Consider the following 96,171-nt stretch of genomic DNA (forward strand, 5'->3'; position numbering starts at 1 on the left):
GCTGCCGGTCTGGCGAGGTTGCCGCACGCTGCAACCGGGCGAGCTGCTGCTGCTCAATCCCGCCCATCCCGACAGTCTGGACGGTCGCTACTTCGGCCCGCTGCCGGCCTCCGCCGTCATCGGACGCGCCACGTCGCTCTGGCTGCGCGCGCCCTCCCCAACCCCTTCAACCCCCAAAGCCAAGGAGACGGCATGAAAGCGGTCAGCGCCAATGACGGGATGGAGCGGTGATGATTGCCGTTGCTGTGCAGATGCATCCGTGGATCGTTGGCGGTTCGTCGGCGGGTCCGGTGACCCTCGACGGTCACGGAGGTGCACTCATGCCATATGATTACCACGTCGGTGTCGACTACCACAAAGCCTACACCCATCTGGTCGTGCAGGATGCAGGCGGGCAAACGGTCCGATCGGGCCGGGTCAAGAACGATCCGCGCGCGCTGGCCGGCTTCCTGTCGCCCTATCTCGAGAACAGCCATGCGGTGATGGAGGCAACCCGCAACTGGACGGTCATGTACGACTGGCTCGACGAGTTGTGCGACGATGTCGTGCTCGCGCATCCGGCCAAGGTGAAGGCGATCGCGGAAGCGAAGATCAAGACCGATAAGATCGACGCGACCATTCTTGCCCACCTGCTGCGCGCCGATCTGGTGCCGGTGGCCTATGTACCTGGCGAGGCGGCCCGCACGCTGCGCCAGGCGCTGCGCGAACGGATGTTCTACGTGCGGCTGCGCACGATGGTGAAGAACCGGGTCGTGACCATTTTCGACCGCTATCCCGAACAGACCAAGCCATTGCGCGAGGTGACGGACCTGTTTGGCAAGGCGGGCCGGTGCCATCTGGCGCTGCTGAGCGTGTCGGAGGTCGACCGCATCGAGATCGATCGTTCGGTTGCGTTCATCGACGACATAAACGGTCATATCAAAGCGTCCGAGGCGACGATCCGCGCATTCAGCAAGGGTAACGCCGACGTCAAGCGGCTGAAGACCATTCCGGGCCTGGGTGAGTTCTTCGCGCGTCTCGTCGCCGCCGAGATCGATGATATCGGCCGCTTCCGCTCGGCCGCGAAGCTGGCCTGCTATGCCGGGCTGGTACCGTCGACCTATTCGAGCGGGGGCAAGACCTTCCACGGCCGGATCATCAAGGCGGGCAACAAATGGTTGCGGTGGGCCTTTGTCGAGGCCGTGGCGCCGGCCGTTGCTGCCGACCCCGTACTCAAGTTCGATTACGAGCGCCTCAAGGCAAGCAAGGGCACTAATCGCGCCAAGGTTGCCGTGGCGCGCAAGCTTCTGACGATCGCCTACCAGGTGTTGCGCGACCAGCGTGATTACGAGCGCCGCGACCCATGCATGCGATCGTCCAACGAATCTCGGCTGTCCTGATGGTCAATTAGCGGGCCCCGCAGCGCGGGGTCGCGCTCCCAAGGAGAGTGGGAAGCCGAGGCCGAACGCCGATTTGTGACCGGAACCCCAGCTGGGGATGCGGGGCACGGATTGGAGATTGGTTGAAGAACCAACGGAGACGGGCGCCCGTCTCCGATCAGAGCAACTCGTCCGTACCGGCGCCGGCGGACCAACGAAGAAACCGGACCCACGAGGATCTGCGCCTGACAACCGACTCAAACCCTCTTGCGTCCTTTCATTGGAGATCGGCCATGCAAACCAACATCTTTGAATCCACCGCCGACGGCTATGCCGGCCGCGTTCGGCTGTTCGGCATCAACGAAGCGATCGTGCTTGTCGCGCTCGATCCGAGCGACGCCGAAAATGCGCCCGATTACCGCGTCCACCTCGACGACGAGGACGGCCCCGAAGTCGGCGGCGCGTGGAAACGGGTCGGCGAACGCGCCGGTGACTACATCGCGCTTGAGATCGACAGCCCGCTATTTGGATCGCCGTTCCGGCCGGTGCTGTTCCGCGCCGATGATGATGGCCGGACGTTCCGGTTGTCGTGGAAGCGACCCAAGCCGCGCGATGATCGGAGTTGATCGGTGCTGTCCCCGATCATCCCTTTGTTCGCGGAAAGGCCGTCTCATCCCTCCGTCCCGCTCGGTCACAGGCCGGCCGGCGCGCGCAGCGAAGGTCAAGGGCGGCCCCCGGCCGGCGCATCGCGCGCACCCTTTGCCGGAGCGAGCACGCTGGCAGGCTGGCGGCGGAGCGGGGGCGGGTCGCCCGCCATGCTCGCGGTCCTGCTGCTGCTCTTGCCGGGCGCTGCGCCTGTCGCCGCGCTGGCGCAGTATGCGCCCGCCGAACGATCGGCCGCGCGCCATCCCTATGCTGTCCATGTCGCCGACGCAGCCCAGCACTTCGGCATCCCCGAGCGCTGGATATGGGCTGTCATGCGCGTCGAGAGCAACGGCGACTCCCGCGCGATATCGTCGGCCGGAGCGATGGGCCTGATGCAGATCATGCCCGGCACCTGGGCGGGCCTCCGCGCACGCCACGGGCTGGGGAATGATCCCTATGACGTGCGCGACAACATCATGGCGGGCGCGGCCTATCTGCGGGCGATGCACGACCGCTATGGCAATGCGACGGCGATGCTGGCGGCCTACAATGCCGGGCCGGGCCGCTACGACGAATATCTGTCGCGCGGTCGCCCGCTGCCCACCGAAACGCTCGCCTATCTCGCAAAGCTGGCGGCGATCATCGGCAGTTCGGGCGACAGTCAGCTTGCCGCCGCGCCGCCATCCGATCCCTTCGCATGGCGTCGTGCCGCGTTGTTCGCGGTGCGACCGGGGGCGCTTTCGACCGCGCAACCGGCTGCCGACCGGACGGGATCCGATGCGCAGCCGGAGCGACCGTCCGCCGACCACGCCGAGCTTGTGCTGGCCGACGCGCCCGCGCCATCCAACGGCCTGTTCGTCCCCCTTTCCGGGCGTTCTCCGCCATGAGCAGCTCTTGCGCTCTATGGCGTGTTCCCTCGCAGCCTCTCGCAGCGCCGGACGGGTGCAAGGCTCTGTTTTTGAAGGGGAAGGCTGGAGGGCAAGATAAAGGGCGGCAATGTGCGGAGCCCTTGCGCCTCGGTTGTGGCCTTGATTCTCAAGGCTTTCGGGCATTGCTGCGCAATGTGTGCGGAAATCCCGCACTGTGCGGCGCAGGGCCGAAGCCCGTCGCCATAAGGGTTTGCCGCACATTGCGGCCTGTCGCGCCATGAGCGGCGACGACGATTTCCGTATTCGGCCTGGTCGCATCCGCTCGCGAGGAAGCCAGCGGGCGTTGCCGATCATCGTCCAGGCGCTCGCCGCCGCGCAGAGGGCCGGCGGTCATGTCTCGCGCCGTGGCCGCATCGTCGCGCCGGGCCGCTCGACCTTCGGCCGGGGCCGCGTGGCGAGCGTGCGCGCCACCCACCGGCTCGGGCACCGATCGCGCCAGGTTATCGTCAAGGCGCGCGTCGTCCGGCACGGCGGCCGCGCCTCCCTCGCCGCCCATCTCAATTACCTGCAACGCGATGGCGTCACGCGCGACGGCGAAAAGGGCGTGTTGTTCGGCGCGGAGGCGGACGGCCTCGACCGCAACGAGTTCGCGGCGCGCTGCGAGGACGACCGCCACCATTTCAGGTTCATCGTCTCGCCTGAGGACGCTGAGCAGATGCGCGACCTCAAGGGCTTCACCCGCGAGCTGATGACGCGGATGGAAAAGGATCTCGGCACCCGCCTGGACTGGCGAGCGGTCGAGCATTGGAACACCGATAACCCGCACGTCCACATCATCGTGCGCGGCGTCGCCGAGGACGGGCAGAACCTCGTCATCTCGCGCGACTATATCCGCGAGGGGATGCGGGCGCAGGCGCGCGAGATCGTCACCCAGGAACTCGGCCCGCGCACCGACCTCGAAATCCGGCAATCGCTGGAGCGGCAGGTCGATGCCGAACGCTGGACCGAGATCGACCGCGACTTGTCGCGGACGATGCAGCGCGACGGCGTGATCGACATGGCGCCCGAACCCGGCGTCCGGCCGGACGGCGACCATGTGCTGAGGACGGGCCGACTGCGCAAGCTGGAGGGGCTCGGCCTCGCCAACGAGATCGCGCCCGGCCAGTGGACGCTGGCGGACAACGCCCAGGCCGCGCTGCGCGAGCTGGGCGAGCGCGACGACATCATCAAGCGGATGCACAAGGCGATGAGCGACCGCGGCATCGACCGGGGCGCCGGCAGCTACGTCCTTGACGCCGATCCGGCTCAGCCCGTTGTCGGCAGGCTGGTCGATCGCGGCCTGCATGACGAGCTGACCGGCAAAGCCTATGCGATCGTGGACGGGATCGATGGCCGCACCCACCATGTCCAGCTTCCCGACATCGAGGCGACCGGCGATTGCCGGCCCAGCGCGATCGTCGAGCTGCGCCGCTTCGAGGACCGGAAGGGCCGGCAGCGGGTGGCGCTGGCCGTGCGCTCCGACATGGACATCGAGGCGCAGGTTCGCGCGCCGGGGGCGACCTGGCTCGACCGGCGCAACCTGTCGAGCGATGGCCATGATCTCGGCGGCGGCTTCGGGTCTGAGGTGCGCGCCGCGATGGAGGCCCGCGCCGAGCATCTCGCCGACGAGGGGCTCGCGCGGCGGCAGGGCCAGCGCATCATCTTCGCGCGCAACCTACTCGACACGCTCCGCCGCCGCGAGCTGGACGAAGCCGCCAAGGACTTGTCAGCCGAGGTCGGCCTGCCGCACGCGCCGTCCACGGCCGGGGAGTATGTCGCGGGCACCGTGCGTCAGCGCATCACGCTCGCCTCGGGCCGCTTCGCCATGATCGACAACGGCCTGAGCTTCCAGCTTGTGCCCTGGTCTCCCTCGCTCGACCGCCAGATCGGCAAGCACATCTCCGGCGTCATGCGCGCGGGCGGCGGCGTCGATTGGTCGTTCGGTCGCGGGCGGGGGCTGGGCCTCTAAGGGCAGATCACACGCGCTGCATCAATCCGATCGTGCAGCGCATCGCCGTTGACCACGAGTGCGCAGAGAGTCGGGCCGTGGTCCGGCTATCGTGTGAATATTCGTCCAATAACGCCGATCGCGCTCGGAAATATAATGGGCCAAACTACGCTACTCCCTGTCTTTCTACGCTAGACTTTCCTCCATAATAACGGTGACTTGATTTGGTATCCGACCCGCATCGACTTCGATGCCATGTCGGCAACCAAAATCCTTTGGGGTCAGGTCTTCGCGGTCTTCCTGATCGTGCTCGCCGCCCTGTGGACCGCGACGCAATGGACGGCCGCGGCGCTCGCCTATCAGCCCGAGCTTGGGGCGCCGTGGTTCATGCTCGGCGATTGGCCGATCTATCCGCCGCCGGCCTTCTTCTGGTGGTGGTTCTCCTTCGACGCCTATGCGCCGGAGATATTCCAGACCGGCGCGTTCATCGCCGTGTCGGGCGGGTTCGCCGCGATCGTCGTCGCCATCGGCATGTCGGTCTGGCGTGCGCGCGAGTTGAAGAACGCCGAGACCTATGGCTCGGCGCGCTGGGCGACGCGCGGGGAGATCGCCGCCGCCGGGCTGACGGGCGGCAGCGGCGTCATGCTCGGTCGGCTTGGGCGCGACTATCTGCGCCACGACGGTCCCGAGCATGTGTTGTGCTTCGCGCCGACACGGAGCGGCAAAGGGGTCGGCCTCGTGGTGCCGACGCTGCTCACCTGGCCGGGCTCGGCGATCGTGCATGATATCAAAGGCGAGAACTGGCAGCTCACCGCCGGCTTTCGCGCCCAGCACGCGCGGGTGCTGCTGTTCGATCCGACCAATGGCGCGTCGGCCGCCTACAACCCGCTGCTCGAAATCCGCAAGGGCGCCTGGGAAGTGCGCGACGTGCAGAACGTCGCCGACGTGCTCGTGGACCCGGAAGGATCGCTCGAGAAGCGCAACCATTGGGAAAAGACCTCCCATGCCTTGCTGGTCGGCACGATCCTCCATGTCCTCTACGCGGAGGCCGACAAGACGCTGGCGGGTGTCGCCGCCTTCCTGTCCGATCCCCGCCGGCCGATCGAAAGCACGCTATGGGCGATGATGACGACGCCGCATTTGGGCGAGGCGGGCGTCCATCCCGTCGTCGCCTCGGCCGCGCGCGAGCTGCTCAACAAATCGGCCAACGAGCGATCGGGCGTGCTCTCGACCGCCATGTCGTTCCTCGGCCTCTATCGCGATCCCGTCGTCGCGCAGGTCACGCGCACCTGCGAGTGGCGCATAAAGGATCTGGTCGAGGGCGAGCTGCCGGTGACGCTCTACCTCGTCGTGCCACCGTCCGACATCTCGCGCACCAAGCCGCTCATTCGCCTCATCCTCAACCAGATTGGCCGCCGGCTGACCGAGGACTTGAAGGCGCGGCAGTCGCGCCACCGGCTGCTCCTGATGCTCGACGAGTTTCCCGCGCTGGGGCGGCTCGACTTCTTCGAGAGCGCGCTGGCGTTCATGGCCGGCTACGGCATCCAGAGCTTCCTCATCGCCCAGAGCCTCAATCAGATTGAGAAGGCTTACGGACCGAACAACGCGATCCTCGACAATTGCCATGTGCGCGTGTCGTTCGCCACCAACGACGAGCGCACCGCCAAGCGCATATCGGACGCACTCGGCACCGCGACCGAGATGCGGGCGATGAAGAATTACGCCGGGCACAGGTTGAGCCCCTGGCTCGGGCATTTGATGGTCTCGCGTTCCGAGACCGCCCGCCAGCTCCTCACCCCCGGCGAGATCATGCAGCTCCCGCCCGACGACGAGATCGTCATGGTCGCGGGCATCCCGCCGATCCGCGCGAAGAAGGTCCGCTACTTCAAGGACCGGAGGTTCACGCAGCGGGTGATGTCGCCGCCCGACAGCAATGTCGGAGGCGGCCCGCCGCGCCCCGACGACTGGAGCGGCCTGCCGCCGATCGAGGCGCCACCGATGCCCGAACCGATCGAGCATGAATCTCCCAAGAAGCCGAAGAAGAAAAAGGCCGCCAAGAAGGCGGATGCTGAGGACGACGCCGCGAACGCGGACCTGCGCCGCGAGCCGGCGCTGGAGCGCCATATCGACATTGCGCCCACGCCCAGGCCCGCGCCCGCCAATGAGTTCGAGCTGGACGAGCCCGAGCCCGATAGCGACGCGGCGCGGCAGGCGACGGTGCGCCGCCAGATGCAGCGCGCGGCCCGGCAGGCGTCGCTCGATCCCGGTGATGGCATCGAGCTATGACCACGAAGACGCCGCTGTCGGTCTATCTCGACCCGGAGCTGATGCGCGCGCTCGCCGCCTATGCCGATCGGAGGGACAAGTCCCGCTCGCTGATCGCCGAGGCGGCCATCGCATCCTTCCTGTCGCCCGACGCCGATGAGCAGCGCGAGGCCGCCATCGCCAAGCGGCTCGACAAGCTGGACCGGCGCATCACCCGCCTGGAGCGCGACACGGGTATCAGCGTCGAGATGATCGCGCTGTTCGTGCGCTTCTGGCTGTCGAACACCCCGCCGCCGCCCGAGAGCGAGCGAGCCGCGATGCGTCGCCAGGGCGGCGACCGCTACGACGCCTTCATGGATGCGCTGGGCCGCCGACTCGCGAAAGGCCCGAAGGTCAGACAAGAAATTGGCGAGGACTTTCCGCCTCAAGAAGAATGAACTGACTACGCCAGTTCTTGTATCTCTACGCCAGACTACGACGCCCGCATTTACTTGTTGAAGCACGGTCTTTTCTGTCTCTCTTGATGTGCCCCTGACGCCGGGCGGCGGTTCGCCCGGCCCTCATCAGGGGCTTTTTCTTGACCGTCCACCCAATCCGTTCCGAGGCGAAATCACGCGGCGCGCGGATGCTGCGCACGGCGCTGGGACCGTCGATCGCGGCCTGGCTCGACGATGCCGCCGTCATCGAGGTGATGCTGAACCCGGACGGCCGGCTGTGGGTCGATCGGCTTGGCGAAGGCATCAGCGATACCGGCATGACGTTGGCCGCCGCTGACGGCGAGCGCATCGTCCGCCTGGTCGCGCACCATGTCGGCGTCGAGGTTCACGCCCGGTCCCCGCGCGTCTCGGCCGAGTTGCCGGAAGGGGGCGAGCGGTTCGAGGGGCTGCTGCCGCCCGTCGTCGCTGCGCCGGCCTTCGCGATCCGCAAGCCCGCCGTCGCCGTGTTCACGCTCGACGACTATGCGGCGGCCGGAATCATGTCGGCGGCCGAGGCGGCGGCGCTGCGCGATGGCGTGCAGACACGCGCCAACATCCTCGTCGCGGGCGGGACCGGCAGCGGCAAGACCACGCTGGTCAACGCGCTCCTGGCCGAAGTCGCCAAGACCACCGACCGCATCGTCCTGATCGAAGACACCCGCGAGCTGCAATGCGCCGCGCCCAACCTCGTCGCCATGCGGACGAAGGACGGCGTGGTGTCGCTGTCCGAGCTGGTGCGCTCGTCGCTGCGCCTACGCCCCGACCGCATCCCCATTGGCGAGGTGCGCGGCACCGAGGCGCTCGACCTCATCAAAGCCTGGGGCACCGGCCACCCCGGCGGGGTCGGCACGATCCACGCCGGGACCGCGCTGGGCGCGCTGCGCCGCATGGAGCAGCTCATCCAGGAGGCCGTCGTCACGGTCCCGCGCGCGCTGCTGGCCGAGACCATCGACCTGATCGCCGTGCTGGTTCGCGACGGGCACGGGCGCCGGCTGACCGAGCTGGCCCGCGTCGCCGGGCTCGACCCCGCGACCGGCGACTACCGCCTCGCCCCGCTCACCACCCCCCAGCCCGGAGACCTGCCATGACCAAGGACATCAAGCCTATCAGCGCTACAAAGCGCCGCCTGCTCGGCGGCACCATGCTCGACCGCATGGGCCACGCCGCGATCACCGCCGCCGGCCTGCTCTACGCGCTCCCCGCACATGCGGGCGGTTCGTCGATGCCGTGGGAAGCGCCGCTCCAGTCGATTCTCGAAAGCATCGAAGGGCCGGTGGCGAAGATTGTCGCGGTCATCATCATCATAGTGACCGGCCTGACGCTGGCGTTCGGCGATACGAGCGGCGGCTTTCGCCGCCTCATCCAGATCGTCTTCGGCCTGTCGATCGCGTTCGCCGCGTCCAGCTTCTTCCTGTCGTTCTTCTCGTTCGGCGGCGGGGCGCTGATCGCATGACCAGCACGGCCGATCCCGTCGAGCCGATCGCGGGCTTCTTTGCCCCGGTGCATCGGGCGCTGACCGAGCCGATCCTGCTCGGCGGCGCCCCTCGCTCGCTAGCCATCGTCAACGGCACGCTGGCGGGCGCGATCGGCCTCGGACTGCGGCTCTGGATCGCCGGTCTCGCCATCTGGGCCATCGGCCATGCGCTCTCGGTATGGGCCGCGCGCCGCGATCCGCAGTTCGTGGACGTGGCCCGCCGCCACCTCCGCTATCCGGCGTGGATGCGGCCATGATGAGCCTGCGCGAATACAGGAATCGCGCCTCCCACCTGGCCGACTTCCTGCCCTGGGCCGCGCTGGTCGGCGAAGGCGTCGTTCTCAACAAGGACGGATCGTTCCAGCGCACAGCGCGCTTTCGCGGCCCCGATCTCGACAGCGCCACGCCCGCCGAGCTGGTCGCCACCACGGCGCGGCTCAACAACGCGCTCCGCCGCCTGGGCTCGGGCTGGGCGATCTTCGTCGAGGCGCAGCGCACGCCCGCGCTCGACTACCCGGAATCGGAGTTTCCCGATCCGGTCTCGGCGCTCGTGGACATGGAGCGGCGCGAACAGTTCCGCGAGGAGGGCGCGCATTTCGAGAGCGCCTATTATCTGACGCTGCTGTGGATGCCGCCGGCCGAGGAAGCCGCGCGGGCCGAAGGCTGGCTCTACGAGGGCCGGTCCACCAGCGGCGTCGATCCGTGGGAGCTGCTCAAGGGCTTCACGGATCGCAGCGACCGCGTTCTCAATCTGGTCGAAGGCTTCGTGCCCGAGGTCCGCTGGCTCGATGACGGCGAGACGCTGACCTACCTGCACAGCACCATCTCGACCCGGCACCAGCGGGTGCGTGTCCCCGAGACGCCGATGCACCTGGACGCGCTGCTCGCCGACGAGCCGCTGACCGGCGGGCTCGAACCGCGCCTGGGCGACCATCATCTGCGCACGCTGACGATCACGGGATTCCCGAGCGTCACCTTTCCCGGCCTGCTCGACGAGCTGAACCGGCTCGCCTTCGAGTATCGCTGGGCGACCCGCGCGATCATGCTCGACAAGACCGACGCGACCAAGCTGCTGACCCGCATCCGCCGCCAGTGGTTCGCCAAGCGTAAATCGGTCGCGGCGATCCTTAAGGAAGTGATGACCAACGAGGCGTCCACGCTGCTCGACAGCGACGCCTCCAACAAAGCCGCCGACGCCGACATCGCCCTACAGGAGCTGGGCTCCGACTATGCCGGCATGGCCTACGTCACCGCGACGGTGACGGTATGGGATCGCGATCCCGCCATCGCCGCCGAGAAGCTGCGGCTGGTCGAGAAGGTCATTCAGGGCCGCGACTTCACCGTCATCCCCGAGGGCATGAACGCGATCGAGGCATGGTTGGGGTCTCTGCCCGGTCACACCTACGCCAACGTCCGCCAGCCCCCGATCTCCACGATCAATCTCGCCCACCTGATCCCCCTGTCAGCGGTATGGGCGGGGCCGGAACGGGACGAGCACTTCGGACAACCCCCCTTGCTCTACGGCAGGACCGAAGGCTCGACCCCGTTCCGGTTTTCCCTTCACCCTGACGGCAGCGATGTCGGGCACACGCTGATCGTCGGCCCGACCGGCGCGGGCAAGTCCGTCCTGCTCGCCCTCATGGCGATGCAGTTCCGCCGCTACGAGAAGGCCCAGGTCTTCGCCTTCGACTTCGGCGGCTCGATTCGCGCCGCCGCGCTGGCGACCGGCGGAGACTGGCAGGATCTCGGCGGCGGGCTCTCCGACGACAGCGACGGCGGCGTCCAGTTGCAGCCGCTCGCCCGCATCGACGATCCGGCCGAACGCGCCTGGGCCGCCGAATGGCTGGCGGCGATCCTCGCGAGCGAAGGCGTCGCCGTCGATCCCCAGGCCAAGGAGCATATCTGGTCGGCGCTGGGTTCGCTTGCCAGCGCGCCGATGCCGGAACGCACGCTGACAGGGCTCGCGGTCCTGTTGCAGAGCCAGCAGCTCAAGCAGGCGCTCGCGCCCTATTGCATCGGCGGGCCGTGGGGTCGGCTGCTCGACGCTGAGGCCGAGCGGCTGGGCGAAGCCGACATGCAGGCGTTCGAGACCGAGGGGCTGGTCGGGGCCGGCTCGGCGGCCGCGGTGCTCTCCTATCTGTTCCACCGCATCGAGGGCCGGCTGGACGGCTCGCCGACGCTCATCATCATCGACGAAGGCTGGCTGGTCCTCGACAGTCCGGACTTCGCCGCGCAGCTCCGCGAATGGCTGAAGACCCTGCGCAAGCGCAACGCCAGCGTCGTCTTCGCGACGCAGAGCCTCGCCGACATCGAGACGTCGAGCATCGCGCCGGCCATCATCGAGAGCTGCCCGACGCGCATCTTCCTGCCGAACGAGCGCGCGGCCGAGCCGCAGATCGCGGCCATCTACGAGAGGTTCGGTCTCAACGCCCGGCAGATCGAAATCCTCAGCCGGGCCACGCCCAAGAGGGATTATTACTGTCAAAGCAGGCGCGGCAATCGCCTGTTCGAGCTGGGGCTGGGTGAGGTCGCGCTGACCTTCGCCGCCGCGTCGTCGAAAACCGACCAGCTCGCCATCGCCGACATCATCGAAACCCACGGGGCGCCCGCCTTCGCGGCCGAATGGCTGCGCCATCGCGGCTGCGCCTGGGCTGTCGAGCTTCTTCCCCCCGATCCCCCACGCCAACCCCAGCAGGAGTTACCTCTATGACCCGCTTCCCCCTGCGCCGCGCCATCCTGGCCGGCGTCCTCGCCAGCGCGGCCGTCGTGCCGATGATCGCGCCCATGCCGGCCTACGCGCAGTTCGGCGGCATCGTCTATGACCCGACCAACTACGCGCAGAACGTGCTGACCGCCGCGCGGTCGCTCCAGCAGATCAACAATCAGATCCAGCAAATCCAGAACCAGGCGACGAGCCTCATCAACGAGGCGCGCAACCTGACCTCGCTGCCGTTCAGCTCGCTCCAGCAGCTCCAGCAGCAGGTGCAGCGCACCCAGCAGCTTCTGAGCGAGGCGCAGCGCATCGCCTACGACGTGCAGGACATCCAGCAGGCGTTCAGCGGCCGCTACAGGGGCGCGGCGCTGACCGGCGATCACGCGCAGATGGTCGCCAATGCGAACGCCCGCTGGGAGGATAGCGTCGGCGCCTTTCAGGATGCCTTGCAGGTGCAGGCCGGCGTCGTCGGCAACATCGAAGGCACGCGCACGACGATGGACAGCCTGGTCTCGGCCAGCCAGTCGGCGACGGGCGCGCTCCAGGCGGCGCAGGCGGGCAACCAGCTCCTTGCGCTGCAATCGCAGCAGCTCGCGGACCTCACCGCCGCCGTCGCGGCGCAGGGCCGGGCGCAGGCGCTGCAATCCGCCCGCCAGGCGGCCGAGGAAGCCGAAGGGCGCGAGCGGTTCCGCCGCTTCATGGGCAACTGAGACGCCCGATGTCGCGCACGGCGAAGATCGCAGGGGTGGCGGCGCTGGCCGGGCTGATGATGACGGTGGCGATCGTCGCCGCCGTCCAGCCCGATGAGCCTGCGCCGGCGCCGCCGCTCGTCCTGCCGGCTGACGAAGGCCAGGCCAGGCTCGCCCGCGAGCTTGATCGCTGCGCCTCGCTGACCATGCCGGACAGCGGCTGCGAAGCGGCCTGGGCCGCCAACCGCCGCCGCTTCTTCCGCCAGGACGAGTCCACGCCTGCGACGGAACGCGGCGGCGACATGGCGCCGGATGAAGGCGCCCGGCCATGAACGACACCGGCGTTATCGACAATTTCCTCAACGTCTTCACCGGCTACATCGACAGCGGATTCGGGCTGCTCGGCGGCGAGGTCGCGTTCCTCTCGACCACGCTGATCGCCATCGACGTGACGCTCGCCGGCCTGTTCTGGGCCTGGGGCGCGGACGAGGACGTGCTTCAGCGCCTCGTCAAGAAGACGCTCTACATCGGCACCTTCGCCTTCATCATCGGCAATTTCGCGCTGCTCGCGACCATCGTGTTCGAGAGCTTCGCCGGGCTCGGCCTCCAGGCCAGCGGCGGCGCCATGACGATCGACGAGTTCATGAAGCCCGGCACGATCGCGGCGAAGGGGCTCGAAGCGGCCAAGCCGCTGCTCGATGCGGCGGGGCAGTTCTCCAGCCTTTGGGCCGTGTTCTCGAACCTCGCGCTGATCCTCGTGCTGCTGCTCGCCTGGGTGATTGTGGTGCTCGCCTTCTTCATCATCGCCGTGCAGGTCTTCATCACGCTGATTGAGTTCAAGCTGGTCACGTTGGCTGGGTTCGTCCTGCTGCCGTTCGCCTTCTTCAACAAGACCGCCTTCATGGCCGAGAAGGTGCTGGGCCATGTCGTCTCGACCGGCATCAAGGTGCTGGTGCTCGCGGTCATCACCGGCATCGGCACCACCCTGTTCAGCCAGTTCACCGGCGCGGCCCTCGGCCCCGCGCCCGACATCAATCAGGTCATGGCCATCGCGCTCGCCGCGCTGTCGCTCCTGGGCCTGTCGATCTTCGGCCCTTCGATCGCCAACGGCATCGTCTCGGGCGGCCCGCAACTCGGCGCGGGCGCGGCGGCCGGCACCGCGCTGGCCGCAGGCGGCGCGCTGGTCGGCGGCGCGGCGGCGGCGCGGCTTGGCGTCGGCGCCGCCGGTTCCGCCCTCGGCGCGGCCGGCCGGATGACCGGCGCCGCCGCGCGTGGCGGCGCTCAGATGGCAGGCGGTGCGACCAGCGCCTACAGCCTCGGGTCGCTGGGCAAGAGCGGCGCCGGCGCTGTCGCGGGCGGCATGGCCGCTGTCGGCCAAGCGGCGGCGGGAAGCGCGGCGAGCGCCGTCCTCTCGCCCTTGCGCAAGGCGGCCGCCAAGGGCGGCGCGGCGATGAAGGCCAATTTCCGCTCGGGCGCCCGCGCCGGATTCACCGCCACCGGCGGCACGATCACCGGCGGACCCGCATCCGCCACCCCGGCCGCCGCAACCGCTGGCGGTCCCGCGCCGGCCGGCACGTCCGTCCAGCCCGCATGGGCGGCCGCGATTAAACGCCGCCAGGCCGTCAGCCACGGCGCGACCGTCCTCGCCCACACCATGAAGGCTGGCGACAGCCACGGCGGCGGAGCCGGTCCCGACATCAAAGAGAAGGACTGATCCTCCATGTTCCGACGCCCCACCATTCGCTACGGCCAGCCCCCCGAACCCACCACACCCTATCAGCGCGCCGCGCAGGTCTGGGACGACCGCATCGGCTCGGCGCGCGTGCAGGCGAAGAACTGGCGTCTCGCCTTCTTCGGCGCGCTTGCCCTGTCCGGTGGGCTCTCGGCCGGCCTCGTCTGGCAATCCGCCCGCGGCCACATCGTCCCCTGGGTTGTCCAGGTCGATCGACTGGGCGAGGCGCAGGCCGTCGCGCCAGCCGAGGCCAGCTATCGCCCGACCGATCCGCAGATCGCGTTCCATCTCGCCCGCTTCATCGAGCAGGTCAGGGCGATCCCGGCCGATCCGGTCATCGTCCGCCAGAACTGGCTGCGCGCCTACGACTTCACGACCGATCGGGGCGCGATGGCGCTCAATGACTACGCCCGCGCCAATGATCCCTTCGCCAATGTCGGCCGGGTGCAGGTCGCGGTGGACGTCTCCAGCGTGATCCGCGCCTCGCCCGACAGCTTCCGCGTCGCCTGGACCGAGCGGCGCTATCAGGACGGGAGCCTCGCCACCACCGAACACTGGTCGGCGATCCTCACCATCGTCGTGCAACCGCCGCGCACGCCCGACGCGCTGCGCAAGAACCCGCTCGGCGTGTTCGTCAACGCCCTCAACTGGAGCAAGGAGTTGTCGCAATGACCTGGCAATCCGCCCACCATGCCGCCAGCGCGGCAATGCTGCTTTCCGCAACCGCGCTCGCCGGCTGCGCCACCACGTCCGCAAAGCCGCCGGCCATCGCCTACGACGATCCGCCGCGCGAGATCGCGGCGACGCCGGCCGCACAGCCGCCGCGCGCCGTCGAGGTGGTGACGATCCCCGAACCCTTGCCGCTCCCCGGCCAATTGAAGCCGCTCGCGGCCGGGACGGCGACGTCCGAGCCCGCCGATCCGCGCCGCCGCGTCGGGGCCGCGAACGCGGCCGCCCGCGTGCAGCCCACCCGCGACGGTTATGTGAACGCCATCCAGCAATATCCCTGGACGCAGGGCGCGCTCTATCAGGTCTATACCGCGCCCGGCCAGGTGACGGACATCGCCTTGCAGGAAGGGGAGCAGCTTGTGGGGCCGGGGCCGGTCGCGGCCGGCGATACGGTCAGGTGGATCATCGGCGACACGGTGAGCGGCAGCGGGCAGACCGCGCGCGTGCATATTCTCGTGAAGCCCACCCGCCCCGACATCGGCACGAATCTGGTCATCAACACCGACCGGCGCACCTATCACATCGAACTGCGCGCGACAGCTTCGACCTATATGGCCTCCGTCTCCTGGACCTACCCGCAGGACCAGCTCATCGCGCTACGCAGCGCCAATGCCGCCGCTGCCGTCTCGGCCCCCGTCGCCGCCGGCATCGACCTCGCCGCCCTCAATTTCCGCTACCGGATCGAGGGCGACCGCGTGCCGTGGAAGCCCGTCCGCGCCTTCGACGATTCCGCCCAGGTGTTCATCGAGTTTCCGGCCGGGATCTCGCAGGGCGAGATCCCGCCGCTGTTCGTGACCGGCGCGGCCGGCGATGCCGAGCTGGTCAATTACCGGGTGCAGGGCCGCTACATGGTGGTGGACCGGCTGTTCGCCGCCGCCGAGCTGCGCCTGGGCGACCGGCGCAGCGAGCAGCGCGTCCGCATCGTGCGTGACGACGGGCGCAGGGGGCGGCCGTGACCGATCCCGCCGGCAATACCCCGCCCGAAGGGGCCGCACCGCAAGCGCCGCGCGCCGACCCTCAAGCCTTCCAGCTTCGGGGCGACCCGCCCCGCGTCATGCGGCTTTCGCGCAAGGCGCTGGCCCTCATGGGCGTTGCCGCCGGCCTCGGCATCGGCGGCTCGCTGATCTACGCGCTCAAGCCGCCGGGCGAGAAGGAGGCCAAGGAACTCTACAGCACCGACAGCCGCGCCACGTCCGAGACCATCACCTCCGGGCCGCGCGACTACAGCCAGGCGCCGAAACTCGGCCCGCCGCTTCCCGGCGATCTCGGCGGCCCAATCGTCTCCGCCCAGCAGCGCGGGGAGAATGTCCCGGTCCCGCCGGTCGGTGCCCGGCCCGATCCGCGCGCCCAGGCCGAGGAAGCCGCCCGCCAGCGCGCCCAGCAGGAACGCGACGCCGCGCGCATGAGCGGCGTGTTCCTCGGCGGCAGCAGCGCCGGGGCCGCTGCGATGCCGTCCCTGCCGAACTTCGCAATGGCAGCGCCGGACGCCGCCGCTCCGCGGCCCCCAGGACAACCAGATGGCTCGGCCGCGCAGGGCGACCAAGCCGCCAAGCGGGCCTTCATGGCCCAGGCGCCCAATGCGCGCACGGTGAGCGTCGAGCGCCTGGCCGCGCCAGCCTCGCCCAACATCGTGCAGGCCGGCAGCATCATCCCGGCGGCGCTCATCACCGGCATCCGTTCGGACCTTCCGGGGCAGATCACCGCCCAGGTGACGGCCAACGTCTATGACAGCCCTACGGGCCGCATCCTGCTCATCCCGCAAGGCGCCCGGCTGATCGGCGAATATGACAGCGAGATCGCCGCCGGACAGACCCGCGCGCTGCTCGCCTGGGATCGGCTTATCATGCCGGACGGCCGCTCGATCGTTCTCGAGCGCCAGCCCGGTGCCGACGCGGCCGGCTATGCTGGCCTACAGGACCGCGTGAACCAGCATTGGGGCAATCTCCTGAAAGCCGCCGCCGTCTCGACGCTGCTCGGCGTCGGCGCCGAGCTGGGCGCGGACAGCGAGGACGACCTGACTCGCGCGCTCAGGCGCGGCTCGCAGGACACCATCAACCAGACCGGCCAGCAGATCGTGCGGCGGCAATTGAATGTGCAGCCGACGCTCACCATCCGGCCGGGGCATCCGCTGCGCGTGGTCCTGACCCGCGACCTCGTATTGGAGCCGGTTGGAGGCGCACGATGAGCAAATTGAAGCTGGGGCCGCTGGCCGACGATCGGCCGGTCAAGCTCTCTGTGGAGCTGCCCGCCGCCGTGCATCGCGACTTGCAAGCCTATGCCGCCGCGCTCGCGGCCGAGACCGGGGGATCGCCGGTCCCGCCCGACAAGCTGGTCGCGCCGATGCTCACCCGGTTCATGGAAACCGACCGGGCCTTTCGCCGGCACCGCGCGCAGGGGAAATGAGGGCCGCGTTCGCTCGCCTCAATTCCCCATGAACTTCTTGAAACGCTCCCGGCCTTCCGCCTCGATCACGGCCTGCTCGGCGTTGGCACACTCGTCGCCGCGCGCCGTTCCTTCCGCGCATTGCGCCACGACCTGCCGCGCTTCATCGAGATGCGCCGCGAAATACTGCATCCCGCGCGGCTCAGCCGGCGCCGGGACGGCGGCAGGCGGGCCGGCGACGATCGCCGTCCGCTCGACGGGGACGATGATCGGGCGGAGGACGAAGCCCGCCCCGAACCCGATGATGAGCGTGACCAGCACGATGATGAGTGTCTTTCCTTGCGTCATGACGGCTCCTTTCCCGGTTGCTGAGAAGATGGCTGTGGCCTAGGCACCGACGGCATCGAATAGCGGGCGGTGACGAACTCAAGAAACCGGCGCAGCACCGGATTTTCATTGTCCTCACGCCAATAGCCGGAGAAGCCGATCCGCGTGTGGCCGTTGGTCTCGTGGACCTCGCGGAAGATCACGCCGGGAACGTGAATACCGAGCGCAGATTCCGCGACGATCGAGATATGCACACCAAGCCCGACAACACTTAGAACAGTATCGCGCCCAATATCCTCCATGTCGATCTCGGGTGAATGGCTTGGTATCCCGAGCTTACTCAAGATCATGTTGCGGCTTTCTGGACCGGGATCTCGCTGCGTCAGCAGGAAGCGTTCACCGATAAGGTCGGCCCAGTGGATGTTTTCACGGGCGGCAAGGCGATGGTCTTCTCGCATGGCCACCATTATTCGTTCGCTCCAGAACGAGCGGTTCACCAGCCCTGGGCAACGGGACTCGCCAATCATAATCGCGATGTCGAGCACCCCGTTTTCGATCCCGGCCAGCAACATTTTCCGGTCGCGCTCGAACCCGCGCAGCTTCACGTTTGGATTGCGTTCGCCGAACTCGCTGAGTGTGGCGCGCAAATTCCCGGCTGAAAACGATGTGTAAAAGCCCACCGCCAGCCTGCCGGCCTCACCATTACGCGTCGAGCGAACCCAGGCGTTTAATTCTTCCCACTCGCCCACAATTCGCTGCGCCGTGTAAAGATACGTCTCGCCGTCTTTTGTGAGCGTGGCGCCACGCGTCCTGCGGTCGAACAGTGCCATGCCTAGCCGTTTCTCGACATCGAGAATGTGCCGGCTAAGTGTCGCTTGTTTAATATTGAGGTTGCGTGCCGCGCGGCTGAAGCTGCCCGCTTCGGCGGCCGCTATCAGATAGCGGAGCTGGCGTAGTTCAATCACAACCTTGCACGGCTTTGCGACATTTGTTGACCGCCTAATCGCCCTCCCGAGCAAGTGCGACCGCTTGCCGAAGGGTCGCTAGATCGACCGCGCCCGGCAGCAGATAAGGTCCCACCATCAAGCCGGGCGTGCCGGAAAGACCGGCCATCGCTGCGAAGCGGCTCGTGCGGCCGAGCGCCTGACCAATCTCGGACCCATGTTGATCCAGATCGGCTTGGAGCCGGTTCCAATCTACACCGGCTCGATCCGCCGCCGCCCGGATGTTCTGGGATGACAGGCGGCCTTCGGTCTGCATAAGGGCAGCATTGAACTCAGCGTGCTTGCCCTGATACTGCGCCGCGATCGCCGCGCGAGCCGCCTCGGTGCTGGCGGCGCCGAAGATCGGCCAGTCGCGATAGACGAGCCGGACCTTGTTGTCCTCTCGCATCAGCGCGTCGAGCACGGGGTGCATTCGGCGACAATAGGGACATTGGTAATCGGTGAAGAAAACGATGGTCACGTCGTAACCTTCGGGTGCGACCGTTGGCGCGACAGGATCGTTCTGAATCTCCTCGCGGATGCGCAGCGCCTCGGCGGAAGGAGTGGTGCCGCCAGCTTCCGCGATCGACTGAGCCCGCGCATCGGCGCCGTTGCCGCCACGCATCGCGAGCAGGCCCACCAGAACCAGCGCCGCAACCAGCACGGCTGCGATCGACATCTTCTTTTTCATGACGTCATCCTCTCAAGGTCTCGAAGCGCCGCCAGCAAGGCTGCGCGGGATATCTCGCCGGTGTGCGTGCGCCGGATGCGCCCGTCGGCGTCGATGAACAGGGTGGTGGGCATCGCCCGCGTTCCGATCGCCTCGCCCAGAGCGCCGAGCGGATCGAGCCGGATTGAGGTATCCGCCAAGCCCTCCCGCGCGAGATAGTCGCGCACCCGGCTCACATCCTCGCCCTGGTTGACGAGGAGAATGGGAATATCCGAGCCGGCGGCCACGTCGATCATCATCGGCATTTCGCGCCGGCAGGGCGGGCACCAGGTCGCCCATAGATTGACGACAAAGGGTTGTCCGCGCAGGCTCTCGATCGGGATTGGGCGCTGCGCCATGTCTGCTAGGATCGGGCCGCTCGGCAATGGTCGCGGCTGCGGAGCCAGCAGCGCGGTTGCGGCAATCTGCGCGGAGACCAGCACGGCCAGGGATGCGACCAGCCCGGCGGTTGCGCGCTGACGGCCGAGCAGCATGACGATCACCACAGCGGTTGCAAGGACGCCGGGCCACAGCGAGAAACCGCCCTGCCATAGCGCGAGCACGGTCCAGGGCTCGATCGCGAAGGCAGGGGCGTTCTCGGCGACATAACCGACGCGCGCCGCTACAATGCCGACCGCAGCCGCGATCCAGGCAACACGCCCGGCCCGGCTTTCGGTTCGCGCGGCGATAAATCCTCCGACGCCGAGGAACGCCCAAAGCAGCGCGACCGCGATCATGCGGTCGGTCGCGATCATGAGCGGACCCAGTTGCAGCACGCCTTCCATGCTGGATGTCGTGTGCAGCGAACCTTAAGGCAGGCTTAGGGTCACGCTTAAGGCTGGGATAAGTTCGTGCGGTAAGGACGGCGGGATGCGAATATTGGTAATCGAAGACGACGAGATCCTGCGCGACGGCCTTGCCGCCGGGCTGGGCCTCGAAGGGTTCGAGGTGGACAGCGTGGTGAACTGCACCGACGCGCGCGCCGCCGTCGCGACGCAGGATCATGCGGCCATCGTCCTCGATATCGGCTTGCCGGATGGCTCGGGCCTCGAACTCCTGACGGAGTGGCGGCGCGACGGGGTGAAGACGCCCATCCTTCTTCTGACCGCGCGCAACCTCATCGGCGACCGCATCGACGGGCTCGATGGCGGGGCGGACGACTATCTTGGCAAGCCGTTCGATCTTGGCGAGCTATCGGCACGCCTGCGGGCACTTCTGCGGCGCTCGAGCGGCCGGGCCGAGAACGGGATCAGCCTGGGCGACCTGACGATCGACGAAGCCTGCCGCACCGTCGCCGTCGCCGGCGAGGAGGTGGCGCTGTCGCGGCGCGAATATGCGATCCTGCATGCACTCGCGAGCCATCCCGGCCACGTTCTCTCGCGCGGCCAATTGGAGGATCGCATCTACGGGTGGCAGGACGAGGTAGAGAGCAACGCCGTGGAGGTCCATATCCACAAGCTGCGCGCCAAGCTCGGCCGCGAGCGGATCGAGACCGTTCGCGGCGAAGGCTATCGGATCGCCCGCCAATGATGTCGCTGCGTATCCGCCTTTTCGCGTTGGTGGCGGCGATCACCATGATCGTCTGGGCGGGCGCGGCCACCTGGACCGCGCTGTCCACGCGCGCGGAGGTGCAACGCGTCCTGGATGGACGTCTTATCGAGGCCGCCCGCATGGTGGCGGCGCTCGACGTGCCGATGGTCGATGAACCGAGGCGGCTCCCGCCCACGGCCTACACGCGCCAGCTCTCGTGCCAAATCTGGTCGATGGGTGGTGAATTGATCGGCCAGTCCGCCGGCGCGCCTGATCTGCCGCTCGCACAGGGGCAACCCGGATTTTCCGAGCGTCAGATCGGGGACCAGCATTGGCGGGTCTATACCCATGTCGATGCGCAACGCGGCCTGCGGGTGATGGTGGGCGACAATCTCAGTGTGCGCCAACGGCTCGTGACGGGCATGATGATCGGCCTGCTCCTGCCGGCGCTGGTGGGCCTGGCCGGGCTCGGCGTCCTCCTTTGGCTCGGGGTTGGGCGCGGGCTTCGGCCGCTCGATGCCTTGGCCCGGTCGATCGCGGCGCGCTCGCCGAGCAGCCTTACGCCCCTGGATGAGACCGTCGGCCCTAGCGAATTGCGGCCCGTCGTGCAGGAAATGAACGGCCTGCTGCGGCGGCTTGAAGCGGCCCGCCAGGCCGAACGCGATTTTGTCGCCAATGCCGCGCATGAAATGCAGACGCCTTTGGCCGGGCTCAAGACGCAAGCGGAGGTCGCCCGGCGGGCAACGGACCCAGCCATGCGCGACCATGCGCTGGAGCAGATCACGCGATCGGTGAACCGCACCAGTCGCATGGTGCGCCAGCTTCTCAGCCTCGCAGGTGAGGAGGGACGAGCGCGCGAGCCGCAGATTCAACCGGTCGTCCTCGACCCCGTGCTGGCCGAGGTGATCGACGACTATCGTGCGGTCGCGACAGCGCGTGATATGCGGATCGTCGTGGCGCCGTCATGCGAAGGAGCCGCGGCGCCGATGGCGCCCGAGGCTTTGCGCCAGGCGATCGGGAATCTTGTCGAGAACGCCCTTCATCACGCCGGTCCGGGCGGCGAAGTCGTCATCGCCTGCGAGACCAACGGCAAAGCAATGGAAATCTTGGTCATGGATCGCGGATCGGGCATCGCGCCGCAGGATCGGGATCGACTGCGCCGCCGCTTCGAGCGCGGGGCCGGTGTGCAGAATAGCGGGAGCGGCTTGGGGTTATCGATCGTCGAGGCAGCGGTGGAGAGTTGCGGCGCGCGCCTCGATCTGCGCGAACGGCCATCGGGCGGCTTGATCGCGGCAATCCGGTTCGATCGATCGATCTAGACGTTGAGAATGCGCGCGAAGGCGGCAGCGCCCTTCACGGACCTAGCGCGATCACCCACTACGCCCGAGCCGGGCGCGATCATAGCAGGATTGCCCGAGCCAAACACCGCCTCGATGCTGCGCACGCACAGCTCGGTCGCATCGTCGGCGAGGCTGTAATAGACCTGCTTGGCCTGCCGCCGCGTCGAAACCATGCCCGATTTGCGCAACTCCCCAAGTTGCTGGCTGAGCGCGGGCTGGCCGATGCCGGTGGCCTCGTCGATCGCCGACACCGATTGCTCGCCGCGCGACAGCAGCAGCGACAGCACCATGAGGCGCTGCGGCTGGGCGAACGCCTTCAGCTTCTCCGTGGCCATGTCGGCCTGCGAACGGCTCTCCCACAACTCGGTCATGGCGCGGCCCGGCAGAACCAGTCATCGCCCTCGGCGTCGCTCGAAGGGGGCAGCAGCATCGGTTCCCCCGGACGCCATCCCTCCGGCGTCAGCCTGTCGCCTGACGCGGCCGCCTGGAGCGCGGCGACCATCCGGACCATTTCGTCGACCGATCGCCCGACCGACATGGGATAGTGGGTGATCGCCTGAATGACGCCTTCGGGGTCGATGAAATAGGCCGCGCGCACCGCCGAGCTGTCCTGGGCGGCCTCGTCCAGCATCCCATAGGCGCGCGCGATAGCCATCGACGGGTCTTCGACGATGGGAAAGCCGATCTCGACATCGAACTGGTCCCGAATCGCCTTGGCCCAGGCGGCGTGGGCATAGAGGCTGTCGACCGACAGTCCGAGCAAGGCGCAGTCCATCGCCTCGAATCGATCCTGCGCCTTCGCCAGCCCCACAAATTCCGTGGTGCAGACAGGCGTGAAGTCGGCCGGGTGTGAAAAGAACACGATCCAGCGCCCGCGATAGGAGGATAGCCGCACCATCCCTCTGGTGGTCCTCGCCTCGAAATCCGGGGCGGTGTCGCCCATCCGCAATGAGCGGCTCGGGCCGCTCGTCAAAACCTCGTTCGTCATCAATCCCGTCTCTCACTCCAAGCGCATTGACGCAACTCACTTACATGATTACATAGATGTTAAATCATGAAAGCGAAAGGCTGTAATCATGGACGAGACAGTTCAAAAGGCAGCGGCTCAGATCGCGAACGCGCGCAACGGCGTGCCGCAGATCAAGGCGTTCTTCGACGAGCCCACCTTCACCGCCAGCTATGTGGTGCATGACCCCGAGACTCGGGCGGCAGCAATCATCGATAGCGTGCTCGACTACGACGCGGCATCGGGAAGGACCTCGTTCGCTTCGGCCGATGCGATCATCGCCTATGTTCACGAGCATGACCTTGCGGTCGAATGGTTGCTGGAAACCCATGCTCATGCCGACCATCTTTCGGCCGCGCCCTATATTCAGGGAAAGGTCGGCGGAAAGCTCTCTATCGGCCGGGCAATCCTTCAGGTGCAGGAGATCTTCGGCAAGATCTTCAACGAAGGCACCGAGTTCGCGCGCGACGGATCGCAATTCGATCGCCTGTTCGAGGATGGCGACCAGTTCACCATCGGCAATCTCCAAGCGACCGTGCTGCATGTGCCTGGCCATACGCCGGCGGACCTTGCCTACGTGATCGGCGACGCGGCGTTTGTCGGCGACACGCTGTTCATGCCCGACTACGGCACCGCGCGCGCGGACTTTCCGGGCGGCGACGCACGCACGCTGTTCCGCTCGATCCGACGGCTGCTGACCCTTCCTCCCGAAACACGCCTGTTCCTGTGTCATGACTATAAGGCGCCAGGCCGCGATCGCTTCGCCTGGGAAACGACCGTTGCCGCCCAGCGGGCCGGTAACGTCCACGTTCATGACGGGGCCGAGGAAGAGGCGTTCGTCGCCATGCGCGAGGCGCGCGACGCCACGCTCGACATGCCCAAGCTCATCCTGCCGTCGATCCAGGTGAACATGCGCGGTGGCAGACTGCCCGAGCCTGAGGACAACGGCACGCGCTACCTCAAGATTCCGCTGGATGCCGTTTGATGGGCACGCTGTTTCCCGACGCCATGCCGCTGACGGGTTTCCTCGGCGGGCTGATGATCGGCGTCGCCGGGGCGATCATGCTGCTCGGGCTTGGCAGGATCGCTGGGGTCAGCGGTATGGCTGCGACCTCTATCGGGGTTGGTGAGCGAGGGTCGGATCGCAAGCTGGCGCTGGCCTTCATTATCGGCCTTCCGCTCGGCGCGGCGCTGATCTCGCTCACCGGTCCCTTGCGGATCGCCTTCCCGGACTCGACCGCGCTTTTGATAGCCGGCGGGCTTCTTGTGGGGTTCGGCACACGGCTCGGCAGCGGCTGCACCAGCGGACATGGGGTCTGCGGGTTGTCGCGCCTGTCGCCGCGCTCGCTCGTGGCGACCGGCCTGTTCATGACGGCGGGCTTCGCCACGGTGGCCATCATGCGCGCATCGGGGACGCTCTGACCATGCGGATGCTCATCGCACTTGCCGCCGGCCTCCTGTTCGGCGCCGGCCTCGCCATATCCGGATTGGCGGACCCGTCCCGCGTAACTGCCTTCCTCGACCTGTTCGGTGCATGGGACCCGACCCTCGCTTTCGTCATGGCCGGCGCGATCCTGCCGATGGCCGTTGCATGGCAGGTCCAGCGCCGCGCGCGGCGGGCCTTGTCGGGCGATGCCTTCTGCGTGCCGGAAACGACCAGACTCGACGCACGACTTGCGATCGGGGCGCTGCTCTTTGGCGTGGGGTGGGGGCTTACCGGCATCTGCCCCGGCCCGGCCGTCGCCAATTTGGGGCTCGCGCCGGTCGCGGTGCTTCCGTTCCTGATCGCAATGGCAGGCGGGATGCTTCTCCACCGGCTCTGGGCGAACCGTCGACCATCCTCGAAGGCCGGCAACTGAAAGGCGCGTCTGATGGAAAAGGTCATTCCGATCGGCGAAGGCTTCGCGATCACAAGCCAACTCGACCCTGAGGATCTGAGGGCGGCGGCCGCGGCGGGATTTCGCTCCGTCATCTCCAATCGGCCAGACGATGAGGAGCCCGGCCAACCGAGCGCCGCCGAAATCGAGCAAGCGGCCGCGGCGGCGGGCCTCGCCTTCGCTCACCTGCCAGTCTCAAGCCGCGACATCGCGCTTGAGGATGCGCGCGCGATGCGCGGTGCGCTGGATCGGCTCCCCGGCCCCATTCTCGCCTATTGCCGCACGGGCGCACGCTCCCAGGCCATGCACACGGCCGCGACGTCATTGAATAGTCAGGCGAAGCGCTATGACGTGGTGATCGTTGGCGGCGGCAGCGCGGGGATCGCTTGCGCCGCCAGCATCCTCAAGCGGAGGCCGGACATCTCGCTCGCCATCATAGAGCCGTCCGAAACCCATTACTATCAACCAGGCTGGACGCTCGTGGGCGCCGGCGTGTTTCAACCCGAGGCGACGCGCCGTCCGATGGCGAGCGTGATCCCCAAGGGGGCCGAATGGCTGCGTCAGGAAGCGCTCGCGCTTCATCCTGATGAGCAAGCGGTCGAATTGGCCGACGGTTCGCGCATCGCCTATCGCGGGCTAGTCGTCGCGGCCGGCATCAAGCTCGACTGGAACGCCATCCCCGGCCTCGCCGGGACGCTCGGCGAACATGGCGTGACCTCCAACTATCGCTACGATCTCGCGCCCTATACGCGCGATCTTGTTCAAACACTGAGGAACGGCGTTGCGCTGTTCACGCAGCCGCCCATGCCGATCAAATGCGCGGGCGCACCGCAAAAGGCCATGTATCTCTCCTGCCATGCCTGGGAGCGCGAAGATTGCCTCGGCGCGATCGACGTCGAGTTCCACAACGCCGGCGCGGCGTTGTTCGGTGTCGCCGACTATGTGCCGGCACTCATGCGCTACATCGAGCGTTACGGCATCGATCTTCGACTCGGCTCGACGCTGATTGAGGTTGATGGACCCGGACGCCGCGCGGTCTTTCGGCAAGGGGCCGGCGAACGATCACAAACCTGCGAACGCCGCTTCGACATGCTTCACGCGGTGCCACCGCAAGTCGCGCCGGACTTCATTGCGAACAGCGCCCTCGCCGACGCCACCGGCTTCGTGGCGGTCGATCCCGCGACGCTTGCCCATCCGCGCTGGCCCAACGTGTTTGCGCTGGGCGATGTCGCCGGCACAAGCAATGCCAAGACCGCCGCCGCCGCGCGCAAGCAGGCCCCCGTCGTCGCGGTCAATCTCCTGGCCGTGCTCGATAGCACGCTGCCCTGGGCGACCTATGACGGCTATGGCTCCTGCCCTCTGACCGTCGAGCGGGGCAGGATCGTGCTGGCGGAGTTCGGCTATGGCGGCAAGCTCCTGCCGAGCTTCCCGTCCTGGCTGCTCGACGGACGCAGGCCGACCCGCCGGGCTTGGTTCCTCAAGGACCGTCTGCTCCCGCCCATCTATTGGCGCGGCATGCTCAAGGGCCGCGAATGGCTGGCGGCGCCCGGTCGCCGCGACGACGAGCAATGACCCTCGAGCCCGTTCAATATGTCCTGGGGCTCGTCTCGGGCGGGCTGGTGGGCTTGAGCCTCGGCCTGGTCGGCGGCGGCGGCTCGATCCTCGCCGTTCCCCTGATGGTCTATCTGGTCGGCGTGCCAAGCCCTCATGTCGCGATCGGAACCAGCGCACTCGCGGTCGCCGCCAATGCGGCCACCGGCCTCGCCAACCATGCCTGGGCGCGCAACGTCAAATGGCGCTGCGGCGGCATGTTCGCTGGCGGTGGCATCGCGGGCGCGCTCGCCGGCTCAACGCTCGGCAAGATGGTCGATGGCGAAAAGCTGCTGTTCCTGTTCGCGCTGGTCATGCTGCTGGTCGGCGGGTTTATGCTCAAAGGGCGCGGCAATCCCGGCGATCCGGGTGCCGAATGCAACCGTGAGAAGGCCCCGAAAGTGATCGGCTACGGCCTGGGCTCCGGGCTGTTCTCCGGCTTTTTCGGCATCGGCGGTGGCTTCCTGATCGTGCCGGGCCTGGTCGCCTCCACCGGCATGCCGATCCTGCTTGCGGTCGGCACGTCGCTGGTCGCGGTTACGGCCTTCGGCCTCACCACGGCCGCCAACTACGCCTTTTCCGGGCTCATCGACTGGCCGCTCGCGGCTCTTTTCATCGCCGGCGGCGCGGTCGGCAGCTTCGCCGGCACGCTCTTCGCCCGGCGTCTCGGTGCCACCACGGGCCGCCTCACCACCGTCTTTGCAACCCTGATCTTCGCCGTCGCCGCCTACATGCTGTGGCGGAGCGGCGCGGCCCTTTTCACCTGAAAGGAACCACAATGACCCTGCATATTGGCGACACCGCTCCCGACTTCACCGTCGATACCCAGGTCGGCCCGATCAGCTTCCATGAATGGGCCGGCGATAGCTGGGTGTTCTTCTTCAGCCACCCGGCCGACTTCACGCCGGTCTGCACGACCGAGATGGGCCGCACCGCCCAACTCGCCCAGGCGTTCGAGAGCCGCAATACCAAGCCGCTCGGCCTTTCGACCGATACAGCGGAAGAACATCGCAAATGGATCGACGACGTTAACGACACGCAGAAGACCGATCTGCGCTTCCCGATCGTCGCGGATGCCAACCTCGCCATCGCGCGTATGTATGACATGATCCACCCGGAGCAGAGCGAGACCGCAGCGGTGCGCTCGGTCTTCATCATCGATCCGGCCAAGAAAATCCGGCTCACGATGACCTACCCGATGAGCGTCGGCCGCAACTTCGATGAGGTCCTCCGGGTGATCGACGCGCTCCAGCTCGGCGACGCGCGCCGCATCGCGACGCCGGCCGACTGGATGCCCGGTAAAGAGGTCATCATCCCGCCGTCGATCAGCGACGAGGAAGCACGCGGCCTGTTTCCCCAAGGCTGGACCGAGCACCGTGCCTATCTGCGGACCACGATGGTCGATTGACGAGCGTGCAAACGCCGCGTGTCTGCGCGCCGGTGGGACGCTTTGCCTAATGTAAAGCGTCCCGCCCACGCATCAGGAGCAGGCGGAGGAGACAGTTTCCGATGTTCGAGTCGTTCGACGCCCTGCTGTTGGCGCGGTTGCAATTTGCGTTCACCGTCAGCTTTCACTTCATCTTCCCGGCTTTCTCGATCGGTCTGGCCAGCTTCCTGATGGTGCTGGAGGCGTTGTGGCTGAAAACCGGCAAAGGCGTTTATGCCAACCTCTACCGCTACTGGCTGAAAATCTTCGCCATCACCTTTGCGATGGGCGTCGTGTCCGGGATCGTCATGTCCTACCAGTTCGGCACCAACTGGTCGGTCTTCTCGGACAAGGCCGGGCCGGTGATCGGACCCTTGATGGCCTATGAGGTCCTGACCGCCTTCTTCCTCGAAGCCGGCTTCCTCGGCGTCATGCTGTTCGGCATCAACAAGGTGGGGCGCAAGCTGCACTTCGCGGCGACCTGCATGGTCGCGCTCGGCACGTTCATCTCGGCCTTCTGGATTCTCTCGGTCAATAGCTGGATGCAGACCCCGACCGGCTTCGAGATGGGCGCGAACGGCCAGTTCCTCCCCGGCCCGAGCTGGTGGGCGATCGTCTTCAACCCAAGCTTTCCCTATCGGCTCGTCCACACCGTCATCGCCGCCTATCTAACCACCGCCTTCGTGGTCGGCGCGGTAGGCGCGTGGCATCTGCTCCGCGACCGCGCCAATCCCGGCGCTCGCAAGATGTTCTCGATGGCGATGTGGATGGCGGCGATCGTTGCGCCGATCCAGATTTTCGTCGGCGACCTTCATGGTCTAAATACGCTGGAGCATCAGCCGGCCAAGGTCATGGCGATGGAGGGCCACTATCAAAGCCATCCCGACGGCGCGCCGCTGATCCTGTTCGGTATTCCCAATAGCGCCGAGCGGCGGGTGGACTACGCGGTCGAGATTCCCAAGGCTTCCTCGCTGATCCTCAAGCACGATCCCGACGCCCCGCTCGACGGGCTCGACACGATTGCCGAGGAAGACAGGCCGCCAGTCGGCATCGTCTTCTGGGCGTTCCGCATCATGGTCGCGATGGGGCTTGCGATGCTCGGCCTCGGCCTGTGGAGCCTCGCCGCGCGGGTGCGCCGCCGGCTTTACGACTGGACTTGCCTGCACCGCGCCGCGGTCGTGATGGGACCGTCGGGTTTCGTCGCGGTCCTGGCGGGATGGATTACCACCGAGGTCGGACGCCAGCCCTGGACGATCTATGGCCTGTTGCGCACCGCCGAATCCGCCGCGCCGCTCGATGCGCCCGCGGTCGCGGCGTCGCTCATCGCCTTCATCATCGTCTATTTCGCGGTCTTTGGAGCAGGCACGCTGTATATCCTCAAGCTCATGGCCAAGCCGCCCGAGCCGCACGAGGACCCCGTGCCGGTCCACGGGCCGGTGCGGACCGCCGGCATCACGCCCGCGCCCGCGATCGATGGTGGGGATCAATGATCGACCTCACCATCATCTGGGCCTTCATCATCGCCTTCGCGGTCTCCGCTTATGTGGTGATGGACGGGTTCGATCTCGGCATCGGCATCCTGTTCCCCCGCTTCAAGGTGGGCAGGGAGCGCGACATGGCGATGAACAGCATCGCGCCGGTGTGGGACGGCAACGAGACCTGGCTGGTCATGGGCGGGGGCGGCTTGCTCGCTGCCTTTCCGCTGGCCTATGCGATCGTGCTGCCGGCGCTCTACGCCCCGCTGATCGCGATGCTGCTCGGTCTGGTGTTTCGCGGTGTCGCCTTCGAGTTCCGCTGGCGTGACCCGGCGCATCGCCACTTCTGGGATGTATCCTTCTGCGCGGGATCGATCATTGCCGCCCTGTCGCAGGGGATCGTGCTCGGCGCGCTGCTCCAGGGGATCGCCGTCGAGGGACGCGCCTATGCCGGCGGATGGTGGGATTGGCTCACCCCCTTTTCGCTGGCGACAGGAGCGAGCGTGGTGGTCGGCTACGCCTTGCTCGGCGCAAGCTGGCTGATCTGGAAAACCGACGGGCCGCTGCATGAACAGGCGCGGCGCATGGCGCGGCCTCTCTTGCTCGGCCTGCTCCTCGCCATCGCGCTCGTCAGCGCCTGGACGCCGTTTCTCGAAGCGCAATATTACCGGCGCTGGTTCGAGTGGCCCGGCGTGCTGGCGGCCGCGCAGATGCCGCTGATGGTCACGGTCGTTGCGATCTTCACCTGGCGAGCGATCGGAAAGGGGCGCGACTGGTTGCCCTTCCTGCTCGCGCTCGCGCTGTTCGGCCTTACGATGATCGGGCTCGGCATCTCGATCTGGCCGGACGTCGTGCCGGGCGCCGTCACCATCTGGGAGGCCGCCGCGCCGGAACGCAGCCAAGTCTTCATGCTGATCGGCGCCGGCATCCTCATTCCGATCATCCTCGCCTACACGGTGTGGGCCTATTGGGTATTCCGGGGAAAGATCGATGAAGCTGGATACCACTGACAAGGGCGGCCCCCTGTGGCGGCGGCTGCTCTGGTTCGCCGCCATCTGGCTCGGCAGCGTAACCGTCCTTGCGGCGGCCGCCTTCGCCATCCGGCTGGTGCTCAAACAGTAAGCGTAAGGAGAGCGATATGAAGGACGACTTGACAAGCGCATCTGACGACGGCGCATTGACCGCCTCGGATTGGGCCGGCGCCTCGGGCGAACGCTGGCTGGCCAATCTCGATAGTCTGGAGCGGATGATCGAGCCGATAGGGACCGCGCTGCTTTCCCATGCCGGCTACAGGCAAGGCGAGAGCGTCGTCGATATTGGCTGCGGCGGCGGATGGACAACGCGGCAGATCGCCAGGGCGGTCGGCCCGGAGGGCGGGGTCGTAGGGGTCGATATCTCGCCGGTTCTCATCGGAGCGGCGCGCGAGCGCGCGCGGGACGAGGAAATCGCGAACATCGCCTTTGAGGTCGCCGACGCCGCGAGCGTTATGCCGGCCGGGGCGCCATTCGACCGGCTGTTCTCTCGCTTCGGCTCGATGTTCTTCGCCGTTCCCTATGCCGCTTTCGCCAATCTGCGCCGCATGCTGGTGAACGGCGGCCGGCTCGATATCGCCGTCTGGGCGCCGCCGGGCGAGAACCCCTGGTTCACCGCCATGATGAGCGTGCTCGCGCGGCACGTCGAGCTTCCGCCGCCAGTGCCGCGCGCGCCCGGCCCCTTTGCGCTTGGCGAAACCGACTATGTGCGCGACCTGCTGGGCAATGCCGGCTTCGATGAGCCCGATATCATCGCGTGGGAAGGAACCCAATATATCGGCGGGCGGGGGAACGGGGCGGAGGAAGCCGCGTCCTTCACGCTGGAGTCCCTGCATATCGGCGATCTCATCAAGAATCTCGATCCTTCCGGACAGGCGGCCGTCCGGGACGATCTGATCCGCATGTTCGCAGGGCGGGAAACGCCCGAGGGCGTCGGCTTGCCGTCGAAAGCCCTGTTCGTCACAGCCTATGCCGGGAGGACGGCGTGATGACCCGGCGCGAGACGAGGATCGCCCTGGTCGCCGCCGCGCTGGCGGCCGCCGGGACGACGAGCGCCAGCGCGCAATCGGCGCCGGACCCCCGCCATCCGGTGATCGCCGGGTTCGGGACCATCACGCCGATGCCGGGAACGGCCGGCCAACCCGACCCCTCTCTTGCTTACAGGGTCGTGTTCGACGTGACGGAAGGAGCAGAAAAGCCGGACCAATCCAATCCCGGCCTCGATAAGGTTGCGCGGTTCGTGAACTTGCTTGGTTCCGCCGGCATCCGCACGGAGCGCGGAGACTTGGTAGCGGTGGTGCATGGGCCGGCAACCATGTCCGTCCTGGGCGACGCGGCCTATCGAGCGCGCTACGGGCATGACAATCCGAATACGCCGTTGATCGCGGCCCTGGCGGAGGCGGGCGTGGACATCCGCGTTTGTGGCCAGGCACTGGCGCGGCAGGGCATCGAGCGGCAGTCGGTATCGCGGCAAGTGACCGTCGATCTTTCCGCGATGACCACGCTAGCGACGTTGCAGCTCAAGGGATGGTCGCTGATCCGTTGAGGAATGGGCGCCTGCTGCATCGCGGGCGTCGCTGCTAAGCCAGCCTTAAGCTGCGCGGCCGATGGCGCCATGATGCACGGCTCCATGAACATCGTCGGCCCGGCGCCGGCCACGCCCACGTTGTCGCTCGGATCGCTCAAGGCCCTCGCGCTCGGGGTGATTCTGGCGATCCTGCTCATTGCTGTCCCATCGACGGCCGCGCAAGGCAGCCAGCATATCGACGCATCCATTCATGCCTCGACCGAGACGCCCAGGCCGGGGGCGACGAGTCGCATCGCCATCCGCATGACGCCCGAGTCCGGCTGGCACGGATACTGGATCAATCCGGGCGATTCCGGCCTGCCGGTGGAGGCGGTATGGCGCGCACCCCAAGGCGTGCGGATCGGGGAGCTGCAACACCCCGCACCGACTCTGCTCGAACTGGCCGGGCTTGCCAGCTACGTCCATAAGGGCGCCTTCACCCTGCTCGCCGATCTCGACGTGCCGCCATCGATCCCACGAGGGACGCGGCTTCCGATCGAAGTCGATCTCAACTGGCTCGCTTGCTCGGACACGCTGTGCGTGCCCGAGCGCGCCACGCTCCGGCTCGACCTTGCTACAGGCGACGGCGCGGCAGGCAGCAGTCGCGCGCTGGTTTCCGCCGCCGAGGCCGCATTGCCGCGTCCGGGCGCGGCGCGCATCGCGATCGCGCGGCAGGGGGCGAACTGGACTTTCGACGTGACTGGCGCGCAAGGACTCGATCCATCCAGCGCGCGCCTCTTTCCGGGTGACGCGGGATGGTTCGATGCCGCCACGCCTCAACGCGCGACGAGAGGGCAAGGCGGCGCGATCCAGATCACCGTTCCGGCGTCGGGCTCCGCGCCGCCCGGCGACTTTTCCGGCGTCGTGACCGATGGGCGCAGAAGCTTTGTCCTGGGCGGTTCACCGACACCTGCACCGGCCTCGGCGAGTGGTCCAGTCGCCGAGGCCGAAGAAGCGCCTGCGCCCATTCCCGGTCCGACGGCGAAGGTCGAGACGATCGATCCATTGATCGACACCGCGTCGTCCACGCCTTCACAAGAACCCGGCAACGGCTCGCCGCTGCGGTTCGCGCTGATCGGCGCGATCCTTGGCGGCCTTTTGCTCAACCTGATGCCGTGCGTGTTCCCGATCCTCTCGCTGAAAGCGCTCAGTCTGGCCAAGTCGGGGATCGATCGACGCACGGCCAAGGTGGAGGGTGTCGCCTACTTCGCGGGCAGCGTCGCCACGACCACGCTTCTGGGTGCGATCCTGATCGGCGCGCGGGCGCTGGGCCACGACATCGGCTGGTCGTTCCAGTTACAGGACCCCCGCATCATCTTGGTTCTGATGCTGCTGTCGCTCGCCATCGCTCTCAACCTTGCGGGCCTGTTTGAAATCCGCGGCATTTCGCTCGCCGGTGGGCGGTTGGCACAGCCGGGCTGGAGCGGCGCGTTCGGCACCGGCGCGCTCGCGGCAATCATCGCCACCCCTTGCAGCGGGCCGTTCCTGGGCGTTGCGCTCGGCGCCGCGCTCGTGCTGCCGGCACCCGCCACGCTGGCGGTTTTCGCCGGGCTTGGCATCGGCATGGCGCTGCCCTTCCTGGCGATCGCCTTCGTTCCCGCCTTGCAGCGCATTTTGCCCCGACCTGGAAAATGGATGGAAACGTTTCGCCGCGTGCTGGCCATTCCCATGCTGCTCACCGCGATCGGCCTCGCCTGGGTGCTTGGCCGTCAGAGCGGCGTGGACGGCATGGGCTTCGGCCTCCTGCTCGCGGGCCTCGCGGGCATCGGGCTATGGTGGACGGGCCAGCGTCAGGCAGGCGGCCGCACGGCGGGGCCGGCGCTGATCCCGGTGTTGGCGTCGGTTCTTGTCGTCTTCGCCATCCAGATGTCCGTTCCCTCGACCGCCGGCAGTCAGGCCGCCGCCACGGTTTCGGCGGGCCGGGCGGAACCGTTCAGCGAAGCACGGCTGGCCGAACTGCGAACGGCGGGAACGCCGGTATTCGTCGACATGACCGCCGATTGGTGCCTGATCTGCCAAGTCAACAAGCGCGTCGCCATCGACCGTGATGACACCCAAGCCGCCTTCGCCCAGGCCGGCGTCGTCACCCTGGTCGGCGACTGGACGCGCGGCGATCCCGCCATCACGCGCTTCCTGGCCTCGCGGGGCCGAAACTCCGTTCCCTATTATCTGTTCGTCACGCGCGGCGGCAAGGAGCGCGAGCTGCCGCAGATACTGTCAAGCGGGCTGCTGGTCGAACAGGCGTCGACCTCGTGATCGGCGTCACCTCAAGCTTTGTACGCTGAACAACGATTTTCCGGACATAATGTGAACATTGGTGTCAGGCAGCGGCGCGAAGGTACTGGTAGAGGGTTTCGCGGCTGATGCCCATGTCGCGCGCGATGGTCGCCTTGCGTTCACCGGCGGCAACGCGGCGGTGCAGATCGGCAATCATCTCATCCGAGAGCGACCGTTTCCGCCCCCGATAGGCGCCGCGCTGCCGAGCGATCGCAATGCCTTCGCGTTGCCGTTCGCGGATCAGGGCGCGCTCGAACTCAGCAAACGCACCCATGACCGAGAGCATCAGATTGGCCATCGGGGAGTCCTCCCCCGAGAAGGACAGGCTTTCCTTCTCAAACTCGATCCGGATACCTCGCTTGGTGAGGCCCTGGACCAGCTTGCGCAGGTCATCCAGATTGCGGGCCAACCGATCCATGCTGTGGACGACGACGGTATCGCCTTCGCGGGCGAAAGTGAGCAGAGCCTCAAGCTGGGGGCGGTTGACGTCCTTGCCCGATGCCTTGTCGGTGAAGGTCCGATCGAGCGACTGACCTTCCAATTGGCGATCCACATTCTGATCGAACGTGCTGACCCGGACATAGCCGATCCGTTGCCCCTTCACTGCGCACTCTCTCCATCAAAATGTCAGGTTGAAATCTATGATACGCAACGACATTCGTCAACAAATTCCGTTTAGTACCCTAATCTGACAGAAACCGCGGTAGCGCCCTGACGTCCGGTTAGGCTATACTCCAAGCTGACATCACAAAATCAAATCCCTCAAAGATGGCGTCAATTGCCTTGATGGGGTAAAAACTGGAGTGCTTCCAGGATGGGACATTCGGCAACGTCATCTCCAGTGCATCTGGCTAACGTGGTCGCCAGCGTCACCTCTATCTTCTGCAAATCTGCAATGCGGCGGCGGACATCTTCAAGGTGGAGTTCGGTTCTCGCCATAACCTCCGCGCAGGTTTGTGCACCGGTATCGGTGAGCGACAACAATGACCGTATCTCATCCATTGCATAGCCAAGGTCGCGCGCGCGCAGGATGAACTGCAACCTTTGCACCAGTTCCGGCGAATAGACGCGGTAGCCGTTGGAACTGCGAGGCGGCCCCGGCAGCAATCCCACCTTCTCGTAATAGCGGATGGTTTCGAGATTGCAGCCTGTTTTCCGGGCAAGCTGGGCACGCAAGATGCCGACCTGTTGCTCCATGAAAATACCTCTTGAGTCTGTAGTGGCTACAGAGCCTACACTGCGAATCACTCAGTTGGAACAAGGGATTCAAGCCATGGTCTCAACGCCGGAAGCGGGACAGCCAGCCCTCACCGAAAACCACGAGCCGAAGCAGGCAAACTGGGTTGCGGCGGGCGCATTGATCGGCGCGGGGCTCGCCTCGGCTTGCTGCGTCGTCCCGCTACTGTTGGTTATGCTCGGAATTTCCGGCGCGTGGATCGCCAACCTGACGGCGCTCGAACCTTACAAGCCCTATGTCGCAGGCGTAACGCTCGCGCTGCTCGGCTACGGCTTCTGGCATGTCTATTTCAAGCCGAAACCGCCCTGTGAAGACGGTTCCTACTGCGCTCGTCCACAATCGGCTTGGACCACCAAGGCGGTGCTGTGGCTGGGCCTTGCCGTCGCCATCCTGGCGCTCACCATCGACTGGTGGGCACCCTGGTTCTATTGAAAGGAAATACCCATGAAAAAGACAGTATGTATCGCTATGGCCGTGCTGGCTATGGCTGGCGGCGGGGTCGCCTATGCAGTTAGTGGCACGGCGCAAGATCGCCCCGCGGCTACCGCAACCGCTCAGAAGCAAACCACCTTTGCCATAGAGAACATGACCTGCGCCACCTGCCCGATCACCGTGAAGAAGGCGATGGAAGGCGTCGCCGGGGTAACGGCGGTCACGGTCGATTTCGCAGCCAAGACCGCGCGCGCAACCTATAACCCGCGCCGCACCAATGCTGCTGCGATTGCCGCTGCATCAACCAACGCGGGTTATCCGGCGCGCGCTATTCAAAACTGAGCGGGGCGCCGCCAGCGCCTCAAGAAAGCGATAAGCAATGAACGACTGTTGCAACCGCCCCGGGCAGGAAGGATTTGACGTGGCCGTCATCGGCGCGGGTTCTGCCGGGTTCTCCGCCGCGATCGCCGCTGCCGATCTGGGCGCGAAAGTGGCGCTCGTCGGTCACGGCACGATTGGCGGCACCTGTGTCAATGTTGGCTGCGTTCCTTCCAAGACGCTGATCCGCGCCGCCGAAGCGGTGCATGGTGGGCTTGCCGCCGCGCGCTTTCCCGGCCTTGGGGGCGCTGTCCAGATGGATGACTGGTCCGTATTGGCGGCGTCGAAGGACGATCTTGTCACGACGCTGCGCCAAAAAAAATATGTCGATCTGCTGCCCGCCTATGACGGTGTGAGCTATATCGAGGGCAAGGCACGCTTTGCCGATGGTGCGCTGATTGTCGGCGATGCGCCCATGAAGGTCGGCAAGGTCATATTGGCGATGGGTGCGCACGCCGCCGTGCCGCCGATTCCGGGGATGGACAGCGTGCCCTACCTAACCAGCACATCGGCGCTGGCGCTGGATCGCTTGCCCAAATCGCTGCTGGTGATCGGTGGCGGGGTGATCGGGGTAGAACTGGGACAGATGTTTTCGCGTCTGGGCGTTGATGTCACCATCTGCTGCCGAAGCCGCCTGCTCCCCGAAATGGACCCGGAAGTGAGTGCCGCGCTGAAAAACTATTTGGAAGCCGAGGGCGTGCGGGTTTGCGCAGGTGTCGGCTATCAGCGTATCGCCCAAACACAGAGCGGGGTCGAATTGACCTGCGAGGGGCATTGTGACACCGTCGCGGCGGAACAGGTGCTCATCGCCACCGGACGCCGACCCAATAGCGACGGGCTTGGGCTGGAGGAGCGCGGCATAGTGCTTGCCCGTAATGGTGGAATCGTCGTCGATGACCACCTCGAAACGTCGGTTCCAGGCATTTACGCGGCGGGCGATGTAACGGGACGGGACCAGTTCGTCTACATGGCCGCCTATGGCGCAAAACTGGCCGCGCGCAACGCGGTGACGGGCAACCAATACCGCTACGACAATTCCTCCATGCCATCCGTCGTCTTCACCGACCCGCAAGTCGCCAGCGCCGGCCTCACTGAAACGACAGCACGGGCGCAAGGCCTGGACATCAAGGTTTCGCTGCTCCCGCTCGATGCTGTGCCAAGGGCACTGGCAGCACGCGATACGCGGGGTCTCATCAAACTGATTGCCGACAAGGCGAACGACCGTTTGCTGGGCGGCCAGATCATGGCACCCGAAGGCGCGGATTCGATCCAGACACTGGTGCTGGCGATCAAACACGGCATGACCACCCTGGAATTGGGTGCAACGATATTTCCTTACCTGACCACTGTGGAAGGCCTCAAACTGGCGGCCCAAACGTTTGATAAGGATGTCGCCAAACTGTCTTGCTGCGCCGGGTGATTGCTCGGGGATCAACCGGCAACGAATGGCCTCCCTCCAGTGCAAGCCGCTTTGGTGTCAATTTTGTTATTCGCCTCAGCGGGAGAGCAAAATGGCACGACGCCGACTTCTGACCGGAGACGAGCGCCGGCGCCTGTTCGATCCTCCTGTCCAAGAAACCGCGATCATTGGGCATTATACCCTTTCTGCGGAAGATGTTGAATTGGTTGGGCGCCGCTATGGTCCAGCAAATCGCCTCGGTCTGGCTGCACAAATCGCTTTGATGCGACATCCCGGCTTTGGTCTGCAACCCGAGATCGGGCTTCCCGACGTCATTCTTCAGTACCTCGCGGCACAGTTATTCGTCGATCCTTCCTCCTTCTCTGCATATGGTCAGCGCGCGCAAACCCGTACCGATCATGCCGATCTCGTGGCGCGTTATCTTGGCATACGCCCGTTTCGACGCGGCGACCTGGCACTTGCCCTGAATCTTGCCGCGCAAGCCGCCGAGTATACAGACAGAGGTGAACCGATTGTTCGCGCCCTCATGGTTGGCCTGAAGGGTGAGCGGTTCATTCTTCCGTCAGGCGACACACTGGAACGCGCCGGTCTTGCTGGCCGGGCACGCGCACGCAAAGCTGCCGCAGCCGCAATCGTCGAAGGCCTCAGCTCTGCTGAACTGACACGGCTAGACGAACTCGTAATCAACAACCCGGATTTCGGCATGACACCGCTGGCGTGGTTGCGTAATTTCGAAGAAGCCCCGACTGCGGCCAATATCAATGGCTTGCTTGAGCGCCTGCGCTATGTTCGCGGCATAGGTATCCACCCGGTAGTTGGGGGCGCCATTCCGGAATTCCGCTTTGCCCAATTTGTCCGCGAGGGCGGCGTGGCACCGGCATTCCTGCTTTCGGATTACAGCGTCAATCGCAGGCGGGCGACGTTGACGGCCGCAGTGATCGACCTTGAGGCCAGACTTGCCGATGCCGCGATCCAAATGTTTGACCGACTTATCGGCGGCATGTTCACGCGCGCGCGGCGTGGGCGCGAGCGTCGCTACCAAGATAGTATTCAGTCGGTGGGGCAACTCATGCGGCTGTTTGGCGCCACGATTACAGCACTTGATGAGGCTGTCCAGAATGGCGGCGATCCGCTCGAATTGATTGACGAAGCGGTGGGCTGGCACCGGCTTGTTGCGGCAAAGGCCCAAGTAGATGCCCTTGCTGATCTTGCCGGCGAGGACGCACTGGTAACGGCAACCGAGCGTTACGCCACGCTACGGCGTTTCAGCCCGGCATTTCTGGACGCCTTCACCTTCAAGGCGTCTGGAACAGGGACGGCACTGATCAAAGCCATCGATGTCATTCGCGATGCGAACACACGAAAGTCGCGCGACCTTCCCGATGGCGTTCCACTGCCATTCCCCAATCGGCAGTGGAAGCGTCTCATCACCGAAAGCGGCCGTATCGACCGCCGACGTTATGAAATTGCGATCATGGCAACCTTGCGTGATCGTTTGCGCGCCGGTGATGTATGGATCGAGGGAACCCGCAACTATCAGCGCTTCGATGCCTATTTGCTGGGTCGGCGCGACGCCGCCAAAGTGGCGGATGTGCTTCCGTTCGATTCAAATGCTGCATCCTACCTCGCTGACCGGGCACGAAATCTTGACTGGCGGCTGCGCCGATTTGCCAAGCAGTTGAAAACAAACAAGCTTGAGGGAGTGTCGCTCGAACGAGACCGGCTCAAGCTTCAGCAAATGCCGCCTGTCACCCCACCGGAAGCTGAAGCCCTCGATCGCAAGCTCGATACCCTGCTTCCCCGCGTGCGCATCACCGAGCTGCTGCTTGAAGTCGCCGAACGCACTGGTTTTTTGAACGCATTCCGTGACCTGCGCTCAGGCAAGGAGCACGACAACCCCAGCACGGTACTCGCCGCAATTCTGGCTGATGGCACCAACCTCGGGCTGGAGCGGATGGCCAATGCCAGCGAAGGCGTCAGCTATGCCCAACTCGCATGGACCCACAACTGGTATCTTTCACCCGAGAACTATCAGGCCGCGCTGGCCATGATCATCTCAGCCCATCACGAATTACCCTTCGCGCGGCATTGGGGCGCTGGCACCAGTTCGTCGTCCGATGGCCAGTTCTTCCGGTCGGGGCGGAGCCGTTCAGGGGCGGCGGACGTCAATGCCAAATATGGCGCCGAACCTGGCGTGAAAATCTATTCTCACCTTTCCGATCACTTCGCATCATTCGGATCACGGATCATGTCCGCGACGGCAGGTGAAGCGCCTTACGTGCTCGACGGGCTTGTCCTGGGCGCCGGCAACCTTCCGTTGCATGAGCACTATACCGATACCGGCGGCGCCACCGATCATGTTTTCGCACTCTGCCACCTACTCGGGTTCCGCTTCGCGCCACGGCTGCGCGATATTGGCGACCGCAAGCTGGGTTCGATCGCTGCGCCATCGACATACAAGGGCATCGAAAATCTGATGGGCCGCACCATCAAAACGGCAGCGATCGAGGCCGATTGGGATGACATCGTCAGGATTGTCGCCTCAATCAAGGATGGCACGGTGGCGCCGTCAGTAATCTTGCGAAAACTTGCCGCCTACAAACGCCAGAACAGGCTGGATTTTGCATTGGCTGAACTGGGCCGTATCGAGCGCACTTTGTTCACGCTCGATTGGCTTGAACAACCGGAACTGCGACGTGCCTGTCAGGCCGGTCTCAACAAAGGCGAGGCGAGGCACACGCTTGCCGCCGCCATCTATACCAACCGGCAGGGTCGGTTCACCGATCGCTCGCTGGAAAATCAGGAATTTCGCGCATCTGGGCTGAACCTGCTGATTGCGGCGATTTCCTACTGGAACACGGTCTATCTCGACCGGGCCGCCCAGCACCTCAACGCTGTCGGCACGACGTTCGATGCGGCACTGCTTGCGCACCTTTCTCCGATGGGCTGGGCGCACATCAGTCTGACCGGCGATTACCTCTGGGAGCAGGCCAGGCGACTTCCAGCAGGTGAATTCCACCCACTCAACGAGCCAATGGCGCGGTTGAAGCGTGTAGCGTAGCCCATGTTCCGCTTATGTCCGAGAAATCGTTGTCTGGCGAACAAACCTTGAGGTGACGCCTGATCCGCATCCGAGCGGCGATCTTCGCCCTCGGCGCGATCTCGGCACTCGGCTTTGAACCCTGGTCGCTCTGGCCGGTTACGCTGGTGAGCCTGACTCTGCTGCTCCGCCACGCGGGCGGCGCGCGATCGTGGCGGCAGGCGGCAGGCGCCGGATGGTGGTTCGGCCTTGGCCTGGGCTGCGCCAGCCTGACCTGGCTGGCGCATGCCTTCACCTTTCAGGCAGCGATGCCTCAATGGCTTGGATGGCCCGCGGTGGCGTTGCTGGCGGCCTACACCGCCGGCTATTGGGCGCTGTCGCTCGGCGCGGCTTCTGCTGTCTCGCGAACCAGCGGACCGGCCGGCTTCGCCCTTGCCAGCGCCGCCACCTTCATCCTGGCCGAATGGCTACGCGGCGTCCTGTTAACCGGCTTCCCGTGGAATCCGCTGGGCGTCATCTGGCTACCGCTCGGTGAGATGGCTCGAAGCGCGGCGGTGATCGGCGCGCTCGGGCTATCGGGCGTGACCATAGCGATCGCGAGGCTGCTCGCGGCCATCACGCGGCGCGATGGTGTGACTGCGATGCTTCTGGCGCCCGCGGTAGTCGTCCTCACGCTCGCATTGGCTGGTCCCCGATCCGCACCCGACACGGATGTGCCAATCCGTCTCGTGCAGGGGAATATCGATCAGGCCGACAAATGGCGGCCGGGTCAAGCGATGGCGCAGGTCGAACGCTATCGCAGCCTCAGCGGTCCGCCTGGAACGACAGCAACACCGCGGCTCGTATTCTGGCCGGAAGCGGCGATCATCGAGCCGCTCGATGCCGATCCCGTGCTGCGATCGCGAGCGGCATCGGTTCTGGGTCCTCGAGACCTGCTGTTCACCGGCGCGACCGGCGAAGCTGGAGACGGCCGCTATACCAACAGTGTCTTCGTCCTCGACGCCGCCGGACGCCTTCTCGGCCGTTACGACAAGGCGCAGCTCGTGCCCTTCGGCGAATATCTGCCGTTCGCAGGGTTGCTGGAGCGGCTCGGTGCCGCCCGACTAGTGCCGGGCGAGGCGGACTTCGTTCCAGGACCTGGCCCGCAAACGCTCGATATCGACGGCCTCAGGCTGGGCATATCCATCTGCTACGAGATCGTATTCCCATCAACCGTGATTGATCGATCGCACCGGCCGGCGTTCCTTTTCAATCCGTCCAACGACGCCTGGTTCGGCAAGGGGGGTCCCGAACAGCATCTCGCCCAGGCGCGCATGCGTGCGATCGAGCAAGGATTGCCGGTCATTCGCGCCACATCGACGGGCCGCACGGCTGTCATTCGCGCTGATGGCACTATCGCGGCCAGCCTGCCGGCGCATGAAGCCGCGCGGCTCGATACCGTCCTGCCAGCGTCCAACCCGGCCACCATTTTCAGCCGTTGGGGTTCGGTCCCGCAGATGGGCGCGGCCATCGTCATGCTCGCCACGCTGCTTCTCCGGCGTCAGCAGCACGGCCGAGCGAGTCGTCGTCGCCTGTGACGACGCCTGAATCGCGTTCGCCCAGGCCGGCATCCTTATCGTGTTTGCCGATCCCGTCGAGTTTGAGTGGCGTCTGGGTGGTCGAACGTATGCTGCGCGGATCGAACGGCTTCGATCAGGTGCTGGCGGGACTTCGCAAAACCCTGTCTGCGCCACAGCGCAGCCGGGCTGAGGATGGCGCGCCTTGGCGAACAAGTGGCGGATATTTTTTCGCGGTGCAGCATCTCATAAGCCAGCCTTAAGCTGAGCCGTCTTTTCCCGATCTCGCGGGAGGACGAACGATGCTCACCAATTCACCTCTGTTTGGGAACCAAGCCCGATGATGGCGCTCGTGCGCGTCGCTCTGACGCGACCGCTGACCTTCATCGTCATGGCCGTGCTCATTTTCGGCCTGGGAATCCTGTCCGTTCTTCGGATGCCGGTCGATATCTTCCCGCGCATCGGGGTGCCGGTGATCGCGACCGCATGGACATATAATGGGCTGTCCCCCGAGGACATGGCCGGGAGGATCATCAATCCTTTTGAACGCGTGCTGACCACGACCGTCAACGACATCGACCGGATTGAAAGCCAGTCGATGAACGGCGTCGGCGTCGTGCGAATCTACTTTCAGCCCGGCGCGGATATCCGCACCGCGACCGCGCAGGTGACGTCGATCTCGCAGACGGTTTTGCGTCAGCTCCCGCCGGGCATCACGCCGCCCCTGATCGTGAACTACGACGCATCGACCGTGCCGATCGTGCAGCTCGCACTATCGGGCGAAGGACTGAGCGAACAGCAGCTCTACGATCTCGGCGTCAACCAGATCCGCCCGCAACTCATCACCGTTCCCGGCGTCGCCATGCCTTTCCCATTCGGCGGGAAGCAGCGCCAGATTCAGATCGACATCGATCCCGAGGCGCTGCGGGCTCGCGGCTTGTCCGCTGGCGACGTCGCGGCCGCGATTGCCGCGCAAACCCAGATCGCCCCGGCCGGTTTCGCCAAGGTCGGCGGTCTGCAATATACCGTCAGGCTCAACAACGCGCCGGGCTCGGTCGAACAGTTGAACAATCTGCCGGTTCGCGTGGTGGACGGCGCAACCATCACCATGCGCGACATCGCTCAAGTCCGCGACGGCGCCCCGCCGCAAATGAACATCGTCCAAGTCGAAGGTCAGCGCTCGGTCCTGATGACCGTCCTGAAAAGCGGCGCGGCTTCGACCATCGATATCGTCGATACGGTTCGCGGCCGTATCCCCCAGATACTCGAAGGTCTTCCCGAAACCCTGCGGGTCCAGCTTATCGGCGACCAGTCGGTTCTCGTGAAGGCCGCCGTCTCCACCGTGGCCCACGAGGGCATCCTGGCAGCGGTGCTGACGTCGTTGATGATCCTCCTGTTCCTGGGATCGTGGCGATCGACGATCATCATCGTGACCACGATTCCCCTGGCCATCCTCGCCGCATTGCTGGCTCTCGGCGCGACAGGCCAAACGATCAACATCATGACGCTGAGCGGGCTGGCCCTGGCCATCGGCATATTGGTCGACGACGCGATGGTCACGATCGAGAACATCAACTGGCATCTGGAGAAAGGAAAGCCGGTGCTGCGCTCGATCATGGACGGCGCCGCGCAGATCGTGACGCCGGCCTTCGTGATCGTGACCTGCATCTGTATCGTGTTCGTGCCGATGTTCTTCCTGCCGGGCGTCGCGGGCTATCTGTTCGTGCCGCTGGCGCTGGCGGTCATCTTCTCCATGATCGCCTCGTTCATCCTGTCTCGCACGCTCATTCCGACGATGGCGATGTATCTGTTGCGTCCGCACCGGGAAGGCGAGGAGGCGGAGCGGGCTCGCTCGCGCAATCCGCTTGTCCGGTTCCAGCACCGATTTTCGGCGGGCTTCGACCGGCAGAAGGACCGCTTCGAGCAAATGCTGGCCCGCGTAATGTCCGCGCGCCGCATCTTCATCCCGGCCTTCCTCGGCGCGATGGTGGCGTCGCTGCTGCTGATTCCCACGCTTGGCCGCGATTTCTTTCCCACGGTCGATTCGGGTCAAATCACCCTGCATGTGCGTGCGCCGGCAGGCACGCGTATCGAGGACAGCACGGCGCTGATATCGCGGGTGCAGGCGCGCGTGCGTGAATTGATTCCCGCCGAGCAGGTCGAATCGATGGTCGCCAATGTCGGCCTGTCTTCCGCGCCGCTCAACATCATCTACAACAATTCCGGCACGGTGGGTCCGAACGAAGGGGACATCCTTATCTCGCTCGGCCGGGATCGCACCGCGACCGGCGCGCATGTGGCGACCTTGCGGCGCGAACTGCCCTTGAGCTTTCCGGGTGTCGACTTCTCCTTTCTGCCCGCCGATATCACCAGCCAGATTCTCAATTTCGGCTCGCCTGCGCCGATCGACATCCAGGTGCGCGGCCGCAATCTCGCGGCCAACGAGACTTACGCGCAGGAGCTTCTTAAGCGCATCCGCGCTGTCCCCGGCCTGGCTGACGCCCGCATCCAGCAGTCCTCGCGCGCGCCGCAGCTCAACATTGACATCGATCGTTCGCGGATCGCGCAATATGGCCTCAACCAGCGGGACGTCACCACCAGCGTCGCAACGGCCCTGGCGGGCACGCAGCAGTCAGCACCCGTCTATTGGCTCAATCCCGAGAACGGAATCTCCTATCCCGTCGTGGCGCAGGTTCCCGAGCTGGACGTCAGCACCATCTCCGCCTTGGAAGCGCTGCCGGTTTCACCGACAGGCGCGAGCGAAGCGCAAACGCTTGGCGGCTTGGGCGCAATCACCCGCGATACGACCGTCAACGTGGCGAGCCGGTGGAACATCCAGCCCGTCGTCAACATCTATGCTACGCCTCAGGCGCGCGATCTGGGTGCCGTGGCCGGCGACATCCAGCGTATCATCGCAGAGATGGACGCCGAGCGTCCGGCAGGCGTGACCGTCACGCTCGCTGGGCAATATGAGACGATGAACCACGCCTTCTCCGGGCTCGCGTTCGGGCTCATCGGCGCAATCATCCTCATCTACCTCGTGATCGTCGTGAACTTCCAGAGTTGGATCGACCCGCTGGTCATCATCGGCGCTCTACCGGCCGCCTTCGCGGGCATCGTCTGGATGCTGTTCGTCACGGGGACGACCATCTCCGTGCCCGCCCTGACCGGCGCGATCATGTGCATGGGCGTCGCGACGGCGAACTCGATCCTCGTCGTCAGCTTTGCGCGAGAACGACTGGCCGAGACCGGCGACGCGACCCGTGCCGCAATCGAAGCGGCGGTGGTCCGCTTCCGCCCCGTGCTGATGACCGCGCTTGCGATCATCATCGGCATGACCCCCATAGCGCTCGGCATCGGCGAAGGCGCCGAGCAGAACGCCCCGCTCGGCCGCGCCGTCATCGGTGGCCTGTTCTTCGCGACGGTGGCGACGCTGCTGCTCGTGCCCGCCCTGTTCAGCATCGCCCATCGCAAGGGCGCACCGTCCTCACCTGCAAGGGAGCTTGAACTCCAGCATGTCTGATCCAACCCCAAGGAAACGAACCGGCCTTTACCTCGGCGCGGCCGGTCTCGTAATCGCCGCTCTCGTTGGCGGGGGCCTCGCCTCTCGTAGCATGGCCGAACGCGAACAGGCCGCCATCGCGGCGGAGAACGCGCTGCCGACCGTCAGCGTGATCCAGCCCCGCGCCTCCGAGGCGGGAGAGATCGTTCTGCCAGGCAGCCTCGACCCATATAATCGCGCGGCGATCAATGCCCGCGTGAGCGGCTATGTGCGTGAATGGCGCGCGGATATCGGCGACCGGGTGCGGCGCGGACAAACGCTCGCCATTCTCGATGCGCCGGAGATCGACCAACAGCTCGCGCAGGCCCAGGCGACCTATCAGACCGCGGCCGCCGATCGCGGGTTGGCCGAGACGACAGCGGCGCGCTGGAACAACCTGCTCGAAAAGGATGCTGTGTCCCGGCAGGAAGCCGATGAGCGCCAAGGGCAGTTCGCCGCTGCCGATGCGCGCGCGCGTGCCGCTCGGGCGGATGTCGGCCGGCTGAGGGCGCTGACCGGATTCACGCGGCTGACAGCTCCCTTTGATGGCGTCGTCACCAGCCGTTCGGCCCAGCTCGGCGCCCTGGTGCAGACGGGCGCACCGGGAGCGGAACCGTTGTTCACCGTCGCCGACGTCAGCCGTCTGCGCCTCTATGTGCGCGTGCCGCAGGCCCTGTCCGGACGGCTGGCGCGCGGCATGCGAGCGACATTCACCGTGCCTGAAAGACCGGGAGAGGTGTTCGAGGCCACCTTGTCCCGTCTCGCCGATGCGGTGGACCGCCAGTCCGGCGCCATGCTGGTCGAGTTTCTGGTCGACAACAGCGATCGGCGCCTCAGGCCCGGCGGCTACGCGGAGGTGCGGGTGTCCATGCCCGGCGGCGCTGGAACGTTCCAGGTGCCGGCAAGCGCCCTCATTCTCGGTTCCGACGGCGCGCGCGTCGCCGTGGTCGATGGTCAGGGCCAGGTCGCGCTTCGCGAGGTCGCGGTGGGTCGCGACCAGGGAGCGACCATCGAAATTCTGTCAGGGTTGCGCCCAACCGACCGTATCGTCCAGACGCCGCCCGATGCGCTGGCAACCGGCGACAGGGTTCGCGTCGTCCCCGCACGGCAACCGGCGGCTCCGAATGCGCAGCGCTAGGATCGTCCTCGTCGCCGCTTTCGGCCTCGGCGGTTGCGCCACCCTGCCGCCGATGCAGACGCCGGCGATCGAGACCCCCGCGAGTTTTCGCCATATGGACGGATGGACGACGGCCACGCCCGGCGATCATCTCGATCGCGGTGAATGGTGGCGCGGTTTCGCGGACCCGGTGCTCGATGAACTGATCGCGCGGGTGGATGAACGGACCCCGACGCTCGCCGCTGCGCTTGCGCGTTACGACCGGGCGCTGGCAGCGGCTCGGCTCGACCGATCCGACCAGTTGCCCAACGTGGACCTGGCAGGCAGCGCCTCGCGCGAACGGCTTTCAGCCGGGCGTCCCATCGGACCTGGCGAGCCCATAATCGCGAACCAGATTATCTTCGGTGTCGGCCTCGACTATGAGCTGGACCTGTGGGGCCGGGTCCGTAACAGCGTGCGCGCGAGCACGGCGGACGCCCAAGCGCAGGAGGCCGCATTGCGTTCGGCGCGGCTCAGCCTTCAAGCATCGGTTGCCGACCTGTATGTTCGACTTCGCGCCGTCGATGCGGAGCAGATGCTGCTGACCCGCACCGTGGCCGCCTATGCGCGCGCCGATGAACTGATACGCACGCGCCACGAAGGCGGCATTGCCTCAGGAGTGGACCGAAGCCGATCGATGGCCCAACTCGCCGATGCCCGCGCGCGCTCTGAAGCGTTACGGGCGCAGCGCGCGGCGATCGAGCACCGGATTGCCGCACTGGTGGGTGAGAGCGCGTCCAGTTTCGCCATAGCCCCCGCGCAACAGAACTTGGCGCTACCTGACCTGCCGCCGTCCTTGCCGTCCGAACTGCTTCAGCGTCGTCCCGACATCGCCGAGGCGCAGCGACGCCTGGTCGCCGCCAATGCGAGGATCGGCGTCGCTCGGGCCGCCTTTTATCCGCGCATAAGCCTCGGCCTCGGGGCGGGCTATCAGGCCGTCGAGGCACCGATCATCAGCGCGGATACCGGCTTCTGGGCGCTTGGGCCGATCAGCACGATCTTCAATCTGTTCGATGGTGGCGGACGCCGAGCGCGTCTCGCCATCAGCCGGGCGAACTATGAAGAACTCGCGGCGGACTATCGCCAGACCGTGCTGGACGCCTTTCAGGAGGTGGAGGATGGCCTGTCCCGCATGGATGCCCTGGCCGGTCAGAATCGCGAGCAGCGCATCGCCGCCGAAGCGGCGGCCCGCGCGGAGAATCTTGCGCTCGAACGGTATCGTGATGGCGCGGCGGACTATCTGGAAGTGACGACCGCGCAAACGGCTGCACTCGCCGCACAGCGCGCCAGCATCACGGTCGACTATGATCGCGCCCGAACGGCGATAGCCTTGATCCGTGCCCTGGGAGGTGCAACCCCAGACGATACATGACAGAAAAGCGCCGCCTTTCACGACGAGAGCTGCTGCAAATCGGCGGCGTGGTCGCCATCGGTTATGGTGTCAGCGTTGTTCTGAGCGCCACCGCACCCCTCGGAATCGATGTCTCGACAAACGCTATCGCTCAGGGTCTCGTGCTTGATCCCGGTGGCCCCATCGAAGGCCCTGAACACGCGGATCTGCGCGTCGTGGTATTTACCGACTATCAATGCCCGGCCTGTCGCCGGGCGGCGCCGGAACTCGATGGCGCGATGCGTGACGACGGCCGCACCCAGGTAGCCTACAAGGACTGGCCGATCTTCGGCGACGTGTCCGAGCAGGCGGCGCAGGTGGCGCTAGCAAGCGAACCTCAAGGACTCTACTTCAAAATTCATCATGCGCTCATGCGCGAGCATCGGGCGCTCACAGAGCCGGTGCTGCGTGCGATTGTCGAGCGCGAGGGCGGCGATTGGACTCGCCTCGCTAGCGACCTTCAAGCAGGGCAGACCAGAATCCAGACCGCCTTGGCGCGAACCGCTACCCAAGCCTTCGCTCTTGGCATCTCTGGCACGCCCGCATTTCTGATCGGGCCATTGCTGGTGAAGGGCGCGCTAAGCCGTTCCGAGTTTGCAAAGGCGTTTTCGGATGCCAGAGCCAAACTCTCCCGCTGATACAAGGCTCCTAGCAGAGCGGAGTAAATGTCCGCGATAACGGGATCGCTGGCTACCTCGTCATGCCGTCCTTTCCCGTTCTGTGGTTCACCAGCGTCCCCATTGAGAGGCAATCCTTCCGCGCGGCGCATAAATGTTCCAGCCGAGGGCTCCGGCTAGACCGGCCACGCCGATCCCGCCGAATGGCCGGATCAGCGCGGCCGGATGCATCGGATCAAGCTGCAAGCGCCATATCGGCGTTTTCGGCCTCGCCCGCGCCGGCAAGGAAGCGCGCAAGCGCCGCCTTCCGTGACCGTCGATCGAGAGCGTAGTGCGTGTGCGATAGCTCCGCGCCGTCTAAGAGCGCTTGGATGTAGCCTGACACCGTATCTGCCGCCATGACCAGCGCAGCATCTAGCGTGTGGATATAGCGGCTTGTGATCGAACCTGAGGCATGGCCGAGCAGCGCCGCAATGGTGATCTCGGTGAAGCCGAGATCGTTGGCGATGCTGGCGAAGCTATGGCGCAAGACGTGGGCGGTGACGCTCTCCAACTCAGTATCGGCGAAGATTTTCTCCCAGTGCCGTGGAAAGCTTCCGAACGGCCCGTCCGGGTTTCTCTCGCCCGGAAACACATAAGGGCTGTCGCCGTCCATGTTCCGCTCGTCGAAATACTCGACGATCGGTAGACCCATCGGGCGAACGGACTGACCTTCCTTTGTATCCTCGAACCGGAAGGCACTCCCCATCGTATCGATTTCCGTTTTCTTCGCTTCGATAATCTCGCCGCGACGGCACCCCGACATTGCAATCAGTCGAATCATGTCGACGGTTCGCGTATAGCGTTCGTCCTCAGCAGCTTTGGCGAGGATGCGGCCCAGCGTCCGATACTCGTCCTCGTTCAGTCGTCGCTTCCGCACCACATCCTTCGGCTTGCGAACACCATGCGCGGGATTGATCTCGATGATGCCCAGCTCATCCCGCGCATAGCTGAAAATGCCGCCCAGCAGCCCGACCGTCCGGCTCGCGGCACCGAGGCCACCCCGGACGATCGACTTGCCACGCAACTTCTTGGTCTTCTCCGTAGCGCGGGTCTTGCCGGCCATGATGTCCTTCATCATCGCCGTCACGTCCGCCTTCGTGACATGCGTGACGCGCTTCGAGCCGAGGAGCGGAATGATATGGCGCGTAATCCGGCCGAGATCGGTGATCTTGGTGCTGGCCTTCTTGGGGCGACCGCCCTTGCCGAGAATCCGGCCGGCTTCAAGTTCCGCCGTATATAACTCGCAAAGCTCCTTCACCGAGATCGCCTTGCGAACGCTGTTCCGATCTTCGAGCGGATCGTTGCCCTTGGCGACTTCGGCCAGCGCCTGAATCGCCAGCGTCCGCGCCTGTTCGGCGGTGACGGTGCCGTGGCGACCGAGTTTCATCCGACGCCGAACATTGTTAGCGTTTCGGTAATCGACGAAGTAGGTTCGTGTTCCTGAGGGCAGCACGAACACGCCAAAGCCTTTCAAATCGCTGCACCAAACGGTATATTGCCGGTCCCGTTGCTCGGCCTTGTCGACGACGGTTTTCGTCAGTTTTGGCATATGCACCTCGCTAGAGCGGGCTCAGAAAACTCACCAAAAACTCACCAGCAGATCGAAAACTGTGGGGGTTTTTTGCGTAGTCTGGAATACCCTTCGTGTCAAGAAAACACTGTATAAACAGTGAGTTATCGTGCTCTAGCGTTGACTTGAAAAGCCTAGCGTAGCGTTGTAGTTCTAGCTCCGAAGGCGAAGGCCACAGGTTCGAATCTTGTCGGGTGCGCCAAAAATCTCCAATAAAATCAGGCTCTTGAGAGGAAATCGATCTCTCCCATTCGCAGCCTCGCTGATCGCAAAACTCACCAGCTTGGGCCGTGAGGTCAGCAAAACACTCGGGTTTTCCTCGCAAAAATCGCCGAAGCAAACTCACCACTTCCAAGAACCGTCTGGCAGAAGGTGCAAAATGACGACCACCCTGCACACCGGTGCCGTGCTGAGCCATCCCAGCGGCGACTACATGGGCAATTTGCTCTGGCCCGGCGTGCTGCCCGCGGACCAGCGCGAGGCGCTGCCCGCGGCGATCGCCGCCATCTCCGCTCAGGGCTATTGGGCAAGCCCCTTTCCGGAAGGCGATGGCGTCGCCTTCCAGCGCTATGACGAGACGCCCTACGATCCCGACGCCGCGCTTGCCGATTTCCAGGCCGCGTTCGGATTTCTGAAACTGGACGTGCTCGACCCCGACGAAGGACAGGGGCGCGCCCTGGCACGGCTCGCCGGAGACCGGTCGATCAGTTGCATCTGCCTCGTGCCGGTCGAGGGCCTGCGCTTGGAAGCGCCGTTCGATCTCGGGGAAACGCGCTTCCATGCGCCGGTTGACGGCACGGAGATCGTCGCCGATCATGTAGCGGACCGTCAGGCTGTTGCCGTGTTGCACCAGATATTGACGGTTGATGACTCGCGCAGCGTCCGCAGGCATGGCCGAGTTGGTAAACTCGGGCGGCCCACCTGCGACGATAAAGGCGCCGCAATGACGGTCGAGCGTCAGCCACCAAGTCCGCAGATTGTTGAAGAAGTCGCCGAAGATGGACTGCCGTCCGGGCACCGAAATCATGAGCGTCGGGTTGGTCGAGGTGCGGAGTGGTATAGGTGAATGGCAGACCATCACGTTGATAGCGGCCGCGTCCGCCGGGATATTCGTCCTATGATGAGATACCCGAGGATGTGGCGGCAAAGCTGGAGGCGATTTCCGATGAGATCGACGCCATCTCCGAGAAGCGCCACGCCTACGATGCCAACGTGATCGCGCACGGCGGAGCATGATCGGCCATCTCCAGACCAACAAGGTCAAGGACGTGCTGGATTTTGCCGTTGAGATTCAGTCGCTCGACAGGCTCCGGCTGGCGGCCGCGCTCGATCGCCGCCTCCAGCAGCTTGGCCGCGGGCTTGACGTGCTGGTGCAGGTGAACACGTCGGGCGAAGCCACCAAATACGGCCTCGCGCCCCAGGATGTGCCAGCCTTCCTCACCGAGCTGCCGGCTTTCACCGGCCTTCGCGTCCGGGGTTTCATGACGCTCGCGCGGTTCACGTCCGATCTGGACGAAGTGCGCCGATGTTTCCGCCTCCTGCGCGAAATCCGGGATCGCGCGCGGCAGGAGTCACTGCAACGGCTGCCGATAAAGGCTCCGAGCGAACCGCCAACAGCGACGGCGATAAGCCACCCGGGTAGCGGGCTCGGAATCTGATCCCAGTAGGCACAGGCTCCGAGCAACGCCGCAGCCGAATTTAGAAGGTTATAAACGGCGGTTATCGCGGCAGTCTGGCGCGCTGTGCCCCAGTTCATTGCCAGGATAACCGGCGCGAGAAATACGCCGCCTCCAGTCCCTGTTGCTCCGGATATGAAGCCGATGATCGCGCCCGTGGCCAGCGCCGGAATGAAGGGCGGATCGATCGACAGGTCCGAAGACGATCCAGATCTACGAAACGCCGTCCGCGCCATCTGGGCGGCCGACAGGACCAGAAGCACCCCGACGACCGGATAATAGATATCCGCCGTTAGCTGGACAACGCCGCCGGCTAGAGAAAACGGGAAGCCCAAGATCGCAAAAGGCCAGACGCTTCGCCATGACAGCCTTCCAGCCTTCAGGAACATGGCTGTCCCGATTCCCGCAACCAGGAGATTGAGGGCGAGCGCAGTCGTCTTCATGGCCAGCGGCGCAAAGCCGAGCAGCGCCATGATCGCGATGTAGCCAGATGCGCCAGCCTGGCCGACCGACGCATAGATCAGTGCGATGAGGAAGAAGGCTACCGCGAGCCAGGGCGCGTCTAATTCCACCTTGCCTAAACCTCGTCATGGTTCGCATCCCGAGCGTGTGCCGGCCAGCGTTGCCCCAAGCTCCCTTGACTATCACCAGACTGGTGTGAGCAATACGGTAGCACTCACCGATGACGATCGCGCTTGTCGGATGTCCCCGATCTGTCTTGCCGCACCAGAACCGCATTGGCGGGACAGTGAGGTGACAGGCCAAGAAACCGGGGCCGAGCTGGATGGTGATACCCTCGACGCCGTTCCCATGTTCGGAATTCAGGCAAATGGGCCAAGGGGATGATGCGCGCGGGCGACCGCGTAGATGCCATAGAAGACGAACGCCGCCCCAGCCAGGCTAAGCCACCGGCCGGCAGGCGTTCCGGCCCGCAGCGCCCGGTAGGCGAGGAAGATGTAGGGTGGCAGTAGCAGGACTTTCACCGTCAGCCAGCTATCGGCGAAGGGCCCCTGATTGACGATCGTGACGAGCATCAGCGCGGCAGTCAGAAGGGTGGTGTCGATCGACCAGGACAGGCAGCGCAGCGGGAGGGCGAGCGGCCATCGCGCCCCAAGGAGATTGCGCGCGAGGCTGCGGATGAGGAACAAGGAGAAGCCGGTCAGCGCCGCCCAGATGTGGACGGCGCGGATCTCCAGATAATAATGCTCCATCCCGGCGCGTCAGGTCGCCCGCGCCGCGTGCGTTTCTATGGCTTCCTCATGCGCCGTCGGCACTACATCCGGTTCGCGCCGCGGCCGCAGCCAGAGGCTCGCCACGAACCAGGCCAGGGCCAGCGCGCCGATCGAGAACACCACGTCGCCGGGGACGCGCATCCAGACCAGCAGATCGACCAGCGGCTGCTGCATGAACTCGGCGGAGCGCGCATACCAATAGCCTTCGTCGATCGCGGCGATAAGCTGGATGGTCCCCAGCGGCAGAAGCGTCAGTAGCGCCATCAGAGCAAGCCCGATGTTGAAGCACCAGAAGCTGATCCGCAGCGCCCGTTCGTCCCAGACAAGATTGGGCATCATGCCGCGCAGGCAGAAGAGCACCAGGCCGACCCCGAGCATTCCGTAGACGCCGAACAGCGCCGTATGGCCATGCAGCGGGGTGAGGTTGAGACCCTGCATGTAGTAGAGCGATAGCGGCGGGTTGATAAGGAAGCCGAACAGGCCGGCGCCGACCAGGTTCCAGAAGGACACGGCCAGGAAGAACATGACCGGCCATTTGTAGCGCTGCATCCAGGGCGTCGCGCTGCTCAGCTTCCAGTGCTCATAGGCCTCGTAGCCGATATAGGCGAGCGGCACGACCTCGAGCGCCGAGAAGCTGGCGCCAAGCGCGAGCACCGAGATCGACGTGCCCGCGAAGTAGAGGTGATGGAGCGTGCCCAGCACGCCGCCGGCCATGAAGATGATCGTGGCGAACAGCACCGCGACCGTCGCGGTCGGGATCGGAATGAGGCCGAGACGCGTGAACAGGAAGGCGATCACCGCGGTCGCGAAGACCTCGAAGAAGCCCTCGACCCACAGATGGACCACCCACCAGCGCCAATATTCGATCATCGATAGCGAACTGTGTTCGTTCCACAGGAGCGCCGCCCCGTAGAACAGCCCAATGGCGACGGTCGAGAGGAAGAACAGCATGGTGATGTGCTTGGATTCGGAGTTCGTCCGCAGTGCGGGCCAGAGCGCTCGTCCAACCAGCACCAGCCAGAGCATCAGGCCGATGAACAGGAACCACTGCCAGAAACGACCCATGTCGACATATTCATAGCCCTGGTGTCCGAACCAGAAGTTCTGTTCGAGACCGAGCGTCTGCATCACCGCCAGCCACTGCCCCGCGAAGGAACCGATGACGATGATGAGGAGGCAGACCCAGAGGATATTGACGCCGAGCGCCTGGAACCGGGGTTCATGGCCGGAAATGGCCGGAGCGATGTAGAGGCCCGTTCCCAGCCAAGCGGTCGCGATCCACAGGACGGCGAGTTGCGTGTGCCAGGTCCGGGTGATCGAATAGGGGAGGATTTCCGCGGCTTCATAGCCGTAAACGAGCTGACCCTCGACCTGATAGTGCGCGGTCATCGCGCCGAGCAAGATCTGGACCAGGAACAGGGCGAGGACGACCCAGAAATATTTCGCGGTCGCGCGCATCGAGGGCGTCACCACGACCTTGCGCAGCGGGTCGCTGGCCGGAAGATCGTGCTCGCGCTCCCGGCGGCCGTGGGTCACCGCATGATGCCAGCCCAGAAGCGCGATCCCGGCGAGCAAAAAGGTGACGCTGAACGCCGACCAGATGAAGGTTGTCGCAGGGGGGCGGTTGCCGACCAGCGGTTCGCTTGGCCAGTTGTTGGTGTAAGTGGTCTCGCGTCCGGGCCGCTCGGTGGTCGCCGCCCAGGCGGTCCACCAGAAGAAGCGGGTCATCGCGGTGCGGTAGGCCTCGTTCGGCACCGTGTTGTTCTTCATCGCATAGTTTTCGCGCAGCTCGGCGGTCGCCGGGTCGTTGCCGAACAGGCTGACATAGTGGCTGGCGACCGTCTCGATCGCCGCCGCGCGGTCGTCGCTGATCGTGATCGTTTCGCTGCGCGGGTCGTAGCTGTTGGTGCGCATTTCGGTCTGGAGGCGTCGCTGGAGACCCGACTGCTGCTCCTGGGTGAGGCTGTCATAGCCCTGGCCGAAATCGCGGCGTGCCCACAGGTCGAGAAGCGCGATGGACTCGCGGTGCAGCCAGTCGGCCGACCAGTCCGGAGCGACATAGCCGCCGTGGCCCCAGATCGAGCCGAGCTGCATGCCGCCCATCGATTGCCAGACTTGCCGGCCGCGCTGCAAGTCGGCCCGCGTAAACAGGGTCTGCCCGCTTTGGGTGACCACGCGCTCGGGCAAGGGGGGCGCCTGGATGCTGATGTCGCGCCCGACCAGCAGCAGAACGGCAAACGACGTTGCAAGCAATGCGAAGAGCCAGATCCACAGTTTGCGCGTACTGCTCATGATATTTCCCCCTTGTCGGCTATCCTATTCGAGGCGATGCGACTTTGTCCGGCGACCTGTCCTTCAATCCGCTGACCAGGACGCATCGTGCTGCTTGCGCGCTTTCAAGCCTAACGAGGCTATGTTGCGAGCCGAAGAACCGTGGACCGAAGTCTCCATCCGCGGGCTATGCATGATCGGCCGAAGCGCTGTTCGCAGCATCGGAAGGCGGAAAAAGGATCGTCAGCAACAGCACCGAGTCTTCGAGTCCCTTGACCGAATGTGCCGCGCCGCCTTCGAGATAGACCCATTGATGCGCGCCAAGCTCGGCCACCGTTTCGCCGAGCCCCAATTGCACGCGGCCCTCCAGGCAATGCAGCGTGATGCTGCCGGGAACCTGATGCCGGGGCATATCGGTGCCCCGCGGGATCACGAGGCGAATGGCTTCGAACTGATCGGTCTTGACGATCGCCGTAGAGTGCCCGGTTTCGGCGGAGAGCGGCCGCAAGGAGAGGTCGACGACCTCGCCATGTGTCGCATGGTGCAGAGCCATTATTCGGATTCCTCCCTTGTGGCGCGATGATCGCAGTGATTGCGTAGAGCGCCGCGGCTGGCGATCCGGCGAAACAATGCCGCGATCGTTGCAAGCAGACCCCTCGATTGGCGGCGAGGGTCGAACGGCGCGGGATCGACCGGCTGACCGCATTCGGGGCAGAACATGGCTCAGGTCTCCTTTTGCAACGCCGGCTCGCGGCTGCGCTTCGAGGCGGCGGGCGCGGGCGCGTCAGGCGCGCCGATCTCCCGCGAAGCGAAGATCGCGGCGATATCTGCTCGTTTGGCGAGCAGGTCGGCAAGCGTATAGCGGTCGAGCACCGCCATGAATGCGGCGAGCGCCTCTTTCAGCACGCCCGTCAGGCCGCAGGCCGGCGCCACCACGCAGCTTCCACAATCGACCAGATCGAAGCCGTCTTCGGTGTGCCGAACGACGGCGCCGACATTGATCTGTTCGGGCGGCATGCCCAGACGAATGCCGCCGGAACGGCCGCGCACGCTCTCGACATGGCCGCTGCGCACCAGTTCGACGACCACTTTCATCAGATGGTTCTGCGAGATGCGATAGGCCTGCGCCACTTCGCCAATCGAGCAAAGCCGCTCCGGACGCGCGCCCAGATAGAGCAGCGTGCGCATCGCATAATCGGTGAACAAGGTCAGCTTCATGGGCACTCCGGAGCCAGTCCGTCGGCTCGTCGCATAATCATGTATTTACATTGCATGTTTTTAGCTTCCCGTATAGATGCATTCGTGACGCATGATTTGGAGTCGGGGCAATGGCCGCGCTGGAAATGGACGATGAGGGGCTAAAAGCGCTGGTCGAAGTGTTCTACGCGCGCGTCCGCGCCGACGCCGCGCTCGGTCCGATCTTCAACGATGCGATCGCCGACTGGCCCGAGCATCTCGACAAGCTCGCAGCCTTCTGGTCGTCGGTCATGCTCACCAGCGGCCGCTACAAGGGGCAGCCGGTGCCTGCGCATATGAAGCACAAGGATCGCATCACGCCGGCGCTGTTCGACCGCTGGCTGGCGCTCTGGGCGCAGACCACCGACGAGCTGATGACGCCTGGGGCGGCGGCCGCTTTGCAGGACCGCGCGGCTCGCATCGCCCACAGCCTGCAACTCGCCATGTTCTTCCGGCTGGATGACCGTCCGTTCCCCGGACCCGCGCGCCGCGATGCCGCCGCGGCTGACCTTCCAAGGAGTGTGCTGCCATGACCGATATTCCACTCGGGGACCTCACCGTCCATCACCAGCCCCGCGATCTGCGCGACCGCGTCGCGCTCGGTTTCACGAAGGTTCTGCGCTGGAGCGCCGACACCTTCTTTGCCAAGCGCTACGGCCACCGCGCCATCGTGCTCGAGACGGTGGCAGCGGTGCCGGGCATGGTCGGCGCGACGATCAACCATCTCAAATGCCTGCGCCGCATGTGCGACGACAAGGGCTGGATCCGCACCCTCATGGAGGAAGCGGAAAATGAGCGGATGCACCTCATGACCTTCATCGAGGTCGCCAAGCCGACCCTGTTCGAACGCATGGTCATCCTGGGGGTCCAGTGGGTGTTCTATCTTACCTTCTTCGCGCTTTACCTGGTCAGCGCCAGGACCGCGCACCGCATCGTCGGCTATTTCGAGGAAGAAGCGGTGATCAGCTATACGCTCTATCTCAAGGAGATCGACGAGGGCCGCAGCCCGAACCTGCCGGCGCCGGCCATCGCGCGGCATTACTGGAAGCTCGCCGATGACGCGACCCTACGGGACGTCGTGCTCGCCGTGCGGGCGGACGAGGCGCATCACCGCGATGTCAATCACGGCTTCGCGAGCGAGCTTGCCGGCTTGGCGCCGACGGGCAGGGCGGCGCCTTATCCGGCCCATGCCGACGATATTCGGCGGGCCGCCTGAGATGGCTGTCGCTCCCGTCCCCTACCGCTCGACCCCGGTGTTCGATCAGGACACGCTGCCCGCAGCCCTTCGCGCCCGTCACGATACCAAGGCGGGCGTTTGGGGGGTGATCCGGGTCATCGAGGGCGAACTCCGGCTCAGCTATCTCGATCCTCCCTCCGAAGTCGTACTGACGCCGGACAATCTCGGCCTCATCCAGCCCCAGCAGCCGCATTTCGTGACACCGGTCGGCCCCATGAAAATGCAGGTCGATTTTTACAATCAACCGCCTGCGGGCGTCTGAACCAGCACCACCCATTAGCCAACCAGGAGATATTCATGTCGCAGCCCTTGAGCGAGCAGACCATCGCGCTCGTCAAAGCCACCGTTCCCGCGCTCGAAGCGCATGGCCTCGACATCGTGCGCGAGATGTATTCGCGCATGTTCGAGAACCCGGAGATCCGCGACCTGTTCAACCAGTCGCATCATGGCGACGCCGGCTCGCAGCCGCGCGCGCTGACCGGTGCGATCCTCGCCTATGCCAATAACATCGACAATCTCGGAGCCCTTGCGCCTGCGGTTGAGCGCATCGCGCAGAAGCATGTCGGGCTCCAGATCCTGCCCGAACATTATCCCTATGTCGCCGAGGCGCTGCTCGGCGCGATCAAGACCGTGCTGGGTAATGCTGCGACCGACGAAATCCTGGCCGCCTGGGGTGAGGCCTATTGGTTCCTCGCCAACATCCTGATCGCCCGCGAACACCGCATCTATGACGATCAGAAGGAAACGGTCGGCGGCTGGAACGGCTGGCGCGATTTCCGGATCGAGGAGGTCATCGAGGAAAGCAGCGTCATCAAGTCCTTCATCCTGCGGCCCGTCGATGGCGGTTCGGTCATGGATCACAAGCCGGGTCAGTATCTGACCTTCTGGATCGAGATCCCCGGCCATTCGCCGATCAAGCGCAACTATTCGATCTCCGCTGCGCCCAATGGCGAGACCTATCGTATCTCTGTGAAGCGCGAGCCGCAGGGTCTCGTTTCTGGATGGCTGCATGAGCATGCGAAGGTCGGCACGGTGCTCAAGGTGGCTGCACCGGCGGGTGAGTTCTTCCTCGACGGTAAGCCCGAGCGTCCGGTCGTGCTGCTCTCGGGCGGCGTCGGTCTGACCCCGATGGTGGCGATGCTCGAAGCGCTGGTGGCGCAGGGCTGTGAGGCACCCGTCCATTATATCCACGGCACCCACGACCGCGGCACGCATGCGATGCGCAATCACGTCCGTCAGCAGGCCGCCAAAGGACAGGCGGTCACGGTCACCGACTTCCATCAGACACCGCTCGGCGACGAGGCCCAGGGCCGCGATTACGACGTTGCCGGGATCATCACCGACGAATGGCTCGTCGCCAACACCCCGGTGGCGCAAGCGGACTATTTCATCTGCGGTCCGCGCTCGTTCCTGCGGCACGCGGTCTCCGCGCTTTCGCTCGCAGGCGTCCCCGCAAGCCGCATCCATTATGAGTTCTTCGGCCCCGCCGACGAGTTGCTCGCAGCCTAAGGCGCGCCATGGACGACTTCATCATCGCGCGCGTGATCCATGTCGTGGCGGTCCTGTTCTGGATCGGCGGCGTCGCCTTCGTCACGCTCGTGGTGATGCCGTCGGTGCGAACCGGCCATCCGCCGGACGAGAGGCTTGCGGCCTTTCACCGCATCGAAGGCCGCTTTGCCCCGCAGGCGCGCATCTGGGTACTTCTAGCAGGTGCCAGCGGGTTCTGGATGACGTGGCGTGGCCAGATGTGGGACCGTTTCCTTAATCCCTCCTTCTGGTGGATGCATGCGATGGTCGCTGTGTGGCTCGTCTTCGCGGCCATGCTGTTCCTCATCGAACCGTTGTTCCTGCACCGGCATATGGAGCGAGCGGCGCAGCCGGCTCGGGATTTCGCGCGCATGGAGCAAATGCACCGTGTCCTGCTGACGGCTTCCGTCATCACGCTCATGGGTGCTGTGGGCGGTAGTCACGGCTTGTTCTGATCCGCCCCCGGTAAGGGAGAAATGCGGACTCATCTTTGAAGAACTCAGCCTCACGCAGCAATTGGTAGGTCCGCGTCTTTCGACTCGTCTGCGCTGGCGAGGAAGCGCGCAAGCGCGGCCTTCCGCGAGCGTCGATCGAGGGCATAGTGCGTGTGTGACAGTTCCGCGCCGTCCAGAAGCGCCTGAATGTAGCCCGACACGGTGTCGGCTGCCATCACCAGCGCTGCGTCGAGCGTATGCACATATCGGCTCGTGATCGAGCCCGAGGCATGGCCGAGCAGAGCCGCGATGGTGATCTCGGTGAAGCCGAGATCGTTGGCGATGCTGGCGAAGCTGTGACGCAGCACATGCGCTGTCAGGCCCGCAAGCTCCGTGTCAGCGAAGATCTTTTCCCAATGCCGGGGAAAGCTGCCGAACGGTCCTTCCGCGTTCCTCTCGCCGGGAAATACATAGGCGCTGTCGCCGTCCATGTTCCGCGCGTCGAAATACTCGACGATGGGCAAGCCCATCGGGCGAACGGACTTACCCTCCTTCGTATCCTCAAAGCGGAAGGCGCTTCCAATCGTGTCGATCTCGGCCTTTCGCACCTCGATAATCTCGCCGCGACGGCAGCCCGACATCGCGATCAGCCGGATGATGTCGACGGTGCGCGTATAACGTTCGTCTTCGGCCGCTTTGGCGAGGATGCGGCCGAGGGTTCGATATTCCTCCTCGTTGAGCCTGCGCTTGCGCACCACGTCATTCGGCTTGCGGACACCATGCGCGGGATTACCCTCGATGATGCCCAGATCATCCCGCGCATAGGTGAAGATGCCGCCCAGCAGCCCGACCGTGCGGCTCGCCGCCCCAAGGCCACCCCGGACAATGGACTTGCCGCGCAGCTTCTCCGTCTTCTCGCTGGTGCGCGTCTTGCCGGCCATGATGTCCTTCATCATCGCCGTCACGTCCGCCTTGGTAACGTGCGTGACGCGCTTCGAGCCGATCAGCGGAATGATGTGGCGCGTGATCCGGCCAAGATCGGTGATCTTGGTGCTGGCTTTCTTCGGCCGGCCGCCCTTGCCCAGAATCCGGCCGGCTTCTAGCTCCGCCATGTACAGCTCGCATAGATCCTTGACCGAGATCGCCTTGCGGGCGCTGTTCCGATCTTCGAGCGGATCGCTCCCCTTGGAGACGTCCGCGAGCGCCTGGATCGCCAGCGTCCGTGCCTGCTCGGCGGTGACAGGGCCATGCCGCCCGAGCTTCATGCGCCGCCGCACGTTGTGGATGTTGCGATAGTCGACGAAGTAGGTTCGCGTGCCCGAGGGCAGCACGAACACGCCAAAGCCCTTCAGATCGCTGCACCAAACGGTATACTGCCGGTCTCGCGGCTCGGCCTTGTCGACGATGATTTTTGTCAGTTTCGGCATACGCACCTCGCTAGAGCGGGTCCAAAAAACTCACCAAAAACTCACCAGCAGATCGAAAACTGTGGGGTGTTTTTGCGTAGTCTGGAATACCCTCGTTGTCAAGAAATCACTGTATAATCAGTGAGTTATCGTGCTCTAGCGTTGGGTTGAAAAGCCTAGCGTAGCGTTATAGTTCTAGCTCCGAAGATAAACGCCAGCGTAGTATTATACCATTATTTTTGCCGTTTGTCAAGGGCTTACGCATCCCTTCTTTGCGCATGATCAGGCCAGGTGGACAGTGTTTGGACAACCGTCGGTCCACGTCATCGTCGGTAACTTCACGTTCACTCACGCTGTCCTTCCCTTCGATCATCACGCTGATGATCTGAGCACCAGCGGCTTTGCTCATCAACGGCGACGAAGCCCGGAGTTTGGGGCACGTAAGCAGTGTGTGAGAGCGTGTCTCGATCGGTTGCGACCCAAGCCGTCGCTGCCTTTCGTCGTTGACGAGATCAATGCAGCCGGGCTAAGCGGCCCACGGGCACCCGTAGCTCAGCTGGATAGAGTGGCGGCTTCCGAAGCCGTAGGTCACAGGTTCGAATCCTGTCGGGTGCACCACAACGCTGCTTTACGCCTTCAACTCCCCCGCTTAGCTGCTGCTCGACTCGGTAGTCGAGCAGCGCTTGTGAGGGCGCGGCTCTCCTATTAGCGGCATCTCTCATCGAAGTTGCGCTGCATAGCTACGAGCGTATCCGCACGCAGGGATAAGATTTGCTCCAGCTGTAACGCGAGACCGGCGGAAACCGGGACCTGCCCGGCAAGCAGAGCATCCACAAACTCGATCGGTCGTCCAAGCCGCACTGCGAGCTGGATCGAGTCTACGCCAAGAGGTTCTAGCACCTCGGACTTTAGCCAAGGTCCTGGATGAGTCGCAAAGGAGGCATGTAGTGCGATACCCATTGTGCATCCTTTCCGGTGCGGTGCTGTACGATGATAGGCCTAATCGAATCAGTCCGTAATCACCACTGGGTCGGTGTCACAGCCGCTCGATCCTGAGATGGTAAACTTCTTCATCATTTGGGGGCCTCCCGGCCGCTTCCGCGCGCTCAGCTGGCATACCGGCCCTTTATTCAGCTCGGCTGATCGACAGCTTTGCGCGCCAAAACCGGTCGCTCAGCAGGAGGCCCGCTCATCTCATTATCTGCTGTTTACGGCAATCAGGTAAAATAGCTGATCTATAGGCTCATCACGTAATCGATGCGGAAGGAACGCTCCTTTCGTGAGCGTCGCAACGCATAGGGTGTTGATCTCCGCAACACTGTGGCTAGTCCTGTGCCGGAGGAACTGCGCCGTGGATCAGGAAGCATGATGCCGAGAATGCCATCCGCATGACAGAGGCCGTTTCATTTCAGACGCGCGCGAGAACGATCGACCACTTGGGCCGTGAACAGATTGCGGATGTGCCGACGGCCGTCAGCGAACTGTGGAAGAACGCGTACGACGCCTACGCGCGGACTGTCTCGCTGCATATTTATTCGGCCGATCCGCCGACCGCAGCGATCTACGACGACGGCACCGGGATGTCCCGCTCCGCATTCGTGGACAAGTGGCTAGTCGTGGGCACGGAGTCTAAGGTCGATGACCGGGCGGTCTCTGCGGATCAGCGACAGGGCCTGCCAGAGCGGCCGCGTCAGGGACAGAAGGGGATCGGGCGACTCTCCGTCGCGGCGCTCGGATCAGTTGTGCTCGTCGTGTCGAAGCAGGCCGATGCGCGCTTCATCGCATGTCTCGTGGATTGGCGGCTTTTTGAGAATCCATACATCTTCCTTCACGACATCAAGCTGCCGGTGGTGGAGTTCGATCGTCCCGAAGAGCTCGAAGGCCTGGTCGAGAACCTGCGTACGGCGCTCCGGGAAAATCTCACCGGTTCGGACGACGATCCGGCTCGGCGCGATCGACTCGTCGACGCCTGGGTTCAGTTCGACGAGCTCGACCAGGGCAGGACGCCGGGCAACCTCACTTCGGCTCGCATCCGAGCCGCGCTCGCGGCGAGGGTGCCTTACGAGGCCCACCTTGCGGACTGGCCGGTTTGGACCGGGGACCGACCCAGCGGAACCGCGTTGGTGATGACGGAGCTCAATAGCGCGCTGACGGCTTGGACGCTTGAGGGCGAGGACGCGACAAGCGAGGAGGCAGGATCGATCCGCGATTCTCTCGTTCGGACGCTGACGGGGTTTTCCGATCCGTACGCACCCGCAGGCGGCTCCGTCATGGACTATGGCGTCGTCGTGCACCAGGCGGGCCCGCCGACCACGCCCGTCAGTCGGGAGGAGGGCTACGGAATCGACTTCCTGAAGTCTCTCGACCAGTACATCGAGGGCCATGTGGACGAGACCGGCATCTTCCGCGGCACCGTGCGTGCGTTCGGAAAGGATCTGGGCGAGGTCGAACTCGTCCCGGCTCAGGCGCCCCCGACGACCGGCCGCGACCGGATCGGACCATTCGACATTGCGATCGGCACCTTCGAGGGAGAGAGGCAAGCGTCGGTCCTCGATCCCGACGTCTACAGGGAGGTCGTGAAGCGAGCTGAAACGCACTCCGGCCTTTCCATCTACCGGGATGGTCTTAGGGTTATGCCCTACGGTCGCCCGGAGAACGACTTCTTCAAGATCGAGGAGCGGCGGCAGATGCATGCCGGTCGCGAGTTCTGGGCGAGCCGACGCATGTTCGGACGCATTGCCATCACACGGGCGGACAACCCCAACCTGCGCGACAAGGCCGGGCGAGAGGGTTTGATCGACAACTCCGCTAGCCGGGCCATACAGCTGCTCGTCAAGGATATCCTCCGGACGACCGCGCGCCGCTATTTCGGGAGTGACTCCACATATAGGAAGGAGCTTCTGCCCGGTATCCTGGCGGATAACGAGGCTGCGGCCGCCAAGTCGAAGAAGGCGCGCTCGCAGCAGCTCGCCAACTTCCGTAAGGCGCTGCGGTCGCAGACCGCCGCGCTTCAGGCGGCGTTCAGTACAGTCGCGACGATCGTTCAAGACCTGGACGCAGCGGTGAACGCGAACGATGCCGACGGAGTGTGGAGCTTGGCACCGCGCATCGATGAGGCTGTCAGCATCCGGGCCGACCTGCGGCTGCCGCCCAAGCCGCGCAACCTCGGCAACTTCGAGGAGCAGTACCGTGGCTACCGTGATCTCTATAGCTCTGTGGCTAACGAGGTCGAAGAACTGCGGACGCGCTGGACGGAGGAGAACGAACGGCTCAATCCCCGACCGCCTGTAGACGTCGCGAGATCGCACCTTGGACGTAATCAAAAGGCGGTGACCGATCGGCTCTCCGGCTGGAAGCGTGCTATCTCCGCGCTTCTCAAGAGCGAGAGCGTCAGGATCGACGCGCAGATCGATCAGGACATGAAGGCGTTCTACAAGGACGCCGCTCCCTTGCTCGTGGACGTGGAGGCGGGGCGCACGTCCCTTCGGACGGCGATCGAGGAGATGGACGAGCTCCGCGACCGGCTCACAAGTGAGTTTTCCGAGGTCTATGAGCCCTATTTGCGCGCTCTGGGCCAGCTTTCCGTGGGGGTCGATCTGGAGGGGGCGTTCGCCTACGCGGGCGCCCGCGAGTCGACGCTCGAGCGCCGGCTCGAGCAGATCCAGGGTCTCGCCCAGATCGGCATCAGCGTGGAGATACTGAGCCACGAGCTCGGCACGCTTGATCGGCGCCTCGCGACCAGCCTGTCCGATCTCGCGAAGTCGGCGCCGCCGACACCGGCGCTCGGCGAAGCGCAGCGGGCCGGCTCGGAGCTAGTGGAGCGCCTGCGCTTCCTTTCGCGGATTCAGGTCTCCGGCGGCGACGAGCGCCAGACGCTGTCGGGCGAGGACATCGTCGTCTATCTCAAGAAGTTCTTCGGCCCGGCGATTGAGGAGCGGGGGATCGACCTCTCCGCAACGCTCGCGTTCCGTTCCGCCAGGTTCATGGAATTCCCCTCTCGGATCTTCCCGGTTTTCATCAACATCGTAAACAACTCGCTCTACTGGCTGGCAGGTCGACCCGTGAAGGAGATCCTGCTCGACGCCGTCGATGGCAAGCTTCTGATAGGTGACACCGGTCCGGGCGTAGACAAGGACGATCAAGGCAATCTGTTTGAGCTTTTCTTCACGCGACGCATCCGGGGGAGGGGCGTTGGCCTGTACCTCTGTCGGCAGACTTTGGCCGCCGGCGGGCATCGCATTGAGTACGTGCCGGACGGTCCGTTGAGGCGCCTTCCGGGTGCCAATTTCGCCATTACACTGAGGAACGGCTTTGATGGCTAAGGTTAGCAGCGAACTTCTCGAAGAGGCATTCATCAAGCCGATCCGCTTCGCGCTTCTGGTTGACGACAAGTTTCCGACCTTCACGGCGTTGGCCACCGACGGGGGGTTTGACCCGACTCTAGATAACAACCGGGCGAGGGCACTGTTCGAACTCTGTCGTGGAAGGGGCTGGCTCTGCGACGTTGGGAATCGTCCGGCGGTGGCCGAGAAGTTCGAGAACGACAATCACCTTCACCAGTCTGACTTGCTCATCCTCGACTACAACCTCGATCCCGTAGATCAGGACGATCCGACGGCTGCGCTCGGCATCATCCAGAAACTGGCCTCTTCCGACCACTTCAATCTGGTGATCGTCTACACGGAGTCCCAGCCGCGGTCCGTCACGCGAGACATCGCCTATAGCTTGGGGGCGGGCGCGGATCTGTCGACGGAAGTTGCAGACGCGGCGAAGGACATCATGGCCGATCTCGATCCCGAGGTCGCAGCGGAGCTTGGAGAACAGTTCAGTCAGGCCATCATAGACGATTACCTCGCCGGGTCTGGTCTGCGGGTCTCGTCCGAACCCTTCCGAAAGATCCTGTTGCGGGAAAAGGTTGCCCCTAAGGACATTCCAGCCGTCCTGACGCTCTGGACCCGCCAGCGGCTGGAGGCCAGGCTGAAGCCTGTGATCGTATCGGAGCGTAGACCAGACCGAACCGTCGTGACGAGCCTCACGTCCGCTGAGAGCCCACACTGGGTGACCCGCGACAACGTGTTCGTCGCGATCGTCAACAAGGCGGACGATGCTCCCGAGGTCCTGATAGACCGGCTCGCCACCGCCATCGAGGCTTGGGATCCGAATCCGCTGCTTGTGATGATGATGCAGGCCCGCGCGTCGTTGGAGAAGGCGGGGACATTGGCGGATCACAAGGTGCTCGAAACGAGCCGGCTCCGGGCGGGTTGGCTTCTGCGGGTGTTGCTGGGTAAGAACGCAGACGAGCGGCGCGCGAATGTCGCCGATCTCTATGGTCGGCTCTTCGAGCGTCTCGCGACGAGCGTCGAGCCCTCCATTGTCGATTTCGGCGCACGTCTCATCGAACCCAACAGCAGGGAAGAAGCGGTTGAGACCGCCAAAACGATGGCCGACGCGGCCCAAAACATGCAGCCCATGCAGGTCTACCATGCACTGAACGAGTATCTGTGTTCGGACGAGTGCCGCGACGGGGGAATGACTACAGGCGTGGTGTTCAGCGGGATGCGCGGTGGCAAGGAGCAGTTTTGGGTCTGCGTGACCCCGGCCTGCGATCTGGTCGAAGGTCAGAATGAACGAGGCTGGGATGGCGAACTCAAGCCTACTCGGCCGGTTGCGGTGGCACGCCTGAAGGCAACCAAGTCTGGCGCAGCGGTCTCCAGACTGCTGGAAGCCGCCACGATTGGCCGGCACATCTACCTCTTCGTGGACAACGTTCCCGTAGCTCTGGAGGCGCTCGACGAGACCTCGCGCCAGATGAGCCTTGAAACATTGTTTCTTCGAAACGGGGGGCTCATCGAGAACGGGAAGTTCTTCGGCCACGTCATCGACCTCGACGAGCAGCGGAAGCCCGTGGCGAACGAGATCGAGTTCAAGGTGCTGGCGAAGCTTCGGCCGGATTACGCCAACAGGCTCCTGACGCAGTCTGGAAGTCAACGGGCTCGAATTGGCGTCGACTTCTTCAACCTACCAAGCGCAGCGGAGTAGCAGACTTGTCCTAGTGGCTCCAACGGGGGGCGTCGTTGACCGAACGTGATCCGCCGATTACAGATTAGGTGAGCATCCACAGCTATCGAGCAGTATCCGCCGGACCGCGTCAGCATCGTTCGTCTGACATTCCCAAATAATGATCGATGACCAAGCGGAAGCGGCGAGAGCCTTGAGGGCGGCCCGGTCTCGCGCAACATTCTTCTCGAACTTGTCCCGCCAAAACTCCTGTCGTGCGGCAGGCATCGAGGCGCGCTTGCAGCCAGGATGGCGATGCCAGAAGCAGCCGTGAACGAAGACTGCTAGCTTGTGCTTCGGAAACACGAGGTCGGGTGTGCCAGGAAGATCCCGCCGGTGAAGTCTGAATCGAAGACCGGCAGCATGAGCGACCTTGCGAACGCGAAGCTCGGGCTGTGTGTCGCGGGAACGCACCCGCGACATGAGGGCGCTGTCAACGGCGGAGCAAAACCAGGCCAGCGGGGCGGAGTAAAAGCAGGCCACTTGAGGCGCGCGCTGACGATATGAAAAGGGCCCCGATCGGGGCCCTTTTCATATCGTTGCCGTCCTCGGCCTGATGGTCAGGAAGATAATATCTCACCGGTGTCCGGGTCGGACAGGGCACTGGCCTGGTTTTGCTCCGCCCCGCGACGTTTGCGTCCGGTGGACTGCTTGAGGCGATAGCTGTCGCGTAAGCGTGGCCTGCGGGCCGCCTTGCCCGTTTTGCCGTAGCTGGGATGTTTGTCGCCTTTGACGAGGGCGATAGCGGTGCGGGAAGTTTTCGGGTCCGTGGAGGTGGTCGGCCGGGTGTCGGGCCGGCGGAGTTGGTCGGACGAGGAGAAGCTGGAGATCCTGGCCGAGGCGTTCCGGCCTGGCGTCCGGGTTCGCGATGTTCTTGAGCGGCGCGAGATATCGAGCGGGCTGGTGTATACGTGGCGCAAGCAGGCGCGGCTGGGCAAGCTGGGCGGCATAGCGCCCGCGCTGCCAACATTCGCCGAGGTGTGTGTGGCTGAGGTTCCTGCACCACAGCCGGCGACATCCACGCCCGGCCTCATCTGCATCGAATTGGCGGGTGGCGTGCGGGTGAGCGTGGACGGCTCGGTGGACGCCGGCGCGCTGGCGCGGGTGCTGTCGGTGCTGAGGTGAGTCCGACGCCGTTGCCGACGCGAGTGTTCCTGGCCTGCGGCGTGACCGACATGCGCAAGGGCTTCGATGGGCTGGCGGTGCTGGTCCAGCAGGTGCTGCGCGAGGATCCGCATTCCGGCGCGCTGTTCGCGTTCCGGGGCAAACGCGGTCATCTGGTCAAGCTGCTGTGGTTCGATGGCCAGGGGCTGTGCCTGTTCTCGAAGCGGCTGGACCGGGGCCGCTTCGTCTGGCCGGTGACCGCGACCGGCGCGGTGACGCTGACGCCGGCGCAGCTGTCGATGCTGCTGGAGGGCATCGACTGGCGCCGGCCCGAGCGCACGTTCGTGCCGACACTGGCGGGCTGAAAACGGCGGTTTCGCGTGGCTTTTGCTCGCCCGTCGGCATGCGATCTGCTATGCAATCCTGGTGTCGGAAGCGCCCGTTTCCTCAGCTGATGTCATCGCGCGGATCGCCGCGCTGGAGGCTTCGCTCGCCCGGGCCAATGCCGCGCTCGTCGCCCGCGACCTGCTCATCGACACCCTGCGCGGGCAGATTGCCTGGCTGCGGCGGATGCAGTTCGGCGCCTCATCCGAGAAGCTGGGCCGCGAGGTCGAGCAGCTCGAACTGGCACTGGAAGAGCTGGAAACCGAGCGCGATGTTTCCGCAGTCGAGACTGCGGCACCCGAAGTAGCGCCGCGACCGGCACCGGTCCGCAGCCTGCCGGACCACTTGCCGCGCGAGGAAGTAGTCCATGAGCCGGCATCTGGTGCCTGCACCTGCCCGGACTGTGGCGGCATGTTGCGTCGCTTGGGCGTGGATACGCACGAGATGCTCGACGTCATGCCGGTCCACTGGCGGGTCGTGCGCAACGTTCGCCCCAAATATAGCTGCCGGGCTTGCGAGAAAATCGTGCAGGCACCCGCGCCGGTCAGCGCCGTGGCGCGGGGCAAGGCGACCTTCGCCACGCTGGCGCATGTCGTCGTTTCCAAGTTCGACCACCATCTGCCGCTCTATCGTCAGGCCGAGATGATGGCGGCGCAGGGCCTCGACATCGACCGCTCCACCCTTGCCGGCTGGACCGGGCAGGCCGCAGTCCTGCTCGACCCGGTCGTCAGCCGTATCCGTGATGCTGTCTTGACCGCAGACAAGATCCATGCGGACGACACGCCGGTGCCGGTGCTCGACCCGGGCCGAGGCAAGACCGCGACCGGGCGGCTGTGGGTATACGCGGCCGATGACCGCGCGTCCGGCAGCACGGCGCCGCCCGCGACCTGGTATCGCTTCACACCCGACCGGACCGCCGCGCACCCGCAGACGCATCTCGCCGGCTTCCGCGGCTTCCTCCAGGCCGATGCCTATGCCGGTTATGACGGGCTGTACCGCAGCGGTGTCACCGAGGTAGCGTGCTGGGCGCATTACCGGCGCAAGGTGTTCGACCTGCACGAGCGCATCCCCACGCCGCTGACCACCGACATCCTCCAGCGCTTCGGCGCGCTCTATGCCGTCGAAGCCGAGGTGCGCGACCAGCCACCGGATGTCCGGCACCGAGTGCGACAGGACCGAACCAAGCCGTTGGTCGGCGCCTTGCGCGAGGTGCTCGACGCTGCCCTTCGTCGCCTGTCGCCCAAGTCCGATATGGCCAAGGCCATCGCCTATGGCACCAAACGCTGGCCGGCACTGTGCCGCTTCCTCGACGACGGCCGCCTGGAGATCGACAACAACATCGCCGAGCGTGCCCTGCGCGGCGTCGCCGTTGGTCGCCGCAACTGGCTGTTCGCCGGCTCCAGGGCGGGCGGCGAGCGTGCCGCCGCGATCTACACCGTCATCCAGACCTGCAAGGCCAACAGCGTTGACCCGCAGGCGTACATCGCCGACGTCATCGCCAGGGTCGCCGACGACTGGCCCGCCAGCCGCTGGGACGAGCTCATGCCGTGGAACTGGGCTCGCGAACCTGCCAGGCTGGCGGCATGAGCGCCGAAACCGTTGCCCGCCTGCACCTCGTCCTGGACAACATCGAACCCGCCATCTGGCGCCGGGTCGACGTGCCGGTCACCGCCAGCCTCAAGATGCTCCACGATGTCGTCCAGGCTGCGATGGGCTGGGAGAACTGTCATCTCTGGCACTTCGAGGCCGGCGACCACCGCTACGGCGTGCCGGACCCGATGTGGTCGGAAAGCGGCATGGCGGCCGCCAAGAACGTGAAGCTCGCCGCCCTCCTCGACCGGGGCATGAAAGAACTCGTCTACACCTACGACATGGGCGACGACTGGCGGCACACCATCACCGTGGAAACGGTCGGCCCCGGCGAGCCTGACGTCAAATACCCGCGCTTCGTCGCCGGCGAACGGCGCTGTCCACCCGAGGATGTCGGTGGCTTGCCCGGATACGAGATGTTCCTCGACGCCATGGGCGACCCCACTCACGAGGAACACGACCGACTGCGCAACTGGTATGGCGGCCCTTACAACCCTGACGACATCGACGAACGCTTCACCCGGCGCGCCGTCGCCGCCATCGCCATCCGCCGCCATGCTGGCAAGCTCGCCTACCAGAAGAGCCGGCCGCAATAACAAGGCGGCCTACCGGCCACGCTTACGCTGTCGCCGTTCATGGTCAGGATGGTGGCATGGTGGGTGAGCCGGTCGAGCAGTGCGCCGGTCAGCCGCTCGGAGGCGAGCACCTGCGTCCAGTCCTCGAACGGCAGGTTGGAGGTGATGATGGTCGAGCCGCGCTCGTAGCGCTGCGACAGCACCTCGAAGAGCAGTTCGGCGCCGGTCGGGGACAACGGGACGTAGCCGAGTTCATCGACGACGAGCAGCTTCACGGCCGCCATCTCGCGTTGGAGCTTGAGCAGCCGTCGCTCGTCTCGCGCCTCCATCAACTGGTTCACCAGCGAGGCCGCGGTAGTGAAGGCGACTGTGAAGCCCTTCTGGCAAGCCGCCAGGCCGAGCGCGAGGGCTACATGCGTCTTGCCTGTCCCGCTGTTGCCGAGCGCAATGACGTTCTCGCGGCGCAGGATATATTCGCACCGTGCGAGCTCGACCACCATCATCTTGTTCAGGCTGGGGATGGCGGTGAACTCGAAGGTGTCGAAGCTCTTCACAGCCGGGAAACGGGCTGCGCGGATCCGTCGCTCGATGGTCCGGCGCTCGCGGTCGATGAGCTCCAACTCGATAAGCCGCAACAGGTAGCGCGTGTGGTCGACCCCGCCTTGCGCGCATTCGCGCGCGACCTTTTCGTACTCGCGCAGAACGGTTGGCAGTTTGAGTTGTTTGAGATGATGGGCGAGCAGCACCTGTGGCGTACCTGCGGTCGTGCCCACCGGCATGGCGTCCTTGTCCGTCATGCTGCCAGCACCGCATAGTCGGCCGCGCACGTCGTTTTGACGTCCATCTTGGGCACGTGCGGATACGCCGCTAAATCCAGGCGCGGCGGACGGCGCTCGATACGCGCCAGCGCGATGAGTTTTACCGCGTCAAAACCAGGTGCGCCCAACTGGACTGCCTCGGTCACGGCATCCGTGACGATGGGAAGCGGCATCGCCTCGAGCAGCCGCAGCACCTGGATGAACTCGCGTTTACCCTTGTTGCCCATCCGGGCCTCGAGCAGGTGGCGCAGATGCTGGAAGATGTCCGGCAGGTTCCAGTCCTGAAGGGCTGCCGCCTGGTCGAGCGCACCGGGCTTGGTCTCGATGAGCGCGAGATAGTGCAGTGGGTTGGAGACGAATACGCCTTCGTCGTAGCAACGCGCGTGCCGGGCAATCTCTTCGCCCGCGCATATGATGACGACCTCGTCGACGAACCCCTTCACCATCACGTCGCGGTAGCCGTACGCGGTCGGCACCGAATAGTCGTTGGTCCGGTAGCGCACCATCGCGGTCGACGACACGCGCGCCGCGCGTTTCTCGCATGGCTCCAGTGGTACGGACGGCAGCGTGCGCAATGCCGATACGTCTGCCGCCAGCCGCTCGGCAATGGTCTGCGCGTGCTGACCGGCATGCTCGCCCTGGCGCGTACGGCAGGACTCCTCGAACCTGGCGTTCAGGACATCGAAATTGGCAGCGACCGGCACGGGCACCATGAAGTTGTTGCGCGCAAACTTCACCAGCCCCTCGACCTTGCCTTTGTCGTTGCCTCGCGCTGGACGCGCAAAACGGTCCTGAAACAGGTAGTGGCTGACCAACTCGGTGAAGGCGCGTGTGCGCTCGCGCGTTCCATCGCCGCAGATCTTTGCCACGGCGATGGTTGTGTTGTCGTAGAGGATGGACAGCGGCACGCCCCCGAAGAACGCGAATGCCGACACGTGCCCGTCAAGAAACGCCTCGGTCGTCTCGCGCGGATACGCCTTGAAGAAGCAGGCATCCGACTGCGGCAGCGACATGCAGAAATAGTGGATCTTCATCCGCTCCCCGCCGACGACCGCGACCGCCTCGCCAAAGTCGACCTGTGCATGCCCCGGCGGGTGCGCCAGCGGCACGAAGGTCTCGCGCCCGCGGGCCCTGCACAGCCGCACATGGTCCTTCACCATCGTGTAGCCGCCCGTATAGCCATGCTCGTCGCGCAGCCGCTCAAAGATCCGCTTGGCCGTGTGCTGCTGCTTGCCCGGCGCCTCGCGGTCGGCTGCCAGGATTGCGTCGATAACCGGTAGCAGCGTCCCGAGCTTCGGCTTGGTCGGAGGTTTCGTCCGGCGGTATCCAGGAGGCGCCGAATACAGGCACATCTTGCGTACCGTATCCCGGTTCAGCCCGAACACCTCCGCCGCTTCCCGGCGACTATGCCCCTCGACAAATACAAACCGTCTGACCGCTGCGTAGCTCTCCACGACAAACATCCCCGCCGCTCCGCAAAGGGAGCAGCTTACCAACTGGCCGGATTTTACTCCGCCCCCGACGGCACTGCGCCGGCGGTCCTGTGGCCTGGTTTGTCACCGCCCTTCACAGGGCGCTCCGCCTGTCGGAACTCAGGCGGTCGCGCCCCGACCTTTGGACTACTTTTCCCACCTCAGCATCGTGCTTGGGAAATGCGGCTTTTCGGCTGCCCTGATTGCCAACGCGGCATCCTTGAGTGGTCGGAGAAGCGCGGCGGCCATGTCAACGGGCACGGCGTTGCCGACTTGCACGCCTCCAGCCATGAGACCGCCCTCGAAGACGAACCAATCCGGGAAGGTCTGTAATCTGGCCGCCTGCCGCAGCGTAATGCCGTGATGGAGCGTCGGATGAACGAATCGGCCCTTGGAAGGATTCACGCAGGCTGTTGTCATAGTCGGCCCCGGCTCCTCAGGGTTGATACGGCCATATACGTCGGAATGCCCGGAATGGCCTACGTGGCAATTCAGGATGCGACCGGAATCCCTTCGGGACCCACCATTTGGCGGCGTCGCTTTGAAAGCGTCGACGAGAGCGCTCCCGTGCTTCATGTGAATGTCGTTCGGATCCCCGTCTAAAGCCGCTGAGGCGAAGGCTTCTGCGGCGACACGCCATCTCGGGCGCTCGTCGTCGACACGATCCGGTGGAACATGCGTGGCGCTTGGTGGCCATTGAAGCGGCGCACGAGCGCGACGTCGGTCCACACCAAGGATGAAGACCCTGCGGCGGTTCTGGGGAACGCCGAAGTCCTTCGCGTTTAGAACGACCGGCGGCAGCATCTCGTAATCGGATGCTTGTCCCAAATCATAGAAGGCGCTCAGGAAGCTCCTGTGCCTCGGCCACAGGAGCCCGGGAACGTTTTCGACGAGAAAGAACGCTGGACGCAAACTTTCGACGAATCTGAAGTAGCGCAGCAGCAGAGCGTTTCGCGGGTCGCCTACGCCAGCGCCGTTTATTCGATGCGTAGAGAAACCCTGGCAGGGCGGCCCGCCCATAAGGATGTCGCAGCCGCTCGCGTCGAACCCAGCCTCCTTCCGAACCCGCTCAGGGTCGAGGGCGGCGATGTCCTCCTCGTACAGCCTTACCTTGGCTTGATCCGAGTCGATCAAGTTTCTGCGATAAGTGGCGGCCGCGTGGCGGTTCACCTCGACAGCCGCTGCCACGTGAATGCCAGCGTTGCGAGCTCCGAGAGAGAAGCCGCCAGCGCCAGCGAACAGATCACAGGCCAGGATCGGACCAAAATCGCCGCGTGGCATCGAAGCTCTATCTGACACCAGCACAAGACTTGATCGACCGTCCTTCAGCGATCGGTCGGATGGGCACTGAATGGAACTGGCAGTCATCCTGCCCTGCGCGTCTTGCTCACAAGCTTATATACCGCACCCGACTCGGGTGCCTAGAGCCCTTAACCCGCAGAGTCCGAGAATCGAACGGTTCAACGCCGGAGAATCCTGGCGGTGTTTGATCAGCCATCGCACTTGTCACGCGGGCGGCCGCGCGGTCTCGCCGAGGTGGTCGTGGTGAGCTTTGACGTCGGGCTAGCCCGCCGGACTGCAAGCGCCGCTTCATCCTGGTTGTTGGACGTCCTTGCAGTGGCCGTTTACCGTTCATTCGGCATGAACGATCTCCCGATTATGGTTCTCGGGATACAGGATCTGCCATTCCGCTCTCGGCTAAATCATCAATCAGGCGCGGCTGCGACCAACGCCTCGATCCGAGCACGAGTTTTTTCCCGCTCGCTAAGGGACTGAGTCCGTGTTGGTGCCACTCGAGCTCCAGTCGTAGACATAGAGCCTTGTGACGGCCGGGGGCCATTTCGACACTCGCGATCGGCATGAATGCGAGCCGCAGCAATCTGTTTCTTCAACTCGTCAATGGGCCTGATGCAGTCGTCTAGGTAGGTCTCCAAAGCTCGTAGCGCGTTCGCTCTTTCAGCAGGATCAGCGTCGACCACCTTCTCGGAGAGGAGGTCGAACTGATCCCCGAAGAAATGTCTGCCCTCAAGGTGTGCGGCGCGCCTGCTCATCTAATCAAAATATCTATATTCCGGATATTCGCAAGTCCCATTTAGCGCTGCCGGTTCATTCGGAGCCCCGCAGCATCACCCGTAGCATCGCCACAGCTGAACACTTCTTGGTTGCCGACCTCCTTAAGAACCGGAGGCGTGAGGCAGGCTTGACCCAAAACCAAGTCGCTCAAGCACTCGGACGGCCCCAGTCGTTTGTCGCCGAGGTGGAAGCTGGCCAGCGGAGGATCGACATGGTCGAACTTCTGAACCTCGCCCGAGCTATCGGGTTCGACCCAAAGGCGTTCTTCAGCGAATTTGTGGATGTCTGCGCGTCGCGGCAGTAGATTCATCCAGGTTAATCGGAGTGTCGTTGGTTCGAGCGCATGGGTTTGCGACGCTGACACCATTCGCTGGAAATGTCAGCGATGCTGACGGAAAGCTCTGAGACGTGGAGTCAAGCCGACGCCCGGTGGACAGTAAATGGACAGGATTTAGCGTCGCCTAAGGGGCTGATTCAGCCGTTTAGCGTCGCCAAAATGGCGGAATCGTGCGGTTTCTGCCCCTATAACATGGACTCCGAAGGCAGAGGCCACTGGTTCGAATCCAGTCGGGTGCACCATTCTCCAGTATTTCCCGTGAACGTGGCCCTCGGCATCGTAGCCGATGGCTCGTCTCGCTGAACCTTGCCAGCGCGATGCCGGTCGCGAGACCTGTGGGGACACAGGCCGGCCGCGGGCTCATGCGCGCAACCGCTCCCCGGCAGGATCGTTGGGCGCTGCTGAGGAGAAAAGCGATCGCCCACGCCAGCAACGTCGTGCAATGCGAAGGACCCGACAGCCCCCACGCGTTCGACATCGTTCCGCTCCAGCCGAGAAACGGCACCCTGGATGCGAAGTGTCCGATCTGCCGGGGGCACGGCCAGTGGAACACCGAGATCGATCTGGTCAGCTTCCGGTGCAAGCGTGCCGTGTGCGACTATTGCCACGGCGCCGGATGGATCGAGACCGGCAACGATCCCATCGGGCACCCCGACATCGTCATGACGCCGGACGGCTATCCCAAATGGGTGGTCGCCTATGATCCACGCCAGAATCCCGAGCAGCAGCCGACCGGAACTGCTCCCGCGTCCTATCGCGTGAACTCATGAACAACCGTGCCTGGATCGGGCGCTGAACCTCCCATCTCTGGTGGGGAGCGGACGTTCGACATTGACCCGCCCACGGGCTTGCGGAAGGTAGAGCGATGGCATCGCGCTCGACATGGCTGAGGTGGGGCTTCGTCCTGTTTTCTGCAGCTATCATGTTGCGAGGCGTGACAGAACGACGAGCCTACAAGCTCGCCATAACCGCTGCTACGGCGGTCGTATTCATCGCCGTTGTGGGCGTGGGATGGCTATTTGCGACTAGGCGCGAGCGCTAAATTGAATGTCGGCAACTGGGTGTTTCCCGACGGTCAGCTCTGTGAGTTTACGCCCTAGTTCGACCCGGCTGGGTCTGCGGTGGGCTTTTCGGCCTCTTGCTCCAGCATGTCCGCGGTCATCTCGAGATTCTCCGCCATTTCCTCCAGACTCTCCTCCTCGGCTGGAGGCCGTTCCTCCGCGGGTGGATCGGCCGGTGCCTGAGCCGCCAGCGCAACGGCATTCGCCTCGTGATGAAGCGCGTCTGCCTGTGCGCTCAACGCCTCGATCTCGACCCGGTCGGGGCTGACGCCGAGCTGCGACAGCACCTCGGGCCGCTGGGGGATGGCGACGGCGGGATCAAAGAGAAGGACGGTTGCCCCCGTGGGTGCGAGCGCCGCGCGCGCCGGCTCTGCCATTTTCGCCGGCAGGGCCACGAACAGTCGTGAACCCGCAAGGCTGCCCGGCCGGGACGCTCGTCCCGCCTCGACCAGGAGGCGCAGGAGGGCGCCCGGGTCGGCAGGAGCCGCAACGGCGAGGTCGAGCTTGGCATCGGCCTTGGTCAAACGCTCGCGGATGGAGCGTGCCGTCCTTGCATGATCGGCGGCGGAAAGCGCAGGCAAGACCAGGGGAAGATCGAACGAAAAGGGCTTGGCTTCCGGCACCAGACGCCGGCGCGCTTGCGCGAGATAGCGGCTCCACGCGTCCTGCTCGGTTCCGGCCGGTGCGGTGAGCGGCGCGATCGTCGATGCCCGCCACTGCGCTTCCTCTGCCTTGTCACGGGCCGCGATGGGAGCGGCGGCGGCCTGGGCGACTTCCCAATCGGGACCCGTCAGCGGCGCGACCGCGCCCGTCGCGAGATTGATGGTCACGTCGACATAGCCGCGCGAATCACTCCCGGAAGCGCTCGGAACGACGACCTTCAGAACCAGCCGCTTGCCGTCTTGCGACAGGACATGCTTGCCGCTCCACCACAGCGAGCTGACCGATCGAGGCAGCGCGCGAACGTAGTCGGGGGGCAGGATGTCGGTCAGCTTGTAGGACCGCACGACGCTCCCGTCGTCGCGGTAAATGACGACCACATGCTCGCCAAAGCCGACGGAATGCCAGTCGTCGAAGGTGACGACGTACGCAGCATCCTCCGTGACGAGCGCCGAGACGGGAGCCACTTCGTTCACCAACGGTGCTTCCCACACGGTGGTCCATCGGCCGGCGACGAGCCGCTCGAGAACGCCGCGCGCTCTGGGCTCACCGCCCGCACGTTGCCCGGCAGGGTCCCGGTGCGCCACCTTGTCTTCAAAGTAGGAAAGCGAGCTCTCGAGATCGCGCGGGATGACGGTGAAACGGACCTTCTTGCCCGCTGACTCGTAGGTCTGCCGTGTCGCCGGGGCCCAGCTGTCCGCCCGCGCCGGAAGGGGACTGAGCAGCACCGCCAACAATCCGATCACAAGCCGCCACATGGTCGATCCCCCCCCTCCGATCGCACCATGCTGCCCGGGATCGGATGCTCCCGCAACGGCGATCCGCGGTGGGCGAAGGGCGGGGCGAAACGGCCCCGATCGACGCTGCGCCTCAATAAGTCGCAGGCGGATCGCTGGCGGGGAAGGATTCGTCGGAGGCTTCGTCGACGCGCGTCCACGGGCGTGCGGTGGGGTCGCGCATGGATTCGGGGCCGGCGGGGCGGACCGGCTGGGAACTGCCGCGGGAGGCGTCCTGGTCCTCGGGCCGGGCGAAGGCGGCGCTGCCGACCAGGGCGTCCGGCGCCGTCGTGTCGGGCGTGCGGTGGCGCGCGCGGCGGGCGCGGCTCGCCACGACGGCGCCGGTGACGAGCGCGCCGAGTGCGAGCGTGCGCGCCACGGGGCGGAGCGCCAGCCAGGTGTAGAGGCTGGGGTGGGTGCGGCCGGTGAAGTCGCCGCGCGCGCGATCGTCGCCATCGGGTGCGTAGAGATTGCCGGGCTGGCCGGCGGGGGCGGGGCGCTGCGTGCGGGAGCCGGGGATGCCGAACTTCGCCAGCAGGGTGTCCATCACGCCGGGAGCCGTCACCTGGTTGAGCGCCATGCTGCGGCCGGCGCCGCCGGCGAACAGGTCGCGCACGGGATGTTCGGCCGCGTAGAGGACGCAGTCGGCGACCACGCCCGGATCGTAGAAGGGCGGCGGTCCCTTGGGCACCACGTCGAGCTTGCTGCGGGAGTTGGTGAAGAAGGGGGTGTTGATCGTCGCCGGCTTGATGCTGGTCACCGAGACCGGCGCGCCCTCTGCCATCAGCTCGCGGCGCAGCGCATCGAACGCGCCCTCGATCGCGTGCTTGGACGCGGCATAGGCGCTGTGCAGCGGCAGCGAGACGATGCTTTCCACCGAGGAGATCACGATCAGCGCGCCGCCCTGTTCGCGCAGGTACGGCAGGGCCGCCTGGGCGCCGTGGACATAGCCCATGAAGTTCACCTCCAGGATGCGGCGGAACTCCTCGGGCGTGGTGTCCTCGAACCCGGCGTAGACCGAGACCCCGGCGACGTTCACCCAGCTGTCGATCCGGCCGAAGCGGGCGACGGCATCGCGCGCCAGCTGGCGGACCTGCGCCTCGTCGGTGACGTCGCACACGACTGCCACGGCCTTGCCGCCGGCCTGGGTGATCTCCTCCACCAGCGAGGCGAGGCCAGCCTGGCCGCGGGCGGCGACGACGAGCGTGGCGCCTGCGGCCGCTGCCCGGCGCGCGGTCTCGCGGCCGATGCCGCTCGACGCGCCGAGGATCACCATGACTTGTTCCGAAAGGGGCTTGAGCTTCACCGCCATGTTCCTGGCCTTCGCTGCCTGAGGGGTCGCGCGCTGCACGGGGTGCTTCACGAACGGCAGGCGGCGGCGGGGGTTCCCTGGCCGAAGCGAAGGGGTCAGGCGGCGCGGCGCTGGGCGTGGGCGGAGGTGCGCAGCGCCTCTGCGACGAGCGCGAAGAAGGCGCGGCTGGCGGGGGCGTGATCCGCGTCCCATTCGGGGTGCCACTGGACGGCGAGCACGTCGGCGCCGCACGGGCGCGCCCAGATCGCCTCGACCAGATCGTCCCCCTCGGCCCGCGCCTCCACGGTGAGGCCGGAGCCGAGCCGGTCGACACCCTGCTGGTGGACGGAGTTCACCCGCAGCCGCGAGCAGCCGGTGGCGCGGGCGAGGCGGCCCTGATCGGCGAGGCGGATGGCGTGGTGATGGTCGAACAGCGCGTCATACCCCTCGTCCCAGTCGCCGCGATGGTGGCCGCCGTCGGCGGGCTGCTCGCACAGGGTGCCGCCGAACAGCACGTTCAACTCCTGCATGCCGCGGCAGATGCCGAACACGGGCTTGCCGCCCTCGATCATGCGGGCGGAGAGCGCCAGGGCGACCGCGTCGCGCTCGGGATCGTGCGCGGCCGGGCGAGGGCCGGGGACAGCGCCATAGCGTTCCGGCGCGACGTGCGAGCGCGAGCCGGTGAGGAGCAGGCCGTCGAGCGCGGCCGCGACCCCGGCGACGTCGGCCGCATCGGCGACCGCGGGGACGAGCAGCACCGTCGCCTCGACCAGCTGGGTGAGCGGGCGGACGAAGCGGGTGGCGACGACCTGCACCGGCCGGTCGGCCACTTCGTTGCAGCAGAGCACGCCGACGACGGGGCGGGCCGGCGCGGCTTCGGGAAGGGCGGGGCGGAAGCGCATCAGTCCGCCGTCTCCACCAGCACGTCGCGCAGCGTCGCCCCGGCAGCGCGATCGAGCCGCCGCGCCTCCGGCTGGACCACGACGCTGTCGGGGGGCACGTCGTCGAGCAGCCAGACGTTGCCGCCGATGGTGGAGCGGGCGCCGATGGTGACGCGGCCGAGGATGGTCGCGCCGGCATAGATGACCACGTCGTCCTCGACGATCGGGTGGCGATCGTGGCGGGGGCGGCCGCCGTCGCGGGTGTCGCCGGGCGCACTGCGCGCGCCCAGCGTCACATGCTGGTAGAGCCGCACGCGATTCCCGACGATGGCGGTCTCGCCGATCACCACGCCGGTGCCGTGGTCGATGAAGAAGCCGCTGCCGATGGTGGCGCCCGGATGGATGTCGATCCCGGTGCGGGCGTTGGCGAGCTCCGAGATCAGCCGGGCGACGATGGGCGCGCCGAGCTGGTGGAGCTGGTGGGCGATGCGGTGGTGCAGGCTGGCGAGAGCGCCGGGATAGCAGAGCAGGATCTCGTCCACGCTGCGCGCCGCCGGATCGCCGAGAAAGGCGGCGTCGACGTCGCTGTCGACCAGCTGGCGGACCTCCGCGAGCGTGGCGGCGAACAGGCGCACGATCATGCCGGCCTGGTCGGGATCGAAGCTGCTGCGCGCCTCCGCCTGCCAATAGCCGAGTTCGGCGGCGACCTCACGCTCCAGGTCGGCGAGGGCGAGGGTCAGGCGCTCGGCGACGAAGCTGTCCTCTGCCTCCGCGGTGCCACGGAAGCCGCCCAGGCGGCGGGGATAGAGGGCGGTCGCCAGCGTCTCGACGATGCGGGCGACGGCGTCGCGGGCGGGGAAACTCTCCACGTCGCGCGATTCGTCCTGGCGCTGCCGCCACGCCGCGCGGGCGACGCGCAGGGCGGCGACGGTCTCGATCAGCGTGCGCGACATGGCCTACCTCCGATGTGGAGAGACATACCCCATCGGCAGAATAGGAATTCAAAGAAATGCTTTGCCGGGGCGAAGCCGCGGATCAGGCCGGGTCGGAGGTGGAGGGGCGGCCGGTCTCGAGCCGGCCGGCGATGCGGCGAAGAAAGCCGGGCGCGGCCGGGCTGGTGAGGGTCAGGTCGTACCAGCCACCGGTGAGCGCGAGGTCCCAGGGCGGCGGGGTGCCGGTGCCGCGCCAGGAGCGGTGGTGGTCGGCATAGGCATTGGGGGCGACCTGCCACGCGGCCGCGCCGGCACGCACGGCGAGGGCCAGGGTGGCGCGCGCCGGATCGAGGTGCCAGGCGATGCGCCCGGCAAGCGCGCGGTCGGCGGCGCGGCCGGCGAAGTGGCGGTGGAAGCCGTTGGGGCCGAGCACCCACAGGTCATAGGCGCCGTCCGCGCCCGCGCCCGCCCAGCGGCCGGTGAGCTGCCCGCCGGCCTCCACCGTGTAGCGGCGGGGCAGGCGATCGAGCGCGAGCCGGTCATAGACGTGGAAGACGGCGGCGACCCCGGCGCGGTTCGCGCCTGCGTGGAAGGTGAGGCGGATGCCGGCCTCGTCCGGCGCCTCGGTGACGGAGAGGTGGTAGGGGAGCGGGCGCGAGGGGCGGACGCCCGGCTCCTGCACCAGCGGCTGGGCGGCGGCGGGCGCGCGGGGCGCGACCTGGCCCTGGATCGCCGCGCTGCGGGTGGCGTCGGGGCGCGGATCGGGGATGCCGTCGGGAAAGCCGCGGTTCGGGCTGGTGAAGTCGAACACCGAGGTGAGGTCGCCGCACACCGCGCGGCGCCAGGGCGAGATGTTGGGCTCGGCGACGCCGAAGCGCTGCTCCAGGAAGCGGATCACCGAGGTGTGATCGAACACCTGCGAGTTGACCCAGCCGCCGCGGCTCCAGGGAGAGATGGCGTAGAAGGGGACGCGGGGACCAAGGCCATAGGGACGGCCGCGCAGCTCCGGCAGGTCGACGGACGCGTCGGCGGCGCTCGGCACGCGGTGATATTCGCCGGCGGTGCTGACGGTGGAGGCGCCGGCGAGGCCGCCCGGGGCCGCCGGATCCTGGGAGGGCGGGGCGGGCGGCGGGACATGGTCGAAGAAGCCGTCATTCTCGTCGAACATGACGAGCAGCACGGTGCGGGCCCAGACCTTTGGGTCGGCGGTGAGCACGTCGAGCAGCTCGGCGGTATAGGCGGCGCCCTGGGCGGGGCTCGAAGGGCCGGGATGCTCGGAACCGGCGGCGGTCGCGATCACGTAGGAGACCTGCGGCAGGCGGCCGGCGAGCACGTCGGCGCGCAGGCCGTCGAGCGCGCGGGTGGTGAGCGCGCGGTCGCGAAGCGCCGGATCGGCACCGGGCGCACCCTTGTGAGCAGCGCGGAACGCCTCGAACCCGACCAGGGGGTTGTCGGTGAAATTGTCGGCCATGTCCTGGTAGATACGCCAGTCGATTCCGGCCGCCTGGAGCCGCTCGACATAGCTGGTCCAGCGATAGGGCTCGGCCCAGCCGCCGTCCTCGGCGAAGCTGTCGTGCGAATTGGCGATGGCGGGGCCGCCGGCTTGGCCCTCGGGATCGTTGGTGCCGGTCCACAGGAACAGGCGGTTGGTGTTGGTGCCGGTCTGCAGCGAGCAGTGATAGGCGTCGCAGACGGTGAAGGCATCGGCCAGCGCGAACTGGAAGGGGATGTCGTCGCGCCGATAGTGGCCCATTGCGCGCTCGGTCTTCACCTCCGGCCAATGTGCCATGCGGCCGTGATCCCAGGCGCGCTGCGCGTCCGGCCAGCTATGGGGCGTGCCCTCCATGCGCATCAGCGCCCAGTCGGTGCGGGTCGACAGATGAAAGGGGGAGACGGTGCGCGGGCCCTGCTTTGCGGTGCGGTCGAGCTGCTGCCAGACGGTGCGGGCGGCGCCGTCCGAACCGGGCGCGAGCGGGATGGGCAGGCGATCGCCGAAGCCGCGGACGCCGCGCAGCGTCCCGAAATAATGATCGAAGCCGCGGTTCTCCTGCATCAGGATCACGACGTGCTCGACGTCGCGCAGCGTGCCGCTGCGCACGTCCGCGGGGATCGCGAGCGCGCGCGCGATCGAATCCGGAATGGCGAGCGCGGCGGCGCCAAGGCCTGCCTTCAGAAGGGTGCGGCGGTGCAGTTCGGTCATCCTGTCCCCGTGGCAGCGACCGCGCAAAGGCTCAAGCCGCTCCCGCCCGCGGAGCCGGTCAGCGCATGCTCCCGCGGCAATTGGTGCGAGTCACTTTCAACAGGAACGGGTGCGTGGCTGATGCGCTTGGGATGGACCAGAACGATACAGCAGGAGCCCGGCAATGTTCATGCATAACAAGCGGTTGCAATATACCGTGCGCGTTTCGGAGCCCAATCCGCGGCTCGCCACCATGATCATGGAGCAGTTCGGCGGGGCCGACGGCGAACTGGCCGCGGCGATGCGCTATTTCACGCAGGGCCTGGGTGAGGACGATCCCGGCCGCAAGGACATGCTGCTCGACATCGCGACGGAAGAGCTGAGCCACCTGGAGGTGATCGGGTCGATCGTCACCATGCTCAACAAGGGCCTGAAGGCGCAGCTGGCCGAGGGCACGATGAAGGAGGCCGAGCTCTACCAGATGGTGGGGCAGACCGGCACCAGCGCCAAGGAATCGATCCTGTTCGGCGGCGCCCCGGCGCTGTGCGACAGCGCGGGCGTGCCATGGACGGCGGCCTATGTGGACTCGCGCGGCGAGCCGACCGTCGACCTGCGCTCCAACATCGCGGCCGAGGCACGCGCCAAGATCGTCTATGAGCGGCTGATCAACATCACCGACGATCCCGGCATCAAGGACGCGCTGGGCTTCCTGATGACCCGCGAGGTGGCGCACCAGAAGTCGTTCGAGAAGGCGCTCTATGCGATCGAGAACAACTTCCCGTCGGGCAAGCTGCCGGGCGTGGAGAAATACGCGAGCATGTACGTCAACACCTCGCAGGGCGAGGGCGACACAACGGGTCCGTGGAACACCGGCGACGAATGGGACCGCGTGGACGACCTGCAGCAGGTGATGCCGGCGGACGAGGGCGACGGCACGGCGACCGTCAAGCTTCCCGCCAAGGACCAGAAGGTCGCGGCCAAGATGGTGGAGCGGACCGCGTCCGATCCGAGCGCCGACCCGACCACCGGGGCGGACCTGGGCGCGGGCCCGGGCGCCGGCCGCACCAAGAACGGCGACATGGGCGGTGCCCCCGACATCCAGTCGGCGCCGGCGATGGCCGAGGCCACCGTCGCGAAGTGACGAACAGGGCCGGCGCTCCCGCAACGGGGCGCCGGCCTTTGCCCTGCGCGGGTGGCTAACGCTTCAGCGTGTAGAGATAGGCAGCCATGTCGCGGGCGTCGCGCTCGGTGACGCCCTGGTCCGGCATGCCGTTGCCGGGAAGCACCTGCTGCGGCTGGCGCAGCCAGCGGGTGAGGTTCTTCGGATCGTTGACGAGGACGCCGGCGATCTCGGCGCGCAGAGCGATGCCGTTGAGCGCCGGGCCGGTGGTGCCCGTGGCGCCGGCGATGCCGGGGATGCGGTGGCAGGCGCCGCAATTGTAGCGGCCGATCGCGGCCTTGCCGGCCGTGGCGTCGCCGCCGGTCATCGCCTCCGCCTGGGTGCGGGTCTGGAGGCTATCCTGCCGGTAGATGCCGAACACCGAGGCGGCGCCCGCGATCGTCGCGATACCGGTGAGGATCAGCACGAAGCGCAGCTCAGACGGCATCGGCGGTCCTTTGCGGCGACGGCACGAGCAGCGTGCGGAACAGGGCGAGCGCGGCGACGAGGTGGACGAGACCGCCGGGCACCCACATGACGAGGCCGGCGACCTGCTGGTCCTCCGCCGGGGTCATGCCGAAGGGCGCGAGCGCGAGGCGCGCATAGCCCGGGTACCAGGGGGAGTCGGAGAAGGCCATCAGCGCCCCCAGCGCCCCCGTCACGAACGAAGTGACGAGCAGGCAGAAGGCGGCGAGCGCACGGTCGCCGAGCGCGCTCGCCCCGGCACCGCGCCGCCCGAGCATCGCCGTCCAGAACAGCAGCGCGCTGACGATGAAGCAGAGGTGCTGGGTGGCGTGCCAGCCCTCGCTCGCCAGCGCCACGTCGAACAGCGACGGCATGTGCCAGATCCACAGCACGGCCGCCTGGAGGAGCGTCGCGACGACGGCGCCCGTCGCCCAGGCGAAGGGGACCGACACCGCCCGGCTGGCGCTGATGCGGCCGAGGGTACGGCGGGCGGCGGCGGGAAAGGCCCAGAGCATCGCCGAGAGCGGTTCGGCCAGCACGACCAGGGGCGCGGCGAGCAGCATCAGCAGCTCGTGCTCGATCATGTGGGCGGTGAAGGAGCGCTCGCCCGCTTCGTGGAGCGGCGACACCAGCGCGCCCGCGAGCGTCAGCCAGCCGGCGGCGAAGAGCCACAGCCGCCGCTTGAGCCGGGGGCGGCCGCCCGCCGAGCGCCCGTAGAGGCGGCGCCAGCCGAGCCCGAACAGGACGGCGGAGAGCAGCAGGGGCACGGTGATCCACGGGTCCCAGGTCCAGCCGGGCGGCTCGCCATGGTCGTGGCCGCCGTGCGCGAGGGCGGCGGCGGGCATCGCGAGCGCCAGCAGCGGGGCGAGGCGGATCAGCTGACGCATGGCGGGACGATCAGCACGGCCAGCGTCTGGAAGGCGATGGCGAGCGCGAAGATGCCGGCGAGCAGCAGCGCGACGCGCGACAGCCAGGCGCGCGGCGGGGTCTGGTCGCCCGCCGGCCGCGCGCAGGGCCAGGCGATCGCCATGGCGAGGCCGCACACCGCAAGGCTGGCGAGACCCCAGGCGAGGCCGAGCCAGGGACCGACGGGGGCGCAATCGACCTTGAGCACGCTGCCCAGACCCAGTTCGAAGACGTACCAGGTGACAGGCGGCAGCAGCAGCGCCGCCCAGGGGCGCACGCGCGCCGCACGGGAGAGGGACTCGCTCACCCGAACCTCGGCGCCAGATAGACGAGCGCGCCGACCGGGATCCACGTCAGCACCACGAAGGTCCAGTAATTGGCATTGTCCTCGACATCGGCGAACTGATCGTCGCCGACCTCATGGGTGTAGAGCCACACGGATTGGACGGCGGTGTCGCCGATGTCGGTGATGAGGTGGCTGGTGTGCAGCACCAGCAGCATCCACGTCAGCGAGCCATAGGCATTGTCGTACCAGGTGACGTTGAGGTGCCCGAACTCGATGCCGCGCGGGATCAGCAGCAGGAGGCCGAGGACGGTCATGGCGAGCGTGCCGATGCGGACGCCGCGCTCGTTCTTGGCCTTGGCGCAGCGGCGGACCCAGAGGTTGGGGATTTCGCTGAGGAACAGGCCGAGCGTCAGCACCGCCGGCCACAGCAGGTCGGGCGGGCGGACGCCGTCGGGCGGCCAGCCCGCCGTCTGGCTCATGAGGTAGAGATAGGCGCCGGCGGCGAGCGCGAAGGCGGTGCCCTCGATCGCCATGAAGCCGATGTTGCCCCACCAGACGAGGTGGCTTGCGCCCGATGCGGTCTCGGGCAGGTTGGCGAGGTCGCCGACGACGCGGGTGGGGACGGCGTCGCTCATCGGTTGCGCGCCCGAAGCGGCCCGGTGGTCGAGCGCTCGCGCTGCGGCCAGAACCAGAGGGTGAGCCCGATCGCCACCGGCACCGCACCCCAGACCAGCGCCCAGGGGGTGAAGATGCTGCCGACGAACAGGATGGTGACGGCGATCGCGGCGAGCAGCGGGGCGATCGAGGGCGGCGGGCTTTTCTGACGATACTCGGGCGTCGCCTCCACGACCGAGGTCACCAGCACTTCGCGGCGATCGACGGCGAGGCCGGTCATGACGGCGAGTTCCTGCTTCTGCGTCCACAAGGGCGTGAGGCTGTCGACCACGGGCATGGCGTCGAAATTATGCTGGGGCGGGGGCGAGGGTGCGGCCCATTCGAGGGTGGAGCCACCCCAGGGGTTCGGGCCCGCTGCCCTGCCGCGGAAGTAGCTCCACGCTGCGTTGGCGACGAACAGCACGCCGCCCGCGACCGCGATCGCCGAGCCGATCGAGGCGACCATGTTGAGCGGGCCCCAGCCCATGCCCTCGCTATAGGTATAGATGCGGCGCGGCATCCCCTGGAGCCCCAGGATATGCATCGGGAAGAAGCCGAGGTTGAAGCCGCCGACGATCAGCCAGAAACTGATCTTGCCCCAGAGTTCCGACATCATCCGTCCCGTCGCCTTGGGATACCAATAGGTGAAGGCGCCGAAGAGCGGGAACATCGCGCCGCCGACGAGCACATAGTGGAAGTGGGCGACCACGAAATAGGTGTCGGTCACCTGCTGGTCGAGCGGGGCGGAGGCGGTCATGATGCCCGACAGCCCGCCGATCACGAAGGTGACGATGAAGGCGAGCACCCACAGGAGCGGCGTGTCGAAGCGCGGGCGGCCGCTTGCCAGCGTCGCGATCCAGCAGAAGATCTGGACACCGGCGGGCAGCGCCACGGCCATGCTGGCGGCGGTGTAGAAGTCGTTGCCGAGCCGCGGCAGGCCGACCGCGAACATGTGGTGGACCCATAGGCCAAAGGCGAGCGCGGCGATGGCGAGCATCGACAGCACCACCGCGGCATGGCCGAACAGCGTGCGGCGGGAGAAGGTCTCGACGATCACCGACACGAAGCCGGCGGCGGGCAGGAAGATGATGTAGACCTCCGGATGGCCGAACCACCAGAAGAGGTGCTGGAACAGGATCGGGTCGCCGCCGGCCGCCGCCGCAAAGAACTGGGTCGAGACGAGGCGGTCCGCGATCAGCATGCTCGTGACCATCATCACCGCCGGCAGCGCGAAGATCGTCATCAGCGAGGCGAGGAACATCGCCCAGACGAACAGCGGGATGCGCGCGAGCGTCATGCCGGGGGAACGCATCTTGAGCACGGTGGCGGCGATGTTGACCGAGGCGGCGAGCGCCGCGACCTCGGTAAAGGTGATCATCTGCGCCCAGATGTCGGCGCGGTGGCCCGGCGAATAGGCGGGGCCGGAGAGCGGCGGATATTCGAACCAGCCGAGATCGGGCGTGATGCCGAAGGCGTGCGGCACCCACAGCATCAGCACGCCGCCGAGGTACAGCCAGTAGCTGAACGCCGCGAGGCGCGGGAAGGCGAGCGCGCGCTGGCCGAGCATCAGCGGCACCAGCCAGATCGCCATCGCCTCCATCACCGGCACCGACACCAGGAACAACATGGTCGAGCCGTGGAGGGAGAAGCTCTCGTTGTAGAGCTGCGGCGTCATCCGCTCCATGTCGGGCATGGCGAGCTGGAGCCGCATGTCGAGCGCGAGCATGCCGGCGAGGAACAGCAGCAGCACCACCGTCAGGATGTAGCGCGCGGCGATCCGCTTGTGATCGACCGTGGTCAGGAAGCCCCAGATGCCGGGCGCATCGGCCCAGGAGACGTGCAGCGTGCGGAGTTCGACGGCCGGGGTGCGCGGATCGCTCATTTCAGGTCCATCAGATAGCGCGACACCGCGTCCGCATCGGCCGGCGACAGCGCGACGGGGGGCATCATCGTGCCGGGCTTCACCGCCTGCGGCTGAGTGATCCAGCCCTGGACGGCGCCGCGGCTCATGGTGAGGGTGCCGGCGGCGACCGAGCGGCGGCCGCCGAAATGGGTGAGGTCCGGCCCGGCGCGGCCGACCGCCTGAGTGCCGCGGATCGCATGGCACATGGCGCACTGGCCGCGGGTGACGAGCTGGAGCCCGCGGGCGGCGGCGGGATCGGCAGGCGGTGTGGCCGGGCGCCGCTGGCTCGCCAGCCAGCGGGCGAATTCCTCCGGCGTGTCGACCTTCACGTCGAGCGCCATGTGGGCGTGCTGGACGCCGCAGAACTCGGCGCACTGGCCGCGGAACCAGCCGGCGCGGGTGGGGGTGAGGTCGACGCGGTTGATGCGGCCGGGGATCAGGTCGAGCTTCTGCGCGATGTTGGGGACCCAGAAGCTGTGGATCACGTCGGACGAGCCGAGCGCGATCCGCGTCGTCTGCCCGAGCGGGAGGTGGAGTTCGTTGGCGGTCTCGATCCAGGCGCCGGTGGCGGGATCGCGATATTGGATCCGCCACCACCATTGGTGGCCGGTGACGCGGACCTCCAGCGCGTCGCGGGCGCGGGCGCCGGCGATGGTGCGCTCTACCAGAAAGCTGCCGGTGATGAGGACGGCGAGGCCGACGACGATCAGCGCGGCCCAGGCAACCAGCCCGCGGGTGAGGCCGCGGTCGGCCGGGTTGATGCTGGGCTCGCCCGTCTCGCTGCGGCGGCGTCGCGCGCGCAGCAGGCCGATGCCGAGCCCGGCCAGCACCAGCAGGTACATGAAGCCGCAGACGGCCATCATCAGCCAGAACAGCGAATGGATGCTTGCCGCCTGCTCGCCCGCGGGCGCGAGCGGCGACTGGAAGCCGCCCTCGCACGCCGAGAGCGCCAGCACCCCCGGCAGCAGCGCGAGCCTGCGCAGGGTCATGGCAGCACCGGCCCGGTCCAGTTGTCGCCCTGCGCCTCGCCGACCTGGTCGACGTCCTGGCGGCGGCGCTTCTCCGGCTTCAGCTGGGGAAGCGTGCGGACATAGGCGGTGATCTGCCAGAGCTGCTCGACGGGGATGCGATCGCCATAGCGCGCGTCGCCATGCCCCCGGGCGATGAAGCGATAGACTTGGTCGAGGTCGCTGCCATGCGCCCAGAGCCTGTCATTGAGGTTGAGCGCGCCCGCGGCATCGCTGCCGTGGCAGCTGCCGCAGCCGTACCAGGTGAAATAGCGGCCGCCTTGCGCGACCTGATAGGCATTGCGCTCGTAGCGGGCCGCGCGCGGATCCTGCGCGCCCGTGGGTTCGGTCTGCGGCAGGTCGGCACCGACCGTGCGCGACTCCGCGCTGCACCCGGCCAGGGCAAGGGCGCACAAGACGATGAAGGACGAGGATCTGTTGCCCGGCACCAAGCGAGCCTTGCCAATCCGGAAGAACCGGTCAAGCACACAGGTTGCTTGACCGGAAGTTGATTTCCGAAGGGCGACGCGATCAGGTGACGATCCGCACCGGCACCGCCTTTGCCGCGGGCGTCTTGGACTCCTGGTCGTGGTGGCTGAGCGGGATCAGCGCGTTCATTTCCGGATAATAGGAAGCGACGCAGCCGCGCGGCAGCAGGAACGGGGTGACGGTGAGCCCGCCGACCTCGCGATGGATGCCGTCCCCCGCATCGGTTTTCAGCCCCACGACCTGGCCTTCCGCCAGCCCGGCCGCGGCGATCTCGTCCGGATGCATCAGCAGCACGTCGCGGGTGCCCTCGATCCCGCGCAGCCGGTCCGAATAACCGTAGATGGTGGTGTTGAACTGGTCGTTGGAGCGCAGGGTCATCAGCCGGTAGCGGCCGGGCGCATCCTCGAACCCCGCGGCCGACAGGTGATCCGGCACGGTGAACTCGGCCTTGCCGCTCTCCGTCTTCCAGACGCGATCGCGCGCCGCATTGCCGCGGTAGAAGCCGCCGGGCGTGAACAGGCGCTCGTTGAACTTCGCGAACTCGTCGGGATAGGTCTGCTCGATCAGGTCGCGCACGCGGCCATAGTCGGCCACCCACTCGTCCCACTGCACCTTGGGATTGGGCGGCAGCGTCGCCTTGGCGATGCCGGCGACGATCGCGATTTCGGAGAGCAGGTGTTCGCTCGCCGGCTTGTTGTGCGCGACCGAGCCATGGATGCAGCTGAGGCTGTCCTCCATCGTCACCGTCTGCGGCCCGCTCGCCTGTTCGTCCACCTCGGTGCGGCTGAGGCAGGGCAACAGATAGGCGACCTGGCCGTTGATGAGGTGGCTGCGGTTGAGCTTGGTCGCGATCTGGACGGTGAGGCGCAGGCGCGTCCAGGCCTCCTCCATCTTCTCGCGCTCCGGGATCGCGCGGACGAAGTTGCCGCCCAGGCCGATGAAGGCCTTGATCTCGCCGCTCAGGATCTTTTCGCAGGATTCGACCGTGTTCATCCCCTTGTCGCGCGGGGGATCGAAGCCGAACAGCTCGGCGAGCTTGTCGAGCGGCACCAGCTCGGGCTTTTCCGAGATGCCGACGGTGCGCTGGCCCTGGACGTTGGAATGGCCGCGGACCGGCGAGCAGCCGGTGCCCTCGCGGCCGATGTTGCCCTTCAGCAGCAGCAGGTTGACGATCATCGCCAAGTTTTCAAAGCCGTGCACCTGCTGGGTGAGGCCCATGCCGTACATGACGATGGTGTTCTTGGCCTCGACATAGACCTGCGCGGCCGCCTCCAGATCGGCGCGCGACAGGCCGGATTCGGCCTCGATCGCCTCCCAGCTCATGCCCGCGACATGCGCCTTCAGCGCCTCGAACCCCTCGGTGTGCTGTTCGAGGAAGTCGACGTCGAGGACGTGGCGCTGCTCCTCGGCCCAGAGCTTCTCCTCGGCCGCGAGGATGTGCTTGATGAGGCCGGTGATCGCCGCGATGTCGCCACCGGCGCGCACCTGCAGATACTGGTGCGAGATCAGGGTGGGCTTCTTGAGGTGCAGCATCTCGGCCGGGCTCTGCGGATCGCGGAACACCTCCAGCCCGCGCTCGCGGATCGGGTTGAAGGTGACGATCTTCACCCCGCGCTCGACCGCCTCCTTCAGCGGGTGGAGCATGCGCGGGCTGTTGGTGCCGGTGTTCTGGCCGAAGAAGAAGATGGCGTCGCAGTGGTGGAAGTCGCTGAGCACGCTGGTGCCCACCGGCACGCCGATCAGCTTCTTGAGCGCGACCGAGGTCGTCTCGTGGCACATGTTGGAGCTGTCGGGCAGGTTGTTGTGCCCATAGAGCCTGGCGAACAGCTGGAAGAGATAGGCGGTCTCCAGGCTGGCGCGGCCGGAGGTGTAGAAGACCGCCGAGCCCGGATCGATCGCCCGAAGCTCCCGCCCGATGCCGTCGAACGCCTCCTGCCAGCTGCACGGCACATAGCTGTCGGTGGTCGCGTCATAGCGCATCGGATGGGTGAGGCGGCCGAGCTGCTCGAGATCATGGTCGCGCCAGGTCTTGAGCTCGCTGACGCGGTGGCGGGCGAGCACCTGCGGCGTGCAGCGGCGGCTGGTGAGGTCCCAGAGCGTGGCCTTGGCGCCGTTCTCGCAGAATTCGAAGCCGTGGGGGTGTGCGGGCTTGGTCCAGGCGCAGGATACGCACATGAAGCCGCCGGGCTTGTTCTGCCGTTCGAGCGTGCGCAGCGCACCGGGACGGTCGACCTCGCGCATCCACGTCTCGGTGATGCCGCGGACCGAGCCCCAGCCGCCTTCGGCACCCTTGTAATGTACGGTGCCCTTCTTTTCCTCGTCCATCGCCGCAGCTCCTCCCCGCCCCGGCCGGGACGTGCCTTTGAAAAGGCACAACGCCCCGGCACCCGGAAAGGATGCAGCGCGATCACCTGGCCAGTTCGGCGAGGTCCGCGGGCGTGTTGATGTTGGGGATCGGCTGCGAAAGGGAAAGAACGGTGGCGCCCGCAGCCGCGCCCCAGCCGCGCAGCGAGCGGCGCGGGTCGGTAGCGAGGAAGGCGTCGAGGGCGGGGGCGAGGGCGCTCGGCCACCAGCCGATCAGCGGCATGGCGTCGAGAAAGCTGGCGCCGCCGGGCGCCCGCAGCCGGGCGACCAGATCGTCGGGGAGCAGCGGCGTGTCGCAGCCGACGCTCACCACCCCGTCGAAGCCCTGTTCGCGTGCATGGGCGAGCGCGGCGGCGAGGCCGCCGAGCGGACCGAGGCCGGGAGCGGGGCGGTCGGGCAGGTGGAGCAGATCGGGGAGGAGCGGCACGCCGCCGCAGACCGCCACCGCTGCGACCTGGGGTGCCATCGCGCGGGCGGCATGGGCGATCAGCGGCTCACCGCGGAGCGTCGCCAGCGCCTTGTTGGAGCCGAACCGGCGCGCCTGGCCGCCGGCAAGGATGGCGCCCAGGATCCTCACGGCGTGTCCGGCAGCAGCAGCATGGCGTCGGAACGGGCAAGCACGATCAGCCGCAGCCCCGCGTCGCGCGCCCGGACGATGGCGAGGCTGGTCGGTGCCGAGATCGTCACCAGCGTGGGGCAGTCGGCGAGCGCGGCCTTTTCGACCAGCTCATAGGAGCAGCGCGACGACAGCAGCGCAAAGCCGCCCTCCCAGCGAAGCCCCTTGCGCAGCATTGCGCCGATCAGCTTGTCGAAGGCGGTATGTCGGCCGACATCCTCCCGCACGAGCCGCACCGCGCCGACCGCGCTGACCAGCGCCGCGGCGTGCACCGCGCCGGTCACGCGATTGAGCGGCTGGTGATCGCGCAACGCCTCCAGCGCGGCGAAGATCGCGGTTTCGGCGGGAGCGGGGGCGGCGGGCACGCGGCGAAGCGGCCGGATCGCCTGTTCTAGATTCTCGATCCCGCACAGGCCGCAGCTCGATTCGGACACGCGGTGGCGCACGCGCTCGACGACGGCCGCGGCCCGGGACGGAGCGAGCGTCACGCGCAGCACCAGCCCCGCGTCGGCCGGGTGGCAGTCGATGTCGACGATCTCGTCCGCCCGCCCGATCAGCCGTTCGGAGAGCGCGAAGCCCGTGGCGAAATCCGCCAGGTCCGCAGGCGTCGCCATCACGACCGCATAGCCGAGGCCGTTGAACTCGATTGCGAGCGGGCGCTCCAAGGCGACCGGGCGCTCGACCGCCACGCGGCTGCCGTCGGCGCGGACACAGACCAGGGTCTCCACGACCGAACGGCCGGTTTCGGCAAGCTCCTGGGTCACGCGGCGTTTCCTTGGGCGGTGGATCGAATGCTGTTGGACGAGCACCACCGGGCGCACAAGCCGGGTATAACCGTAATTCGGGCTGGCCAGGGTACCGAGCGATGCGCCAGACGTCGCAAGGACAAAGCAGGAAGTGCGCATGCCGCTGGAAGAAAAGTCGTCCGCCCCGGTCCCTTGCGCGGCCGATTTGAGCTTCGATGCCGCGCAGGCGCTGCTGGCGGCGGGGGCCGTGCCGCTCGGTACCGAGCGGGTGCCGCTGCGCAAGGCAGGGCGACGGGTGCTGGCCGAGCCGGTGGTCGCCGCCTTCGATTCGCCGCGGCGGGACACGGCGGCGATGGACGGCGTGGCGGTGCGCGAGGCGGACCTGGCGGACGGGACGCGGCGCCTGGCGGTAGCGGGAGCGGCCTATCCGGGCGCCCCCTTCACCGGAACGGCGGAGGGCGCGGCGGTGCGGGTGACGACCGGGGCGGCGCTGCCGGCCGGGACCGACCGGGTGGTGCCGGTGGAGCTGCTGGCGCAAGCGGATGGGTGCGTGCTGCTGCCGGAGCGGCTGCCGGACAAGCGCCATGTCCGCCCGCGCGCGTCCGACTTTGCCGCGGGCGCCCCGGTGCTGGCGGCGGGACGCATCCTCGACCCGCGCGCGCTGGTGGTGGCAGCGGCAGCCGATGCGGCGGAGGTGGTCGTGTGGCGGCGCCCGCGCGTGCACGTGATCGCAAGCGGCGACGAGCTGGTGCCCCCGGGCCAGGCGGGGGCTGGGGACGGGCTGCTTCCCGACAGCCTTTCGGAGGCCCTCCAGCTGCTGGTGCGGCAATGGGGCGGGCAGCCGGGCGGCGCGACCCGCGTGCCCGACGATGCCGGCGCGATCACGGCCGCGGCGCAGGCGGCGTTGGCGGACTGCGACATTCTGGTGATGGCGGGCGGCGCGTCGCGCGGCGAGCGCGACCTCGCCCGCGCCGGCCTCAAGCCGATGGGGCTGGAGACGGACTTCGCCGGCGTGGCGATGAAGCCCGGCAAGCCCGTGTGGCACGGCCGGGTGGGGGCGAAGCAGGTGCTGGGCCTGCCCGGCAATCCTACCGCGGCGATGACGGTCGCGCGGCTGTTCCTGGTGCCGTTGCTGACGGCGCTGGAAGGGCGGGGCTTTGCCGCCGGGCTCGACTGGCAGCCGATGCCGTTGGCGGCGGGAGCCGAGGCGGGCGGATCGCGTGAGGCGTTCCTGTGCGCGGCGCGGACATCGGGCGGCGTCACCATCCTCGATCGCCAGTCGGCGGCGTCACAGGCGATGCTGGGATTGGCCGACCTGCTGGTGCGGCGCCCCGCAGGGGCACCGGCGCTGGCGGCGGGGGAGCGGGTCGAGGCGCTGCGCTTCTGATCCCCGGGGCGACGGGCGCCAACAGTGCCGTGCGGGGCCGCAGGAGCCTTTTTCCGCGTTCGCGGAACAAATTTCAAAAAACTGCAATCGAATCGCTTGACGGTATCCGACCCCTCCCCTAAATGCCTGTTCACCGGACGGGGC

At 66.1% G+C, this 96,171-nt stretch carries 92 protein-coding genes, 1 tRNA gene and 1 pseudogene (1 of these 94 running past the window's edge); 59 read left to right on the forward strand and 35 right to left on the reverse strand.

The window, feature by feature from the left end:
* The 18 genes from EDF69_RS03020 to EDF69_RS03105 form a co-directional block, all read left to right on the forward strand.
* Window positions 1–196, forward strand: partial view of a S26 family signal peptidase gene (locus EDF69_RS03020; RefSeq protein ID WP_132883906.1) — the end only. Its footprint begins 365 nt before the window's first position; the window shows 196 of its 561 coding nt (coding positions 366–561); its start codon lies off the left edge, out of view; its stop codon occupies window positions 194–196.
* Window positions 197–230: 34 nt separating this feature from the next.
* Window positions 231–1,379, forward strand: a complete 1,149-nt coding sequence (locus EDF69_RS03025; protein WP_204991297.1) for an IS110 family transposase — start codon at window positions 231–233, stop codon at window positions 1,377–1,379.
* 272 nt (window positions 1,380–1,651) lie between these two features.
* A complete protein-coding gene (locus EDF69_RS03030; protein WP_066549539.1) occupies window positions 1,652–1,984 on the forward strand; it encodes a DUF736 domain-containing protein in 333 nt (110 codons plus the stop codon).
* A 189-nt stretch (window positions 1,985–2,173) separates the two neighbouring features.
* A complete protein-coding gene (locus tag EDF69_RS03035) occupies window positions 2,174–2,890 on the forward strand; it encodes a lytic transglycosylase domain-containing protein (protein ID WP_231727511.1) in 717 nt (238 codons plus the stop codon).
* A 259-nt stretch (window positions 2,891–3,149) separates the two neighbouring features.
* Entirely contained in the window at window positions 3,150–4,880 is a 1,731-nt protein-coding gene (locus EDF69_RS03040) for a relaxase/mobilization nuclease domain-containing protein (RefSeq protein ID WP_132883907.1), read from the forward strand.
* 234 nt (window positions 4,881–5,114) lie between these two features.
* Window positions 5,115–7,145, forward strand: a complete 2,031-nt coding sequence (locus EDF69_RS03045) for a conjugal transfer protein TraG (protein WP_119084400.1) — start codon at window positions 5,115–5,117, stop codon at window positions 7,143–7,145.
* Window positions 7,142–7,561 (forward strand): CopG family ribbon-helix-helix protein, encoded by a 420-nt coding sequence (locus EDF69_RS03050; RefSeq protein ID WP_119081691.1) that lies wholly within the window; start codon window positions 7,142–7,144, stop codon window positions 7,559–7,561. Before EDF69_RS03045 ends, EDF69_RS03050 begins: the two co-directional genes overlap by 4 nt.
* 140 nt (window positions 7,562–7,701) lie before the next feature.
* The gene (trbB, locus tag EDF69_RS03055; RefSeq protein ID WP_119081693.1) at window positions 7,702–8,688 is read left to right on the forward strand and encodes a P-type conjugative transfer ATPase TrbB; all 987 of its coding nucleotides are present in this window, start codon (window positions 7,702–7,704) and stop codon (window positions 8,686–8,688) included.
* A 53-nt stretch (window positions 8,689–8,741) separates the two neighbouring features.
* A complete protein-coding gene (locus EDF69_RS03060; protein ID WP_119084402.1) occupies window positions 8,742–9,053 on the forward strand; it encodes a TrbC/VirB2 family protein in 312 nt (103 codons plus the stop codon).
* Entirely contained in the window at window positions 9,050–9,331 is a 282-nt protein-coding gene (locus EDF69_RS03065) for a VirB3 family type IV secretion system protein (RefSeq protein WP_119081694.1), read from the forward strand. Before EDF69_RS03060 ends, EDF69_RS03065 begins: the two co-directional genes overlap by 4 nt.
* Window positions 9,328–11,784 (forward strand): conjugal transfer protein TrbE, encoded by a 2,457-nt coding sequence (trbE, locus tag EDF69_RS03070; protein ID WP_119084401.1) that lies wholly within the window; start codon window positions 9,328–9,330, stop codon window positions 11,782–11,784. Before EDF69_RS03065 ends, trbE begins: the two co-directional genes overlap by 4 nt.
* Entirely contained in the window at window positions 11,781–12,497 is a 717-nt protein-coding gene (trbJ, locus tag EDF69_RS03075) for a P-type conjugative transfer protein TrbJ (protein WP_119081696.1), read from the forward strand. Before trbE ends, trbJ begins: the two co-directional genes overlap by 4 nt.
* A gap of 8 nt (window positions 12,498–12,505) precedes the next feature.
* Window positions 12,506–12,808: a putative entry exclusion protein TrbK-alt gene (gene trbK-alt, locus EDF69_RS03080; RefSeq protein WP_119081697.1), complete on the forward strand. Its 303-nt coding sequence runs from the start codon at window positions 12,506–12,508 to the stop codon at window positions 12,806–12,808.
* The gene (gene trbL, locus EDF69_RS03085) at window positions 12,805–14,190 is read left to right on the forward strand and encodes a P-type conjugative transfer protein TrbL (protein WP_119081699.1); all 1,386 of its coding nucleotides are present in this window, start codon (window positions 12,805–12,807) and stop codon (window positions 14,188–14,190) included. The genes trbK-alt and trbL overlap by 4 nt, the downstream gene beginning before the upstream one ends.
* 6 nt (window positions 14,191–14,196) lie before the next feature.
* Window positions 14,197–14,880 carry a conjugal transfer protein TrbF gene (trbF, locus tag EDF69_RS03090; RefSeq protein ID WP_119081701.1) on the forward strand — a complete coding sequence of 228 codons (684 nt, stop codon included), beginning with the start codon at window positions 14,197–14,199 and terminating at the stop codon, window positions 14,878–14,880.
* Window positions 14,877–15,893 (forward strand): P-type conjugative transfer protein TrbG, encoded by a 1,017-nt coding sequence (trbG, locus tag EDF69_RS03095; RefSeq protein ID WP_132883908.1) that lies wholly within the window; start codon window positions 14,877–14,879, stop codon window positions 15,891–15,893. Before trbF ends, trbG begins: the two co-directional genes overlap by 4 nt.
* The gene (locus EDF69_RS03100; RefSeq protein WP_119081704.1) at window positions 15,890–17,122 is read left to right on the forward strand and encodes a TrbI/VirB10 family protein; all 1,233 of its coding nucleotides are present in this window, start codon (window positions 15,890–15,892) and stop codon (window positions 17,120–17,122) included. Before trbG ends, EDF69_RS03100 begins: the two co-directional genes overlap by 4 nt.
* Entirely contained in the window at window positions 17,119–17,340 is a 222-nt protein-coding gene (locus EDF69_RS03105) for a DUF2274 domain-containing protein (protein ID WP_119081706.1), read from the forward strand. The genes EDF69_RS03100 and EDF69_RS03105 overlap by 4 nt, the downstream gene beginning before the upstream one ends.
* Before the next feature lie 18 nt (window positions 17,341–17,358).
* Here EDF69_RS03105 and EDF69_RS03110 read toward each other — a convergent pair whose 3' ends face one another.
* Genes EDF69_RS03110 through EDF69_RS03125 form a run of 4 tightly spaced genes read right to left on the reverse strand, consistent with a single transcriptional unit; the run spans window position 17,359 to window position 20,123 of the window.
* Entirely contained in the window at window positions 17,359–17,667 is a 309-nt protein-coding gene (locus EDF69_RS03110) for a hypothetical protein (RefSeq protein ID WP_119081707.1), read from the reverse strand.
* Window positions 17,664–18,611: a LysR family transcriptional regulator gene (locus EDF69_RS03115; RefSeq protein WP_119081709.1), complete on the reverse strand. Its 948-nt coding sequence runs from the start codon at window positions 18,609–18,611 to the stop codon at window positions 17,664–17,666. The genes EDF69_RS03110 and EDF69_RS03115 overlap by 4 nt, the downstream gene beginning before the upstream one ends.
* Window positions 18,612–18,645: 34 nt before the next feature.
* Window positions 18,646–19,320 (reverse strand): DsbA family protein, encoded by a 675-nt coding sequence (locus EDF69_RS03120; RefSeq protein ID WP_119081710.1) that lies wholly within the window; start codon window positions 19,318–19,320, stop codon window positions 18,646–18,648.
* Window positions 19,317–20,123, reverse strand: coding sequence for a TlpA family protein disulfide reductase (locus EDF69_RS03125; protein ID WP_231958862.1), 807 nt, complete (start codon window positions 20,121–20,123; stop codon window positions 19,317–19,319). Before EDF69_RS03125 ends, EDF69_RS03120 begins: the two co-directional genes overlap by 4 nt.
* Before the next feature lie 85 nt (window positions 20,124–20,208).
* Here EDF69_RS03125 and EDF69_RS03130 point away from each other — a divergent pair, with 85 nt between their 5' ends.
* Together EDF69_RS03130 and EDF69_RS03135 are read left to right on the forward strand one after the other, a co-directional pair.
* Window positions 20,209–20,868 carry a winged helix-turn-helix domain-containing protein gene (locus EDF69_RS03130; RefSeq protein ID WP_119081712.1) on the forward strand — a complete coding sequence of 220 codons (660 nt, stop codon included), beginning with the start codon at window positions 20,209–20,211 and terminating at the stop codon, window positions 20,866–20,868.
* Window positions 20,865–22,187: an ATP-binding protein gene (locus EDF69_RS03135; protein WP_132883909.1), complete on the forward strand. Its 1,323-nt coding sequence runs from the start codon at window positions 20,865–20,867 to the stop codon at window positions 22,185–22,187. Before EDF69_RS03130 ends, EDF69_RS03135 begins: the two co-directional genes overlap by 4 nt.
* Here the strand turns inward: EDF69_RS03135 and EDF69_RS03140 are convergent.
* Together EDF69_RS03140 and EDF69_RS03145 are read right to left on the reverse strand one after the other, a co-directional pair.
* Window positions 22,184–22,543 carry an ArsR/SmtB family transcription factor gene (locus EDF69_RS03140; RefSeq protein ID WP_339537865.1) on the reverse strand — a complete coding sequence of 120 codons (360 nt, stop codon included), beginning with the start codon at window positions 22,541–22,543 and terminating at the stop codon, window positions 22,184–22,186. The two genes, EDF69_RS03135 and EDF69_RS03140, sit on opposite strands and share 4 nt — an antisense overlap.
* A 32-nt stretch (window positions 22,544–22,575) precedes the next feature.
* The gene (locus EDF69_RS03145) at window positions 22,576–23,151 is read right to left on the reverse strand and encodes a peroxiredoxin (RefSeq protein ID WP_132883910.1); all 576 of its coding nucleotides are present in this window, start codon (window positions 23,149–23,151) and stop codon (window positions 22,576–22,578) included.
* A 133-nt stretch (window positions 23,152–23,284) separates the two neighbouring features.
* Here EDF69_RS03145 and EDF69_RS03150 point away from each other — a divergent pair, with 133 nt between their 5' ends.
* The 12 genes from EDF69_RS03150 to EDF69_RS03205 all read left to right on the forward strand — a co-directional run bounded on the left by EDF69_RS03150 (window position 23,285) and on the right by EDF69_RS03205 (window position 34,436).
* A complete protein-coding gene (locus tag EDF69_RS03150; RefSeq protein WP_132883911.1) occupies window positions 23,285–24,199 on the forward strand; it encodes an MBL fold metallo-hydrolase in 915 nt (304 codons plus the stop codon).
* Entirely contained in the window at window positions 24,199–24,636 is a 438-nt protein-coding gene (locus tag EDF69_RS03155) for a YeeE/YedE family protein (RefSeq protein WP_119081720.1), read from the forward strand. Before EDF69_RS03150 ends, EDF69_RS03155 begins: the two co-directional genes overlap by 1 nt.
* A gap of 2 nt (window positions 24,637–24,638) precedes the next feature.
* A complete protein-coding gene (locus EDF69_RS03160; protein WP_119081721.1) occupies window positions 24,639–25,073 on the forward strand; it encodes a DUF6691 family protein in 435 nt (144 codons plus the stop codon).
* Window positions 25,074–25,085: 12 nt separating this feature from the next.
* Window positions 25,086–26,663, forward strand: coding sequence for a bifunctional protein tyrosine phosphatase family protein/NAD(P)/FAD-dependent oxidoreductase (locus EDF69_RS03165; protein ID WP_119081723.1), 1,578 nt, complete (start codon window positions 25,086–25,088; stop codon window positions 26,661–26,663).
* Window positions 26,660–27,448: a sulfite exporter TauE/SafE family protein gene (locus tag EDF69_RS03170; RefSeq protein ID WP_119081724.1), complete on the forward strand. Its 789-nt coding sequence runs from the start codon at window positions 26,660–26,662 to the stop codon at window positions 27,446–27,448. Before EDF69_RS03165 ends, EDF69_RS03170 begins: the two co-directional genes overlap by 4 nt.
* Window positions 27,449–27,459: 11 nt before the next feature.
* Window positions 27,460–28,089 (forward strand): peroxiredoxin, encoded by a 630-nt coding sequence (locus EDF69_RS03175; protein WP_119081726.1) that lies wholly within the window; start codon window positions 27,460–27,462, stop codon window positions 28,087–28,089.
* Between the two features lie 101 nt (window positions 28,090–28,190).
* Complete coding sequence (locus EDF69_RS03180; protein WP_119081727.1) at window positions 28,191–29,597, forward strand: cytochrome ubiquinol oxidase subunit I; 1,407 nt, start codon at window positions 28,191–28,193, stop codon at window positions 29,595–29,597.
* Window positions 29,594–30,592, forward strand: coding sequence for a cytochrome d ubiquinol oxidase subunit II (gene cydB / locus EDF69_RS03185; RefSeq protein WP_119081729.1), 999 nt, complete (start codon window positions 29,594–29,596; stop codon window positions 30,590–30,592). Before EDF69_RS03180 ends, cydB begins: the two co-directional genes overlap by 4 nt.
* Window positions 30,573–30,704 (forward strand): DUF2474 family protein, encoded by a 132-nt coding sequence (locus tag EDF69_RS03190; RefSeq protein WP_119081731.1) that lies wholly within the window; start codon window positions 30,573–30,575, stop codon window positions 30,702–30,704. The genes cydB and EDF69_RS03190 overlap by 20 nt, the downstream gene beginning before the upstream one ends.
* 16 nt (window positions 30,705–30,720) lie before the next feature.
* Complete coding sequence (locus tag EDF69_RS03195; RefSeq protein WP_119081732.1) at window positions 30,721–31,602, forward strand: class I SAM-dependent methyltransferase; 882 nt, start codon at window positions 30,721–30,723, stop codon at window positions 31,600–31,602.
* Window positions 31,602–32,159 carry a DsrE family protein gene (locus tag EDF69_RS03200; protein ID WP_132883912.1) on the forward strand — a complete coding sequence of 186 codons (558 nt, stop codon included), beginning with the start codon at window positions 31,602–31,604 and terminating at the stop codon, window positions 32,157–32,159. The genes EDF69_RS03195 and EDF69_RS03200 overlap by 1 nt, the downstream gene beginning before the upstream one ends.
* Before the next feature lie 69 nt (window positions 32,160–32,228).
* Window positions 32,229–34,436, forward strand: a complete 2,208-nt coding sequence (locus tag EDF69_RS03205) for a protein-disulfide reductase DsbD family protein (protein ID WP_165890044.1) — start codon at window positions 32,229–32,231, stop codon at window positions 34,434–34,436.
* 64 nt (window positions 34,437–34,500) lie between these two features.
* Here EDF69_RS03205 and EDF69_RS03210 read toward each other — a convergent pair whose 3' ends face one another.
* Complete coding sequence (locus tag EDF69_RS03210; RefSeq protein ID WP_004213255.1) at window positions 34,501–35,061, reverse strand: recombinase family protein; 561 nt, start codon at window positions 35,059–35,061, stop codon at window positions 34,501–34,503.
* 170 nt (window positions 35,062–35,231) lie between these two features.
* A complete protein-coding gene (locus tag EDF69_RS03215; RefSeq protein WP_014072603.1) occupies window positions 35,232–35,654 on the reverse strand; it encodes a MerR family transcriptional regulator in 423 nt (140 codons plus the stop codon).
* Window positions 35,655–35,730: 76 nt separating this feature from the next.
* Between EDF69_RS03215 and EDF69_RS03220 the strand changes: the two genes are divergently transcribed.
* The 9 genes from EDF69_RS03220 (at window position 35,731) to EDF69_RS03260 (ending at window position 49,245) form a co-directional block, all read left to right on the forward strand.
* Window positions 35,731–36,126, forward strand: a complete 396-nt coding sequence (locus tag EDF69_RS03220) for a mercuric transporter MerT family protein (RefSeq protein ID WP_014072602.1) — start codon at window positions 35,731–35,733, stop codon at window positions 36,124–36,126.
* Window positions 36,127–36,138: 12 nt separating this feature from the next.
* Window positions 36,139–36,468 (forward strand): heavy-metal-associated domain-containing protein, encoded by a 330-nt coding sequence (locus EDF69_RS03225; RefSeq protein ID WP_004213249.1) that lies wholly within the window; start codon window positions 36,139–36,141, stop codon window positions 36,466–36,468.
* Between the two features lie 79 nt (window positions 36,469–36,547).
* Window positions 36,548–37,924, forward strand: a complete 1,377-nt coding sequence (gene merA / locus EDF69_RS03230) for a mercury(II) reductase (protein ID WP_021222959.1) — start codon at window positions 36,548–36,550, stop codon at window positions 37,922–37,924.
* 91 nt (window positions 37,925–38,015) lie between these two features.
* Window positions 38,016–40,985 carry a Tn3 family transposase gene (locus EDF69_RS03235; RefSeq protein ID WP_014072601.1) on the forward strand — a complete coding sequence of 990 codons (2,970 nt, stop codon included), beginning with the start codon at window positions 38,016–38,018 and terminating at the stop codon, window positions 40,983–40,985.
* An 80-nt stretch (window positions 40,986–41,065) separates the two neighbouring features.
* A complete protein-coding gene (gene lnt, locus EDF69_RS03240) occupies window positions 41,066–42,541 on the forward strand; it encodes an apolipoprotein N-acyltransferase (protein WP_425336665.1) in 1,476 nt (491 codons plus the stop codon).
* A 319-nt stretch (window positions 42,542–42,860) separates the two neighbouring features.
* Window positions 42,861–46,043 (forward strand): efflux RND transporter permease subunit, encoded by a 3,183-nt coding sequence (locus tag EDF69_RS03245; protein WP_119081740.1) that lies wholly within the window; start codon window positions 42,861–42,863, stop codon window positions 46,041–46,043.
* 91 nt (window positions 46,044–46,134) lie between these two features.
* Entirely contained in the window at window positions 46,135–47,199 is a 1,065-nt protein-coding gene (locus EDF69_RS03250) for an efflux RND transporter periplasmic adaptor subunit (RefSeq protein ID WP_231725692.1), read from the forward strand.
* Window positions 47,126–48,589, forward strand: a complete 1,464-nt coding sequence (locus EDF69_RS03255) for an efflux transporter outer membrane subunit (RefSeq protein WP_231958864.1) — start codon at window positions 47,126–47,128, stop codon at window positions 48,587–48,589. The genes EDF69_RS03250 and EDF69_RS03255 overlap by 74 nt, the downstream gene beginning before the upstream one ends.
* Entirely contained in the window at window positions 48,586–49,245 is a 660-nt protein-coding gene (locus EDF69_RS03260; protein WP_119081744.1) for a DsbA family protein, read from the forward strand. The genes EDF69_RS03255 and EDF69_RS03260 overlap by 4 nt, the downstream gene beginning before the upstream one ends.
* Window positions 49,246–49,459: 214 nt before the next feature.
* On the opposite strand, the gene EDF69_RS03265 is transcribed toward EDF69_RS03260, so the two are convergent.
* Entirely contained in the window at window positions 49,460–50,815 is a 1,356-nt protein-coding gene (locus tag EDF69_RS03265) for a tyrosine-type recombinase/integrase (protein ID WP_119081745.1), read from the reverse strand.
* Window positions 50,816–51,215: 400 nt separating this feature from the next.
* On the opposite strand from EDF69_RS03265, the gene EDF69_RS03270 reads away from it, so the two are divergent.
* Together EDF69_RS03270 and EDF69_RS19515 are read left to right on the forward strand one after the other, a co-directional pair.
* Window positions 51,216–51,902, forward strand: coding sequence for a hypothetical protein (locus tag EDF69_RS03270; RefSeq protein WP_132883914.1), 687 nt, complete (start codon window positions 51,216–51,218; stop codon window positions 51,900–51,902).
* A 166-nt stretch (window positions 51,903–52,068) separates the two neighbouring features.
* A complete protein-coding gene (locus EDF69_RS19515) occupies window positions 52,069–52,494 on the forward strand; it encodes an alanine racemase (RefSeq protein ID WP_239555269.1) in 426 nt (141 codons plus the stop codon).
* On the opposite strand, the pseudogene EDF69_RS19935 reads toward EDF69_RS19515, so the two are convergent.
* The 5 genes and pseudogenes from EDF69_RS19935 to EDF69_RS03295 form a co-directional block, all read right to left on the reverse strand.
* Window positions 52,461–53,084: pseudogene (locus EDF69_RS19935) on the reverse strand (sulfite exporter TauE/SafE family protein); the annotation flags it as partial. The gene EDF69_RS19515 and the pseudogene EDF69_RS19935 overlap by 34 nt on opposite strands.
* A 249-nt stretch (window positions 53,085–53,333) precedes the next feature.
* A complete protein-coding gene (locus EDF69_RS03280; protein WP_132883915.1) occupies window positions 53,334–53,723 on the reverse strand; it encodes a SirB2 family protein in 390 nt (129 codons plus the stop codon).
* Between the two features lie 9 nt (window positions 53,724–53,732).
* Window positions 53,733–56,036: a nitric-oxide reductase large subunit gene (locus tag EDF69_RS03285; RefSeq protein ID WP_132883916.1), complete on the reverse strand. Its 2,304-nt coding sequence runs from the start codon at window positions 56,034–56,036 to the stop codon at window positions 53,733–53,735.
* A 166-nt stretch (window positions 56,037–56,202) separates the two neighbouring features.
* Complete coding sequence (locus EDF69_RS03290; RefSeq protein ID WP_132883917.1) at window positions 56,203–56,568, reverse strand: cupin; 366 nt, start codon at window positions 56,566–56,568, stop codon at window positions 56,203–56,205.
* Between the two features lie 170 nt (window positions 56,569–56,738).
* A complete protein-coding gene (locus EDF69_RS03295) occupies window positions 56,739–57,233 on the reverse strand; it encodes an Rrf2 family transcriptional regulator (RefSeq protein ID WP_132883918.1) in 495 nt (164 codons plus the stop codon).
* 110 nt (window positions 57,234–57,343) lie between these two features.
* Here EDF69_RS03295 and EDF69_RS03300 point away from each other — a divergent pair, with 110 nt between their 5' ends.
* The 5 genes from EDF69_RS03300 to EDF69_RS03320 are packed head-to-tail and all read left to right on the forward strand — an operon-like array spanning window position 57,344 to window position 60,470.
* Window positions 57,344–57,784: a group III truncated hemoglobin gene (locus EDF69_RS03300; protein ID WP_132883919.1), complete on the forward strand. Its 441-nt coding sequence runs from the start codon at window positions 57,344–57,346 to the stop codon at window positions 57,782–57,784.
* Window positions 57,781–58,467, forward strand: a complete 687-nt coding sequence (locus EDF69_RS03305; RefSeq protein WP_132883920.1) for an alternative oxidase — start codon at window positions 57,781–57,783, stop codon at window positions 58,465–58,467. The genes EDF69_RS03300 and EDF69_RS03305 overlap by 4 nt, the downstream gene beginning before the upstream one ends.
* Window position 58,468: 1 nt before the next feature.
* Entirely contained in the window at window positions 58,469–58,750 is a 282-nt protein-coding gene (locus EDF69_RS03310; protein WP_132883921.1) for a DUF1971 domain-containing protein, read from the forward strand.
* A gap of 35 nt (window positions 58,751–58,785) precedes the next feature.
* Entirely contained in the window at window positions 58,786–59,997 is a 1,212-nt protein-coding gene (gene hmpA / locus EDF69_RS03315) for an NO-inducible flavohemoprotein (protein ID WP_132883922.1), read from the forward strand.
* Between the two features lie 8 nt (window positions 59,998–60,005).
* Complete coding sequence (locus EDF69_RS03320; RefSeq protein WP_132883923.1) at window positions 60,006–60,470, forward strand: hypothetical protein; 465 nt, start codon at window positions 60,006–60,008, stop codon at window positions 60,468–60,470.
* Between the two features lie 50 nt (window positions 60,471–60,520).
* Here the strand turns inward: EDF69_RS03320 and EDF69_RS03325 are convergent, their stop codons facing one another.
* Both EDF69_RS03325 and EDF69_RS03330 read right to left on the reverse strand, forming a co-directional pair.
* Window positions 60,521–61,876: a tyrosine-type recombinase/integrase gene (locus EDF69_RS03325; RefSeq protein ID WP_132883924.1), complete on the reverse strand. Its 1,356-nt coding sequence runs from the start codon at window positions 61,874–61,876 to the stop codon at window positions 60,521–60,523.
* A gap of 166 nt (window positions 61,877–62,042) precedes the next feature.
* On the reverse strand, window positions 62,043–62,264 hold the full coding sequence (locus EDF69_RS03330) for a hypothetical protein (RefSeq protein ID WP_132883925.1): 222 nt from the start codon (window positions 62,262–62,264) through the stop codon (window positions 62,043–62,045).
* 132 nt (window positions 62,265–62,396) lie between these two features.
* Between EDF69_RS03330 and EDF69_RS03335 the strand changes: the two genes are divergently transcribed.
* The 3 genes from EDF69_RS03335 (at window position 62,397) to EDF69_RS03345 (ending at window position 67,894) form a co-directional block, all read left to right on the forward strand.
* Window positions 62,397–62,473, forward strand: a tRNA-Arg gene (locus EDF69_RS03335).
* A 770-nt stretch (window positions 62,474–63,243) separates the two neighbouring features.
* Window positions 63,244–66,177 carry an ATP-binding protein gene (locus EDF69_RS03340; RefSeq protein ID WP_132883926.1) on the forward strand — a complete coding sequence of 978 codons (2,934 nt, stop codon included), beginning with the start codon at window positions 63,244–63,246 and terminating at the stop codon, window positions 66,175–66,177.
* Window positions 66,170–67,894 carry a response regulator receiver domain gene (locus EDF69_RS03345; protein WP_132883927.1) on the forward strand — a complete coding sequence of 575 codons (1,725 nt, stop codon included), beginning with the start codon at window positions 66,170–66,172 and terminating at the stop codon, window positions 67,892–67,894. Before EDF69_RS03340 ends, EDF69_RS03345 begins: the two co-directional genes overlap by 8 nt.
* A gap of 57 nt (window positions 67,895–67,951) precedes the next feature.
* Here the strand turns inward: EDF69_RS03345 and EDF69_RS03350 are convergent, their stop codons facing one another.
* Window positions 67,952–68,335: a very short patch repair endonuclease gene (locus tag EDF69_RS03350; RefSeq protein ID WP_132883928.1), complete on the reverse strand. Its 384-nt coding sequence runs from the start codon at window positions 68,333–68,335 to the stop codon at window positions 67,952–67,954.
* Between the two features lie 324 nt (window positions 68,336–68,659).
* On the opposite strand from EDF69_RS03350, the gene tnpA reads away from it, so the two are divergent.
* The 4 genes from tnpA to EDF69_RS03370 are packed head-to-tail and all read left to right on the forward strand — an operon-like array spanning window position 68,660 to window position 71,586.
* Entirely contained in the window at window positions 68,660–69,037 is a 378-nt protein-coding gene (gene tnpA, locus EDF69_RS03355; protein ID WP_339537905.1) for an IS66-like element accessory protein TnpA, read from the forward strand.
* A complete protein-coding gene (tnpB, locus tag EDF69_RS03360; RefSeq protein WP_304537245.1) occupies window positions 69,034–69,381 on the forward strand; it encodes an IS66 family insertion sequence element accessory protein TnpB in 348 nt (115 codons plus the stop codon). The genes tnpA and tnpB overlap by 4 nt, the downstream gene beginning before the upstream one ends.
* Window positions 69,382–69,424: 43 nt before the next feature.
* Window positions 69,425–70,987: an IS66 family transposase gene (gene tnpC / locus EDF69_RS03365; RefSeq protein WP_425336666.1), complete on the forward strand. Its 1,563-nt coding sequence runs from the start codon at window positions 69,425–69,427 to the stop codon at window positions 70,985–70,987.
* The gene (locus tag EDF69_RS03370) at window positions 70,984–71,586 is read left to right on the forward strand and encodes a plasmid pRiA4b ORF-3 family protein (RefSeq protein WP_132884633.1); all 603 of its coding nucleotides are present in this window, start codon (window positions 70,984–70,986) and stop codon (window positions 71,584–71,586) included. The genes tnpC and EDF69_RS03370 overlap by 4 nt, the downstream gene beginning before the upstream one ends.
* On the opposite strand, the gene istB is transcribed toward EDF69_RS03370, so the two are convergent.
* The 3 genes from istB to EDF69_RS03385 form a co-directional block, all read right to left on the reverse strand.
* The gene (gene istB, locus EDF69_RS03375; protein ID WP_204991416.1) at window positions 71,562–72,344 is read right to left on the reverse strand and encodes an IS21-like element helper ATPase IstB; all 783 of its coding nucleotides are present in this window, start codon (window positions 72,342–72,344) and stop codon (window positions 71,562–71,564) included. The two genes, EDF69_RS03370 and istB, sit on opposite strands and share 25 nt — an antisense overlap.
* Before the next feature lie 14 nt (window positions 72,345–72,358).
* Complete coding sequence (gene istA / locus EDF69_RS03380) at window positions 72,359–73,846, reverse strand: IS21 family transposase (protein ID WP_132884630.1); 1,488 nt, start codon at window positions 73,844–73,846, stop codon at window positions 72,359–72,361.
* Window positions 73,847–74,002: 156 nt separating this feature from the next.
* Window positions 74,003–75,136 carry a DNA cytosine methyltransferase gene (locus EDF69_RS03385; RefSeq protein ID WP_132884530.1) on the reverse strand — a complete coding sequence of 378 codons (1,134 nt, stop codon included), beginning with the start codon at window positions 75,134–75,136 and terminating at the stop codon, window positions 74,003–74,005.
* A gap of 751 nt (window positions 75,137–75,887) precedes the next feature.
* On the opposite strand from EDF69_RS03385, the gene EDF69_RS19940 reads away from it, so the two are divergent.
* Both EDF69_RS19940 and EDF69_RS03395 read left to right on the forward strand, forming a co-directional pair.
* Complete coding sequence (locus EDF69_RS19940; protein WP_425336580.1) at window positions 75,888–76,232, forward strand: helix-turn-helix domain-containing protein; 345 nt, start codon at window positions 75,888–75,890, stop codon at window positions 76,230–76,232.
* A gap of 395 nt (window positions 76,233–76,627) precedes the next feature.
* Complete coding sequence (locus EDF69_RS03395; RefSeq protein ID WP_239555273.1) at window positions 76,628–77,035, forward strand: hypothetical protein; 408 nt, start codon at window positions 76,628–76,630, stop codon at window positions 77,033–77,035.
* Between the two features lie 326 nt (window positions 77,036–77,361).
* On the opposite strand, the gene EDF69_RS03400 is transcribed toward EDF69_RS03395, so the two are convergent.
* From EDF69_RS03400 to EDF69_RS03420, 5 genes are all read right to left on the reverse strand, one after another.
* Window positions 77,362–78,720, reverse strand: coding sequence for a hypothetical protein (locus EDF69_RS03400; RefSeq protein ID WP_132884529.1), 1,359 nt, complete (start codon window positions 78,718–78,720; stop codon window positions 77,362–77,364).
* A gap of 136 nt (window positions 78,721–78,856) precedes the next feature.
* The gene (locus EDF69_RS03405) at window positions 78,857–80,068 is read right to left on the reverse strand and encodes an SDR family oxidoreductase (RefSeq protein WP_204991302.1); all 1,212 of its coding nucleotides are present in this window, start codon (window positions 80,066–80,068) and stop codon (window positions 78,857–78,859) included.
* A gap of 101 nt (window positions 80,069–80,169) precedes the next feature.
* Window positions 80,170–80,955 (reverse strand): gamma-glutamyl-gamma-aminobutyrate hydrolase family protein, encoded by a 786-nt coding sequence (locus EDF69_RS03410; RefSeq protein WP_204991303.1) that lies wholly within the window; start codon window positions 80,953–80,955, stop codon window positions 80,170–80,172.
* Window positions 80,955–81,887 (reverse strand): serine O-acetyltransferase EpsC, encoded by a 933-nt coding sequence (gene epsC, locus EDF69_RS03415; RefSeq protein ID WP_132884528.1) that lies wholly within the window; start codon window positions 81,885–81,887, stop codon window positions 80,955–80,957. The genes EDF69_RS03410 and epsC overlap by 1 nt, the downstream gene beginning before the upstream one ends.
* Before the next feature lie 82 nt (window positions 81,888–81,969).
* Window positions 81,970–84,066, reverse strand: a complete 2,097-nt coding sequence (locus EDF69_RS03420; RefSeq protein ID WP_132884527.1) for a phosphocholine-specific phospholipase C — start codon at window positions 84,064–84,066, stop codon at window positions 81,970–81,972.
* Window positions 84,067–84,229: 163 nt separating this feature from the next.
* Between EDF69_RS03420 and EDF69_RS03425 the strand changes: the two genes are divergently transcribed.
* The gene (locus EDF69_RS03425) at window positions 84,230–85,186 is read left to right on the forward strand and encodes a manganese catalase family protein (RefSeq protein WP_132884526.1); all 957 of its coding nucleotides are present in this window, start codon (window positions 84,230–84,232) and stop codon (window positions 85,184–85,186) included.
* A 55-nt stretch (window positions 85,187–85,241) separates the two neighbouring features.
* Here EDF69_RS03425 and EDF69_RS03430 read toward each other — a convergent pair whose 3' ends face one another.
* From EDF69_RS03430 to fdhD, 10 genes are all read right to left on the reverse strand, one after another.
* Window positions 85,242–85,652, reverse strand: coding sequence for a c-type cytochrome (locus EDF69_RS03430; RefSeq protein ID WP_132884525.1), 411 nt, complete (start codon window positions 85,650–85,652; stop codon window positions 85,242–85,244).
* Window positions 85,642–86,556, reverse strand: a complete 915-nt coding sequence (locus tag EDF69_RS03435; protein ID WP_132884524.1) for a cytochrome c oxidase assembly protein — start codon at window positions 86,554–86,556, stop codon at window positions 85,642–85,644. Before EDF69_RS03435 ends, EDF69_RS03430 begins: the two co-directional genes overlap by 11 nt.
* Window positions 86,544–86,882: a hypothetical protein gene (locus EDF69_RS03440; protein WP_132884523.1), complete on the reverse strand. Its 339-nt coding sequence runs from the start codon at window positions 86,880–86,882 to the stop codon at window positions 86,544–86,546. The genes EDF69_RS03435 and EDF69_RS03440 overlap by 13 nt, the downstream gene beginning before the upstream one ends.
* The gene (locus EDF69_RS03445; protein ID WP_132884522.1) at window positions 86,879–87,496 is read right to left on the reverse strand and encodes a cytochrome c oxidase subunit 3; all 618 of its coding nucleotides are present in this window, start codon (window positions 87,494–87,496) and stop codon (window positions 86,879–86,881) included. Before EDF69_RS03445 ends, EDF69_RS03440 begins: the two co-directional genes overlap by 4 nt.
* On the reverse strand, window positions 87,493–89,397 hold the full coding sequence (locus EDF69_RS03450; protein WP_132884521.1) for a cbb3-type cytochrome c oxidase subunit I: 1,905 nt from the start codon (window positions 89,395–89,397) through the stop codon (window positions 87,493–87,495). Before EDF69_RS03450 ends, EDF69_RS03445 begins: the two co-directional genes overlap by 4 nt.
* Entirely contained in the window at window positions 89,394–90,407 is a 1,014-nt protein-coding gene (gene coxB / locus EDF69_RS03455) for a cytochrome c oxidase subunit II (protein WP_132884520.1), read from the reverse strand. Before coxB ends, EDF69_RS03450 begins: the two co-directional genes overlap by 4 nt.
* On the reverse strand, window positions 90,404–90,874 hold the full coding sequence (locus tag EDF69_RS03460) for a c-type cytochrome (RefSeq protein ID WP_165890087.1): 471 nt from the start codon (window positions 90,872–90,874) through the stop codon (window positions 90,404–90,406). The genes coxB and EDF69_RS03460 overlap by 4 nt, the downstream gene beginning before the upstream one ends.
* Window positions 90,875–90,956: 82 nt before the next feature.
* Complete coding sequence (locus EDF69_RS03465) at window positions 90,957–93,239, reverse strand: FdhF/YdeP family oxidoreductase (RefSeq protein ID WP_132884518.1); 2,283 nt, start codon at window positions 93,237–93,239, stop codon at window positions 90,957–90,959.
* Window positions 93,240–93,321: 82 nt separating this feature from the next.
* Window positions 93,322–93,855: an NTP transferase domain-containing protein gene (mobA, locus tag EDF69_RS03470; protein ID WP_132884517.1), complete on the reverse strand. Its 534-nt coding sequence runs from the start codon at window positions 93,853–93,855 to the stop codon at window positions 93,322–93,324.
* On the reverse strand, window positions 93,852–94,658 hold the full coding sequence (gene fdhD, locus EDF69_RS03475; RefSeq protein WP_425336581.1) for a formate dehydrogenase accessory sulfurtransferase FdhD: 807 nt from the start codon (window positions 94,656–94,658) through the stop codon (window positions 93,852–93,854). The genes mobA and fdhD overlap by 4 nt, the downstream gene beginning before the upstream one ends.
* A gap of 139 nt (window positions 94,659–94,797) precedes the next feature.
* Between fdhD and EDF69_RS03480 the strand changes: the two genes are divergently transcribed.
* Complete coding sequence (locus EDF69_RS03480; protein ID WP_132884515.1) at window positions 94,798–96,027, forward strand: molybdopterin molybdotransferase MoeA; 1,230 nt, start codon at window positions 94,798–94,800, stop codon at window positions 96,025–96,027.
* Window positions 96,028–96,171: the final 144 nt, after the last annotated feature.

The sequence above is a fragment of the Sphingomonas sp. JUb134 genome (assembly GCF_004341505.2).
Taxonomy (GTDB): Bacteria; Pseudomonadota; Alphaproteobacteria; order Sphingomonadales; family Sphingomonadaceae; genus Sphingomonas.

Excerpts from the sequence above, each read along its gene's own strand:
- EDF69_RS03215 (WP_014072603.1), bottom strand. The coding sequence starts at position 35,654 with ATGGAGCAACAGGTCGGCATCTTGCGTGCCCAGCTTGCCCGGAAAACA.
- EDF69_RS03290 (WP_132883917.1), bottom strand. The coding sequence starts at position 56,568 with ATGGCTCTGCACCATGCGACACATGGCGAGGTCGTCGACCTCTCCTTG.
- EDF69_RS03320 (WP_132883923.1), top strand. The coding sequence starts at position 60,006 with ATGGACGACTTCATCATCGCGCGCGTGATCCATGTCGTGGCGGTCCTG.
- EDF69_RS03385 (WP_132884530.1), bottom strand. The coding sequence starts at position 75,136 with ATGCCACGCGGCGATTTTGGTCCGATCCTGGCCTGTGATCTGTTCGCT.
- EDF69_RS03270 (WP_132883914.1), top strand. The coding sequence starts at position 51,216 with ATGACGACCACCCTGCACACCGGTGCCGTGCTGAGCCATCCCAGCGGC.
- EDF69_RS03135 (WP_132883909.1), top strand. The coding sequence starts at position 20,865 with ATGATGTCGCTGCGTATCCGCCTTTTCGCGTTGGTGGCGGCGATCACC.
- EDF69_RS03160 (WP_119081721.1), top strand. The coding sequence starts at position 24,639 with ATGCGGATGCTCATCGCACTTGCCGCCGGCCTCCTGTTCGGCGCCGGC.
- EDF69_RS03040 (WP_132883907.1), top strand. The coding sequence starts at position 3,150 with ATGAGCGGCGACGACGATTTCCGTATTCGGCCTGGTCGCATCCGCTCG.
- EDF69_RS03425 (WP_132884526.1), top strand. The coding sequence starts at position 84,230 with ATGTTCATGCATAACAAGCGGTTGCAATATACCGTGCGCGTTTCGGAG.
- EDF69_RS03170 (WP_119081724.1), top strand. The coding sequence starts at position 26,660 with ATGACCCTCGAGCCCGTTCAATATGTCCTGGGGCTCGTCTCGGGCGGG.
- EDF69_RS03305 (WP_132883920.1), top strand. The coding sequence starts at position 57,781 with ATGACCGATATTCCACTCGGGGACCTCACCGTCCATCACCAGCCCCGC.
- EDF69_RS03285 (WP_132883916.1), bottom strand. The coding sequence starts at position 56,036 with ATGAGCAGTACGCGCAAACTGTGGATCTGGCTCTTCGCATTGCTTGCA.
- EDF69_RS03125 (WP_231958862.1), bottom strand. The coding sequence starts at position 20,123 with ATGGAAGGCGTGCTGCAACTGGGTCCGCTCATGATCGCGACCGACCGC.
- EDF69_RS03465 (WP_132884518.1), bottom strand. The coding sequence starts at position 93,239 with ATGGACGAGGAAAAGAAGGGCACCGTACATTACAAGGGTGCCGAAGGC.
- EDF69_RS03245 (WP_119081740.1), top strand. The coding sequence starts at position 42,861 with ATGATGGCGCTCGTGCGCGTCGCTCTGACGCGACCGCTGACCTTCATC.
- EDF69_RS03310 (WP_132883921.1), top strand. The coding sequence starts at position 58,469 with ATGGCTGTCGCTCCCGTCCCCTACCGCTCGACCCCGGTGTTCGATCAG.
- hmpA (WP_132883922.1), top strand. The coding sequence starts at position 58,786 with ATGTCGCAGCCCTTGAGCGAGCAGACCATCGCGCTCGTCAAAGCCACC.
- EDF69_RS03200 (WP_132883912.1), top strand. The coding sequence starts at position 31,602 with ATGACCCGGCGCGAGACGAGGATCGCCCTGGTCGCCGCCGCGCTGGCG.
- EDF69_RS03105 (WP_119081706.1), top strand. The coding sequence starts at position 17,119 with ATGAGCAAATTGAAGCTGGGGCCGCTGGCCGACGATCGGCCGGTCAAG.
- EDF69_RS03155 (WP_119081720.1), top strand. The coding sequence starts at position 24,199 with ATGGGCACGCTGTTTCCCGACGCCATGCCGCTGACGGGTTTCCTCGGC.
- istB (WP_204991416.1), bottom strand. The coding sequence starts at position 72,344 with ATGCCGGTGGGCACGACCGCAGGTACGCCACAGGTGCTGCTCGCCCAT.
- EDF69_RS03235 (WP_014072601.1), top strand. The coding sequence starts at position 38,016 with ATGGCACGACGCCGACTTCTGACCGGAGACGAGCGCCGGCGCCTGTTC.
- EDF69_RS03410 (WP_204991303.1), bottom strand. The coding sequence starts at position 80,955 with ATGCGCTTCCGCCCCGCCCTTCCCGAAGCCGCGCCGGCCCGCCCCGTC.
- trbL (WP_119081699.1), top strand. The coding sequence starts at position 12,805 with ATGAACGACACCGGCGTTATCGACAATTTCCTCAACGTCTTCACCGGC.
- EDF69_RS03300 (WP_132883919.1), top strand. The coding sequence starts at position 57,344 with ATGGCCGCGCTGGAAATGGACGATGAGGGGCTAAAAGCGCTGGTCGAA.
- trbF (WP_119081701.1), top strand. The coding sequence starts at position 14,197 with ATGTTCCGACGCCCCACCATTCGCTACGGCCAGCCCCCCGAACCCACC.
- EDF69_RS03480 (WP_132884515.1), top strand. The coding sequence starts at position 94,798 with ATGCCGCTGGAAGAAAAGTCGTCCGCCCCGGTCCCTTGCGCGGCCGAT.
- istA (WP_132884630.1), bottom strand. The coding sequence starts at position 73,846 with ATGTTTGTCGTGGAGAGCTACGCAGCGGTCAGACGGTTTGTATTTGTC.
- EDF69_RS03120 (WP_119081710.1), bottom strand. The coding sequence starts at position 19,320 with ATGAAAAAGAAGATGTCGATCGCAGCCGTGCTGGTTGCGGCGCTGGTT.
- EDF69_RS03130 (WP_119081712.1), top strand. The coding sequence starts at position 20,209 with ATGCGAATATTGGTAATCGAAGACGACGAGATCCTGCGCGACGGCCTT.
- EDF69_RS03255 (WP_231958864.1), top strand. The coding sequence starts at position 47,126 with ATGCGCTGGCAACCGGCGACAGGGTTCGCGTCGTCCCCGCACGGCAAC.
- EDF69_RS03205 (WP_165890044.1), top strand. The coding sequence starts at position 32,229 with ATGATGCACGGCTCCATGAACATCGTCGGCCCGGCGCCGGCCACGCCC.
- EDF69_RS03350 (WP_132883928.1), bottom strand. The coding sequence starts at position 68,335 with ATGTCGCGGGTGCGTTCCCGCGACACACAGCCCGAGCTTCGCGTTCGC.
- trbG (WP_132883908.1), top strand. The coding sequence starts at position 14,877 with ATGACCTGGCAATCCGCCCACCATGCCGCCAGCGCGGCAATGCTGCTT.
- EDF69_RS03220 (WP_014072602.1), top strand. The coding sequence starts at position 35,731 with ATGGTCTCAACGCCGGAAGCGGGACAGCCAGCCCTCACCGAAAACCAC.
- EDF69_RS03165 (WP_119081723.1), top strand. The coding sequence starts at position 25,086 with ATGGAAAAGGTCATTCCGATCGGCGAAGGCTTCGCGATCACAAGCCAA.
- EDF69_RS03430 (WP_132884525.1), bottom strand. The coding sequence starts at position 85,652 with ATGCCGTCTGAGCTGCGCTTCGTGCTGATCCTCACCGGTATCGCGACG.
- EDF69_RS03450 (WP_132884521.1), bottom strand. The coding sequence starts at position 89,397 with ATGAGCGATCCGCGCACCCCGGCCGTCGAACTCCGCACGCTGCACGTC.
- EDF69_RS03195 (WP_119081732.1), top strand. The coding sequence starts at position 30,721 with ATGAAGGACGACTTGACAAGCGCATCTGACGACGGCGCATTGACCGCC.
- EDF69_RS03035 (WP_231727511.1), top strand. The coding sequence starts at position 2,174 with ATGCTCGCGGTCCTGCTGCTGCTCTTGCCGGGCGCTGCGCCTGTCGCC.
- EDF69_RS03180 (WP_119081727.1), top strand. The coding sequence starts at position 28,191 with ATGTTCGAGTCGTTCGACGCCCTGCTGTTGGCGCGGTTGCAATTTGCG.
- EDF69_RS03025 (WP_204991297.1), top strand. The coding sequence starts at position 231 with ATGATTGCCGTTGCTGTGCAGATGCATCCGTGGATCGTTGGCGGTTCG.
- trbE (WP_119084401.1), top strand. The coding sequence starts at position 9,328 with ATGATGAGCCTGCGCGAATACAGGAATCGCGCCTCCCACCTGGCCGAC.
- EDF69_RS03295 (WP_132883918.1), bottom strand. The coding sequence starts at position 57,233 with ATGAAGCTGACCTTGTTCACCGATTATGCGATGCGCACGCTGCTCTAT.
- EDF69_RS03045 (WP_119084400.1), top strand. The coding sequence starts at position 5,115 with ATGTCGGCAACCAAAATCCTTTGGGGTCAGGTCTTCGCGGTCTTCCTG.
- EDF69_RS03110 (WP_119081707.1), bottom strand. The coding sequence starts at position 17,667 with ATGACGCAAGGAAAGACACTCATCATCGTGCTGGTCACGCTCATCATC.
- EDF69_RS03345 (WP_132883927.1), top strand. The coding sequence starts at position 66,170 with ATGGCTAAGGTTAGCAGCGAACTTCTCGAAGAGGCATTCATCAAGCCG.
- EDF69_RS03435 (WP_132884524.1), bottom strand. The coding sequence starts at position 86,556 with ATGCGTCAGCTGATCCGCCTCGCCCCGCTGCTGGCGCTCGCGATGCCC.
- EDF69_RS03250 (WP_231725692.1), top strand. The coding sequence starts at position 46,135 with ATGGCCGAACGCGAACAGGCCGCCATCGCGGCGGAGAACGCGCTGCCG.
- EDF69_RS03030 (WP_066549539.1), top strand. The coding sequence starts at position 1,652 with ATGCAAACCAACATCTTTGAATCCACCGCCGACGGCTATGCCGGCCGC.
- EDF69_RS03140 (WP_339537865.1), bottom strand. The coding sequence starts at position 22,543 with ATGGCCACGGAGAAGCTGAAGGCGTTCGCCCAGCCGCAGCGCCTCATG.
- trbJ (WP_119081696.1), top strand. The coding sequence starts at position 11,781 with ATGACCCGCTTCCCCCTGCGCCGCGCCATCCTGGCCGGCGTCCTCGCC.
- EDF69_RS03145 (WP_132883910.1), bottom strand. The coding sequence starts at position 23,151 with ATGGGCGACACCGCCCCGGATTTCGAGGCGAGGACCACCAGAGGGATG.
- EDF69_RS03260 (WP_119081744.1), top strand. The coding sequence starts at position 48,586 with ATGACAGAAAAGCGCCGCCTTTCACGACGAGAGCTGCTGCAAATCGGC.
- trbK-alt (WP_119081697.1), top strand. The coding sequence starts at position 12,506 with ATGTCGCGCACGGCGAAGATCGCAGGGGTGGCGGCGCTGGCCGGGCTG.
- EDF69_RS03340 (WP_132883926.1), top strand. The coding sequence starts at position 63,244 with ATGACAGAGGCCGTTTCATTTCAGACGCGCGCGAGAACGATCGACCAC.
- epsC (WP_132884528.1), bottom strand. The coding sequence starts at position 81,887 with ATGTCGCGCACGCTGATCGAGACCGTCGCCGCCCTGCGCGTCGCCCGC.
- EDF69_RS03395 (WP_239555273.1), top strand. The coding sequence starts at position 76,628 with ATGCGCGCAACCGCTCCCCGGCAGGATCGTTGGGCGCTGCTGAGGAGA.
- coxB (WP_132884520.1), bottom strand. The coding sequence starts at position 90,407 with ATGACCCTGCGCAGGCTCGCGCTGCTGCCGGGGGTGCTGGCGCTCTCG.
- EDF69_RS03420 (WP_132884527.1), bottom strand. The coding sequence starts at position 84,066 with ATGACCGAACTGCACCGCCGCACCCTTCTGAAGGCAGGCCTTGGCGCC.
- EDF69_RS03150 (WP_132883911.1), top strand. The coding sequence starts at position 23,285 with ATGGACGAGACAGTTCAAAAGGCAGCGGCTCAGATCGCGAACGCGCGC.
- EDF69_RS03225 (WP_004213249.1), top strand. The coding sequence starts at position 36,139 with ATGAAAAAGACAGTATGTATCGCTATGGCCGTGCTGGCTATGGCTGGC.
- EDF69_RS03265 (WP_119081745.1), bottom strand. The coding sequence starts at position 50,815 with ATGCCAAAACTGACGAAAACCGTCGTCGACAAGGCCGAGCAACGGGAC.
- EDF69_RS03445 (WP_132884522.1), bottom strand. The coding sequence starts at position 87,496 with ATGAGCGACGCCGTCCCCACCCGCGTCGTCGGCGACCTCGCCAACCTG.
- EDF69_RS03330 (WP_132883925.1), bottom strand. The coding sequence starts at position 62,264 with ATGAGCAAAGCCGCTGGTGCTCAGATCATCAGCGTGATGATCGAAGGG.
- EDF69_RS03190 (WP_119081731.1), top strand. The coding sequence starts at position 30,573 with ATGAAGCTGGATACCACTGACAAGGGCGGCCCCCTGTGGCGGCGGCTG.
- EDF69_RS03060 (WP_119084402.1), top strand. The coding sequence starts at position 8,742 with ATGCTCGACCGCATGGGCCACGCCGCGATCACCGCCGCCGGCCTGCTC.
- EDF69_RS03175 (WP_119081726.1), top strand. The coding sequence starts at position 27,460 with ATGACCCTGCATATTGGCGACACCGCTCCCGACTTCACCGTCGATACC.
- EDF69_RS03065 (WP_119081694.1), top strand. The coding sequence starts at position 9,050 with ATGACCAGCACGGCCGATCCCGTCGAGCCGATCGCGGGCTTCTTTGCC.
- EDF69_RS03370 (WP_132884633.1), top strand. The coding sequence starts at position 70,984 with ATGAGCGCCGAAACCGTTGCCCGCCTGCACCTCGTCCTGGACAACATC.
- EDF69_RS03050 (WP_119081691.1), top strand. The coding sequence starts at position 7,142 with ATGACCACGAAGACGCCGCTGTCGGTCTATCTCGACCCGGAGCTGATG.
- cydB (WP_119081729.1), top strand. The coding sequence starts at position 29,594 with ATGATCGACCTCACCATCATCTGGGCCTTCATCATCGCCTTCGCGGTC.
- EDF69_RS19515 (WP_239555269.1), top strand. The coding sequence starts at position 52,069 with ATGATCGGCCATCTCCAGACCAACAAGGTCAAGGACGTGCTGGATTTT.
- EDF69_RS03325 (WP_132883924.1), bottom strand. The coding sequence starts at position 61,876 with ATGCCGAAACTGACAAAAATCATCGTCGACAAGGCCGAGCCGCGAGAC.
- EDF69_RS03280 (WP_132883915.1), bottom strand. The coding sequence starts at position 53,723 with ATGGAGCATTATTATCTGGAGATCCGCGCCGTCCACATCTGGGCGGCG.